The organism is Roseixanthobacter glucoisosaccharinicivorans, from assembly GCF_043195095.2.
In the GTDB taxonomy this organism is placed as follows: Bacteria; Pseudomonadota; Alphaproteobacteria; order Rhizobiales; family Xanthobacteraceae; genus NCEH01.
The window spans coordinates 2,382,753-2,495,216 of record NZ_CM195538.1; the positions used below are offsets into that span (position 1 = coordinate 2,382,753).

The 112,464-nt window shown below is 66.4% G+C and carries 106 protein-coding genes and 1 tRNA gene (1 of these 107 cut by a window edge); 54 read left to right on the top strand and 53 right to left on the bottom strand.

The window, feature by feature from the left end; translation table 11 throughout:
• Positions 1-646 carry the 5' portion of an RNA methyltransferase gene (locus V5F78_RS10805; protein ID WP_394068204.1) on the bottom strand. Its footprint begins 239 nt before the window's first position, so only the first 646 of its 885 coding nucleotides appear in the window; its start codon is at positions 644-646; its stop codon lies beyond the left edge, outside the window.
• A 197-nt stretch (positions 647-843) separates the two neighbouring features.
• Here V5F78_RS10805 and V5F78_RS10810 point away from each other — a divergent pair, with 197 nt between their 5' ends.
• A complete protein-coding gene (locus V5F78_RS10810) occupies positions 844-2,058 on the top strand; it encodes an NADP-dependent isocitrate dehydrogenase (protein WP_394042561.1) in 1,215 nt (404 codons plus the stop codon).
• A gap of 39 nt (positions 2,059-2,097) precedes the next feature.
• Here V5F78_RS10810 and V5F78_RS10815 read toward each other — a convergent pair whose 3' ends face one another.
• The 3 genes from V5F78_RS10815 to recA form a co-directional block, all read right to left on the bottom strand.
• Entirely contained in the window at positions 2,098-3,369 is a 1,272-nt protein-coding gene (locus V5F78_RS10815; protein ID WP_394068202.1) for a cyclic nucleotide-gated ion channel, read from the bottom strand.
• Between the two features lie 350 nt (positions 3,370-3,719).
• Positions 3,720-6,377, bottom strand: coding sequence for an alanine--tRNA ligase (alaS, locus tag V5F78_RS10820; protein ID WP_394068200.1), 2,658 nt, complete (start codon positions 6,375-6,377; stop codon positions 3,720-3,722).
• A 281-nt stretch (positions 6,378-6,658) separates the two neighbouring features.
• Positions 6,659-7,741: a recombinase RecA gene (gene recA / locus V5F78_RS10825; protein ID WP_394068198.1), complete on the bottom strand. Its 1,083-nt coding sequence runs from the start codon at positions 7,739-7,741 to the stop codon at positions 6,659-6,661.
• Positions 7,742-7,997: 256 nt separating this feature from the next.
• On the opposite strand from recA, the gene V5F78_RS10830 reads away from it, so the two are divergent.
• A complete protein-coding gene (locus tag V5F78_RS10830) occupies positions 7,998-9,065 on the top strand; it encodes a mannonate dehydratase (protein WP_394068196.1) in 1,068 nt (355 codons plus the stop codon).
• 87 nt (positions 9,066-9,152) lie between these two features.
• Here V5F78_RS10830 and V5F78_RS10835 read toward each other — a convergent pair whose 3' ends face one another.
• Positions 9,153-10,061, bottom strand: coding sequence for a FadR/GntR family transcriptional regulator (locus V5F78_RS10835; protein WP_394068195.1), 909 nt, complete (start codon positions 10,059-10,061; stop codon positions 9,153-9,155).
• Between V5F78_RS10835 and V5F78_RS10840 the strand changes: the two genes are divergently transcribed.
• From V5F78_RS10840 to V5F78_RS10865, 6 genes are all read left to right on the top strand, one after another.
• A complete protein-coding gene (locus V5F78_RS10840) occupies positions 10,042-11,121 on the top strand; it encodes a substrate-binding domain-containing protein (protein ID WP_394068194.1) in 1,080 nt (359 codons plus the stop codon). The genes V5F78_RS10835 and V5F78_RS10840 overlap by 20 nt on opposite strands.
• Before the next feature lie 85 nt (positions 11,122-11,206).
• A complete protein-coding gene (locus tag V5F78_RS10845) occupies positions 11,207-12,232 on the top strand; it encodes an ABC transporter substrate-binding protein (protein WP_394068192.1) in 1,026 nt (341 codons plus the stop codon).
• Positions 12,233-12,471: 239 nt separating this feature from the next.
• Complete coding sequence (locus tag V5F78_RS10850) at positions 12,472-13,290, top strand: ABC transporter permease (protein ID WP_394068190.1); 819 nt, start codon at positions 12,472-12,474, stop codon at positions 13,288-13,290.
• Positions 13,291-13,295: 5 nt separating this feature from the next.
• Positions 13,296-14,102, top strand: a complete 807-nt coding sequence (locus V5F78_RS10855; RefSeq protein ID WP_394068188.1) for an ABC transporter permease — start codon at positions 13,296-13,298, stop codon at positions 14,100-14,102.
• Complete coding sequence (locus V5F78_RS10860; protein ID WP_394068186.1) at positions 14,099-15,172, top strand: ABC transporter ATP-binding protein; 1,074 nt, start codon at positions 14,099-14,101, stop codon at positions 15,170-15,172. The genes V5F78_RS10855 and V5F78_RS10860 overlap by 4 nt, the downstream gene beginning before the upstream one ends.
• 4 nt (positions 15,173-15,176) lie before the next feature.
• Positions 15,177-15,992 (top strand): phosphodiesterase, encoded by an 816-nt coding sequence (locus tag V5F78_RS10865; RefSeq protein ID WP_394068184.1) that lies wholly within the window; start codon positions 15,177-15,179, stop codon positions 15,990-15,992.
• A 15-nt stretch (positions 15,993-16,007) separates the two neighbouring features.
• On the opposite strand, the gene V5F78_RS10870 is transcribed toward V5F78_RS10865, so the two are convergent.
• Positions 16,008-16,775, bottom strand: a complete 768-nt coding sequence (locus V5F78_RS10870) for a GntR family transcriptional regulator (protein ID WP_394068182.1) — start codon at positions 16,773-16,775, stop codon at positions 16,008-16,010.
• Between the two features lie 66 nt (positions 16,776-16,841).
• On the opposite strand from V5F78_RS10870, the gene V5F78_RS10875 reads away from it, so the two are divergent.
• The 11 genes from V5F78_RS10875 (at position 16,842) to V5F78_RS10925 (ending at position 28,161) form a co-directional block, all read left to right on the top strand.
• Positions 16,842-17,918 carry a 4-hydroxythreonine-4-phosphate dehydrogenase PdxA gene (locus tag V5F78_RS10875; protein WP_394068181.1) on the top strand — a complete coding sequence of 359 codons (1,077 nt, stop codon included), beginning with the start codon at positions 16,842-16,844 and terminating at the stop codon, positions 17,916-17,918.
• 35 nt (positions 17,919-17,953) lie between these two features.
• Complete coding sequence (locus V5F78_RS10880) at positions 17,954-18,847, top strand: amidohydrolase family protein (RefSeq protein ID WP_394068179.1); 894 nt, start codon at positions 17,954-17,956, stop codon at positions 18,845-18,847.
• Positions 18,834-19,739: an NAD(P)-dependent oxidoreductase gene (locus V5F78_RS10885; protein ID WP_394068177.1), complete on the top strand. Its 906-nt coding sequence runs from the start codon at positions 18,834-18,836 to the stop codon at positions 19,737-19,739. Before V5F78_RS10880 ends, V5F78_RS10885 begins: the two co-directional genes overlap by 14 nt.
• Before the next feature lie 26 nt (positions 19,740-19,765).
• On the top strand, positions 19,766-20,701 hold the full coding sequence (locus tag V5F78_RS10890) for an NAD(P)-dependent oxidoreductase (RefSeq protein ID WP_394068176.1): 936 nt from the start codon (positions 19,766-19,768) through the stop codon (positions 20,699-20,701).
• 52 nt (positions 20,702-20,753) lie between these two features.
• Complete coding sequence (hisD, locus tag V5F78_RS10895; protein ID WP_394068175.1) at positions 20,754-22,058, top strand: histidinol dehydrogenase; 1,305 nt, start codon at positions 20,754-20,756, stop codon at positions 22,056-22,058.
• Positions 22,059-22,067: 9 nt separating this feature from the next.
• Positions 22,068-22,850 (top strand): SDR family NAD(P)-dependent oxidoreductase, encoded by a 783-nt coding sequence (locus V5F78_RS10900; protein WP_394068173.1) that lies wholly within the window; start codon positions 22,068-22,070, stop codon positions 22,848-22,850.
• Between the two features lie 29 nt (positions 22,851-22,879).
• A complete protein-coding gene (locus V5F78_RS10905; protein WP_394068171.1) occupies positions 22,880-23,626 on the top strand; it encodes an SDR family NAD(P)-dependent oxidoreductase in 747 nt (248 codons plus the stop codon).
• A gap of 81 nt (positions 23,627-23,707) precedes the next feature.
• Positions 23,708-24,757, top strand: coding sequence for an ABC transporter ATP-binding protein (locus V5F78_RS10910; RefSeq protein WP_394068169.1), 1,050 nt, complete (start codon positions 23,708-23,710; stop codon positions 24,755-24,757).
• A gap of 65 nt (positions 24,758-24,822) precedes the next feature.
• On the top strand, positions 24,823-26,175 hold the full coding sequence (locus V5F78_RS10915; RefSeq protein ID WP_394068167.1) for an ABC transporter substrate-binding protein: 1,353 nt from the start codon (positions 24,823-24,825) through the stop codon (positions 26,173-26,175).
• 163 nt (positions 26,176-26,338) lie between these two features.
• Positions 26,339-27,232, top strand: coding sequence for a carbohydrate ABC transporter permease (locus V5F78_RS10920; protein ID WP_394068514.1), 894 nt, complete (start codon positions 26,339-26,341; stop codon positions 27,230-27,232).
• A gap of 20 nt (positions 27,233-27,252) precedes the next feature.
• Positions 27,253-28,161, top strand: a complete 909-nt coding sequence (locus V5F78_RS10925) for a carbohydrate ABC transporter permease (protein ID WP_394068513.1) — start codon at positions 27,253-27,255, stop codon at positions 28,159-28,161.
• 88 nt (positions 28,162-28,249) lie between these two features.
• Here the strand turns inward: V5F78_RS10925 and V5F78_RS10930 are convergent, their stop codons facing one another.
• The 7 genes from V5F78_RS10930 to V5F78_RS10960 form a co-directional block, all read right to left on the bottom strand.
• Positions 28,250-29,146 (bottom strand): alpha/beta hydrolase, encoded by an 897-nt coding sequence (locus V5F78_RS10930; protein ID WP_394068165.1) that lies wholly within the window; start codon positions 29,144-29,146, stop codon positions 28,250-28,252.
• A gap of 7 nt (positions 29,147-29,153) precedes the next feature.
• Positions 29,154-30,146, bottom strand: a complete 993-nt coding sequence (locus V5F78_RS10935; protein WP_394068163.1) for an ABC transporter substrate-binding protein — start codon at positions 30,144-30,146, stop codon at positions 29,154-29,156.
• Between the two features lie 76 nt (positions 30,147-30,222).
• Entirely contained in the window at positions 30,223-31,047 is an 825-nt protein-coding gene (locus tag V5F78_RS10940) for an ABC transporter permease (protein ID WP_394068162.1), read from the bottom strand.
• A gap of 38 nt (positions 31,048-31,085) precedes the next feature.
• Positions 31,086-31,856, bottom strand: a complete 771-nt coding sequence (locus V5F78_RS10945; protein WP_394068161.1) for an ABC transporter ATP-binding protein — start codon at positions 31,854-31,856, stop codon at positions 31,086-31,088.
• 13 nt (positions 31,857-31,869) lie between these two features.
• A complete protein-coding gene (locus tag V5F78_RS10950) occupies positions 31,870-32,655 on the bottom strand; it encodes an SDR family NAD(P)-dependent oxidoreductase (protein WP_394068160.1) in 786 nt (261 codons plus the stop codon).
• Between the two features lie 10 nt (positions 32,656-32,665).
• The gene (locus tag V5F78_RS10955; protein ID WP_394068159.1) at positions 32,666-33,472 is read right to left on the bottom strand and encodes an SDR family NAD(P)-dependent oxidoreductase; all 807 of its coding nucleotides are present in this window, start codon (positions 33,470-33,472) and stop codon (positions 32,666-32,668) included.
• Positions 33,473-33,476: 4 nt separating this feature from the next.
• On the bottom strand, positions 33,477-34,271 hold the full coding sequence (locus tag V5F78_RS10960) for an SDR family NAD(P)-dependent oxidoreductase (RefSeq protein WP_394068157.1): 795 nt from the start codon (positions 34,269-34,271) through the stop codon (positions 33,477-33,479).
• A 520-nt stretch (positions 34,272-34,791) separates the two neighbouring features.
• Here V5F78_RS10960 and V5F78_RS10965 point away from each other — a divergent pair.
• Positions 34,792-35,481 carry a GntR family transcriptional regulator gene (locus V5F78_RS10965; protein WP_394068155.1) on the top strand — a complete coding sequence of 230 codons (690 nt, stop codon included), beginning with the start codon at positions 34,792-34,794 and terminating at the stop codon, positions 35,479-35,481.
• A gap of 165 nt (positions 35,482-35,646) precedes the next feature.
• Here the strand turns inward: V5F78_RS10965 and V5F78_RS10970 are convergent, their stop codons facing one another.
• From V5F78_RS10970 to V5F78_RS10990, 5 genes are all read right to left on the bottom strand, one after another.
• Positions 35,647-36,090, bottom strand: a complete 444-nt coding sequence (locus tag V5F78_RS10970) for a DoxX family protein (RefSeq protein WP_394068153.1) — start codon at positions 36,088-36,090, stop codon at positions 35,647-35,649.
• 50 nt (positions 36,091-36,140) lie between these two features.
• Positions 36,141-38,138, bottom strand: a complete 1,998-nt coding sequence (locus tag V5F78_RS10975) for an amidohydrolase (RefSeq protein WP_394068151.1) — start codon at positions 38,136-38,138, stop codon at positions 36,141-36,143.
• A complete protein-coding gene (locus V5F78_RS10980; RefSeq protein ID WP_394068149.1) occupies positions 38,135-38,410 on the bottom strand; it encodes a XapX domain-containing protein in 276 nt (91 codons plus the stop codon). Before V5F78_RS10980 ends, V5F78_RS10975 begins: the two co-directional genes overlap by 4 nt.
• Positions 38,411-38,499: 89 nt before the next feature.
• Positions 38,500-39,336, bottom strand: coding sequence for an alpha/beta fold hydrolase (locus V5F78_RS10985; protein WP_394068147.1), 837 nt, complete (start codon positions 39,334-39,336; stop codon positions 38,500-38,502).
• Positions 39,337-39,565: 229 nt separating this feature from the next.
• Entirely contained in the window at positions 39,566-40,219 is a 654-nt protein-coding gene (locus V5F78_RS10990) for a hydrolase (protein ID WP_394068145.1), read from the bottom strand.
• A gap of 99 nt (positions 40,220-40,318) precedes the next feature.
• Here V5F78_RS10990 and V5F78_RS10995 point away from each other — a divergent pair, with 99 nt between their 5' ends.
• The gene (locus V5F78_RS10995; RefSeq protein WP_394068143.1) at positions 40,319-40,684 is read left to right on the top strand and encodes a winged helix-turn-helix transcriptional regulator; all 366 of its coding nucleotides are present in this window, start codon (positions 40,319-40,321) and stop codon (positions 40,682-40,684) included.
• 127 nt (positions 40,685-40,811) lie between these two features.
• Here V5F78_RS10995 and V5F78_RS11000 read toward each other — a convergent pair whose 3' ends face one another.
• The 6 genes from V5F78_RS11000 to V5F78_RS11025 form a co-directional block, all read right to left on the bottom strand.
• Positions 40,812-42,047 carry an MFS transporter gene (locus tag V5F78_RS11000; RefSeq protein WP_394068141.1) on the bottom strand — a complete coding sequence of 412 codons (1,236 nt, stop codon included), beginning with the start codon at positions 42,045-42,047 and terminating at the stop codon, positions 40,812-40,814.
• The gene (locus tag V5F78_RS11005) at positions 42,044-42,373 is read right to left on the bottom strand and encodes a hypothetical protein (protein ID WP_394068140.1); all 330 of its coding nucleotides are present in this window, start codon (positions 42,371-42,373) and stop codon (positions 42,044-42,046) included. The genes V5F78_RS11000 and V5F78_RS11005 overlap by 4 nt, the downstream gene beginning before the upstream one ends.
• The gene (locus V5F78_RS11010) at positions 42,374-42,940 is read right to left on the bottom strand and encodes an isochorismatase family protein (protein ID WP_394068138.1); all 567 of its coding nucleotides are present in this window, start codon (positions 42,938-42,940) and stop codon (positions 42,374-42,376) included. It lies immediately after the preceding gene.
• A gap of 36 nt (positions 42,941-42,976) precedes the next feature.
• Positions 42,977-43,438 (bottom strand): MarR family winged helix-turn-helix transcriptional regulator, encoded by a 462-nt coding sequence (locus V5F78_RS11015; protein ID WP_394068136.1) that lies wholly within the window; start codon positions 43,436-43,438, stop codon positions 42,977-42,979.
• 178 nt (positions 43,439-43,616) lie between these two features.
• Positions 43,617-43,895 (bottom strand): DUF3175 domain-containing protein, encoded by a 279-nt coding sequence (locus tag V5F78_RS11020; protein WP_394068134.1) that lies wholly within the window; start codon positions 43,893-43,895, stop codon positions 43,617-43,619.
• Positions 43,896-43,978: 83 nt separating this feature from the next.
• Positions 43,979-44,299: a plasmid stabilization protein gene (locus tag V5F78_RS11025; protein WP_394068132.1), complete on the bottom strand. Its 321-nt coding sequence runs from the start codon at positions 44,297-44,299 to the stop codon at positions 43,979-43,981.
• Positions 44,300-44,781: 482 nt separating this feature from the next.
• Between V5F78_RS11025 and V5F78_RS11030 the strand changes: the two genes are divergently transcribed.
• From V5F78_RS11030 to V5F78_RS11080, 11 genes are all read left to right on the top strand, one after another.
• Complete coding sequence (locus V5F78_RS11030) at positions 44,782-46,488, top strand: methyl-accepting chemotaxis protein (protein WP_394068130.1); 1,707 nt, start codon at positions 44,782-44,784, stop codon at positions 46,486-46,488.
• The gene (locus V5F78_RS11035) at positions 46,481-48,022 is read left to right on the top strand and encodes a chemotaxis protein CheW (RefSeq protein WP_394068128.1); all 1,542 of its coding nucleotides are present in this window, start codon (positions 46,481-46,483) and stop codon (positions 48,020-48,022) included. The genes V5F78_RS11030 and V5F78_RS11035 overlap by 8 nt, the downstream gene beginning before the upstream one ends.
• 3 nt (positions 48,023-48,025) lie before the next feature.
• Entirely contained in the window at positions 48,026-49,105 is a 1,080-nt protein-coding gene (gene cheB / locus V5F78_RS11040; protein ID WP_394068511.1) for a chemotaxis-specific protein-glutamate methyltransferase CheB, read from the top strand.
• Positions 49,105-49,722: a HEAT repeat domain-containing protein gene (locus tag V5F78_RS11045; RefSeq protein WP_394068126.1), complete on the top strand. Its 618-nt coding sequence runs from the start codon at positions 49,105-49,107 to the stop codon at positions 49,720-49,722. The genes cheB and V5F78_RS11045 overlap by 1 nt, the downstream gene beginning before the upstream one ends.
• Positions 49,715-50,563 carry a CheR family methyltransferase gene (locus V5F78_RS11050; RefSeq protein WP_394068124.1) on the top strand — a complete coding sequence of 283 codons (849 nt, stop codon included), beginning with the start codon at positions 49,715-49,717 and terminating at the stop codon, positions 50,561-50,563. Before V5F78_RS11045 ends, V5F78_RS11050 begins: the two co-directional genes overlap by 8 nt.
• Positions 50,556-50,945, top strand: a complete 390-nt coding sequence (locus tag V5F78_RS11055) for a response regulator (protein WP_394068123.1) — start codon at positions 50,556-50,558, stop codon at positions 50,943-50,945. The genes V5F78_RS11050 and V5F78_RS11055 overlap by 8 nt, the downstream gene beginning before the upstream one ends.
• Positions 50,942-53,149, top strand: a complete 2,208-nt coding sequence (locus V5F78_RS11060; RefSeq protein ID WP_394068121.1) for a chemotaxis protein CheA — start codon at positions 50,942-50,944, stop codon at positions 53,147-53,149. Before V5F78_RS11055 ends, V5F78_RS11060 begins: the two co-directional genes overlap by 4 nt.
• Positions 53,146-53,394, top strand: a complete 249-nt coding sequence (locus V5F78_RS11065) for a hypothetical protein (RefSeq protein WP_394068119.1) — start codon at positions 53,146-53,148, stop codon at positions 53,392-53,394. Before V5F78_RS11060 ends, V5F78_RS11065 begins: the two co-directional genes overlap by 4 nt.
• An 80-nt stretch (positions 53,395-53,474) precedes the next feature.
• Positions 53,475-53,858, top strand: coding sequence for a response regulator transcription factor (locus V5F78_RS11070; RefSeq protein WP_394068118.1), 384 nt, complete (start codon positions 53,475-53,477; stop codon positions 53,856-53,858).
• Entirely contained in the window at positions 53,858-54,496 is a 639-nt protein-coding gene (locus V5F78_RS11075; protein ID WP_394068509.1) for a chemotaxis protein CheX, read from the top strand. Before V5F78_RS11070 ends, V5F78_RS11075 begins: the two co-directional genes overlap by 1 nt.
• 4 nt (positions 54,497-54,500) lie before the next feature.
• Positions 54,501-56,822: a PAS domain-containing hybrid sensor histidine kinase/response regulator family protein gene (locus V5F78_RS11080; RefSeq protein WP_394068116.1), complete on the top strand. Its 2,322-nt coding sequence runs from the start codon at positions 54,501-54,503 to the stop codon at positions 56,820-56,822.
• Positions 56,823-57,026: 204 nt separating this feature from the next.
• Here V5F78_RS11080 and V5F78_RS11085 read toward each other — a convergent pair.
• From V5F78_RS11085 to V5F78_RS11130, 10 genes are all read right to left on the bottom strand, one after another.
• A tRNA-Phe gene (locus tag V5F78_RS11085) sits at positions 57,027-57,102 on the bottom strand.
• Positions 57,103-57,269: 167 nt separating this feature from the next.
• Positions 57,270-58,241 carry an antibiotic biosynthesis monooxygenase gene (locus V5F78_RS11090; protein ID WP_394068114.1) on the bottom strand — a complete coding sequence of 324 codons (972 nt, stop codon included), beginning with the start codon at positions 58,239-58,241 and terminating at the stop codon, positions 57,270-57,272.
• Positions 58,238-60,937 (bottom strand): molybdopterin-dependent oxidoreductase, encoded by a 2,700-nt coding sequence (locus tag V5F78_RS11095; RefSeq protein ID WP_394068113.1) that lies wholly within the window; start codon positions 60,935-60,937, stop codon positions 58,238-58,240. The genes V5F78_RS11090 and V5F78_RS11095 overlap by 4 nt, the downstream gene beginning before the upstream one ends.
• Complete coding sequence (locus V5F78_RS11100) at positions 60,934-61,764, bottom strand: FAD binding domain-containing protein (RefSeq protein ID WP_394068111.1); 831 nt, start codon at positions 61,762-61,764, stop codon at positions 60,934-60,936. The genes V5F78_RS11095 and V5F78_RS11100 overlap by 4 nt, the downstream gene beginning before the upstream one ends.
• 365 nt (positions 61,765-62,129) lie before the next feature.
• Positions 62,130-63,134, bottom strand: a complete 1,005-nt coding sequence (locus V5F78_RS11105; RefSeq protein ID WP_394068110.1) for a hypothetical protein — start codon at positions 63,132-63,134, stop codon at positions 62,130-62,132.
• A 590-nt stretch (positions 63,135-63,724) separates the two neighbouring features.
• Positions 63,725-66,964 carry a DUF4114 domain-containing protein gene (locus V5F78_RS11110; protein WP_394068108.1) on the bottom strand — a complete coding sequence of 1,080 codons (3,240 nt, stop codon included), beginning with the start codon at positions 66,962-66,964 and terminating at the stop codon, positions 63,725-63,727.
• A 167-nt stretch (positions 66,965-67,131) separates the two neighbouring features.
• Entirely contained in the window at positions 67,132-68,316 is a 1,185-nt protein-coding gene (locus tag V5F78_RS11115; protein WP_394068106.1) for an extracellular catalytic domain type 1 short-chain-length polyhydroxyalkanoate depolymerase, read from the bottom strand.
• A gap of 111 nt (positions 68,317-68,427) precedes the next feature.
• Entirely contained in the window at positions 68,428-68,847 is a 420-nt protein-coding gene (locus V5F78_RS11120) for a ribbon-helix-helix domain-containing protein (RefSeq protein ID WP_509276786.1), read from the bottom strand.
• A gap of 125 nt (positions 68,848-68,972) precedes the next feature.
• The gene (locus tag V5F78_RS11125; RefSeq protein ID WP_394068102.1) at positions 68,973-70,352 is read right to left on the bottom strand and encodes an FAD-containing oxidoreductase; all 1,380 of its coding nucleotides are present in this window, start codon (positions 70,350-70,352) and stop codon (positions 68,973-68,975) included.
• Complete coding sequence (locus V5F78_RS11130; protein ID WP_394068100.1) at positions 70,349-70,813, bottom strand: DUF4126 family protein; 465 nt, start codon at positions 70,811-70,813, stop codon at positions 70,349-70,351. Before V5F78_RS11130 ends, V5F78_RS11125 begins: the two co-directional genes overlap by 4 nt.
• 108 nt (positions 70,814-70,921) lie before the next feature.
• Between V5F78_RS11130 and V5F78_RS11135 the strand changes: the two genes are divergently transcribed.
• The 9 genes from V5F78_RS11135 (at position 70,922) to V5F78_RS11175 (ending at position 78,944) form a co-directional block, all read left to right on the top strand.
• Entirely contained in the window at positions 70,922-71,227 is a 306-nt protein-coding gene (locus tag V5F78_RS11135) for a hypothetical protein (protein ID WP_394068098.1), read from the top strand.
• A 236-nt stretch (positions 71,228-71,463) separates the two neighbouring features.
• Positions 71,464-71,835, top strand: coding sequence for a YciI family protein (locus V5F78_RS11140; protein WP_394068096.1), 372 nt, complete (start codon positions 71,464-71,466; stop codon positions 71,833-71,835).
• Positions 71,832-73,109: an RNA polymerase sigma factor gene (locus V5F78_RS11145; RefSeq protein WP_394068094.1), complete on the top strand. Its 1,278-nt coding sequence runs from the start codon at positions 71,832-71,834 to the stop codon at positions 73,107-73,109. The genes V5F78_RS11140 and V5F78_RS11145 overlap by 4 nt, the downstream gene beginning before the upstream one ends.
• Before the next feature lie 125 nt (positions 73,110-73,234).
• Positions 73,235-73,894 (top strand): helix-turn-helix domain-containing protein, encoded by a 660-nt coding sequence (locus V5F78_RS11150; RefSeq protein ID WP_394068092.1) that lies wholly within the window; start codon positions 73,235-73,237, stop codon positions 73,892-73,894.
• Between the two features lie 120 nt (positions 73,895-74,014).
• Positions 74,015-74,914, top strand: coding sequence for a class II glutamine amidotransferase (locus V5F78_RS11155; protein WP_394068090.1), 900 nt, complete (start codon positions 74,015-74,017; stop codon positions 74,912-74,914).
• Positions 74,911-75,618: a protein glxC gene (locus V5F78_RS11160; protein WP_394068088.1), complete on the top strand. Its 708-nt coding sequence runs from the start codon at positions 74,911-74,913 to the stop codon at positions 75,616-75,618. Before V5F78_RS11155 ends, V5F78_RS11160 begins: the two co-directional genes overlap by 4 nt.
• Before the next feature lie 20 nt (positions 75,619-75,638).
• On the top strand, positions 75,639-76,976 hold the full coding sequence (locus V5F78_RS11165; RefSeq protein ID WP_394068086.1) for an FMN-binding glutamate synthase family protein: 1,338 nt from the start codon (positions 75,639-75,641) through the stop codon (positions 76,974-76,976).
• 96 nt (positions 76,977-77,072) lie between these two features.
• On the top strand, positions 77,073-78,419 hold the full coding sequence (glnT, locus tag V5F78_RS11170; protein WP_394068507.1) for a type III glutamate--ammonia ligase: 1,347 nt from the start codon (positions 77,073-77,075) through the stop codon (positions 78,417-78,419).
• A gap of 204 nt (positions 78,420-78,623) precedes the next feature.
• Entirely contained in the window at positions 78,624-78,944 is a 321-nt protein-coding gene (locus tag V5F78_RS11175; RefSeq protein ID WP_394068084.1) for a glycine zipper domain-containing protein, read from the top strand.
• Between the two features lie 54 nt (positions 78,945-78,998).
• Here V5F78_RS11175 and V5F78_RS11180 read toward each other — a convergent pair whose 3' ends face one another.
• Entirely contained in the window at positions 78,999-79,988 is a 990-nt protein-coding gene (locus V5F78_RS11180; protein WP_394068082.1) for a LysR family transcriptional regulator, read from the bottom strand.
• A 102-nt stretch (positions 79,989-80,090) separates the two neighbouring features.
• On the opposite strand from V5F78_RS11180, the gene V5F78_RS11185 reads away from it, so the two are divergent.
• The 7 genes from V5F78_RS11185 (at position 80,091) to atzF (ending at position 88,460) form a co-directional block, all read left to right on the top strand.
• On the top strand, positions 80,091-81,344 hold the full coding sequence (locus tag V5F78_RS11185; RefSeq protein WP_394068080.1) for a sarcosine oxidase subunit beta family protein: 1,254 nt from the start codon (positions 80,091-80,093) through the stop codon (positions 81,342-81,344).
• A 1-nt stretch (position 81,345) separates the two neighbouring features.
• Positions 81,346-81,624: a sarcosine oxidase subunit delta gene (locus V5F78_RS11190; protein ID WP_394068079.1), complete on the top strand. Its 279-nt coding sequence runs from the start codon at positions 81,346-81,348 to the stop codon at positions 81,622-81,624.
• Complete coding sequence (locus tag V5F78_RS11195) at positions 81,621-84,584, top strand: sarcosine oxidase subunit alpha family protein (protein WP_394068077.1); 2,964 nt, start codon at positions 81,621-81,623, stop codon at positions 84,582-84,584. The genes V5F78_RS11190 and V5F78_RS11195 overlap by 4 nt, the downstream gene beginning before the upstream one ends.
• Positions 84,577-85,191, top strand: coding sequence for a sarcosine oxidase subunit gamma (locus V5F78_RS11200; RefSeq protein WP_394068075.1), 615 nt, complete (start codon positions 84,577-84,579; stop codon positions 85,189-85,191). Before V5F78_RS11195 ends, V5F78_RS11200 begins: the two co-directional genes overlap by 8 nt.
• Before the next feature lie 64 nt (positions 85,192-85,255).
• Entirely contained in the window at positions 85,256-86,125 is an 870-nt protein-coding gene (purU, locus tag V5F78_RS11205; RefSeq protein ID WP_394068073.1) for a formyltetrahydrofolate deformylase, read from the top strand.
• 103 nt (positions 86,126-86,228) lie between these two features.
• The gene (locus V5F78_RS11210) at positions 86,229-86,432 is read left to right on the top strand and encodes a hypothetical protein (RefSeq protein ID WP_394068071.1); all 204 of its coding nucleotides are present in this window, start codon (positions 86,229-86,231) and stop codon (positions 86,430-86,432) included.
• Positions 86,433-86,666: 234 nt separating this feature from the next.
• Complete coding sequence (gene atzF / locus V5F78_RS11215; RefSeq protein WP_394068069.1) at positions 86,667-88,460, top strand: allophanate hydrolase; 1,794 nt, start codon at positions 86,667-86,669, stop codon at positions 88,458-88,460.
• Between the two features lie 30 nt (positions 88,461-88,490).
• Here the strand turns inward: atzF and V5F78_RS11220 are convergent, their stop codons facing one another.
• From V5F78_RS11220 to V5F78_RS11270, 11 genes are all read right to left on the bottom strand, one after another.
• The gene (locus V5F78_RS11220) at positions 88,491-89,204 is read right to left on the bottom strand and encodes a GntR family transcriptional regulator (protein ID WP_394068068.1); all 714 of its coding nucleotides are present in this window, start codon (positions 89,202-89,204) and stop codon (positions 88,491-88,493) included.
• Positions 89,205-89,258: 54 nt separating this feature from the next.
• Positions 89,259-89,657 carry an oxalurate catabolism protein HpxZ gene (gene hpxZ / locus V5F78_RS11225; RefSeq protein WP_394068066.1) on the bottom strand — a complete coding sequence of 133 codons (399 nt, stop codon included), beginning with the start codon at positions 89,655-89,657 and terminating at the stop codon, positions 89,259-89,261.
• A gap of 8 nt (positions 89,658-89,665) precedes the next feature.
• A complete protein-coding gene (locus V5F78_RS11230) occupies positions 89,666-91,093 on the bottom strand; it encodes an AtzE family amidohydrolase (protein WP_394068065.1) in 1,428 nt (475 codons plus the stop codon).
• Positions 91,090-91,305, bottom strand: coding sequence for an AtzG-like protein (locus V5F78_RS11235; protein ID WP_394068063.1), 216 nt, complete (start codon positions 91,303-91,305; stop codon positions 91,090-91,092). The genes V5F78_RS11230 and V5F78_RS11235 overlap by 4 nt, the downstream gene beginning before the upstream one ends.
• A gap of 9 nt (positions 91,306-91,314) precedes the next feature.
• Entirely contained in the window at positions 91,315-93,147 is a 1,833-nt protein-coding gene (locus tag V5F78_RS11240; protein ID WP_394068505.1) for a dipeptide ABC transporter ATP-binding protein, read from the bottom strand.
• A 29-nt stretch (positions 93,148-93,176) separates the two neighbouring features.
• On the bottom strand, positions 93,177-94,073 hold the full coding sequence (locus V5F78_RS11245) for an ABC transporter permease (protein WP_394068061.1): 897 nt from the start codon (positions 94,071-94,073) through the stop codon (positions 93,177-93,179).
• Entirely contained in the window at positions 94,070-95,083 is a 1,014-nt protein-coding gene (locus V5F78_RS11250; protein WP_394068059.1) for an ABC transporter permease, read from the bottom strand. Before V5F78_RS11250 ends, V5F78_RS11245 begins: the two co-directional genes overlap by 4 nt.
• Before the next feature lie 115 nt (positions 95,084-95,198).
• Positions 95,199-96,821 carry an ABC transporter substrate-binding protein gene (locus tag V5F78_RS11255; RefSeq protein WP_394068057.1) on the bottom strand — a complete coding sequence of 541 codons (1,623 nt, stop codon included), beginning with the start codon at positions 96,819-96,821 and terminating at the stop codon, positions 95,199-95,201.
• A 259-nt stretch (positions 96,822-97,080) separates the two neighbouring features.
• Complete coding sequence (gene pssA, locus V5F78_RS11260) at positions 97,081-97,902, bottom strand: CDP-diacylglycerol--serine O-phosphatidyltransferase (RefSeq protein WP_394068055.1); 822 nt, start codon at positions 97,900-97,902, stop codon at positions 97,081-97,083.
• Positions 97,903-97,905: 3 nt separating this feature from the next.
• Positions 97,906-98,607: a phosphatidylserine decarboxylase gene (locus V5F78_RS11265; RefSeq protein WP_394068054.1), complete on the bottom strand. Its 702-nt coding sequence runs from the start codon at positions 98,605-98,607 to the stop codon at positions 97,906-97,908.
• Positions 98,608-99,225: 618 nt separating this feature from the next.
• The gene (locus tag V5F78_RS11270) at positions 99,226-100,074 is read right to left on the bottom strand and encodes an oxidoreductase (protein WP_394068053.1); all 849 of its coding nucleotides are present in this window, start codon (positions 100,072-100,074) and stop codon (positions 99,226-99,228) included.
• Between the two features lie 50 nt (positions 100,075-100,124).
• Here V5F78_RS11270 and V5F78_RS11275 point away from each other — a divergent pair, with 50 nt between their 5' ends.
• On the top strand, positions 100,125-100,751 hold the full coding sequence (locus V5F78_RS11275) for a TetR/AcrR family transcriptional regulator (RefSeq protein WP_394068051.1): 627 nt from the start codon (positions 100,125-100,127) through the stop codon (positions 100,749-100,751).
• Positions 100,752-100,863: 112 nt separating this feature from the next.
• On the opposite strand, the gene V5F78_RS11280 is transcribed toward V5F78_RS11275, so the two are convergent.
• Together V5F78_RS11280 and V5F78_RS11285 are read right to left on the bottom strand one after the other, a co-directional pair.
• Positions 100,864-102,837 carry an ABCB family ABC transporter ATP-binding protein/permease gene (locus V5F78_RS11280; RefSeq protein ID WP_394068049.1) on the bottom strand — a complete coding sequence of 658 codons (1,974 nt, stop codon included), beginning with the start codon at positions 102,835-102,837 and terminating at the stop codon, positions 100,864-100,866.
• Positions 102,838-102,847: 10 nt separating this feature from the next.
• Positions 102,848-103,192: an ArsR/SmtB family transcription factor gene (locus tag V5F78_RS11285; protein ID WP_394068047.1), complete on the bottom strand. Its 345-nt coding sequence runs from the start codon at positions 103,190-103,192 to the stop codon at positions 102,848-102,850.
• 159 nt (positions 103,193-103,351) lie between these two features.
• On the opposite strand from V5F78_RS11285, the gene V5F78_RS11290 reads away from it, so the two are divergent.
• Positions 103,352-103,960 carry an LOG family protein gene (locus V5F78_RS11290; protein ID WP_394068045.1) on the top strand — a complete coding sequence of 203 codons (609 nt, stop codon included), beginning with the start codon at positions 103,352-103,354 and terminating at the stop codon, positions 103,958-103,960.
• 37 nt (positions 103,961-103,997) lie between these two features.
• On the opposite strand, the gene V5F78_RS11295 is transcribed toward V5F78_RS11290, so the two are convergent.
• Together V5F78_RS11295 and cysS are read right to left on the bottom strand one after the other, a co-directional pair.
• Positions 103,998-104,528, bottom strand: a complete 531-nt coding sequence (locus tag V5F78_RS11295; RefSeq protein WP_394068043.1) for a GNAT family N-acetyltransferase — start codon at positions 104,526-104,528, stop codon at positions 103,998-104,000.
• On the bottom strand, positions 104,528-105,916 hold the full coding sequence (gene cysS, locus V5F78_RS11300; protein ID WP_394068041.1) for a cysteine--tRNA ligase: 1,389 nt from the start codon (positions 105,914-105,916) through the stop codon (positions 104,528-104,530). Before cysS ends, V5F78_RS11295 begins: the two co-directional genes overlap by 1 nt.
• 414 nt (positions 105,917-106,330) lie before the next feature.
• Here cysS and V5F78_RS11305 point away from each other — a divergent pair, with 414 nt between their 5' ends.
• On the top strand, positions 106,331-106,645 hold the full coding sequence (locus V5F78_RS11305; RefSeq protein WP_394068039.1) for a hypothetical protein: 315 nt from the start codon (positions 106,331-106,333) through the stop codon (positions 106,643-106,645).
• Positions 106,646-106,990: 345 nt separating this feature from the next.
• Here V5F78_RS11305 and V5F78_RS11310 read toward each other — a convergent pair whose 3' ends face one another.
• Entirely contained in the window at positions 106,991-107,503 is a 513-nt protein-coding gene (locus tag V5F78_RS11310; RefSeq protein ID WP_394068037.1) for a CreA family protein, read from the bottom strand.
• Positions 107,504-107,660: 157 nt separating this feature from the next.
• On the opposite strand from V5F78_RS11310, the gene V5F78_RS11315 reads away from it, so the two are divergent.
• Entirely contained in the window at positions 107,661-108,764 is a 1,104-nt protein-coding gene (locus V5F78_RS11315; RefSeq protein WP_394068035.1) for a TRAP transporter substrate-binding protein, read from the top strand.
• 112 nt (positions 108,765-108,876) lie between these two features.
• A complete protein-coding gene (locus tag V5F78_RS11320; protein WP_394068033.1) occupies positions 108,877-110,055 on the top strand; it encodes a DUF2865 domain-containing protein in 1,179 nt (392 codons plus the stop codon).
• 51 nt (positions 110,056-110,106) lie between these two features.
• Here the strand turns inward: V5F78_RS11320 and V5F78_RS11325 are convergent, their stop codons facing one another.
• Positions 110,107-111,261, bottom strand: coding sequence for a GGDEF domain-containing protein (locus tag V5F78_RS11325; RefSeq protein WP_394068031.1), 1,155 nt, complete (start codon positions 111,259-111,261; stop codon positions 110,107-110,109).
• A 250-nt stretch (positions 111,262-111,511) separates the two neighbouring features.
• Between V5F78_RS11325 and V5F78_RS11330 the strand changes: the two genes are divergently transcribed.
• Entirely contained in the window at positions 111,512-111,862 is a 351-nt protein-coding gene (locus tag V5F78_RS11330) for a DMT family protein (RefSeq protein ID WP_394068029.1), read from the top strand.
• Positions 111,863-111,968: 106 nt separating this feature from the next.
• Here the strand turns inward: V5F78_RS11330 and V5F78_RS11335 are convergent, their stop codons facing one another.
• Entirely contained in the window at positions 111,969-112,331 is a 363-nt protein-coding gene (locus V5F78_RS11335; RefSeq protein ID WP_394068028.1) for a hypothetical protein, read from the bottom strand.
• Positions 112,332-112,464 lie beyond the last annotated feature (133 nt).

Below are 112,464 nucleotides of genomic sequence, written 5' to 3' on the forward strand. Positions count from 1 at the left end.
CGGCGGAGCGAAAGAAGGCCGCCGCCTCCAGCTCGCCTTCCAGATGGTCGAAGAAGGCCATGAGATCCTTCTTCTCGGCGACGGGGGATTTTTCGGCCGTGGCAAAGGGCAGCGCGCCGCCGGTGGCCTGCTTGAACCATTCGTACGCAACCACCGACACCGCCGTCGCGAGGTTGAGCGAGGCGAAGGCCGGGTTCACCGGCAAGGTGAGGATGACATCGCAGAGCGAGACCTCCTCCGTATAGAGGCCGGTGCGCTCACGGCCGAACACCAGCGCAACGTCCTCGTCTTGCGCCAGCCGCGCCGCCGCGACGCGCGCAGCCTCGTCGGCGCCGATCACCTGCTTTGCCATGCCCCGCTCGCGCGCGGTCGCGGCGATGGCATAATTCACATCCGCGAGCGCCGCCCGCAAATCGGGAAAAAGCGTCGCCTCCTCCAGGATGCGATCGGCACCGGCGGCGAAGATTCGGGCCCGGTCGTCCGGCCAGCCATTGCGCGGATTGACAAGGCGCAGGCGGGAAAGGCCGAAATTGCCCATCGCCCGCGCCGCCGAGCCGATATTGTCGCCGAGCTGCGGTTCCACCAAAATCACCACCGGACCGCCGACGATCCAGGGCTTCGTGCTGTCAGTTCCTGCGCCGGGCATCAATTTTTTCCTTTATCGGCTCTCTAGCCCGTGGGCACGGCCAAAGTCGAGGTGTCATGCGCTTCTTCTTCTGGCGCGTGAATGCTATAGCGGCCTCGCCCAGGCGGGATGCCGGCGGCGCCAGCGGGGCGCGGGCCGATACGGTATCTCCCATAGACCCTCTTTACGCTCTCAGAGCGCCCCGAAAGGTCGTCCACATGGCGAAGATCAAGGTGGCAAATCCTGTCGTCGAACTCGACGGCGATGAGATGACGCGGATCATCTGGCAGTACATCAAAGACAAGCTGATCCATCCCTATCTCGATATCGACCTGGAATATTACGATCTCTCGGTCGAAAATCGCGATGCCACCAACGACCAGGTGACGATCGACGCTGCCGAAGCGATCAAGAAGCATGGCGTTGGCGTGAAGTGCGCCACCATCACGCCCGATGAAGCGCGCGTGAAGGAATTCAACCTGAAGGAAATGTGGAAGTCGCCTAACGGCACCATCCGCAACATCCTCGGCGGCGTCATCTTCCGCGAGCCCATCATCTGCAAGAACGTACCCCGCCTCGTGCCGGGCTGGACGCAGCCGATTATCGTCGGCCGCCATGCCTTCGGCGACCAATACCGCGCCACCGATTTCAAGGTCCCCGGCAAGGGCACGCTGACCATCTCCTTCGTGGGCGAAGACGGCACGAAGATCGAGAAGGAAGTCTATAAGTTCCCCGGCGCCGGCGTCGCCCTCTCCATGTACAATCTGGACGAATCGATCCGCGATTTCGCCCGCGCCTCGCTGAATTACGGCCTGAACCGCAATTATCCCGTCTATCTCTCCACCAAGAACACGATCCTGAAGGCCTATGACGGCCGCTTCAAGGATATCTTCCAGGAGATTTACGACGCCGAGTTCAAGGAGGAGTTCGAGAAGCGCAAGCTTACCTATGAGCACCGCCTGATCGACGACATGGTCGCCTCGGCGCTCAAGTGGTCCGGCGGCTACGTGTGGGCCTGTAAGAATTACGACGGCGACGTGCAGTCGGACATCGTGGCCCAGGGCTTCGGCTCGCTCGGCCTCATGACCTCCGTGCTCATGACTCCCGATGGCATGACCGTGGAAGCGGAAGCCGCTCACGGCACCGTGACCCGCCATTATCGCGAGCATCAGAAGGGCAAGGAAACCTCCACCAATTCCATCGCCTCCATCTTCGCCTGGACGCGGGGCCTTGCCCATCGCGCCAAGCTGGACGGCAATGACGAACTGGCCAAGTTCGCCGACACGCTGGAAAAGGTGTGCGTGGACACGGTGGAAGCGGGCGACATGACCAAGGACCTGGCCTTGCTGGTCGGCGCGGACCAGAAGTGGCTCTCCACCACCGGCTTCCTCGACAAGGTTTCCGACAATCTGACCAAGGCCATGGCGGCCTGAGAACGTACTGGACGGGGCGCCCTGCGGCGCCCCGTCCCTTCAGTCTTCCGAGGACGGCTGACGGTCCGCCTCGCCGAGTTCCTCCGGTGAAATATCCCCCCTCGGCCGCAGCGCATGGGGCGCTTCCTCGCGGTGCTCGAGGTCGGCGATCCGGTCCGCGATTTCCGGTCTGCGGGCCAGAAGGTCGGTAAAATCCCTCCCGTCCAGGATCAGCAATTGCGTGCGGGAGAGTGCTCGCACCGTGGCGCTGCGCAGCCGGCCGGTGCGCAAGGCCATCTCCCCGAAGAAATGCCCTTCGCCCAGGCGCAACGGCCCCGATTCCAACTCGATCTGCACCTCGCCCGAGAGAATGAAGAACATCGAGCGCGCCACATCCCCGCGCCGCATGAGCACTTCGCCGGGCTCGGCGGTGTGGGAAGAAAGAAGGCGCAGAATCTCCCCGATCCCCGCCGCATCCAATTCCGCGAACAATGGCACGCGGGCCACCATGCCCCAGCTCACCACGAATTCGCGGCGACGGATCACATCTGCGAACGCCGATGTGATGATGCCCACCGGCAGGGCCAGCATGACGAGCCCCGTGATCATGGTGACGCCGGCCACCATGCGCCCCGCGAGCGTGACCGGCACCACATCGCCGTAGCCGACCGTCGTCACTGTGACCACCGCCCACCAGGCCGCGAGCGGGATCGAGCCGAACTTGTCCGGCTGCGCCTCATGCTCCACCACATACATGACCGAGGCGGCGAGCAGCACCACGGCGGCGATGATGCCGAGGCAGGCGAGCAGCGCATGTCGCTCGATCCGGATCGCCTCCAGAAGCGAGGCGATGCCCGGCGAATAGCGCGCCAGCTTCATGAAGCGCACCAGGCGGAACAGGGCGAAGATGCGCAGGTCGGCGTTCAGCAGCAGCACGAGGCCGAACGGCATGACGGCCAACAGATCTATGATGGCTGCCGGCGTCGCGGCATAATTGAGGCGCGCGCGGCCGGAAGGCATCCCGCGAAACCGCGGATGTTCCGGCGCGGCCCACAGCCGCAGGCCATATTCGACCGCGAAGATCACGAACGACACCAGCTCGAACACGTGCAGGCCCGCCTGATAGGGCGTGCCGATGCTCGGCACGGTTTCGACGATGGCGGCAAATGTGTTCGCGAGGATGAGCACGATCAGAAGGGCGTGCACGATCTGCGCCGTGGTATCGTGAACGGAGTCCCGCTCCAGGATGGCGAACATGCGCTTGCGCATGGCGTGCCGTGGCAGGCGCCAGAGGGAAAGCGAAGAAGGCGGCTTCTGCCCTGCGGCCGGCATCTGTGGCCGGTTCTCCCTTAAAGCGTGGCGTCGCGTCCGGGGACGGAGAGGCCCGAGAGCGCGAGCCACCATCGTCGCACGATGTCCGCCGTGCCCCCAAAGCGAAAGTCCCACGGCCCAGGGTCGAATCGCCACAGGGATACCGCAGCGCGCAGTGCCTGAACCGACGATACACAAGTCCCAGGCCAAGCGCCCGTCAAAGCGGCCCCCCTCGCCCCCTTGGCACGCAGCGACCCCGTCACCGGGCCAGGCCCCGATCCAGGCGTGCGCCGGCGCAGACACCCTTCGTCGCCTGCGGGCAGCGCTCGTGCTTGGCCCCCCGCCAAACCTGAGCCGCCTTCGACAAGGACTCAGCCGGCGAGCACGCTTTCGATCGCCGCGAGGGCTGCATCGGCCTTGCTGCCGTCCGGGCCACCGCCCTGGGCCATGTCGGGCCGGCCGCCGCCCCCCTTGCCACCTAGCGCCTCAACGCCTGCGCGCACCAGGATCTGCGCATCGAACCGGCCGGTAAGATCGGCGGTCACGCCCACCACCAGACCGCCCTTGCCGTCGGCCGCCGTGTTCGCGACGGCGACCACACCCGATCCGATCTTGGCCTTGCCCTCATCCACGATGGACTTCAGATCCTTTGGATCGGCGCCGCTCATGGCGATGCGCAGATAGCGGGTGCCGTTCACTTCAACGATCTGCGGCCCGGTATCTGCCGCTCCGCCACCCGCCATGGCAAGGCGCTTGCGCAGGTCGGAGAGTTCGCGCTCAAGCTTGCGCCGCTCCTCGACGAGCGCGGTGACGCGCGTCTCGAGCTCACCCGCCGGAGCCTTGAGCGCCGCAGCCGCCGATTGCAATGCCGCATTGGCCGCATTGAGATGATGGCGGGCGGTCGTCGCTGTCAGAGCTTCGAGACGCCGAACTCCGGACGCCACCGCGCCTTCCGAAACGATCGTGACGATGCCGATGTCGCCGGTCCGCGACACATGGGTTCCGCCGCACAGTTCCACCGAATAAGGCGCGCCATTGCCGGGGTCGGTGCCCATGGAGACGACGCGAACTTCGTCGCCATATTTCTCGCCGAACAGCGCCCGAGCTCCGGATTCAATGGCCTCGTCCACCGCCATGAGGCGCGTGTCCACGGGCTCGTTCCGCAGCACATAGGCGTTGGCGATGTCCTCCACCCGCGTTAGCTCGGCCTGCGAAAGTGGCTTGGGGTGGCTGAAATCGAAGCGCAGTCGGTCCGGCGCCACGAGCGACCCCTTCTGGGCCACATGGTCGCCAAGCACGCGCCGCAACGCTTCGTGCAGCAGGTGAGTGGCGGAATGATTGGCCCGCACGGCCGAGCGGCGTGCGTGGTCCACCGTCAGCGCGACCGCAGCCCCCACCCGGAGCGCCCCGTCCGTCACCTTGACGTCGTGCACAAACAGGTCGCCCAACTTCTTCTGGGTGTTGAGGATTTCGGCAACGAGCCCGCTCTCGCCCGCGAGCTTCCCGCTATCTCCCACCTGCCCGCCGGACTCGCCATAGAAGGGTGTCTGGTTCACCACCAGCAGCCCCTGCTCGCCCGCCTTGAGTTCATTGACCTCGACACCATCGCGAACCAGGGCGCGCACCACGCCCTCGGCACTTTCCGTGTCGTAGCCGAGGAATTCCGTCGCCCCCTCGCGCTCACGCAAGGCAAACCAGACTGCGTCCGTCGCCGCCTCGCCAGAGCCCTGCCAAGCCGCGCGGGCATCCGCCTTCTGGCGCTCCATCGCGGTCTTGAAGGCGTCGGTGTCCACATGAATGCCGCGGCCGCGCAACGCGTCCTCGGTCAAATCAAGCGGGAACCCGTAAGTATCGTAAAGCTTGAACGCCACGTCGCCCGGAAAACGCGCACCGCTGATGAGGCCGGCGCTTTCTTCCTCCAGAATCAACAGCCCGCGTTCGAGCGTGCGGCGGAACCGACGCTCCTCCAGAAGCAACGTCTCCGTTGCGAGCGCTTCGGCCCGAACAATCTCGGGATAAGCGCGGCCCATTTCGCGCACCAGAATCGGCACGAGGCGATACAAGAGCGGATCGCGTGCGCCCAAAAGCTGGGCGTGGCGCATGGCGCGCCGCATGATGCGCCGCAGCACGTAGCCGCGGCCTTCGTTGGACGGCAGCACGCCATCGGCGGTGAGGAAGACGGAGGCGCGCAGATGATCGGCGATGACTCGATGACTTGCCTTCTGCGGACCGTCCGGGGAGACGCCCGTCAAGTCCGCCACCTCGGCGATGATCGCCCGCATCAGGTCGGTTTCGTAATTGTCGTGCGTGCCCTGCAGGAGGGCGGAAATGCGCTCGAGCCCCATGCCGGTGTCGATCGAGGGGCGCGGCAGCGCCAGGCGTTCCCCGCCCGGAAGCTGCTCATATTGCATGAACACGAGATTCCAGATCTCGATGAAACGGTCGCCGTCGGCGTCCGCCGAGCCCGGAGGCCCGCCGGGAATATGCGCGCCGTGATCAAAGAAAATTTCCGAACACGGACCGCAGGGCCCGGTGTCCCCCATGGCCCAAAAATTGTCGGAGGTGGAGATGCGGATGATGCGATCGTCCGATAGGCCGGCGATCTTCTTCCACAAGGCGTGCGCCTCGTCGTCCTCGGAATAGACCGTGACCAGGAGCCGGTCCTTCGGCAATTCGAATTCGCGGGTGACCAGGTTCCAGGCAAGCTCGATCGCGCGGTCCTTGAAATAATCGCCGAACGAGAAATTGCCGAGCATTTCAAAGAAGGTATGGTGCCGGGCCGTATAGCCGACATTGTCCAGATCATTATGCTTGCCGCCGGCGCGGACACATTTCTGGGAAGTCACAGCCCGCGAATAGGGGCGCTTCTCCATGCCTGTGAAAACATTCTTGAACTGCACCATGCCCGCATTGGTGAACATGAGCGTCGGGTCGTTGCGCGGCACCAGAGGCGAGGAGGGCACCGCCTCGTGGCCCTGCTTCACGAAATAATCGACGAAGGTCGACCGGATCTCATTCACGCCGCTCATGTGCCGGCCACCATACCCTTGACTGGATTTATCCCGACGCGCGGACGGGCGCGGCGTCGGTTCTCGCACGGCCAGGACAAACGCCAAAGCCCTCATGCGCAAGCGAAGATCGTTTAACGATGCCGTTTCCGCTTGTCCAGAAAAGCGTTTCCAGCGCCTCCCCGCCAGGGTGCTGTGACCCCGCCCGCGCGCGTCACCGCGGGCCGGGCAAAATCGTGCCCACGGCTTCAAAAGGCGGAGCCGAGCCCCGCCTTCCTATTCCCGAAACTCCAGGCGGATCCTCAATCCTCGGCAGCCTCGGCGGCGTCCTCCTCGTCGGGACCAGCGAGGATCTGCTCGGCGATCAGACCTGCGTTCTGACGCACGGCCGCTTCGATTCGCCCTGCGACTTCCGCATTCTGCTTCAGGAAGGCCTTGGCGTTCTCGCGTCCCTGGCCGAGCCGCTGGCTGTCGTAGGAAAACCAGGAGCCCGACTTTTCCACCACCCCGGCGCGCACGCCGAGATCGAGCAGTTCGCCGGTCTTGGAGACGCCTTCGCCATAGATGATGTCGAACTCCACCTGCTTGAACGGAGGCGCCAGCTTGTTCTTCACCACCTTGACGCGGGTCTGGTTGCCGATCACCTCGTCACGCTCCTTGATCATCCCGATGCGGCGGATGTCGAGGCGTACAGAGGCGTAGAACTTCAAGGCGTTGCCGCCGGTCGTGGTCTCGGGCGAGCCATACATCACGCCGATCTTCATGCGGATCTGATTGATGAAGATCACCATGGTATTGGACTTGGAAATGGACGCGGTCAGCTTGCGCAGGGCTTGGCTCATCAGGCGGGCCTGCATGCCCGGCTGGCTGTCGCCCATCTCGCCGTCCAGTTCGGCCCGCGGGGTGAGGGCGGCGACCGAATCGACCACCAGCACATCCACCGCGCCGGAGCGCACCAGCGTGTCGCAGATCTCAAGCGCCTGTTCGCCCGCATCCGGTTGAGAAATAAGGAGATCGTCCAGATTTACGCCGAGCTTGCGGGCATAGATGGGATCGAGCGCATGCTCGGCGTCGATGAAGGCGCAGACGCCGCCCTTTTTCTGAGCTTCTGCAACGGTATGCAGGGCCAGCGTGGTCTTGCCGGACGATTCGGGGCCGAAGATCTCGACCACCCGGCCGCGCGGCAGCCCGCCGATGCCCAGCGCGATGTCCAGCCCCAATGACCCGGAAGGAATGCTTTCAATTTCAATGGCTTTGCCGCTCTTGCCGAGCCGCATGATCGAGCCCTTGCCGAAATGCCGCTCGATCTGTGAGAGCGCGGCGTCGAGCGCTTTCGTCTTATCCATGGAGGAACCTTCGACGAGTCTGAGTGTGGACTGAGTCATCGCTGTGTGCTCCGCCGGGTGCAAGGATTATTCGCTACCCGGAATTTGTACCTGTTTTGTTCGATGTTCGCAATATGTTCTCATTGATCTCTTCGCACATCGTTTAATTTCGGTGAAACGTTTTCTGTCGGAAAAGCACGCGCGACATTTCGGGCTCGTCAAGGGCGTTGAAGTGGATTTGTCCGTTGGATTACACAACTGGTCCAGCCACCGTACCAGTATCATAATGCCGAGCCGCGCCCCGCAGGAGGTCGCAATGAAGATGACGTTCCGCTGGTATGGAAAGGATGATCCCGTCCCGCTCGCGAACATCGCCCAGATCCCGGGCCTGCATGGCATCGCCTCCGCGGTGCAGGGGGTTCCGGCGGGCCATCCGTGGCCGCTTGAGGAGATTTTCGCGCTCAAGCGCGAGGTGGAGGCGCACGGCCTTGCGCTCGAGGTCATCGAGAGCGTGCCGGTGCACGAGGACATCAAGCTCGGCAAGCCGAGCCGCGACCGGCTGATCGGGGTGTTCTGCGAGACCCTTTCCCGGCTCGGCAAGGCCGGGGTCAAGGTGGTCTGCTATAATTTCATACCTCTGTTCGAGTGGACGCGCACGGCGCTCGACTTCAAGCTGCCGGACGGCTCCACCACCCTTGCGTTCGATGCCCGCACGGCCGGCCGCGTCGACCCGAGCGAAGGCACCTTTTTGCCCGGCTGGGACCTGCGCTACGGACCGGAGGAACTGCGCTTCCTCCTCGGGGAATATTCCGACGTCGACGAGGACGCCTTGCGGGAGCATCTGATCTATTTTCTCCAGCGCGTGATCCCCGCCGCCCGCGCCGCCGGCATCGCCCTGGCGATCCACCCGGATGATCTGCCGCGGTCCATTTTCGGCCTGCCGCGGATCGCCAAGAACCGGGCCGATCTTGCCCGCATCCTCGATGCGGTGGACGAACCCGCCAACGGTCTCACCCTGTGCTCGGGGGCGCTCGGCGCGGACCTGGCCAACGACGTGCCCGCCATGGTGCGCGAGTTCGGCGGACGCGGCCGGGTCCATTTCGCCCACATGCGCAACGTGCAGGCACAGCCGGATGGCAGCTTTGTCGAATGCGCGCATCTCTCCCGCGCCGGCTCGCTGGACATGGCCGAAATCGTACTCGCCTATGTCGAGATCGGCTTTACGGGCTATTTCCGGCCCGATCACGGCCGCATGATCTGGGGTGAGGCTGGGCGGCCCGGCTACGGCCTGCATGATCGCGCGCTCGGCGCGGCCTATCTAAACGGGCTCTGGGAAGGGGCCAGCAGTGCCTTGGCGCGGGCCCGCGCTCCCCTGCCCAGCTAGCGGCTTTTCCGGCGAGCCGCTTGCCCAGCGACTTGCCGGCCAGCGCTCGTGGGCTCTTCTATTGGGCCCTTCTATTGGGCGCTTCTATTACGTGCGTTCGCGCGCGGGCTGGGGTGCCATCGTGGCCGCCTTTTCGAACAGATGCGCATGGACATTCTGAAGATGCCGGCGCATGCGGGCCGCGGCCGCCGCCGCATCGCCCGCCAGGATCGCCTCGGCGATCCGCCGATGATCCTCATTCAGGAGCAGCGGCAATTCGTCTTCCGCATACTTGGCTTCCAGGTGCCGGAACATCGCATCGTCGCGCGTGGTCCAGAGAAACTCGACCACCTGCCTCAGCACCCGGTTGCCCGACATCGCCGCGATCAGCAGGTGAAACCGCTTGTCGTGGGCCAGGAACGCCTCGGTGCTCACGGGATGATCGTCGAACGCCTCGGTGATCTGGCGCAGCGCAGCCTTCTGCGCGTCCGAACCATTGAGCGCGGCAAGCTCGGCGGTGCGGCCCTCCACCACCTCGCGCGCCGCCAGAAGCTCCTCCGCGCTGACGCCGTGAATGTCGGGCGCGGGCGTGGATGAGAGAGCCGGGTCGCGCACATAGACGCCTTGGCCGGTGCGGATATCCACCCGCCCCTCAATCTCCAGGAAGATCAGCGCCTCGCGCACCGAAGTGCGGCTGACGCCGAGCTGCTTGGCCAGTTCGCGTTCCGCCGGCAGGGCCTGGCCCGGCCGAAAGGCGCCGGACTCCATATGGGCGATCAGCGCCTGCGCGATTTGCTTATAGAGCCGGTCCACCTTGATTTTGGCTAAAGGCATTGCGTTCTGTCGATCCCGCCCGTGGCCACGCCGCTGCGCGCCGTCCTCCTTATCCCATCGCCCTGCCGTTCCGACAATCCGCGTCGGCCACGTCATACGGCTGTAACATCGCGGCCCTAGGAGAGCCGTGTAAACGGTTACATACTCAATCCGGGGAGCCGTCTTGGCGCGCACCGTCACCATACGAACCGTCGCCGAGCGTGCCGGCTGCTCCATCGCCACGGTCAGCCGCGTCATCAATGGCACGGCGCGCGCCAGTGCGGAGGCCGAGGCGCGCGTGCGCGCCGCGATCGCCGAGCTGGACTTCCGCCCGAGCGAGATCGGCCGCTCGCTCAAGACCCTGCGCACCCGCACCGTCGGCGTGGTGATCCCGAGCCTCACCAATCCGGTGTTCGCGAGTTCCGTTGCGGGCATCGAGGCGGAAGCGCGGGTGCGCGGGCATGCGCTTCTGGTCACCGCCACCGATTACGATCCCGCGCGTGAACGCAGCGTGGTGGATACGCTGGTGGCGCAGAGCGTGGCGGGCCTCGTGCTCACCGTCGCCGACCCGGACGCCAATCCCACCCTCGATATGCTGGACGCCGAGGGCATCCCCTATGTGCTGGTCTATAACGAGCCGCAGCGCATTTCCCGCCCCGCCGTGACCGTGGACAATGCCGGCGCCACCCGCGCGCTGACCGAGGCGCTGATCGCCCAGGGGCATCGGCGCATCCTTTTCATCGCCGGGCGCTTCTCCTCGTCCGATCGCTCGCGCCTGCGCCACCAGGGCTATCTCGCCGCCATGGGGGCGCACGGCCTTGCGCCGGAACCGGTGCTGGAGTTGGACTATATCGCCGACGCCCCGGCCCATCGCGCCGCGCTGGAAAGCCTGTTCGCGGCGCACGGGCGGCCCACCGCCATGATCTGTTCCAACGATCTGCTGGCGCTCTCCATCATCGCGGCTGTTCGCGCCATGGGGCTTTGCGTCCCCGCCGACATGTCGGTGGCGGGGTTCGACGGCATCGCCATCGGCCGTCTCGTGACGCCGGAACTCTCCACCGTCGACCAGCCGACCCGCCTCATGGGCGCGCGCGCCATCGAGCGGCTGTTCGACATGTTCGATGGCGCAACGGGACGGGCGGTGGAGCACCTACCCTATCATCTGCGCCTCACCGGCACCCTCGCCGCAGCGCCGCCGGACCCCGGCGCCGCCCTCCATTCCTCCGATCCGCCCGCGGGCGGATCGCGCGCCCCGGCCGCCTGACGGCCCGCCTTTCGTACCGCGTTCCCGACCCGTCCGGCCCTCTGGGCCGGGCACCCCTTTGTGCGACCCTATGAAAGACCACGGCATGACTTTCTCAGCCTTGAAGTCCCTGCTCGCCGCGCCGCTGCTCGCGGCCGCGCTCCTGCCTGCCGCCACGCTCGCACCCGCCAAGGCGGCGGACGCCATCTGCTACAATTGCCCCACCGAATGGGCCGATTGGGGCAGCATGCTCAAGGCCATCAAGGCCGATACCGGCGTCGAAGTGCCGCCGGACAACAAGAATTCCGGCCAGTCCCTGGCGCAGATCATCGCCGAGAAGGCGAGCCCGGTGGCGGACGTGGCCTATCTCGGCGTCACCTTCGGCATCAAGGCCAAGGAAGCCGGCGTCACCCAGGCCTATGAGCCGAAGAATTTCTCGCAGATCCCCGCCGGCCTGAAGGATCCGCAGGGCCATTGGTTCACCATCCATTCCGGCACGCTCGGCCTGTTCATCAACAAGGATGCGCTCGGCGGCGCGCCGGTGCCGGCCTGCTGGGCGGACCTCTTGAAGCCCGAATACAAGGGCATGGTGGGCTATCTGGACCCCTCCAGCGCCTTCGTCGGCTATGTGGGCGCGGTGGCGGTGAATAACGCGCTCGGCGGCTCGCTGGAGAATTTCGCCCCCGGCCTCGACTTCTTCAAGAAGCTCGCCGCCAACCAGCCGATCGTGCCGAAGCAGACCTCCTATGCCCGCGTGGTCTCCGGCGAGATCCCGATCCTGTTCGATTATGATTTCAACGCCTATCGCGCCAAATACAGCGAGAAGGGCAATTTCGCCTTCGTCATTCCCTGCGAGGGCTCGATCGTCGTTCCCTATGTGATGACCATGGTGAAGAACGACCCGCATCCCGAAGCGACCAAGAAGGTGCTGGACTATGTGCTGTCCGACAAGGGACAGGCCATGTGGGCGGCCGCCTATCTGCGCCCGGTGCGCGACGTGCCGCTGCCGAAGGAGGTCGCCGACCGCTTCCTGCCCGCCGCAGATTACGCCCGCGCCAAGCCGGTGGACTACGGCAAGATGGAGAGCGTGCAGAAGGGCTTCTCGGACAAGTATCTCGCCGAGGTGAAATAGGCGGTCGCGTGCCCCGGGTGCCCCACAAAAGCCCTCTCCCGCTTGCGGGGGAGGGTTGGGAGGGGGTCGGAGCGCGGCGGCGGGTTCGGCCGCAGACGGTCTAGGGCCTCGGCGTAGCAAGGAATCGTGCGACGGGCGGAAGCGTGCCGGGGCCGGCCGCATTCCCCCTCCCCAGCCCTCCCCCGCAAGCGGGAGAGGGAGCCACGTATCCTTCGGTTCCCATCGAACGTGTGAAAGCCATGAACAGCGCCGATCGACTGGCCAATATCCTGCTGCTGCCGCTCGGCGTGTTCGTGCTCGCCTTCTTCCTGCTGCCTTTGGTGCGGGTGGTGGCGGTGGCCGGCGCGGGGCCGAACGGGATGGCGGAATATCTCCTCATCCTCACCAATCCCCGCCATTTCGCGACCCTGATTGCCACCCTCACGCTCTCCGCCGGGGTGACGCTGGCGACGCTCGCCATCGGCACGGTGGCCGCGCTGTTCCTGGCGCAGAACCGCTTCTTCGGCCGCGCCCTGCTCGTCTCCATGCTCACCTTGCCGCTCGCCTTTCCCGGCGTGGTGGTGGGCTTCATGATCATCCTGCTGGCGGGCCGGCAAGGCTTGCTCGGCGGCATCACCCAGAGCCTCGGGCTCGGCAAATGGGTGTTCGCCTATTCCATGGCCGGCCTGTTCGCGGGCTATGTGTATTTCTCCCTGCCGCGGGTGCTGGTGACACTGATGGCGGCGGCGGAAAAGCTCGATCCCGCCCTGTCGGAAGCCGCGCGCTCGCTGGGCGCGGGGCGGTTCGAGGTGCTGCGCGACGTGATCCTGCCGGGGCTGGCGCCGGCGCTGATGGCCTGCGGCGCCATCGCGTTCGCCACCGCCATGGGGGCGTTCGGCACCGCGTTCACGCTCGCCACCCGCATAGATGTGCTGGCCATGACGATCTATACCGAATTCACCCTGGCCGCGAATTTCTCCAGCGCCTGCGCCTTGTCGCTGGCGCTCGGGCTGATCACCTGGGGCGTGCTGGCGGCGACGCGCAATTTCGCCGGCGCCGGCGTCGCGGCGGCGGGGTGAGAGCCATGCGCACCAAACCCCTCGTTTTCGCCTTCCAACTGCTCGTGACGCTGCTTGCGGCCGCTTTTCTGGTTGTACCGGCCCTCACGAGCATACTTGCGGGCCTTACGGTCAATTATTTCCAGGGGGTGCGCTCCGGCCTCACGCTGGAATGGGTGGGGCAAGTGTGGGGACTTTATGCCCCCACGATCTTCCGCTCGATCCTGATCGCGCTCGGCACGCTCGCGGTCACGCTGCTGATCGGCGTGCCCGCCGCCTGGGCGCTGGTGCGCAAGCCCGGCCGCTTCTCGCGCCTGGTGGAAGAGATCGTGACCCTGCCCGTCGCCATTCCCGGCCTTGCCTTGGCGCTGGCGCTGATCCTGGCCTATGGCGGCATCCGCGCGTTCCGGGCGAGCGATGCCTTCATCCTGGTGGGGCACGTGCTCTACACCTTGCCCTTCATGCTGCGGGCGGTGATGGCGGTGCTCACGGCCGTGGACGTGCGCACGCTGGAGGAAGGGGCGGCGAGCCTTGGCGCCTCGCCCTGGCAGCGCTTCATCCAGGTGGTGGTGCCCAATGCGCGGCCGGGGATCCTCGCCGGCGCGCTGATGGTGGTGACGCTCTCCATCGGCGAATTCAACCTCACCTGGATGCTGCACACGCCGCTGACCGCCACCTTGCCCGTGGGGCTGGCCGACAGCTATGCCTCCATGCGGCTCGAAATCGCCAGCGCCTATACGCTCGTCTTCTTCATCATGATCGTGCCCCTGCTGCTCGCCATCCAGTTCGTCGGCGGCGAGCGCCGGGCCATGAACCGGAAAACCCGCCCGTGAGCCACTCTGCCCCGCCCGCCCCCGCCTCCGCTCTCGCCGGCCATGGCGCAGCCATCGCGCTGACGCGCTGCGCCAAGACCTTCGCCGACGGCACCCGCGCCCTGGAGCCGCTGGATCTCTCCATCGCGGCCGGCGAGACGTTGGTGCTGCTTGGTCCCTCGGGCTGCGGCAAGACCACGACCTTGCGCATCATCGCCGGGCTGGAGGCGCCCGACGCCGGCGGCACCGTGACCTTCGACGGCGCCGACGTGACCGCGCTGCCCATCGAGAAGCGCCATGTGGGCATGGTGTTCCAATCCTATGCCCTGTTCCCCAACATGAACGTTATCGAGAACGTCTCCTACGGCCTGCGCGTGCGCGGCGTGCCCAAAGCGGAGCGGCTGAAGCGCGCCGCCGAGGTGCTGGAGATGATGCGCATCGACACCCTCGCCACCCGCCGCATCGACCAGCTTTCCGGCGGCCAGCGCCAGCGGGTGGCGCTGGCCCGTGCGCTCGCGGTGCGGCCCCGCGCCATCCTGCTGGACGAGCCCCTGACCGCGCTCGACGCCGCCTTGCGCGAGCATCTGCGCACCGAGATCGACGCGCTTTTGCGCAGCCTCGCCATCACCGCCATCTATGTCACCCACGACCAGGCGGAAGCGCTCGCGCTGGGCGACCGCATCGTGGTGATGCGCCAGGGCGCCATCGCCCAGATCGGCACCCCGCGCGAGATCTATTTCCACCCCGCCGACGCCTTCGTCGCCGGCTTCGTCGGCACCACGAATCGTCTGGAAGGCAGCGTGCGCAACGGCCGCTTCGAGACCGCCGCCGGGTGCCTGCCCCATGCTGGCGCGGACGCCGCACAGGCGGCGCTGGCGTTCCGGCCGGAAGTTGCGCGCATCTGCGCCCCGGAAGAGACCGGGCTTCACTTCACCATCGCCCAGGTGCATTTCCTCGGCGCGCGACAGCGTGTGGTGCTGGCTGCGCCCGACGGGACCCGCATCATCGTAGAAACCGCCCCCGAGGACGCGCTGACGCTCGGCGCCCGTGTGGGCCTCGCCATCGACCCTTCCCGCCTCGTTCCGGTGTGAGCCCATGCTGATTGCCCAGTTGACCGATACCCATATCCGCCCCTCCGGCACGCTGGCCTATGGGGTGGTGGACACCGCCGCCCTTCTGGAGCGCGCTGTGGAGCATCTCCGCGCGCTCGCGCCACGCCCCGACGTGGTGTTGGTGACGGGCGACCTCACCGATTTCGACCGGCCGGACGAATACGCCCGCTTCCGCGCGCTCACCGACGCGCTGCCCATGCCGCTGCTGCCCATTCCCGGAAATCACGACAGCACGCCCGGCGTCGCGGCGGCATTCCCGCAGATCGCGGCGCGGGCGCAGGCGGGCAAGCTGAATTATGTGGTGGATGATTTTCCCGTCCGCCTCGTGATGCTGGATTCGTCCCTGCCCGGCGCCTCACACGGCGAACTCGGCGCGGCCACCCGCGCGTGGCTGGACGAGACCCTCGCGGCGACTCCCGACCGGCCGACCTTGATCGCCCTCCACCATCCGCCGTTCCTCACCGGCATCCATCATATGGACCTGCAGAATTTGCGCGACGCAGAGGCGCTGGAAGCGGTTGTGACGCGCCACGCCCATGTACTCGCAGTGGTGTGTGGGCATGTGCATCGCTCGATTCTCACCCGCTTCGCTGGGGTGCCGGCCTCCATCGGCCCTTCGCCCGCCCATGCGGTGAGCCTCGATCTCGACCCCGCCGCTCCGCCCACGTTCCACCTGGAACCGCCCGCCCTGCATCTGCACCGTTTCGTGGGCGGACGGCTGCTGACCCATCTCAGCTTTATCGGTCCCTATGCCGGGCCATATCCCTTCTTCGGGCCGGACAACGTGCTGCTGGGCTGACGTCCGCGGGCGAGGCTAAAGCTCGCTCTCCTGCGAGACATCCTGAAGGCGGTGGAGCGTCAGGTCCAGATGGCGCTCCAGGACGAGATGCAATCTTTCCTTGTCCCGTGCCGCCAATGCATCCGCCATTTCAATGTGCTGCTTGACCGCCTCGGTCCAGATTTTCGGCTTGTCGTTGCCGATGAAGCGCACCCGCCGCAAACGCTCCTGCACGGTGCGGTGAAAGCGCGCGAGCGTCTCGTTGTGGGACATATCCACCAGTAATTGGTGAAGCTGCTGGTTGAGCTTGAAATAAGCGAGGCGATTGCGCGCCTCATAGTCGGCAATCATCTCCTCATGGGTGGCGCGGAAGCGGGCGATCTCCTCGTCGCTCGCGATTTCGCACGCAATGCGCGCACAGGTCTGCTCGATCGCGCCAAGGGCGCGCATCATGTCGATGGTTTCATCCAGCGCGAATTTGCGGATGATGGCGCCCTTGTTGCGCACCAGATCCACCAGACCTTCGCTGGCGAGCGTCTTCAGCGCCTCTCGCAAAGGCGTCCGTGAGACACCGAGCGATTTTCCCAGCTGAACTTCATTGATCCTGCTTCCAGGGTCGAGGCGCCCTTCCACGATCATGTCGCGAATACGCATGGCGACTTCATCATGCAGCGTGCGCTGCTGAATCGGCACCTCCTGATAATCCACGGCGGCGGTTGGCCCACGGAGCAAGGTCACGGCAAACTCGAAGTTGTTCCCTCTCGTGTCTAGCGCAAAAAAAAATGCTTGCAAGCGGCTGCCCACTGCGTGCAGAACACTGTATGCACTTTGAGAGGGCGGCGACAGATCGCCCCTTGGGAGGAGCCGAGCATGGGATTTTCCGCCGCCATCAGCGGGCAGGATCGGTGTGTCATGGGCCTCGCCATGGGCGATCCCGGGGGCATCGGCGCCGAACTCGCCGCCATGATGCTGACCGACCCGGCGATCGGCGGAGCCATGCAGCTCGTCGTGCTCGGCAACCGGCGGATGCTGGACGCCGGCGCCGCCACTTGTGGAATCGCCCTCGATCTGCCCGCCCTGCCGCTCCAGGATCTCAGCCGCGAGGCGATTGCCGCTGCGCCCGGCCATGTGATGGTCGAGGTGGGCGGCGAAGCCGATTTGAGCCACCTGCCGGCCGGCGAGCCCACCCGCGCGGGCGGCGCCTTCGCGCTGGAGAATTTCCGCACCGGCATCCGCCTTGCCGACGCGGGTGTGCTCGACGCTTTGTGCTTCACGCCCTTCAACAAATACGCGATGCGCCTCGCCTATCCCTCTTACCAGGACGAGATCGTCTTCATCTCGGAGATCCTCGGCCCGGGCAGCGGCGTCGCCGAATTCAACGTGGCCGACATCTGGACCGGGCGCGTCACCTCCCACGTGCCGCTCTCGAAGGTCGCCCCGCTCATCACCCGCGAGGCGGTGCTGGGGCGGCTGGTGATGACCGATCGCATCATGCGCGCCGGCGGTGTCGCCCATCCGAAGATCGCGGTGGCGGGGCTCAATCCCCATGCCGGGGACAACGGCAATTTCGGACGCGAGGAGATCGAGGTGATCGCCCCCGCCGTCGCCGAGGGCCGCGCGCGCGGCATTGATTGCGACGGCCCGTTCTCGCCGGACACGGTGTTCGTGCGCGCCACGCGCGGCGACTTCAACTCAGTTCTGACCATGTATCACGACCAGGGTCAGATCGCGATGAAGCTGATGAATTTCGAGAAGGGCGTGGTCCTTTTCGGTGGCTTCCCCTTCCCCATCTGCACCCCCGCCCACGGCACCGCCTACGACATCGCGGGCCAGGGCAAGGCCCATCCCGGCGCGATGCGCGCCACCCTGCTTCTGGCTGCGAGCCTGGCGCCCGGCAGGGCTGCCCCCGCCCCCATTGTGACATCCAGCGCCGCCGCCTCCGCCTGAGGCCGCGCGAACGAAGAATAAGGGAGGTTGTTGTCGTGGATTCTTTCCCGATGGTCGACGCGCATGTCCATTTCTGGGACCCCTTCACCCAGAATTACCCCTGGCTGTGCGAAAAGCCGCTGATTCCGTTCCGCTATGGCGATTACTCCGCCATCTGCCGCAAATATTATCCCGAAGACTATAAGAAGGACGCCAAGGGCCACCAGGTGGTGAAGACCGTCTATATCGAGGCGGAATGGGACCCCGCCGACCCCATCGGCGAGATGGAATTCATCGCCGAGCTGCGCAAGCAGACCGGCTGGCCCAATGTCGCCGTCGGCCAGGCCTGGATGGACCAGCCCAATGTCGCCGAGGTGCTGGAGCGCCTGGCGGACTTCCCGTTCGTGCGCGGCGTGCGCCACAAGCCCGTGGGCAGCAAAGTGCCCGGCACCTCGATGCAGAGCACCATGATGGACCCAGTGTGGCGCAAGGGCTTCGCGCACCTGAAGCCGAACGGCCTGCGGTTCGATCTGCAAACCCATTGGTGGCACCTGGACGATGCCGCAGACCTCGCCCGCGCGTTTCCCGATACGCAGATCATCCTGCTGCATTCCGGCCTGCCGGCGGATCGCAGCGAGAACGGCATCACCGGCTGGAAGGCCGCCATGCGCGCCTTCGCCAAGTGCCCGAACGTGGCGGTGAAGATCTCCGGCATCGGCCTGCCGGGCATTCCCTGGACCGTGGACAATAACCGCGACATCGTTCTTTCCATCATCGATTTCTTCGGCGTGGACCGCTGCATGTTCGGCAGCAATTTCCCGGTCGACAGCGTCTGCGGCGATCTCGATACGATCTTCAGCGGCTACAAGACCATCACCTCCGGCTTCTCGCTGGAGGAGCGCACCAAGCTGTTCCACGACAACGCGATCCGCTTCTATGCCATCGACTAGGCTCACATTCGCCTATATCGGCGTGGGCCTGATGGGCGGCCCCATGGCCGCGCGTCTCGTGGCGCGCGGGCACGAGGTGCATGCTTACGACGTCAGCGCCGACCGCCTGGCCGAGACCGTGGCTGCGGGCGCCCGGCCCGCGCTCGATCCCGCCGATGCCGTGGCGGGCGCGAATGCGGTGCTGCTCAACCTGCCGACCCCGGCGGCGGTCGAGCAGGCGGTGTTCGGGCCGGACGGCGTCGCGCAGGTGATGCGGCCGCCGCAGGTGCTGGTGGATTTCTCCACCATCGAGGTGGAGCGCTGCCGCGCCTTCGCCGCGCGCCTCGCCGCACAGACGGGCTGCGCCTGGATCGACGCACCGGTCTCCGGCGGCCCGCCCGCCTCCGCGGAGGGAAAGCTCGCCGTGATGGCCGGCGGCCCGAAGGACGAGATCGAGCGCCTTGCGCCGCTGTTCGCGGATATTTCCTCCGCCTTCACCCATGTGGGGCCCACCGGCGCCGGGCTGACCGCCAAGATGGTCAGCCAGTTGATGGTCTCCTGCCTCTATGTGGTGCTGGCCGAGGGCGCCAAGCTCGCGGAACAGGCCGGCATCGACGTGGCGCGTGTTCCCGCCTGCGTCAGCGGCGGGCATGCGGACGGGGAATTGCTGCGCCAGATCTTCCCGCGCTTCGCCGAACGCGACTTCCGCCCGCGCGCCTATACCCGCCAGCTCGTCAAGGACATGCACATGGTGAAGGAGCTGGCGGACGCCGCCGGCGCCCCGACCCCCATGATGGACGAGGCCCTGCGCCTCTACGACCGCTATGTCGCCCTCGGCGGCAGCGAGCGGGACACCTCCGCCATTCTCGAACTCTACGACCACGATGCGCAGCCGCGCCACGCCCAGCCGTGACGCCCGGCCCAGCGAAGGAATTTGCGATGTCTTCCAGCACCTCGAACGTCCCGCAAACCTACGGTTTCGTCGGCCTCGGCGCCATGGGCGCGGCCATGGTGGAGCGCGCGCGCGGCAAGGGCCTCGCCGTCCATGTCTATGACCTCAACCAGGCCGCCGTGGACCGCGCCGTCGCGCTCGGAGCCACCGCCGCCACGAGCCCGCGCGCGGTGGCCGATGTCGCGGAGATCGTGTTCTCGTCCCTGCCCACTCCCGCCATCGTGGAGCATGTCGCGCTGGGCGAGAACGGGCTCTGCGAGGGCAGCGCCATGCGGCACTATGTGGACATGTCCACCATCGGCCCGACCATGATCCGCCACGTCGCGGACGTGCTCGGCAAGAACGGCGTCGCCACCCTCGACGCGCCGGTGAGCGGCGGGCCGATCGGCGTCGTCAACGGCACGCTGGCGGTGATGACCGCCGGCCCGAAGGCGACGGTGGAGAAGGCCCGCCCCTTCTTCGACAGCTTCGCGCGCGCGGTGGTGGAGATCAGCACCGAGGTCGGCCAGGCGCAGACCGTGAAGCTCGCCAACAACATCCTCACCGCCACCAACATGATCGCGGTGGGCGAGGCGATGGCGTTCGCGGAAAAGGGCGGCATCGACCCCGCGCTGCTGTTCCAGGTGATCAATGCCGGCTCCGGCCGCTCCTGGGTCTCGGAAGTCGCCTATCCGAACTTCGTGGTGCCGCGCACCTACAATCAGAACTTCCGCACCGAGCTGATGCACAAGGACGTGGTGCTGTGCCTGGAAGAGGCGGACCGCGCCGGCGTGCCCATGTGGCTCGGCTCATCGGTACGCCAGATGTGGCAGTTCTTCATGAGCCAGGGCATGGGCAAGGATGATTGCTCGCGCATCTCCTCGGTGATCGAGGACTGGGCCGGCGTCGAGCCGGTGCCCCCCAAGACGCGCGACGCGGCCTGAGCCGCGGCTTCTTCACAACCCGAAAAGCCACGCAAGGTGGCGGGAGCAGACCATGCGGATACTCAAGGAAGGGCGCCAGAGCGCCGACAAGGCCGCCGACCAGGCCAAGGTGCGCGCCGTGGTGGAAGGCATTCTCGCCGACATCGAGGCGCGCGGCGACGATGCGGTGCGCGAGCTCTCGGTGAAGTTCGACGGCTGGGACCGCGCCGATTATCGCCTCACCGACCGCGAGATCCGCGACTGCCTCGCCGAGCTTTCCGCGCGCGATATCGAGGACATCAAGTTCGCCCAGGAGCAGGTGCGCAATTTCGCCCAGCACCAGCGCGCCGCGCTCCAGGACATCGAGGTGGAAACGCTGCCGGGCGTGGTGCTCGGCCATAAGAACATCCCGGTGAATTCGGTCGGCTGCTACGTGCCGGGCGGCAAATATCCGCTGCTCGCCTCCGCCCATATGTCGGTGGTCACGGCGAAGGTAGCGGGCGTGCCCAATATCGTCACCTGCGCCCCGCCGTTCCACGGCAAGCCGGCGCCCGCCATCGTCGCCGCCCAGCATCTCGCGGGTGCGGACGTGATCTATTGCTTCGGCGGCGTGCAGGCGGTCGGCGCCATGGCCATCGGCACCCAGACCATTTCCCCGGTGGACATGCTGGTGGGCCCCGGCAACGCCTTCGTGGCGGAGGCCAAGCGCCAGCTGTTCGGCCGCGTCGGCATCGACCTGTTCGCCGGCCCCACCGAAACGCTCGTCATCGCCGACGAGAGCGTGGACGCGGAAATGTGCGCCACCGACCTGCTCGGCCAGGCGGAGCACGGGCCCAACTCCCCCGCCATCCTGCTCACCAATTCGGAGAAGCTGGCGCGCGAGACCATGGCCGAGGTGGAGCGCCTGCTGACCATCCTGCCCACGGGCGAGATCGCCGCGAAATCCTGGGCCGATTATGGCGCGGTGATCGTCTGCGACGATTATGAGGAAATGGTCCGCGAGGCCGATCGCATCGCCTCCGAGCATGTGCAGGTGATGACCCGCGACCCGGATTATTTCCTCAACAACATGCGCAATTACGGCGCCCTGTTCCTCGGCCCGCGCACCAATGTGGCGTTCGGCGACAAGGTGATCGGCACCAACCATACCCTGCCGACGCTGGGCGCTGCCCGCTACACCGGCGGGCTTTGGGTCGGCAAGTTCATCAAGACCGTCACCTACCAGCGCGTCACCACCGACGCCGCCTCGGCGATGATCGGGGAATATTGCTCGCGCCTGTGCATGCTGGAGGGCTTCGCCGGCCATGCCGAGCAGGCCAACATCCGCGTGCGGCGGTATGGCGGGCGGAACATCCCCTATGCCACAGCCGCGGAATAGGGATTAGCCATGAACACCACCACTCACCAGGCGGGCGGATATGTCCCCGCCTTCGACCTCACCGGCAAGCGCGCGCTGGTCTCCGGCGCGGGACGCGGCATCGGCCTTGCCTCGGCCCGTTCGCTCGCGGCCATGGGCGCCCATGTCACCCTCGCCGCCCGCTCGGGCGACGAGATCGGCGCGGCGGCGGATGAAATCATCCGCGCGGGCGGTTCCGCCGATACGCTGTGCATGGACGTGAGCGCCGTGGAGACCATCCCGGCGGCGCTGGAGGGGCGCGCGCCCTACGACATCCTGGTGAACAACGCCGGCACCAACCGCACCAAGCCGTTCCTCGACGTGCCGGTGGAGGATTTCGACGTCATCATGGGGCTCAACGTGCGCGCCGCCTATTTCGTGGCGCAGGCGGTGGCGCGCGGCATGGCGGCGGCCGGGCGCGGCGGCTCGATCATCAACATGTCCTCGCAGATGGGCCATGTGGGCGCGGCCACGCGCACCGTCTATTGCGCCTCCAAATGGGCCATGGAAGGCATGACCAAGGCCATGGCGGTGGACCTCGCGCCCTATGGCATCCGCGTCAACACCTTGGGTCCCACCTTCATCGAGACGCCGCTCTCGGGAAATTTCCTGAGCAATCCCGCGTTCCGCGCCGAGGTGCTGAGCAAGATCAAGCTCGGCCGCATCGGCAAGGTGGAAGACCTGATCGGCGCGGTGGTGTTCCTCGCCTCCGACGCCTCGGCCCTGATGACCGGCTCGTCCCTCGTGATCGACGGCGGCTGGACGGCCGACTGACGGCGCCGCCACCCAACTGGAGTTTGTACATGCTGCTCGAAGGCAAGGTCGCGATCATAACGGGCGCGGCGTCCGATCGCGGGATCGGCCGCGCCACGGCGAAACGCTTCGCCGATGAAGGCGCGCGGGTGGTGATCGTCGATCTCGACGCCATCGCCGCTGAGGCCGCCGCCGCCGGCATCGGCCCGGCGCATCGCGGCTTTGCCTGCGATGTCGCGGATCCCGACCAGTGCCACGCGCTGATCGCCGCCGTGCTGGCCGAATATGGGCGGATCGACGTGGTGGTGAATGCCGCCGGCGTCAGCCAGAGCGACAGCCTCATGGAGGTCACGCAGGAGAAGTTCGACCTCGTGATCGACGTCAGCCTGCGCGGCACGCTCAACATGTGCCAGGCGGCGGTGCCGCACATGCGCGAAAGCGGCGGTAGCATCGTTTGCTTCGGCTCGGTCGCAGCCCAGCGTGGCGGCGGCCTGTTCGGCGGCCCGCACTATGCCGCTGCCAAGGGCGGGGTTCACAGCCTCACGAAGTCGATGGCGCGCGAACTCGGCAAGGACCGCATCCGCGTCAATGCCGTCTCCCCCGGCACCATCGACACCGACATCTTCCAAGGCAAGATGAGCGCGGAGCGCAAGGCGCAGATCGCCGCCGACATCCCGCTCGGCCGCCTCGGCACTGCCGATGACGTCGCCTGTGTCTGCCTGTTCCTGGCGTCCGATCTCGCCCGTTTCGTCACCGGCTCCATCCTCGACGTGAACGGCGGGCAATTCATCCATTGACGCGCCCCGGCCGGCGCATGCGCCGCCGGCCCAACAGAACATCCGCGCCAATGCGGTTCGCACCAATCGGGAGATGAAGACATGGCCTCAGTCGAAGTTCGTGACGTCAAGAAGCGGTTCGGCGCCGCCGCGATCATCGACGGCGTGTCGATCGACATCACCGACGGGGAATTCGTCGTGCTGGTCGGCCCGTCGGGCTGCGGGAAATCCACTCTGCTGCGCATGATCGCGGGGCTGGAGAGCATCTCCGGCGGCGAGATCCGCATCGCCGAGCGAGTGGTGAACGACGTGCCGCCCAAGCAGCGCGACATCGCCATGGTGTTCCAGAACTACGCGCTCTACCCGCACATGACGGTGCGCGCCAACATGGGCTTTTCGCTCGATTTGCAGCGGGCGCCCAAGGCCAAGGTGGCGGAGCGGGTGGACCACGCCGCCCAGATCCTCGGCCTCGGCGCGCTGCTGGACCGGTTTCCGCGCCAGCTCTCCGGCGGCCAGCGCCAGCGCGTCGCCATGGGCCGGGCGATCGTGCGCGATCCGCAATTGTTCCTGTTCGACGAGCCGCTCTCCAATCTCGACGCCAAGCTGCGCGTGACCATGCGCGCCGAGATCAAGGAACTGCACCAGAAGCTCGGCACGACCATGATCTATGTGACCCACGACCAGATCGAGGCCATGACCATGGCCGACAAGATCGTGGTGATGCGCGACGGCCAGGTGGAGCAGATCGGCGCGCCGCTCGAGCTCTACGACACCCCGGCGAACCAGTTCGTCGCCGGTTTCATCGGCTCGCCGGCCATGAATTTTCTCGACGGGACGATCACCCCCGCCGGCTTCGCGCTGGGCCAGGGCATCGTGCTGCCGCTCCAGACGCGCGCGGCGAAGACGGGCCCGGCGGTCTACGGCGTGCGGCCGGAGCATCTGCGCCTCGATCCCGCGGGCGTGCCGGTGGAGGTGGTGGTGGTCGAGCCCACGGGCGCCGAGACCCATGTGGTCGCGCGCATCGCCGGGCAGGACATCAATTGCGTGCTGCGCGAGCGGCTCGCGATCGCGCCGGGCGACCGGCTCACCGTGGCGCCCGACGCCGGCGTCGAGCACCTGTTCGATGCCGTCACGGGCGCACGCCTCAACTAGCTGCGCATTCAAAGCTCAAAAACAAAGGATCTCGCTTCCGAAGATCCTGGTGGGAGGAAAGCCTGATGACACTGGACCGTCGCACATTCCTGACCGGAGCCGCCGCCGTCGGCGTGGCCGCGAGCACTGATCTTCTCTCCTTCGCAAAGGCCTGGGCCGCCACCAATTCGTGGAAGCCGGAAGCGGGATCCGAACTGCGGATCACCCGTTGGCGCCGCTATCTGGAAGCCGAGGACAAGGCCTTCATGGCGATCACGAAGGCCTTCACCAAGGCCACCGGCACCAAGATCACGGTGGTGTCTGAAAACTGGGACGACATCCAGCCCAAGGCCTCGGTGGCGGTGAACGTGGGCAGCGGCCCGGACATGTTCTGGGGCCTGTTCTCCCTGCCCCACCTGTTCCCGGACCATGCCGTGGACGTCACCGACGTCGCCGATTATCTCGGCGGCAAATACGGCGGCTGGATCGGCGCCTCGCCGACCTTCGGCCGCAGCGGCGACAAATGGATCTGCATTCCGGTCGCGGTGAACGGCAATTACATCAACTACCGCATCTCGGCGATGAAGAAGGCCGGGTTCTCGGAATTCCCGACCACCAACGCCGCCTTCCTCGAACTGTGCAAGGCGCTGAAGGCCAACAACACGCCGGCCGGCATGCCGCTCGGCCGCGCCACCGCCGACGCCAATGCCTGGCTGCATTGGGCGCTGTGGAGCCATAACGCCTCGCTGGTGGACGAGAAGGGCAAGGTCATCATCGACGCGCCGGAAACCGCCGACGCGCTGCGCTATGTGAAGGCGCTTTACGAAACCTTCCTTCCCGGCACCGCATCCTGGCTCGACCCCACCAACAATGCGGCGTTCGCGGCCGGCGAATGCTATCTCACCAACAACGGCTGCTCGATCTACCAGAACGCGCTGGCGCAATCGAAGGTGCCGGAGGGCGCGGACGCGGCGGCCAAGGACCAGGCGGCCAAGATGGCGGCGCTCGCCGCCGACATGGACCATGCCGTCTATCCCATCGGGGTTGCCGGCAAGCCGACCGAGCTGCAGCTCGCCTTCCCGCTGGTGGCGTTCAAATACACCAAGTATCCGCAGGCCTGTAAGGCGTTCATGGCGTTCCTGATGGAAGCCAACCAGATGAACCCCTGGCTGGAAAGCTCGCGCGGCTATCTGACCCAGACGCTCAACGCCTATGATTCCAACCCGGTTTGGACCTCCGACCCGAAGATCAAGATCTTCCGCGAGGCCACCGCCCGCAGCCTCTGGCCCGGCTTCCGCGGCGCGCTCGACCGGCGCGCGGCGGCGGCACTCGCCGACTTCATTCTCGTCGACATGTTCGCGTCGGTCTGCACCGGGCGCTCGAACGAGAAGGAAGCCATGGCGAACGCCGCCCGCTCGGCCCAGCGCATCTATCGCTGAGGCCGAACGCCTTTCGCTGGCCGCTCGACGCCCCGCGCGCCGGGCGGCCCACGACGCCCGCGCACAACGCGGACATTTCGGGATGAGCCTCATCATGAACGCCCAAGACGCCATCGCGAACGTGGCAATCAAGCCGGAAACGCCCGCCCGCCGCTCGCGGTGGATGGCGCTGAGCGGAAATCGAAACTTCCAGGCCCTCTGGTTCATGCTGCCGGCGGTGGCGTTCTTGATCCTGTTCCTGGCCTATCCGCTCGCCTATGGCGTGTGGCTGAGCTTCACCGACACGCGCATGGGGAGCCCGGGCGAGTTCATCGGCCTCGGCAATTACATCTGGCTGATGGACGACCCGGTTTTCATCATCGCGGTGATGAATACTTTGATCTTCACCGCCGGGGCGAGCATCTTCAAGTTCGTCATCGGCTTCTACCTGGCGATCCTGCTCAACAAGCGGCTGCCCTTCAAGGCGCTGATCCGGGCGGTGGTGCTGCTGCCCTGGATCGTGCCGACCGCGCTCTCGGCCATCGCCTTCTGGTGGATCCTCGACAGCCAGTTCTCGGTCATCTCCTGGTCGCTGAAGTCGCTCGGGCTGATCGACCACAACATCAACTTCCTGGGCGACCGTGACCTTGCGCGCGCATCCGTGATCTTCGCCAATGTGTGGCGCGGCATTCCCTTCATCGCCATCACCCTGCTGGCCGGGCTGCAAACCGTGCCGGTCTCGCTCTATGAAGCCGCCACCATCGACGGAGCGTCGAGCTGGCAAATGTTCCGCCGCATCACCTATCCCATGCTCACGCCCATCATCGCCGTGGTGATGACGTTCTCGGTGCTGTTCACCTTCACCGAATTCCAGCTGATCTGGGTGCTGACGCGCGGCGGGCCGGCCAATGCCACCGACCTGATGGCGACGCTCTCCTACCAGCGCGCGATTCTCGGCGGCCAGCTCGGCGAAGGATCGGCCATCGCGGTGGCGATGATCCCGTTCCTGCTCGGCGCCATCATGATTTCCTGGTTCGGCCTGCAGCGGCAGAAATGGCAGCAGGGGAACGACCAATGACCCATCCCAAGGAGGCGGCCATGGCCGACACATCGGCGGCCCGGATCGGGCGCAAGATCAAGTCCACGCCCGAGGGCGAGGGCATGGACTATCTGGAAACCCTGCCGAAGCGGGTGGTCTATCTCTATGTCCCGCTCACCATCATCCTGTTCGTGCTGCTGTTCCCCTTCTATTGGATGACGCTGACCTCGTTCAAATCGACGGCGGAACTGACGGATTTCAACACCTTCAACCCGTTCTGGGTGTGGCAGCCCACCTTGCAGCATTTGAAGGACCTGCTGTTCGGCTCGCATTATCCGCGCTGGCTGCTCAACACCATGATGGTCTCGGTGACCGCCACCGCGCTGTCTCTGGCCGCCTCGGTTCTGGCGGCCTATGCCATCACGCGGATCCGCTTTCGCGGCGCGCGCTTCGTCGGCGTGATGATCTTCTTCGCCTATCTGGTGCCGCCCTCGGTTCTGTTCATCCCGCTCGCGGTGGTGGTCTCGACCTATGGGCTGTTCGACAGCCCGTTCGCGCTGATCCTGACCTATCCGACCATCCTGATCCCGTTCTCCACCTGGCTGCTGATCGGCTATTTCAAGACCATTCCTTACGAGCTGGAGGAGTGCGCCCTGATGGACGGGGCCTCGCGCTTGCAGATTCTGCTGAAAATCATCCTGCCGCTGGCGATACCGGGCCTGATCTCGGCCGGCATCTTCTGCTTCACCTTGTGCTGGAACGAGTTCATCTACGCGCTGGTGTTCATCCAGTCGGAGGCGAACAAGACCGTGCCCATCGCCATCGTTACCGTGTTTACGGACGGCGACAATTATCGCTGGGGCGCGCTGATGTCCGGGGCTCTGGTGGGCTCGCTGCCGATCTGCATCCTCTATTCCTTCTTCGTGAACCACTATGTCTCCTCGCTCGCCGGCGCCGTGAAGGAATAGGCGCGGCCGGCAAAGTATCGACACGAAAAAGCCGGGGCGCTCGCGCGCTCCGGCTTTTTCTTTTGGAAGGGGCGGTGCTTCCGCCCGTTCAGGCCGTGCCGGCGGTGAGGAATTCGTCCACTGCGTTCCACAGGAGATGCCGCTTGATGCCCAGCGGGCTCACATGGGCGATGCCGGGCAGGCTGGCGAACCGCTTGTCGCCGCTGGGAAGCTGGCGGAAGAATTCCAGCAGGTCCTCGATGGTGGCGATGCCGTCATGCTCGCCGCGCACGATCAGGGTCGGCGCGGCGATCTTGAGCGGATCCACCAGGGGCAAATTGGTGGTCATGTCGAGATAGGTGCCGGTGGGCACGCTGTCGCCGAGCGCCATCTGCGCTTCGGCACAGGCGGCGATGACGGCCGGATGGGTGGTGCCCGGCTCATCGCGGGTGAAGATGCTCTCGATATAGGCATAGATGATGGGCCGGCGGTTGCTGGCCCGGAACGAGGCGATGCCTTCCTTGCGCTTGGCGAGCGTGGGCGAGCCCTCGCCAGTCCACACGAAGGCATCGAGCACCAGGCGCTGCACGACCTGCGGCGCATTCTGCGCGAACAGGGCCGCCCGCAATGCGCCGGAGGACATGCCATAGACATAAGCGCGCGGCGAACCCGTCGCCTGCGCGATCACCTCATGGGCGGCGGCGAGATCCTGTGCGCCGGTGGCGACATCCGAATTGCCGTCGGTGATGGTGGAGCGGCCATAGCCTTCGTGGTCGAGGGTCCACACGTCCCAGCCGCGCCGGGCCAGCCAATCCATGAAGGAATAATCGCTCTGCCCCGGCACCTGGAGATCGAACGAAGGGATGCCGGATGTGGAGGAGCCGTGCACGAGGATGATCGGCGGGCGGACGTCCCCAACGGGTTGCGCCAGACGCTTGCGCCACAGGAACAGGGACACCGGGCCCTTTCGGGCCCAGTGCTCCTCGCTTTGGATTTCGGACGTCATTTCAGCCTCAGTTCTTGGGCAGGAAGTCGTTCGTGAAGGTGTTCTCGTAGACGATGGGGGTGGTGCCGGCGGGCTGGAGGAAGTCGAACACCTTCTTCGCGCCGGAAAGGCTCATGCGGCCGTCCGTGCTCCAGATCTGGCGCACGATCTCATAGGCCTTGTCGTTGGTGGCGGAGGACATGTCCGGGAATTCGGCGGCCATGATCGCCTTGCCGCGCACCGGGTCGAGCAGGATCTTCTGCGCTTCCGCGAACACCGCCACCACCTTGCGCACCGTCTCCGGCCGCTCGCGCAGCATGTCGGGGTGGGTGGCCAGCGTCATGAACACCAGGTCGCGGAACTCGGGGATTTCGCCGTTCATCAGATTGATGAAGATCTTGCCCAGCCCCTCCTGCTCCACCACAGCGCCCGCCGGCTCGAACGGAATGCCGGCATCCACCAGCTTGCCGCGGAATGCGCCCACATAGGAGGCGGCATCCGTGCCGAGATAGACCAGCTCCACATCGCCCGGCAGCGCGAGGCCGTAGCGCTTGGCCAGCACGCCCAGCATCTTCTCGCCCGACCCGCCGGCGGAGGGCGCGCCCACCTTCTTGCCCTTCAGCGCCCGCACCTTCTGCTCGATGGTGGCGTTGGGATAGGCGTCGTAGAAGGCATTGGTGGCGATGAGATTGTTCAGCGGCCGCGTGGTGACGTTGAACACCGAGACGATGTTCTTGCCCTGCGCCGCCGCGGTGAGCACGTGCTCATAGCTCAAAATGCCGAAATCGGCGCTGCGCCCGAGCACCGCCTGAAACACCAGGGCGCCGCCCTTGATGAAGGTCACGTCCGCCTTGAGCCCGTGCTTTTCGAACAGGCCCTCGCGCATGGCCACATAGAGCGGGCCGGCATAATAGCCGTGTCCGATATTGGCGATGCGCACGGTTTCCTGCGCGCGCGCCGCGCCTTGCCAGAGAAAGCTGGCGCACAAGGCCGCCAGCGCCAGTTTCAGGTGCTGTTTCATCTGTTCCTCCCGTTATGCCGGCCCCTTTTTTTTGCGAGGCTCGGCTTTTCTTCTTTTCTTCCAACCGCGATACGGCTCAGCGGCTGATGACCTTCCAGCCGTCCAGCTTTGCCTGGACCGTGCCGACGATTTCGTTGAACACCACCGCGAGTCCGGCGATCGCCACCAGCGCGGCGAACACGCCGGCCGTGTCAAAATCGCTGCCGGCGCGCTGCACCAGATAGCCGAGGCCCCGGTTGGCCGCGATCATCTCGCCGATGATGGTGCCGATCAGCGCGAACGGCACCGCCGTCTTCAATCCGACGAAGATCCAGGCCAGCGACGAGGGCAGGATGACCTTCAGCAGGATTTGCCGCTTGGAGGCGCGCATGAGGCGGGCGCCGTCGATCAGGTCCTGGTCCACCTCGCGCACGCCGGCATAGGTGTTCACGAACACCAGGAACACCACCAGGATCGCCGCCAGGGCCACCTTGGATTCGATGCCGAGGCCGAACCACAGGATGAACAGCGGCGCCAGCGCCACCTTCGGCACCGCGTTGAATGCCCAGATATAGGGGTTCAGCAGGCGGCTGAGAAACGGCGACAGGCCGAGCCACACGCCGCCCGCGACGCCGGCCACGGCACCGATCGCGAAGCCGAGAACGGTCGCGTACACCGTCGCCCAGATGTGGATGAAGATCGAGCCGTTCACCGTCCAGGTCCAGAGCTTGCCGGCGATGGCGATGGGATTGCTGATGAGGAAATTGTCCACCAGCCGTCCGGAGGCGAGCTGCCACACGATGAGCAGCGCGACCCCGAGCAGGACCTGAAGCCAGACCATCCGGCCCGTGCCCATGTCCGCCAGCCGGCGCGGCTCGTTAGCGGCCTGCTTGCCGCCGGGGGCGGAGCGGGGAGTCTGCATGAGGCTGGTCTCCGGTTCTGCGGCCACCTTCGCCGGGGTCATAGGCGCACCTCGTCATATTGGGTGCGCAGGCGGTCCCACAGGGCGTTGTGAATGCGGTGGAACGGTTCGGTAAAGCGCACTTCGTGAACGTCGCGCGGACGCGGCAGGTCGATCTCCTGCTCCAGCACGATGCTCGCGGGGCGGCGGGTGAACACCACCACCCGGTCCGCCAGCGTGATCGCCTCCACCAGATCGTGCGTCACGAACAGGATGGTCTGCTGCTGCTCCTCCCACAGGCGCATCAGCAGCGCATGCATGGCGATGCGCAATTGCGCATCCAGCGCCGCGAACGGCTCGTCCAGCAGCAGGGCGTTCGGCTTGTAGATCAGCATGCGGGCGAGGCAGACGCGCTTGCGCATGCCGCCCGACAATTCGTGCGAATATTTCTGCTCGAACCCCGAGAGACCCACGAGGTCGATCAGCTTTGCGGCGGCGGCATAGCGTTCCGCCTGCGGCACCCCGGCGACCTCCAGGGGAAAGGAGACATTGTCCAGCACCGTGCGCCACGGCAGCAGATTGTCCTTCTGCGTCATGTAGCCGACATTGGTATTGACGTCGGTGACGCGGGCACCGTCATAGAACACCTGCCCCTCGCTCGGCGGATAGAGGCCGGCAATCATGTTCAGCAGCGTGGATTTCCCGCAGCCGGACGGGCCGATCAGCGCGACGATGGATTTCGGCGCAATCGAAAGGTTTACATCCTCCACGGCATGAAGCGCGCTCTCCTTCTTCTTGAACGTCTTGCTGATGTGCTGAAGCTCGATCATGCCTGTTTCCCGTTCAGAAGATCATGCGTTGCTGGCCGCCGTCCACGTCGATATTGGCGCCGGTCACGAAGCCAGCACGCCCCGAGGCGAGGAAGGCCACGGCGTCGGCCACCTGGTCGGGCGTGCACCAGCGCCCGAGCGGCGGCGCGGCGCCCCACCCGCTCTCCTGCTGGCCGAGGCCGCGCCCGAGATAGGGTTCGGTGCCGATGCCCCCGCCCGATGCGTCAGGCCCCCCGGCACCGACGCATACCGCGTTCACCGTGATGCCCCGGGCGCCGAAATGATCGGACACCGACTTTACAAAAGCGTGCTGCGCGGCGCCGAGCACCGCCGCCGCCAGAAAATCGCGGCTCGGGATCTTGCCCGCCGCATTGATCAGCACGACGATCCGCCCATCCCCATGGCGCGGCATGTGGACCGCACCTGCCTGCACGAAGGCCCAGAGCGCCACCAGCCCGTCCCGCAGATAAGCCGCGAAACGCTCCGCCGGCACCGTGTCCAAGGTTCCTTCCAGCGGCGCGCACACATCCGCCACGAGAATATCCGGCGCGCCGAAGGTCACCACGGCGGCGCGCACCATCTGGGCCATGCCCGCCGCCGGATCGCCTGCGGGCATGGGGATCGCCCGCGCCTCCCCGTGCGCGCCGAGCGCCCCGAGCGCCGCCCAGAGCGCCCGCGCATCCTGTCCACCGACCGCCACGCGCGCCCCCTCTTGAAGCAGCCGCGCGGCCACCGCCGACCCGAACGGCGAACAGCCGTTGGAAATGATCGCGGTCTTTCCCGACAGGTTCAGATCCATGGCTTGCCGCCTATCCGAAGACATGGCGGTGATAGCCGCCGTCGATCGACACCGAGCTGCCGCTGACATGGTCCGCCCGAGCCGAAACCAGGAAGGCCACGAGGTCCGCCACCTCCTCGGCCGTGCCGAGGCGCCCGAGCACATTGGCCCGGGTGAAGCCCGAGGCGGCGGTGGCGTGGTCAAGGGCGCGATCGGCCATTTCCTTGGCGATGACGCCCGCGAGAATATCGGTCTCGATATATTGCGGGCACACCGTGTTGATGCGGATGTTCTCCCGCCCCAGCGCGTCCGCCAATGCTTTCGACATGGCCTGGGCCGCCGCATTGGCTATGCCCGAGGGCAGGCGGTCGGGATGGGGATGACGCGTCGCCTGGCCGATGATGTTCACCACCCGCCCCCCGCCGCGCGCCCGCATGCCGGGCAGCACCGCCCGGATCATGCCCAGGAAGCCGAAAAGCTTGTCGTCGAGCTGGCCCTGGAGCTGCGCGTCGGTCATGTCGTCCACGGTGGCGCGCACGTGGGTGCCCGCATTGTTGACGAGAATGTCCACACGCCCGAACCGCTCCAGCGTTGCCTCAACCAGCCGGCCCCGATCGGCGGACACCGAAGTATCCGCCGCCAGCGCGAGGACGGCTTCTTCCGCCGCGCCCCCGCAAGAAGCGCGCAGCCGTTCGGCCGCCGCTTCCAGCCGGGCGGGATCGCGCCCACAGATCGCCACGCGCGCCCCCTCCGCGAGCAGGCGGGCGGCAATGGCGAAGCCGATCCCCCGCGAGCCCCCGGTGACGATCGCCGTGCGTCCTGTCAGCGCGAGGTCCATGGGCTCACCAAAGCCCCTTGAGACGGCCGCCGTCCGTGTTCAGCGACACGCCGGTGATGTAGCTGGCGCGCTCCGAGCACAGGAAGGCGATGGCGTTCGCCAGTTCTTCCGGCCGGCCGAAGCGGCCGAGCGCGTTCTTCTTGGCGGCGAGCTTGCGCGCTTCTTCGGTGGACTGAACGCCGAGGTCCTTCTTCAGGCCCTCTTCATTACGCCGCCACAGGTCGGTGGCCACCCAGCCGGGGCAGATGGCGTTGACCAGCACATTGTCCGGCCCGAATTCGGTGGAGAGCGACTTGGTCATGTTGAGCAGGGCGCTGTTGGTGATGGCCGAGCCGAACATATAGGGGTCCGGCTCCTTGCCGGCGCCGCCGATGAGGCTGACGATGCGGCCCCACTTCTTCTCCCGCATGATGGGCGCCACCGCGCGGATCGCCCGCATCCAGCCGAACAGCTTGGTGTTGAGCTGGTTTTGCAGGCCCTCGTCGGTCATCTCCTCGAACCGGCCGGAATACATCTCGCCGGCGCAGTTCACGAGAATATCGACGGTGCCAAAAGCGGCGACCGTCTCCTTCACGAGATGTTCGACATCGGCCTGCTGGCGCGAATCCGCCTGGGTGGCGCGGATCTCGCCGCCGGTCTTCTGCGCGAGTTCAGCGGCGGTCGCCGCCGCCTGGTCGCCATGGCGCGAGGAGATCATGACCTTGACCCCCGCCTCCAGGAATTCGCGCGCCGCCTCGCGGCCGATGCCTCGGCTGCCGCCGCTCACGATGGCCACCCGCCCTTTGATCCCAAGATCCATGTGTGTCGTCCTTTGAGGTGAAAATCCGCCGGCCCATGGCCGCGCATGACTGCCGGCGACGCGAGGCGCGCCGGAATGGGTGGGGGCATGCGCCCCCGGCTCCGAACCAGCCGGGCTGGAAACGGGCGCATGAAGACGTTGCAGCGTGGCCAGCTCATCGCCGCCAAAAGGAGGCGAGCTGAGGAACGCATGCTCAGGAAAGGTTCGGCGTGCGCGCTAGGGCGCGGCGGCTGCTCCGCTGGAGACCGGCCGGCGCGGGCGCGCACCGCCTCAGATGGGGTGTGGAACCATGGGGCACCTCGATGGCCATCGCTGGACGCGGCCCTGCGAGACGTATCGTCTCCGAACCGTTCCGCGCGGGACTGCCCTTGCGGGCGGCGGCGTTTCTCTCCGGGGCTGCTGGCCCCACCCGGCTTTATGTTTGATTTCGTTTCAGCCAGGATTGTAGGATAATCTTGTTGGATAGATATCCTGTCAAGGCCTCTTGTGCTAATCCGGTCGAAGCGGTGAGAGGGTGGCGATGGAGCTGAATGGAGAGGGCCTCGATGCCCGGCATGGCCAGACCGTGGAACACACGGTGCAGCGGCTGCGCGATGCGATCTTCGCCGGCAGGCTGGTGCCCGGACAGCGGCTGATCGCCGGCGACCTGACGGCGGAAATCGGCATCAGCCGCGGAACGGTGCGCGAAGCGTTCCGCCGCCTGGAGGCCGACGGCCTGCTGGAGATCATCCCCAATCGCGGCGCCGTGGTGCGGCGTCTCTCGCGCGAGCAGGTGCGCGAGCTGTTCCAGATCCGCGAAAACCTCGAGAGCCTCGCCGCCCGCCTTGCCGCCGAGCATATCGGCGTGGATGCGAACCGCGATTATTTCACCGGCGTCTGGAATACCGTGCGGCCCTCAGGCGAGATGCTGAAGACGCACCTCTTCATGGAGCACAACCGGCTGTTCCATCGCAGCATCGTCAAGATCAGCGGCAACACCATGCTGTCCGACCTCATCGAAACCTTGCACCTGCCGGTGGTGATGTTCCAGGTGGGACAGGTGATGCAGCCGGAGAATATGGAAAGCTCGCACCAGGACCATGTGCGGGTCGCGCAGGCGATCCTCGATGCGGACCCCGCCAGCGCGGAGCAGGAGATGCGCCTACACCTCAAGCGCTCCGGCGAATGGGTGCTGCGCCTGCCGAGCTTCGCCTTCAAGGGCGACCGCTGACCCTGAGCTGTCCCGCGCGGCGGCGTGGTTGATCGGCAGGTGCGTGCGATTGTCTTTCTTTCACCAACCGTCATGGCCGGGCTTGCCCGGCCATCCACGCCGGGCCGCCCGCGCATGACAAGGCTCTGCTGCACTATAGGGTCAGCCCAAGACTGTCGATGGGTCCTAGCGCCCGCGAGCCAGAGGCCGCGCGGCGAGGATCGCCACGGCCGCGAGCCCGCCGATGATCGAAATATGCTCAATGAAAATGTTGCGGTTGAGCACCTGTTCCGCCGCCGGCTTGAGCCAGAAGGCATGGGCGCTCAATGTCGCGACCGCCGTGAAGCCGGCGAGCAGCGCGGCGCCGATCCAGGTGAGCCGCGCCCCCGCGATGAGCAGGGCCGAGCCGCCGAGCTGGGTCGCGATGACCAGAACCGCGAACAAAGCCGCCGGCTCCAGCCCCGTGAGCCCGCGCACCTCGCCGATCGCCCCGTTGAAATCCGCGAGCTTCGCAAAGCCGCTGAAGAGAAACGGCGCCGCAACCGCGATGCGCGCCAGAAGCGCCGTCGCGGGGGATCGCAGGAGCGCATCGGCGCACGCCTGAACGCCGGCGAAGAGGGATGTGCGCATGGCCTTCGCCTCATCTGGCCGCCGGTTCGCGAACCGCGCGGCGCCCGGTTTCAGAACGCCCAGCAGGAACAGCCGAGCGCACCCCAGAAGGCCCCTTCGTCGCGGGCCGGCGCAGCGGACGCGAGCGCCTTGGCATGGGCATGTCCATGCACGCCGCACGCGCTGGCGCAGCCGCAGCCGGTGAAGGCATAGCGGCGGTCTTCACTCTGCGCCCGCTTCTGATAGCCGCCGAAGGTGCGCACCGGCGACCAGTCTGGCATCGCAGGCGGCAACGGCGGGGCGAGGCCGGCATATTCACCCACGCCATGCACCGGCTTGCCGCCGAGCAAAGTCAGCACGCTCTCGATGTCCTGGATCTGGTCCTCCGGCACGGAGAAATAATCCCGGTCCAGCACGATCAGATCGGCCAGCTGCCCGGCCTTGATCTGCCCCTTCTTGCCGACTTCGGTGGAGAACCAGGTGTTGGCCTCAGTCCACAGACGCAGCGCGTCTTCCCGGCTCAGCAGATTCTGCTGGGGATAGAGCTTCAGGCCGCCGAGCGTCTGCCCGGTCACCAGCCAGGAGAGCGAGACCCAGGGATTATAGCTCGCGACGCGGGTCGCGTCGGTGCCTGCGCCGACCGGAACGCCGGCTTCCAGCATGCGCTTGATGGGCGGGGTTCGCTCAGCCGCCTTGGCGCCGTAGCGCTCCACGAAATCCTCGCCCTGGAACATCATGCGGTGCTGGACCGCAATGCCCCCGCCGAGCGCGGCGATGCGGTCGATGTTGCGATCGGAGATGGTCTCGCAATGGTCGAAGAACCAGTTGAGGCCAGTAAGCGGCACGTCGCGGTTCACCTTCTCGAACACGTCGAGGGCGCGGGTGATGGTTTCGTTATAGGTGGCGTGCAGGCGCCAGGGCCAGCGGTTCTGCGCCAACAGCCGCACCACGGGTTCGAGATCGCCTTCCATGGAGGGCGGCATGTCCGGCCGCTCGAAGCTGAAATCCTCGAAATCCGCCGCCGAATAGACCAGCATCTCGCCGGCGCCGTTGTGGCGATAGAGGTCGTCGCCCTGCCCCGGCTTCACCTGCTTCGACCAGCTCTCGAAATCCGCCAGTTCCTGCTTGGGCTTCTGGGTGAAGAGGTTGTAGGCGATGCGCACCGTCAGCTCGCCGTCCGTGTGCAGCTTCTCGATGATCGAATAATCTTCGGGATAGTTCTGGAACCCGCCGCCCGCGTCGATGATGGTGGTGACGCCCAGCCGGTTCATTTCGCGCATGAAATGGCGGGTGGAATTGATCTGGTATTCCGGCGGCAGCTTGGGTCCCTTGGCGAGGGTCGCGTAGAGGATCGTCGCATTGGGCCGCGCCAGCAGCAGGCCGGTGGGATTGCCGTTGGCGTCGCGCTGGATCTCGCCGCCGGGCGGATTCGGCGTGTCCTTGGTATAGCCCGCCGCGCGCAGCGCCGCGCCGTTCAGCAAGGCCCGGTCGTACAGATGGAGAATGAACACGGGCGTGTCGGGCGCGGCGAGATTGATCTCTTCCAGCGTCGGCAGGCGCTTTTCGGCGAATTGGTGCGCGGTGAAGCCGCCGACCACCCGCACCCATTGCGGCGCAGGCGTGTTGGCCACCTGCTGCATCAGCATTTCCATGGCCTGCGCGAGCGAGCGCACGCCGTCCCAGCGCAGTTCCAGATTGTAGTTCAACCCGCCGCGGATGATGTGCATGTGGCTGTCGATGAGACCGGGCACGGCGCGCCGTCCGCCCAGGTCGATCACCTGCGTCTGCGGGCCGGCCAGCGCGCGCATCTCGGCCTCGGTGCCGGCGCCGATGAACACCCCGCCGGCGATGGCCACCGCGTCGGGCGCGGGATTGGAGCGGTCCAGCGTGGTGAAGCGGCCGTTGACGAGGATCAGCTCGGCATGGGTCTTTTCGGCGGGCGTCGGTCCGGCGGTCATGGGGGAAGCCTTCGGATGGTCGGAATTCTGGGCGTTGGCGGGGCCGCCGACGAGGGAGGCCGCGCCCATGGCTGCGGCGCCGGCGGTGAGGGTGCGTCGGGAGAGGCTCATGAGGGTTTTCCTGTCTCGGGCGGCGGAGCGGATGCCGGCGTTTTGGCAGACGCGCCGAGAATGGGTGGGGCGCATTCGCTCATGAACCAGGAGAGCGTGACCGGCTGCCCGCTGAGCACCCGCTTCACCACCGGCACCGCCTGTTCGCCGACGAGGATGCCCAGCAGCCCGATCAAGGCGACCACCGGAGGCGCGGGCGATTTCACCTCGAGCAAGGCATAGATGACGCCGACGAGCAGGCCGACAGCCAGCGAGATCACATAGAGCTTCATCGAACCCTCCGGTGGGTTTCAAGCCGGCGCACGCCCGGCGTGCAGCCGGCGGGAACGCCGCCGGCCGCTAGGAGCAAGTGCCCCGAGGATCAGGCCTTGATGAAGGCGAGCAGGTCGGGGTTGATCACCTCGGCATGGGTGGTGAGCATGCCGTGGGGATAGCCCTCATAGGTCTTGAGCGTGCCGTTCTTCAGCAACTTCACGGACAGAAGCGCGGAATCGGCGATGGGGACGATCTGGTCGTCGTCGCCGTGCAGCACCAGGGTCGGGACGCTGATCGCCTTCAGGTCCTCGGTCTGGTCGGTTTGCGAGAACGCCTTGATGCCCTCGTAATGGGCCTTGGCGGAGCCCATCATGCCTTGACGCCACCAATTGGTGATGACGCCCTGGGAGACGGTCGCGCCGGGCCGGTTGAAGCCGTAGAAGGGACCGGTGGGCAGATCCAGGAAGAACTGCGCCCGGTTGGCGGCGAGCGCGGCGCGCAGGCCGTCGAACACCTCCAGCGGCAGGCCGCCGGGATTGGCCTCGGTCTTCACCATCAAGGGCGGAACGGCGCTGACCAGCACCGCCTTGGCGACGCGGCCGGCCGGCTCGCCGTGCTTGGCGACATAGCGGGCGACCTCGCCGCCGCCGGTGGAATGGCCGATATGGACCGCGTTCTTCAGGTCGAGATGCTCGACGACGGCGAAGGCGTCGGCGGCGTAATGGTCCATGTCGTGGCCTTCGCTCACCTGGGACGAGCGGCCGTGGCCACGCCGGTCGTGGGCGATCACGCGGAAGCCCTGGTTCACGAAGAACAGCATCTGCGCGTCCCAATCGTCGGACGACAGCGGCCAGCCATGGTGGAACATGATCGGCTGGGCGTCCTTGGGACCCCAATCCTTGAAGAAGATATCAACGCCGTCCTTGGTCGTGACGAAGCCCATGGTATCGGTCCTTTCAGGTGTGGACTGGGAATGGACGCGGCCGGCGCATGCGCGGCGGCGCGTGTGGCCGGCGCACCGCAGGAACGGCGACGCCGGCACCAAGCCGCCGGGCATCCCGACGGTCGGGATCGTCCGGCGAGCGGGGCGAGTGTGTGGGCATCTTGTGACTGCTCCATGTCGCTGCTGCCCGCCGGCCCGCGAAATGCGGCATGCCGAGCGCCGCCGCGCCTCAATGCGCCTCGGACGCGCCGAACATGCTCTTTGCGTAGATGATGCCGAGGCCGTAGCCGCCGCCATGCACCTTTGCGATTCCGGTGGTCAGCTCATAGGTCTCGCCGCGCGCCCAGTCGCGCTGGAGCTCCAGCAGATATTGCAGGGCCGTCATGGGCCGCGCGCCGGCCTGGATCATGCGCTGCATGGCGCGCTCGTGCGCCTCGTCGGAAACGTCGCCGCAGGCATCCGCGATCACATAGACCTCGAACCCCTGGTCGATGGCCGAAAGCGCCGGCCCGACGATGCACACCGAGGTCCAGAGCCCGCCGAGCACGATGCGCCCCTTGCCGGCGGCATTCACGGCGGCGGTGATGTTCTTGTCTTCCCAGCTGTTCATGCTGGTGCGATCGATCGGCGTCGCGGTCGGGAACGCGGCCTTGATCTCCTCGAACATGGGCCCGGAGAAGGTCTTCTCCGCCACCGTGGTGAGGATGGTGGAGACATTGAACCCGGCCGCCGCCGCTGCCACCATGGCGGCATTGTTGCGCAGCAGGACCGCGTCGATGGACTTGGTGGCGAACGCCATCTGGGATTGATGGTCGATGAGGATCAGGGTGTGGTCATCGGGCGAAAGCAGTCCCTTGCCCGGAATGGGGGATGCTTGAAGCATGCGGCCACCTTTTGGTTGCACCGGAACTTGGCGATCCAAATTCCGTACCCTATGCGCCACAAATCGGTTGGGAAAAAAAGTAGTAACCGGGAAGATACTATGGATGTAAAGGTCCCTGGCAAGGGCGAAACACTTGACGAGCCGGCGGGCTGCCAACTCGATCATTTATTAAAATTTCTCGCGCAGGAGTGGATGAGTCATATTGTTTGGGCACTCGGCCGCAATACGACCATGCGGTTCGGCGCGCTGCGCCGCGCTCTTCCTGGGCCGATCTCCGCCCGCGTTCTCTCCGGTCGCCTTAAGGACCTGGAATCGCATGGATTCGTCGTCCGCAAGGACATCGGCGCCCTGCCGCTGCATGTCGAATACAGCCTGACGGAGCAAGGCCGCCGGCTCGATGCCTTGCTGAGCCGCAGCGAGACGCCCGCCCAGCATCTGAATTTGATCCAGATCAAAAATTCGTGAGGATCACCGCCCGCCGGACGCTGTGGTGCCCGGCCGGCGCCAGCCCGGAGCACACGAAAGGGGCGCACACGCATTCGCCTGCGCCCGGCGCGAAAGGCCCGGTCCTGAGGCTTTCCGTGCGCCGACCTCAAAGTCCGGAAGGGGCAGCCCGGCGGGAGGATCGGATCAGGAAGACAGCCGCCACCGCAGCCGCCGCGAAGCCGGAGGCCGCGCCCACGCCCATGGACCAGCGCGGACCGAAGGTGTCGGCCACCCACCCGACCAAGGGCGCGCCGAGCGGCGTACAGCCCAAGGCGATGGCGATGCGCAGGGCCATGACCCGCCCGCGCATGGAAGGCTCTGTCGTCAGCTGCATCAGGCCGTTGGTGGCGTTCGCGAAGGTCAGAAGCGCCGCGCCGGCCAGCGGCAAAGCGGCGGCAAACAGCCAATAGCCCGGCGCCATGGCCGCGAGCCCGCAGCCGAGGCCGAACACAGCGGCCCCGCCCAGCAGCGTGCGGAACCCGATCTCGCGGCGCGCCGCCGCCACCAGCGCGCCGGTCAACGCGCCCACGGCCATGATCGAAGACAGAAGGCCGAAGCCGCGTGCGTCCACATGGAAGACCATCACCGCCATGGTCGAGGTGAAGATCGGGAAGTTCATGCCGAAGGTTCCGATCAGGAACAGCATCAGCAGGATCATCCGCAGATCCGGCCGGCCGCGCACATAGCGAATTCCTTCCACGAAGCTGCCCTTCGCCCGGTGGGCCCTCGCGTTGGGCCGCAACTCGTGCACGCGCAGGAGGAGCAGCGCGGCCAGCACCGCCCCGAACGAGGCCCCGTCGATCACAAACGCCCAGCCCGTGCCGATCCCCGCGATCGTCAGGCCAGCGATCGCCGGGCCGAACATCTGCGCGCTGGTGAACAAGGTCGAATTGAGCGCGACCGCGTTCGGGAGATCCGCATCGCCGACCAGTTCCGCCACGAAGGTCTGGCGCACCGGCGCATCGAACGCCGCCGCGCAGCCGGAGAGGAAGGCGAAGACATAGACATGCCAGAGCGCGACGGCGCCCGAGAGGGTCAGCATTCCAAGCCCGAGGCCCAGCACGCCCATGCTCGCCTGGGTCGCCATCAGCAGCCGGCGCTGGTTGAAATGGTCGGCGGCGGAGCCCGTCCAAGGCAGAAGCAGAAGTTGCGGGCCGAACTGGAGCGCCATGACCAGGCCGACCGCCGCAGCGCTATGGGCCGTGAGATAGGTCAGCACGAGCCAGTCCTGCGCCGTGCGCTGCATCGCTGTGCCGATGTTGGAGAGCAGCGCGCCCGCGGCCCAGAGCCGGTAGTTATGGTTCCGGAGCGACCGGAATGGGCCGCTGCCCGGTAACCTCAAGGCCGCTCCGGCGCATTGCCGCCGTGGAAGCGGCCGAAGTGCCGCGCGGCAAACACGGAGATCAGGAAGGCCCCGGCACCGGATGCGATGATGTCGGCGATGTCGCGCGGCTCGAGTGCGCCGACACGGCAGAGAAGCGCATAGGCCACCGCGAGATTAAAGAAGCCCCACAGGACATTGACGGTCGAGGATGACAGGCCCTGTCCCGGCGGCTTGGCAAAAGGCGTCTGGAACGAGCGGCCCATCATGCCGGCGACGAGATGGGGAACGGCATTCGCCAGAAATGCACCGCCGAAAAACAGAGGAAGAAGATGGGGCCAGGCCATTCAGGCGCTCCGTTTGGCGAGCAGGTCGATGATGTCCTGGGTGGTCCCGGTCTCGCCCAGCCGCGGGAAGACGTGCCGCAGGCTGAAGTCGTGGGCCTCGGGGCGCGCGTCGGTCATGGCGTCGATGGCGAGGGTGACGTTGAAGCCGGCCTCATAGGCTTGGCGTGCGGTTGATTCCACGCCAGTGCCCGTGGCAACGCCCGCGATCACAACCTGCGTGACGCCGCGCGCCCTCAGCCGCGCTTCGAGGTCGGTACGGGCGAAGGCGCCCCAGGTCCGCTTGGTGACGACCATGTCGTCCGGCTGCTGGCCGAGCTCGGGCAGGAAATCGGTGAAGCCCGGCGGCAGCACCTCCGGCAGGCGTCGCGCCTGTTCGGTGCGGCCCGGCGCGACGCCCGACACATTGATGAGAACGACGGGCAGCCGGTGACGTCGGAACGCGTCGATCAGCGCCCCTGCCCGCTCCGCCACCTCGTGCATGGAATGAAGGAAGGCGTTGCCGAGGAGGCCTTTTTGAAGATCGACCACGAGCACGGCGGTGTTCGGGTCAAGCGTGGTCAGTGCCATGGATCATGCCTTTCGGGTGGGCCGGCGCGAACACCGTCAGTCGTCGATGAGCCGCTGGACCAGCTTGATTGCGGCGGCGAGGTCGTCCTGCTCCTGCGGCGTCAGGCGCGCCGCGATGGTGCGCGACAGCCAATCCTGGCGCGCCGCGCGGCCGTCGCGGATCCGCGTGCGGCACGCGTCGGTCAGGGAAAGAAGCGTCTGGCGCCCGTCATTCGGGTCCTGGGCGCCGCGCACCAACCCTGCGGCCTCCAGCGCCGCGACCACCGCCGCCATGGACTGCGGACGCATCCCCTCCGACCGCGCGAGGCTTGAGGTGGTGGCGGCGCCGTCCGCCTCAAGGCGCAGAATCACCGATACCTGCGAGGGTGTCAGATCTCCCATATCCGCCTGCGCGCGCAGGCGCCGCTTCAGCTTGCCGAAGGTGGCCCGCAGCTCGGTCGCAAGCCCGGCGGCGCGGACGGGGCCTTGATCGTGTGGATCTTCCATGCGTTCGAGCATGTCACATATACAGGTAAACTGTAAAGCCTATCTGTACAGTTAAGCTGTCTATGACGCTGGGCCACGGCCCGCCTCGGCCGCACCCGCCTTCCCGGCAAGCTCCACCTATGGCGCACCATTCAGCGCCTTGAGCTTTACGGCGTCGCGCCCGCGCGATCTTCCCGCGATGCCGTCAGGTTCAGCGGCCGAATTCGTGCCGGAGCGCGTCCTTTGCGGCTTCGAGCACTTTCTTCTGCGACCGAGGCAGGTTTTTCCCGGCCCTGTTGATGTAGAAAGTCAGCATCGACATGGCGGAGCGGAACGGCGAGGATTTTCGCCGCTGGCTTGTTTCCGCCGCGTGCTTCAGGGATTTTGCGATCGCGTGCGGATCATGGGATTCAAACAGATCCCGCTTGAGGTCCAGGGCATCGCTATGCTTGGTGACCGCGGCGGACCATTTGTGCTTTTCTTGGGACATAGCTCAACCTCGCTATCGGCAGGGATGCCTTTTCACGAACAGTCACGAATGCCGAGCGTGGCGGCCGCGCCTGCGGCCGCTACTCAGGCGTGGGGGTGGTGCTCGGCGTTCCGCTTTCGGGTCGCCGCCGCCTTCTTTGCCGAAGCGGACCGGTCGGCCGCAGAACGGGACGCCGCCGCCTTGCCGCCCTTTTCACCGCCCTTGTGAGCCGCGGGATGGCCGGTGTGGGTGCCGCGCCCGGATCCTCCTGGCTTGTTGCCGCCGCCGTCGTCCTTGTTCACGGTCGCCCAGGCGCGGCGCTCGGCTTCCTGCTCGGAAACGCCGCGCTTTTCATAGCCTTCCGCAATATGATCGGCCTTGCGCTCCTGTTTATCGGTATATTTCGATTTGTCGCCGCGGGGCATGGCCCTCTCCTCTTCCTGTTGAGGCTGCCCGCCCGCGACAGGCTACGAAGCCAGTGCCGCGAGCGTCAGAAAGAGAACGCACAAAACGAAAAATGGCTCCCCTGCCACCGCGAGCCCAAGGCCGATCGGTCCGCCAAGCCAGGGCGTGACCACACGGCCCCCGAGCGAGCCGGCCGGAATGTGGGCGAGGCCCGTGATCTTTGTGCGCGGCGATCCGTCCGTGCTAGACAAGGCACTTAGCTTCAAGGTTTTTTCTAAGGCGAGCGCAGATGGCCCTGGTGAAAAGCTCAAAAATCGCCACACGGGCGCGAAACGCTCCGTCAGAAACAAAGCCCCCCTCCTCCCCGGCTGCCGCGCAGCGGCGAAAAAGCCCCGCGAAATCCACACACGACAAGCTATCCGAGCGCCTCGCAGCGGCGACCGAACAGCTCGCGAGCGGGCTCGGCGAAGCATCGGCGGCGGCGGAAGAGCTGCGGCGGGCCATGGAGCAGACCGCGAGTGGCGCCGAGGAAGCCGCCGGCGCGTCGCAGGAACAGCTCGCAGCCATTCTCCAGATGTCGCGCAGCTTCGGCATGGCCCGGACCCATGCCGAATCCTCCCGGCGCAAAACCGAGACCGTGCAGGAGGCGCTCTCCGAGGCGACGGTCCAGATCACCACCGTCGCCCGGGCCATCGACCGCAATGCGGAGCGCCAGGGCGCCTCCGTCGCCGTGATCGCCGCGCTGGAGCAGCGGGCGCAGGCCATGGGCGTGATCAGCCAAACGGTCAGCGGCCTGTCCGACCAGACCAACATGCTGGCCTTGAACGCCGCCATCGAGGCGGCGCGGGCGGGTGACCATGGACGCGGCTTCGCCGTTGTTGCCGAGGAGGTCCGCGCCCTGGCCGAACAGTCGGACCTCAGCGCGCAGGAGGTGCGAACGCTCGCCGACCAGATCGGCGTCGACGTGCGGAGCGTCGCGGCCTCGGTCCAGGCGTCGGCACAGACGGCGGCCGAGGAAGCCAAGGCGGGACTGCTGATCGTCGAGACCCTCGACGCCATTCATTTGGACATGAACCGCATCGCCCAGGGCAGCGAAGAGACGCTGACCGCCGCCGTGGAGGCCGAGCAATCGGCGATTGAGGCCCAGCGGGGGGCCGAACAGGTCGCATCGGCGGCCGAGCAGCAGTCCGCCGCCGCCGCGCAGGCACAGCAGGCGGTGCTCCAGCAGGCGCAGGCGCTCGACCAGGGGCAGACCGCCGCGCAAATCCTCGCCACCTTGACCGATGCCGTGCGCTCGGGAGGCGCGGACGATGCGGCGGCCGAGCAGATCGGCGCGACGGCGGAAGAGCTTTCGGCGACGATCCAGGAACTCTCAAGCGCCGCCAGCCAGATCATGGTCGCGGTCGAGCAGATCAGCCGCGGGTCCGAGCAGCAGTCCGCCGCCACCCAGCAGACCTCCGCCGCGCTGGAGCAGATCGTCACCAGCGCCAAGCTGGCCCAGCAGAACGCCATCGTCGCGAGCGACCGCATGCAGCTCATGACCACGGCCTTGCAGGACAGCCGCAGCTCCATCGAAAATCTTTCGCGCGGAATGACCATCGCGCTGGAAACGGCACGCGATAATCTGGCCGCCATTCTGCGCATCGAGGCTGTGGGCCGCACCATCGAGAAGACCGTCGACGCGGTGACGCTGATCGCCGTTCAGACCACCATGCTGGCGGTCAGCGGCGCCGTGGAGGCGGCTCGCGCCGGAGAGTTCGGACGCGGTTTCGCGGTGGTTTCCAAGGACATCCGCGCCCTCGCCCAGGAAGCCTCGGAGAGCATGGGGAATGTCAAGGACACGGTCCGGGACATTCTCGATCAGGTGAATGCCCTCAAGCGCGACCTCGAGCGCTATCTGACATCCGCCGAGGCGCAATTGCAGAACAACAGCGCGATCTTCTCCGTGCTGGAGAAGCTGGACGCGGACATCGCCGCCCTGCGCGCAGCCGGCACGCAGATCCTGCAAGGCGCCAGCGATATCCTTTCCGCCGTCGAGCAGACCGCGGCCGGGGCGCGCGAAATCTCCGCCGCCGCCGAAGAAGCGGGCGCCGCCTCCCGCCAGGCGGCCACCGCCGCGACGGAACAGGCCAAGGGCGCGGAAGACCTCGCGGCAGCGATCGAGGAAATCGCCTCGCTCGCCGATGAGCTGAAGGCGCAAAATGGCTGATCGGATGCAGCCAGCCTCGGAGCCGGGAGGCGGCCGGCGCCGCTTCCTGACGTTCCGCTCGGGCGGCGATCTCTATGCCTTGCCGGTGGAGATGGTGAGCGAGATCATCTCGGTCCCACAGCTCGCGCGTGTCCCCATGGCACCCAAGAGCCTGCTCGGCATCGGCAATCTGCGCGGCACCGCGATGCCGGTCGCGAGCCTGCGCGGGCTCCTGGAGCGGGAGGCGGGCCATGCCCCGCCGTCCAGCATCGCGATCGTGCTCCACGGCGCCGCGCCGGTCGCGCTCACGGTGGACAGGGTCGAGGCCCTTGTCATGGTGGAGGTGGACGGCATCGAGACCCGGCAGGCGGAGCTCGCTGCCGCGCCGGGAGAGCGCCTGCACGGCGCCTTTCCCTATGCTGCCGGCGGTGACGGTGCCGTCGCCAAGATCCTCGATGTCGCCGGATTGATCGCGAGCACCTTCGCACAAAGGCCCTCGGCGCGCGGCCCGGACCGCGCGCGCTCCCGCGCCGAGCCGGACCTGCAACACGCCCGGGAGGGCGGAGAAGGCACAGCGCAGCGCGGACGAATGGTGACGTTCGAGGTGGCGGGGCAGGACTATGCCCTCGCGCTGGAGGATGCGCGGGAGGTCGTGCCGGTGCCGCAGCGGTTCGCCCTCATGCCCAGGGCCGAGGCCCAGGTTCTTGGCATGATGTCCTATCGCGACACCCTGCTGCCCCTGTTCTCCCTGCGGGGCCTCCTCGGCCTGCCGGAGGGCGAGCGAGACGGCCGGGAGAAGGTTGTCGTGACAAGCGTGCACGGCGCGCTGGTCGGGCTGATGGTGGATCGCATCCGCTCCGTCCTGCCCGTCGACCCGGACCTCTTGGAGCCCGTCCCCGCCGTGCTCGCGGCCCGCACCGGGGGCGAGACGCGGATCAGATCCATCTACCGGGCGGACGCGGGCCGCAGGCTGATCTCGGTGCTCGCGCCCGAGCAATTGTTCAAGGAGGACATCATGCAGCGTCTGGCGGCGGGATATGCCGCGTCCGCGCCTGGCGCCGAGGCCGGAGCCGAAGACGAAAAGGCACTGCATTATCTGGTCTTCCGACTTGGAGAGAACGAATTCGGCCTTCCCGTCGAGGCCGTCGACGAGGTGGCCGCGGTGCCGGCGCGCCTCACGCGCGTCCCCAAGACGCCGGCCTTCCTGGAGGGGGTGGTGAACCTGCGCGGCGAGGTTCTGCCGGTGGTGGATCAGCGCCGCCGGTTCGGGATGCCGCCGCTTGAGACCGGCGCCACGCGCCGGCTGGTGGTGACCCGAACCGCGCGCCACCGCGCCGGCCTCATCGTCGATGCCGTTTCCCAGGTGCTGCGCACGTCGCAAGACCGCATCGAGCCGGCGCCGGACCTCGCCGGCGAGGAGACCCGCCTGGTCCATGGCGTCGTCAACCTGCCGCAGGATGGGCGCATGGTGCTGCTGCTTGATCCGCAGGAACTTCTCACTCGCACCGAGCAGGGCCTGCTGGACACATTCGCCCGCCGGCAAGGGGCGCGTTGATTGGTGATCAAGATCCTGGTGGTCGATGATTCAGCCTTGATGCGCAAGCTGCTCGGCCAGGTGCTGGCGGCCGAGCCCGACTTCGAGGTCCGCTTCGCGCGCAACGGCGTCGAGGCCCTGGATCAATTGGCCGGCTTTGAGCCCGACGTCGTCACCCTCGACATCCATATGCCGCAGATGGACGGGCTGGCCTGCCTCGACCGCATCATGCTGGAGCGCCCGTGCCCCGTGGTGATGGTGTCCTCGCTGACCGCGGCCGGCGCGGATGCCACGTTGGAGGCGCTTCGCCTCGGCGCCGTGGACTTCGTCGCCAAGCCAACGGGCGCGGTCTCGCTGCATATCGAGACCCTGGCCGCCGAACTCATCGCGAAAGTGCGCGGAGCGGCCCGGGCGAAGCTGAAGGCGAGCCTGCGCCTGACGGAGCGCGTGCGCCATCGCATCGGCGCCCGCGCCGCCGCGAGTCCGAAGCCGAAGGCATCGCCGCAGCAAGCCCGCCTTCCGCGGGCATCCGGGGACGGGCTCGTGCTGGTGGGCACGTCCACCGGCGGGCCGCCGGCGCTTGAAGCCCTGCTGACCGCCCTGCCCGCCGGCTTCTCCTGGCCGGTCCTGGTGGCCCAGCATATGCCCGCGACGTTCACCGGGCCGCTCGCGCGGCGCCTCGATCATCTGTGCGCCGTGACGGTCCAGGAAGTGGCCCAGCCGACCCTCCTGCGCCCGGGCCACGTCTATATCGGTCGGGGGGACGCGGACCTCATCGTCGCGCGGCGGGCGTCGGGCCTCGTGGCGATGGCGGCGCCATCGCAGGCAGGATATCCTTGGCACCCGAGCACCGACCGCCTCGTGCGCAGCGCGATGGACCATCTGCCCGCGCCCCAGCTGATAGGCATCCTGATGACCGGAATGGGGAATGATGGCGCCGAGGCGATGGCGCTGATGCACAGCCAGGGCGGGCGCACGATCGCCGAAGCCGAGGAGACGGCGGTCGTCTGGGGCATGCCGGGCGAGCTGGTCCGAAGGGATGGCGCCGATTTCGTCGTGCCCCTCCCCGCCATTGCCGGCTGCCTGCTCGGATTGGCGCCCTGATGCCCCTGATCCGCACCACCTCCTCCATGCCGCCCGATGCCCCGGCCTCTTCGCCGGCCGGCCTGACGAGCGGCTCAAGCGAGGACCGCTGGGCGGCCGCGCGCGCGGCCGGCGGCTCGGCGCGCAATGTCGCCGCACTTCGCGCCGCGCTCGCGCAGGAGCAGGACCCGCGGGTCCGCGAAGCGATCTTCACCAGCCTCGCCCTGATCAACACCGATGACAGCATCGAAGCCGTCCTTCCGCATGTGCGGTCCGACGATGCCCGGCTGCGGACCGGCGCGCTCGATGCGCTGCGCGCCATGCCGGAGCGCACCGCCCGCCATCTGCCGGCACTGCTCGCGGACGCGGATAGCGACGTGCGCGTGCTCGCCTGCGACCTCTGCCGCGCGCTTCCCCTCGCCGCGTTGCACGAACTGCTCGGCGCGCTGCTGGCGCGGGAAACCGAGCCCAATGTGTGCGCCGCGGCCGTGGATGTGCTCGCCGATTGCGGGGGACAGGAGATCCTCCCGGCGCTTTCGCACTGTGCGCTGCGGTTCGGCGGCGACCCGTTCCTGACCTTCTCGATCAAGATCGCCAAAGAGCGCATCGCCGCGCAAAGACCCGACCGTCGTGAATGACGCGGGCGAGACCGACGAGGAGTTCCGCAGGCTCTGCGACTTCCTCTACCGGCGCACCGGAATGCTGTTCTCCGACAGCAAGCGCTATTTCGTGCAGCGGCGGATCGCCGACCGCATGGCCGCGACGCGCTCCACCTCTTTCGCGAGCTATTTTGCCCGGCTGCGCAGCGACGTGGACGGCGAGATCGAGCTTTTCATCAACGCCTTCACGGTCAATGAGACCTATTTCTATCGTGAGGATCACCAGTTCCGCTGCCTGTCCAACGACCTCTTGGAGCGGCGGCTGAAAGGCAAGCTGCCCGGGGCGCCCATCCGCATCTGGTCGGCGCCCTGCGCCACCGGCGAGGAGCCCTATTCGATCGCCATCTGGCTGCTGGAGAACTGGCCGCAGGTGGACGCCCATGATGTGGAGATCATCGGCTCCGATATCGACACCGCCGTGCTCGAGGCCGCCCGGGAGGGGCGGTATGGCCGCCGTGCCCTGATGCGGCTGTCGGGCGATCTGGTGGAGAAGTATTTCATCCAGACCGGGCCGGAGAGCTGGCGCATCATAGATGAGCTTCGCGACTCCGTTCGCTTTTCACCGGTCAACCTGTCCGTGCCCGGCGCGACCAAGGGCCATGGCGTGTTCGACGTGATCTTTTGCCGGAATGTGCTGATCTATTTCGATCCCGCCTCGCGCCGCGTGGCGGCGGAAAATCTGTTCGAGAACCTCGCCCCCGGCGGGTATCTCTGCCTCGGACATACGGAATCCATGAGCCGCATATCCCCCTTGTTCGAGGTGCGCCGATATGCCGATGCCATCGTCTATCAGAAGCCCGGAGGACGCGCCGATGGCTGAGGATGCAAGGAAACGGGTTCTCGTGGTGGATGATGCCGGCCTCGTGCGGCTCTATTATCGCGAGGCGCTCGAAAGCGCCGGATATGAGGTCGACGAGGCGCTGAACGGCCTCGAGGCACTGGAAAAGCTGTTGCTGCAACCCGCCGACCTTGTGGTGGTCGATGTGAACATGCCGCAGATGGATGGCTTCACCTTCCTGAAAGCCCTGCGCCGGCAAGCCCCGCCGCTGTGCGCCCTGCCCGCTTTGGTAACCAGCACCGAGGCCGAGCCGCAGGATTTCGCCGCCGCGCAGGCGGCCGGGGCGAATTTCTATCTGGTGAAGCCGGTGAGCCAATCGGTCCTGGTGGACCATGTCGCCCTCATGTGTGGAGCGGGCGCGTGAATGAACTGCTGCAGCAATTCCTGATCGAGGCGCGCGAATTGGTGGCGCAGGCCACCGAGGATCTGCTCGCGCTCGAACGCTCCCCAGGCGATGCGGCCCGCCTCGACAGCGCCTTTCGTGCCATCCACACGCTCAAGGGCGGGGCCGGCATCGTGGATTTCGACGCCATGGCGCGGGCGCTGCACACGGCGGAAGACGCGCTGTCCCACGCGCGCGCCGAAACCCAGCCGATCACCTCGGCGCAGATCGGCGACTATCTCTCCTGCCTCGACCAGGTGGTGCAGTGGCTTGATCATATCGAGGCAAACGGCGCGCCACCGGCCGACGCCGAGACGGGCGCGGATGCCATCGCGCGGCGCTTCCTCAAGGCGCCGGCCCTAGACACAACGCCCGCGGCGGCGGGTTCTGCGGACCGATGGGTGGACGCGCTGGTGGGAGCGGCGGGCGCCGAGGGCGCAGCCGCGCGCACCGCCCTGCGCTATCGGCCCGATCCGGACTGCTTCTTCCGCGGCGAGGACCCGCTGAGGCGTATGGAGGCCTTGCCGGGCCTGCTGGCCCTTCGCCTGGAACCGGCCGAACCCTGGCCCGTCCCGGAGGAGCTTGACCCCTTCTCGTGCCGCCTGGTCTTCCTGGCCCTGCTGTCCGAGCCGCCCGAGGCGGTGGCCGGCCTGTTCGAAGCCGTGCACGATCAGGTGGACCTCATTGCGATCGGCGGCGCGGGGGCGGAACGGCCCGGCGCGTCCTCCCTGCCTCCCACGGCAATAGCCCTGCTGGAAGCACAAGTTCGATTGCTGGCCGAGCCGGACGGCGAAGGCGCCTCCGGGCGGCTTTCGTCGGCCGGCCGGGTTGCGGTGAATGTGCTGCGGCACATCGGCGAGGCCGCCCTGGCGCAGAATGTGGCGCGCGCGCTCGACGCGAGCGAGCGGGCCGCTGATCCCGCCCTCCTTGCCGCCGCCATCCACCTGGCGCTGGCCGGCCCCGCCGTTCCCGAGACTGCGGAGGAAGCGGGCACGCCGGGCGCGCAGGACGGCTCCGCGCGCACCTTGCGGATTGACGTGGAGCGCATCAATGCCCTGGTCAAGCTGACCGGCGAGCTGACCATTGCGAAGAATGCGGTCGGGCACCTCTCGCGGCTCGCCCAGAAAGGCGCGGACCTTGCGACCCTCGCGGCGGGGCTCAAGGACCAGCACGCGCTGCTGGAACGGCTGATGGATGAACTCCAGGGCGCGGTCCTGCGCCTGCGGGTTCTTCCCCTACGGCAAGTCTTCCAAAGATTTCCCCGCCTGGTGCGCGAGATTTCGGCGGGGCTCGGCAAGTCCGTCCAGCTGGTCACCGAGGGCGACGCCACCGAGGCGGACAAAGCCATCGTCGAGGCCCTGTTCGAGCCGCTGCTCCATGTCATCCGCAACGCGCTCGATCATGGCATCGAGCCGGACGTGCGCCGGATCGCGGCCGGGAAGCCGGAACGGGCCACGGTGCGCCTGCGGGCGGCGCGCCAGGGGGAGCATGTGGTGGTGGAGGTGCAGGACGACGGCGGCGGCATCGACGTCGCCCGCATCCGCGACACCGCTGTCGCGCGCGGCGTCGCCACGCCGGAGGCGGTTGCGGCCTTAAGCGATGCCGAGGCCCTCGACCTGATCTTCCGGCCCGGCTTTTCGACGGCGGAAACCGTGACGGACCTCTCCGGCCGGGGCGTCGGGATGGACGCGGTGCGCGCCTCCCTCGCCCGGCTGGGCGGCCGCGTCGCCGTGGAAACCGTGCCGGGCCAGGGCACGACGGTGCGGTTCACGCTGCCTTTCACCATCATGATCACCCGCGTGATGACCGTGCAGGCGGGCGGGCAGGCGTTCGGCATTCCCATGGACATGGTGGTGGAGACGGTGCGGGTGCCGCGCGCGCGTATCGCCCGCATCGGGGCGGCCGAGGCTTTCGCCCTGCGCGAGCGCACCGTGCCGCTGGTGGCGCTGGCCGGGGTGCTCGGCGAGACCGACGCCGACCGGGCGGCCGACGACGCGAATGTGGTGGTGATCGGCATGGGGACGCAGCTTGGCGGACTTGAGGTCGACAGCCTGGGCGAACGCATCGACGTCATCCTCCAGCCCCTGGATGGCATTCTTTCCGGCATGCGGGGCATTGCCGGGACCACCTTGCTCGGCGATGGCCGCGTCTTGCTGGTGCTGGACGTGCAGGAGATGCTGCGATGAGCGTGAGGATCGTCGATCCCGCACGGATTGTGCTGGAGGGCGCTTGTCCGGCGGAGGACGCGGAGACATTGCTCGGGCATTTGTGCGCGCATCCCGGCGCCCGGGTGGACTGGCGAGGATGCGAAAGCGCGCACGCGGCGGTGGTTCAGGTGCTCCTGGCCACCGGCGTCGTGCTCCACGGCCCACCGGCGGGGCGTTTCCTGCGAAGCTTGGTTGCGCCGGCGCTCAAAAACTCGCAGGAATGATGCATCTTTGTGGACCGCCGCGCGTTAGCATAGAACAAGCCCCAATTTTGATGTCCCATCCCATTTTTGCTGGAGAGTTCATGAGCTTGACCGTCCTCATCGTCGACGACAGCAAATTGGCCCGGATGTCGGTCATAAAGGCGTTGCGCTCGCTTTTTCCCAATTGGTCCCATCTGGAGGCCTCGAACGCCGACGAGGCCCTCACGCAGATGCGGGAACACAAGGTGGATCTGGCCCTGTTAGATTTCAACATGCCGGGCCGGGACGGTCTTGCCTTGGCGGCCGAACTGAAGGCGATGGACGCCAAACTGCCGCTCGCCGTGGTATCGGCCAACCACCAGGAGGAAATCGTCCGCCGTGCGACCGACATCGGTGCCGTTTTTCTCGCAAAACCGCTGACCGAGAAGTTGCTGGCGGGTTTTCTGAGCCAGGTGGTGGAGACCTCGAAGCCGGCGGCAGGATGATGCAAACCACCGCACCGGTCCTCTCCGATCTCGAACTGGACGCCCTCACCGAGCTGGTGAATCTCGGCGTCAGCCGGGCCGCCGTTAGCCTCCGCGAAATGGTCGGAGAGCAAGTGCTACTCTCTGTTCCGAAACTGGCCCTGGTCAGTTCCGCCCGGGCGGTGGAAATCCTGAAGGAGCGTGAGGACCGCAACCTGGTCGCAGTCCATCAGGCGTTCGAAGGCGACATTGCCGGCCGCGCCATGCTGATTTTTCCCGAGACCAAGAGCCTGGAACTGGTGCGCGCCGTGACCGGCGGCGGGCTGCCGCTTGAGGACATCATCGAGCTGGAGCAGGAGGCGTTGGCCGAGACCGGCAACATCATCCTGAACAGTTGCCTCGCCACAATCGCCAACCTGTTGCAACGCAGCCTTAAGATGTCCTTGCCGGAAATCCTGCGCGGACAGGGAACGGATTTTTTTACCCTCAGCCCCATTTCTGAGGCTGATGATGTGGTTATGTTCCTGTATATCGATTTTGCCGTCCGAGAGCGGGACATTCGCGGTTATATTGCTATGCTAATGGACATGCCGTCGCTTGCGACGCTGAAGAGTCTGCTCGGTGAATTTATCGAGCGCACAGTCGGTACACCCAGCTGAAGCCATGCCGCGACAACAGAACACGTTCTGGGCAGATGTTGTGGACGCCCAGGACACCGGCCTCATCGTCGTTGATCCGGCCCAGCGCGTTATTGCATGGAACGATTGGCTCGCAACCGCCAGCGGACTGACCTTGTCCAAGGCCTCCGGCCAGAAGCTCGATGCGCTTTTTCCCGGTCGGCTCGCCCGAGGGCTCTCCTCCGCGATCGCGCAGGCCTTCGAGGCGGGCACCTCGGCTTTCCTGACGCACACGCTTCATCCCCAGCTGTTTCCGTTGAAGACGCGGACCGGAGGCGAGCTGCTCCATAACGTCACCGTTCGCCCGGTCGGCGAGAAGCCCTACACCTGCTGCCTGATCCAGATCGCCGACATCACCACGGCCGTGCATCGCGAGCGCGTGCTGCGCGAGCGCCAGAATGCCCGCTATGACGCGGTGATGAGCAGCGCCTCCGATGCCATCCTGACCCTGGATGTCGACGGGATCATTCAATTCGCCAATCCAGCCGCAGCCAGCAAGCTTGGATATGCGCTCCAGGATCTGCTGAACCGCCCCATCGCCTCGCTGCTCCCGGATGGGGATGCCTGGGCGGCGGCCTGGAACACCGTTCTCGCCCATGGTGCGTTCCACCATCCGCTGGAGGTCGTGGTCCGCCGCAAGGACGGGAGCCCCAGCTATATGGAGGCGTCGGCCTCCCGCTGGCTCAGCGATTCACGCGTGTTCGTCACCGCCATCCTGCGCGACGTCAACGAGCGCCGCGCCGCCGAGGATGCCTTGCGCAACCTCAACCAGACGCTGGAGCGGCGGGTCGCCGAGCGCACGGCGGACCGCGACCGCATGTGGCGCCTGTCGACGGACGTCATGATCGTCACCCAGCTCGACGGCACCATCAACGCGATCAATCCCGCCTGGGGCCCGTTGTTCGGCTGGAGCGAGGAGGTGCTGGTGGGCGCCAACTTCGCGACCTTTGTCGCGGAGGAGGATCGCACCGAGTTCCAGGCCATTCTTCAATCCTTCTCCCAGCTTCACGCGCCCCGCTTGTTCGAGCTGCGGATCCGCACCCGCGACCATGGCTTCCGCTGCGTCGCCTGGAGCGCGGTGGCCGCCGACGGTCTCCTGCAGGCGGTCGGGCGCGACGTGACCGCGGAGCGCGAGGCCGAGCAGGCGTTGAAGGAGGCCGAGGAGGGTCTGCGCCAATCCCAGAAGATGGAGGCCATCGGCCAGCTCACCGGCGGCATTGCGCACGATTTCAACAATCTGTTGACCGGCATCATTGGCGCGATGGACCTCGTCAAGCGGCGGATCAAGGCCGGCCAGTATGGCGACGTGGAGCGCTTCATGGACGCGGCCTCCAGCTCGGCGAGCCGTGCGGCCGCGCTCACGCACCGCCTGCTGGCCTTCGCGCGCCGGCAGCCGCTCGACCCCAAGGCGGTGAACGCGAACGAGCTCATCCTCGGAATGGAGGAATTGCTCAATCGCTCGCTTGGCGAACAGATCCGGCTTCAGGTCGAACTCGCGTCCGATCTGTGGCCCACCCTTTCCGATGCCAACCAGCTTGAGAACGCACTGCTCAACCTGGCGATCAACGCAAGGGACGCCATGCCGGGCGGAGGAAAGCTGGTCATCTCCACCATGAATGCGGTGGTTGCCGAGGCCGAGCAGCATCGGCAGGACGTGCTGGAACCGGGGGAATATACCCTGATCCGCGTGCGGGACACGGGCGTCGGCATGGCGCCGGAGGTGCTCGGCAAGGTGTTCGAGCCCTTCTTCACCACGAAGCCGATCGGCCAGGGCACCGGCCTCGGGCTGTCGATGATCTACGGCTTCGCCAAGCAATCGCGCGGCCATGTGCGCATCGAAAGCACCCCCGGCGCCGGCACCACGGTCAGCCTCTATCTCCCCAGGCACCAAGGCGACTTTGTCGTTGCGGAAGGACGCCCACCGGTCGATACCCCCAAGGGGGCGGGCGAGACGGTTCTGCTGGTCGAGGACGATCCCGGCGTGCGTTTGCTCATCGGCGAGGTGCTGCGCGACCTTGGATATGCATGCATCGAGGCAAGCGACGGCCAGGCGGCGATGCCGATCCTGTCGTCCGATGCCCGCCTCGATCTGATGATCACCGACGTGGGCTTGCCGGGCATCAACGGCCGCCAGCTGGCCGCGATCGCGCGCGAGCATCGCCCGAAGCTGAAGATCCTGTTCGTGACGGGTTATGCCGAGCGCGCCGTCGAGCAGGCGAAATTCCTGGGGCCGGGCATGGAGATGGTTTCCAAGCCCTTCACGCTCGACGCGCTGGCCTCGAAGATCAGCGCGATGATCGCTCATTGAACTGAGAGCGCGCCGCTCGCGCGCGTGTTTCTCTTTGCAAGCGCTGCCAGAACATGCCGTGTGCAAAAGCCGCCCACCGCGCGGGGCGCAAGACAGCGAAAGCGCACCGAGACCGGTCTGCGCCGGGTGACCGATAAGCGCGGCTCGTGCCCCTTCGGGCACCTGCGAACCGAAGCCATCCAACCCATTGATTTATAAGGGAAATGGTGCCCAGGGGCGGAATCGAACCACCGACACTGCGATTTTCAGTCGCATGCTCTACCAACTGAGCTACCTGGGCGTCCACAAGGCCGAAACCTCTTGGAGACGGGTGTGTATAGTGTCTCCCCCGCGCTCTGTCCATAGCCGGCGGAGTCTTGATGCGCGCCTGTGGATGACAGGCCCGGAAAGCCTTGCGCGGAATGGGTTTGCGACAATCGCCCGCGCCGCGCGATCGGCCAGCGCTTGTCAGGAGGAAAGGGTGAACGCCGCGAGCAAGGCCGCATAGATGGCGGCGATGATCGCCGCGCCGCGCAGGTCCACGCCGCGCGCGGGCGCCGCCGGGCTGAGCCACCAGCCGAAGCGCCCGCTCGCCCAGGGCACGAGAAAATTCAGCAGCAGCACGCTCACCACATTGCCGATGAACAGCGCGATGGGAAAGGCGAGTCCCGCCCACCCCATCAGCAGAGGGTTCTGCACCGCGATGCCGAACAGATAGACCACCGGATAGAGCAGCATCAGAACGATCATGTTCTGCTTCCACACGGCTGCTGCGGGCTGGCCCTTGGCGCCGGAGGCGAACCATTGGTCGAAGCCGGACCGGGCGATGCGGGCGTGGAACTCCTCGGTGAAGGGCTCCGCTTCCGCCAGCAGCGCCTTGCGCTCGGGGGAATTGAGCCAGGCCTGGAGATTGTCCTCGCTGTCGAAGCGCAGGATCGAGAGCCAATCGTCCTGCACGCCGGGGATCGGCGGCTCGAAGCGATAGCCCTGGAAGCCCGGCGCCCGCGTCTGGGCCGAGGCGATGCGCTGCTCCCACGCGCGATAGGCGAGGTCCTGCCCCGGCTTGATGCGCGTGGAAATCACCGCCGAGACCGCCGCCGGCAGCACGCCGGAGGCGCCGTCCGGCACGATGTGCACGTCGTCGCGGCCCACCAGCATGGATTGGGCCCCCGCGACGCGCGCGAGGCGGGCCGGCGAATTGAGCCAGGCGATGGCGGCGGTGCTGCTCTCGAAGCGCTGCAGGATCACCCAATCCACCTGCGCCGGCGGGCTCGGGCGCATCAGGGTCTGGCCCAGAAATCCCGGAAGCGCGGCGATGGAGGCGCTGGTCTGCTCCTGCCACACCGCGAACGCCTCCTCGAAACCGGGCAGCACGCGGGTCTGCGTCACGATGGTGACGGCGGAGGACGGAGTGGACGGGGCGCTCGCGGAGGCGGTCATGGGCGCGGCTGCAACTGGTCGAAGATGCGATCGGGCGTGAACGGCAGGCTGGCGAACCGCACCCCCGTCGCGTCGAACAAGGCGTTGGAAATCGCCGGCGCGATGGGATTGATGGCGCATTCCCCCTGCGCCTTCGCGCCCAGCGGGCCGATGGTGTCATAGGTATCGGCGAACAGGACCTGCGTGCGCGGCACATCGGCGAAGCTCGGGATGCGGTAATTGCGCAGCGCCGCGTTCTTCATGTGGCCGCTCTCGTCATAATCCATGTGCTCGGTCAGCGCCCAGCCGAGCCCCATGACGATGGAGCCGTTGATCTGCCCGCGGCACTGCATGGGGTTGATGAGGCGGCCGATATCGGCGGCGTGCACGCTCTGCAGGATCTCGATGTCGCCGGTGATGCGATGCACGGCGAGGCGGATGCCCTGCACGTTGAAGGCCACCGTGCGCGGCGAGAGATAGGCCTTGCGCTTGGCCTGGAAGCGATGGCCCGCCGCCGTGCCGGTGGCGTGAAGCTCGGGCAGCGCGATGCGGGTGTTGCCGTTCACCACCGCGCCGGCCTCCAGCGTCCAGTCGCCGGGCTTGGTGCCGGTGATGCGGGCGACGTAGGACAGGATGTTCTGGCGCAGCGCCGTCGCGGTCAGCGTCACCGCCTGCCCGGCCACCACCGTGCCGGTGCTGGCGAAGGTGCCGGTGTCGAAGGGCGCCGCGTCGGTGTCGGCATTGATGATGTCGATGTCTTCCGCGCGCGTGGCGAGCACGCTGGCGGCCAGTTGGCGATGGGAGGTCACCGAGCCGTTGCCCATTTCCGTGGAGCCGACCGCGAGGTGGTAGCGCCCATCCGGCAACAATTCCATCACCGCGCCGGAGCGGTGCTCGGTGGGTGGGCCGGATTCCAGCATGGCGAGCGCGATGCCGGTGCCCTCCGCCCAATGGGCCCCTTCGGGCTTGGGCCGCCGCTCGCCGGTGGCAAGCGCCTTCTCCACCAGGTCCATGCACTGGTCGAGGCCGTAGCTGCCGAAATCCACGTCCGACACGCCGCTCCAGATCGCCTCGATCCAATCGTCGGCGGTCACCATGTTGCGCCGGCGCAGGGTGAACGGGTCGATGCCGAGGAGCTTGGCGAGGTCGTCCATCGCGCATTCGATGGCAAACGTGGTCTGCGAGGCGCCATAGCCGCGAAATCCGCCGGCCGGCACCATGTTGGTATAGACGACGAGGCCCTCGCCCTTCTTGTTCGCGCAGCGATAGGCGCTCATGGGGCTCGCGAGAGAGGCCGCCAGCGTCTCGCTGGCGTGGCCGCCATAGGCGCCGGTGTTGGACACCACCTTGATCTCGATGGCGGTCAGCGTGCCGTCCGCCTTGGCCCCCAGCTTCACGCGGGTGGTCATCTGGTGGCGCGTGCTGGCGCCGATGAACTGCTCCTCGCGGGTGTATTCCCATTTCACCGGCCGGCCGAGCTTCATCATGGCCAGCACGCAGAGATCCTCGGTCAGCATCTCCTGCTTGCCGCCGAAGCCGCCGCCGACGCGCTCGGTGAAGACGTGCAGGTCCGCCGGCACGAAGCCGAACAGATGGCACAGCTTCTCATGGGCGATGAAGGGCGCCTGAGAGGAGGTGCGCACGTGGATGCGCCCGTCGGCGCTCTTCCAGGCGATGGAGCCGTGGGTTTCCAGATGCACATGCTGGACCCGCGACGTGGTGTAGGTGCGCTCGTGGATCGCCTCCGCTTGCGCGAAGCCGGCGGCGATGTCGCCCACCTCGCCGCGGATCTCGGCGAAGATGTTGCCCCGCGCCTCGCCACCCTTGTGGTGCAGCACCGGCGCCTGCGGGGCCATGGCCTGCTCGGGATCGAACACCGCCGGCAGCACATCGTATTCCACCTTCAGGGCGCGGCAGCCGGCTTCCGCCGCCGCCTCGCTCTCGGCCACCACCGCCGCCACCCGCTGGCCGACGAAGCGCACCACGTCGTCGAGCATGTAGGTGTCGTCGGGGTCGACCAGGTGGTCCTCGTGGGTCGCGGTGCTGTAGAGCCGGCGCGGCACGTCTTCCCAGGTGAACACCTCCAGCACGCCGGGCACCGCCAGCGCGGGCGCCTTGTCGATAGAGACGATGCGCGCGTGGGCGTGCGGCGCGCGCAGCACCTTCAGATGCGCGAGCCCGGCCACCTCCAGATCCATGGTGTAGCGGGCGTGGCCGGTGACGATGCCCGGCCCGAAGGGGTTCGGCAGGCTGGCCCCGCAGGCGTTGCCAGCGATGTCTTCGCTCACGTTCACCACGCCCGCGATGGCGTCGCGGATCGAGGCGTAGCCGGTGCAGCGGCACAGATTGCCCTTGAGATGGCGCGGCAGGTCGGCGCGCTGCGCCTCATCGAGCGCGGCTATGGTCATGATCATGCCGGCCGAGCAATAGCCGCACTGGAACGCCTGGGCATCCAGGAAGGCGCGCTGCACCGGGTGCAGGTCCTCACCGCTGGCGAGCCCCTGGATGGTGGTGACCTTGCGATCGGCGGCGCGGAAGGCGGGCATCAGGCAGGAATGGATCGGCGCCCCGTCCACCCACACGGTGCAGGCGCCGCAATCGCCCTGGTCGCACCCTTTCTTGACGCCGAAATCGCCGCGCTCGCGCAAGAACGTGCGCAGGCACTGGCCCGGGCGCGGCTCGGCGGAAAAGCTGTGTCCGTCGATGGAGAAATTCATGCGGCAGCTCCCGGCCCGGCGAGTTCCGCGCGGATTTCCTCGGCGAAATGGTAGGTCAGATGCCGCCGATAGGCAGGCAGCCCGTTGACGTCGTCGAAATAGCCGTCGTGCGGGATCGCGGCGGCGATGGCGTGCCGCACCTCTTCCGCGCTCGGCGGGGCGGCGAAATGCAGCTGCACCGGGCGGAAGGTGGCGGCGGTGATGGTCAGCAGCAGGTCGCCGTCAGGCCCGCTCGTGCCGATCAGCAGCGCCGCAGAGCGGCCGAGGTGATAGAGCGAGGAGCGGCGAAAGGCGAAGCGCTTCTTCAGCGCCGCCGCGGGCAGATGGATCGCCCGCAGCAATTCGCCCGGCGCCAGGACGTTGGCATGGTTGCCGGTGACGAAATCCACCGCCTTCACCGTGCGCGGCGCGCCCTCGCGCGGCCAGAGCGTGTAGGTGCCTTCGAGCGCGACGGTGAGCGAGATCATGGCGCCGGCCGGCAGGGACATGCAGATGTTGCCGCCGACGCTCGCCTCATGGGCGATCTTGAACGACATCAGCAGCGCGCGGCAGCAGATGGAGAGCAGCGGCCCGGCGGTCCATTCCGGCGGCAGCGCAAGGGCATCCAGCGCGCCGATCCGGGCGGTGGCGGCAATTTCCAGGCCGTCCGGCCCCATGGCGAAGTCGGGCCAGTCGAACGCCCGCAGGTCGATCAGTGTATCGAGGGCGGGCTGGGGCTCGGAAAACAGCCAGGTGCCGCCGGACAGCCAGGCGAGGCCCGCGCGCCACTGGGTCACCTCGGCCGCCGAGCGCGGACGCTCGATCTGGCGAATGGTGTTGATGTCCATGACAGCAATCGCTCCGTCGCCGTGACGCAAGGGTTTCGCGGATCAGATTCCCGGCGCGTCAGGCACGCGCCAGGTTCAAGCTTCGCCGCACTCCGCCGTGAGGACGAAGAACGCGCTTTGCGATCAGCCCACAACGCCGGCTGATCGGTGAATGCCCCGGCAAATCGCCGTGTCAGCCCCGCCGGCACTGCCGCCCACTCTTGTCATGCACGGGCCTGTCCCGTGCATCCACGCGGTGCCGCTGGTGCCAGCCTCGAAAGTCCGGCGCGATCGGCGCGGCGTGGATGGCCGGCACAAGCCCGGCCATGACGACGGAGAACGGCACGCGGCAGGGCGCAGGCGCCTCGCCCGAAGGTCGATCCGTCCTACGGCAATTGCGACAGGGTCGCCGGGCCGGGGCCAGGAGTGATCAGCGTTGGCCATTGCTTGGAGCCGAACGGCACCAGTGGCGGCAGGAACGGCGTCATGCCGCGCTTGGTGGCATCGGCGATGATGGCGTCGCGCGCGTCCCCGCCCATCAGCTCGTAATCCATCACTGCATTATTGCCGAAGAACAGGCCGCCCACGGTGCGGTCCGCGATGATGCGGGTGAGCGAGCCGAGCATGTCTTCCGGGGTGGTGGTGAAGGAGACCGTCTCGATCAGGATCAGCCGCGAATTGATCGCCTCCGGCCCGAAGAATTGGGCGAGCACGCTATAGAGAATATTGTTCTGCCGCGCGACATAGATGGTATTGCTCGCGGCATAGGTCTTGTCCCAATCCGGGCCGAGCATGGCCTTCCATTCGGCGACGACGCCCATCCAGTGATTGACCTGGGTCTGCGCGGCCCAGGCGATGCTCTTCTTCAGCTGCGGGCCCTGCTTCTTGGTGAAGGCGGCCAAAGCGTCGAAGGTGATCACCCCCTTCTTCAGGCTCTCGTCCATGAAGGCGATATTGTCCCTCAGGATCTGCGCGTTGTTCGGCCGCCACTCCGCCGGCATGGAGGTCTTGTCGAGGCTGTCCAGCGCCGCTTGCATCTGCGCACGGAACGCGGTCATGGGCGAAACCCAGCTGAGGTCCGTGGGCTTGTCCACATGCGGCCCGGCCAGCACCGAGAGCACCATGGTGCTGTGGCCGATGGATTTGAGCAGCTGGTAGACCTCCGGCACCGGCGGCGCCTCCAGGCGCGGCTGGCCCGGCCGGTAGAGCAGGAAACGCCCGCCGGCACCGGAGAACAGCGCCAGGATCACGGGATGCTGGGCGAGGATATTTTCCGAGATGATCCGGCCGGAATCGCCATAGAGCGCGAACATGGCGGTGTTCAGTGCCAGAACGTCCTGCTTCGCCGTCTCGGCGGCGCTGGGCGCGGCCCCGCCGACGATGATATTCATGAAGGGCGGCGCTTCGGCGGCGAAGGCGGCGCCGGAACTTGCGCCCCATAGTACGGCAAGGCATGAAACCGCGAACGCCCGCAAGGATCGCTTGTATCGTCCCATATTCCCCCCAATAATTTCCGCTGCGGAAGAATTTTTAGGCGCGAAAAGCCTTGCTGCACCGCGCTAAAAACACCAAGCCGTCCGAGTTTTTCTATTTATCTGGATAATTCTAGCGTTTTACGGTGCAAATTGCACCGTGCTTTGGCTCGGGACGAGAAAATTTTCTTGGCGCGCACCAGGCGCCCGCGGGGCCCCGCGCTCCTCGGCACCCGACGCATTACTGTTATCCTCATACCTCACACAAGGTCTGTGGGCTGCGGGCGCCGGGGGTATCTCGGTGAGGACACGGCGACGTAATGGGCGCGGCGGCCTGTTCGCGCCGCTTCACCCCGATGCCGAAATTCATCGCCCGACGTTCGACCGAAATTGCGGTTTCAACCGCCGACAGGGCGCGGAAAAGCGTCACGAAACCGCATATCGTCTGCGCTAACCCATTGTTTCACGTGAAACATTTTTCCCGTGCCGCCGCTGGAAACGGCCCGTTTTCAAATAAACAGGCCGGAGGCCGGGGTCAGCCGTACGATCATGTCGTTATAGTCGAAATCGGATCCCTGGTTATAGGCGAGATCCTCGAACCCGAAGGTATTCTCGCCATACATGCGCACCTGTTCGCGCCCGCCGGGATTGTTCTCGCCGATCACGAAGGTTTCGCCCGAAGGGGTGAGCAGCACCGGCGCGTAGAAGCCGCTCTCCCCGGAAACCGTCCAATGGGTGATCTGATTGAAGGCGCCGCCGCCGGTCGCCATGAGGCCCGGATCCATATGGCTGCGCACCGCCGCGAGATAGGCCTCGGTATCGCCCGCCGGCACCCCGCCCACGCTCCAATCGCCGGTGGCGGCATCCACGTCGATATGCACGAAGCCCAGCGTATTGGTGTTGGCGCTGCTGCCGGTGACCTGGACGTCGAGCGTCTCGCCATGCTGGAGATAGACAACCGGCAGGCCGCTCATGCGCTGGCTGCCCGCAAGCACCGCCGCATCCGCCAGCGTGTTGTCGGTGGTGGCGTTGAGCTCCAGCCCGGCAACGGAAATGTGCAATCCACCGCCCGGCTGGCCGGAGACACCCACCATCGGCGCGGCATCGAGCACATGGTCGCCGGTGAGGACCGCGAAGCGCAATTGCTCTCCCACCCCAAGCCACACCGATTGCCCGCCCTTGAGCAGGTTTACCCCATGGTCGTCGGGCGCGGCGCCGACGCGCGCGAGGATCGCGTCCTCAAGCGTCACGCCGCCCCCCACCGCGCCGTCGCGCCCGATCAGCTGGCCTTGGGCGTCCACCGCATAGAGCAGCAAAGTGGCGCCGGTCGCCTGGGCGGCCTGAAGCACATCCAGCCGCACCCAATTGCCGGCCGTGCCGCCATCGGCCACCAGGGAGAGCCCGCCATTGCCCGCCGCCTGAAGCTCCAGGTCGGCCACGCTCACCGTGAGGGTCAACGGGCTGGAGACCGGGCCGAGGGGGGTCGCAAAGCTGGTGTCGGAGGCGGAATATTCCTGCATCGTAACGGCATAGGTTCCATTGCCGAATTGCTGCATGATCGGCGTGAACCACTGGCCGTCGATATCCGCCACCGCCGTGATCGGCTGCGGGCCACTGATCCCCTGCCCCGCAAAGCTGATCTGCGCCACGTTGAGCGCGCCGATCTTGTTGGTATAGCCGGACACCCAGGAGGGGGTGCCGGGGGCGGAATTCAGCCCGGTCCAGCCGAACGCCACCTCCGCATCGCCAACCGTGAGGGTGTTGCTGACCTGGTTCACCTGGTTCGCGACCGCCGTGAAGACATCCCCTGCCAGGGTCCCGGCCACGGGCGCGTTGGGCGTCGGCAAGGTGGCGATGAAACTGGTATTGGTGTTCTGCACCAGCAGCGCGGGATCGAGCGTCGTGGTGCCGCTATAGGCGAAGCTGAGGGTGAAGGTGGGAATAGTCTGGTCGCCCGAGGATGGCGGCGTCACGAGCGCCAGCCCGTCCACGGCGAGGCTGCCTTCCTGCCCGGCATAGTCCGGATTGAGGAATTGCGAGCCCGACATGGTCGTATAGAGGTTGAACGTCTTCTGCGCGTCGCCCTCGCCCACCACCACCTGATACCATGCAACCCCATCGGCGGCCTTGGGAATCTGGTTGATCAGGATGCTCCCTTCCGGCTGGGAAGAGCCAGCCTGCGGGCTCGCGGAATAGGTGCCGGTCGAGGAATCGTAGGCAAGATTCCAGTTCTGCCAGAGGGTTGAGCCGGCCGGAGGGGCGATCGTCACCTCCTGCCACTGGGGCACGGAATTGCTTTCGCCGGCATAGAATTTGAGGGTGATGGGCGTGCCGTCCGCCAGCACCATGTTCTGGTTGGCGAAAGACATCACGATATTGGTGCCGTCGCCCACCCACACCGGCTCGGCATATCCTCCGACGCCCGGGGCGATATAATTGTAGATAACCGGCGGAATATAGCCCTGCGGCTGCTCGCCATCATCGTACAGGGTCAAACTGATGGTGGAGACATTGGTGCCGGTCGAGGGATCATAGACCGAGATCAACGGCCCGCCGACGCTGTACTGCTTCATCAGATTGTCGGAATAGCCGGACCCGTAGGAATTGGAGTTGAAGTAATAAATCTCCGAATAGGGGTCCATGTAGGTCGGCGTCACGCCGGTGGTCAGGTTCTTTCCGAAGGCATAGGTCGGGTCCCAGTTCCAGTTGGAATTGAGATCCACCGGAGCCGTGATGGCGGAATTATAGGATTGGCCGGTGGTGTTGTAGAACCCGGCGGTGAACCCGGTGAGGAACTGGGTGAGAACCTCGCCCCACTGGTTGTTCTCCCCCGTATTCATCTCGGGCGAGGCGTCGCCATATATCTGGTAGGGCGTGGCGTCGGTCTGGTTGGTATAGATCTCGACCGAGCCCAGGGTCGAATAGATGCTGTTTTCCAGGTTCGCGGGCGAGATCTTGATATAGCCCTGGATCTGGCTGCCGGCGTCCGGCGCAAGCCAGAAATTCGTGCCGTCCCATTGCAGGGAATAGGAGAAGAAGCCGGCATTGTGCCAATTGCCGTTGGCATCCGGCGCGCCGTTGAAGAAGCCGGCGATGGAGATGGGCTGCGTCGCGACACTGGTCTCAAGGCTCGTGACGTAACCGCTCCAATCGGACGCGCTGAAGCTGTTGGGCGCGTTCACACTGACAGCCTGCGACGGCGAGATGCCGGCGCGATGCTGGCCCTGCAACGGGCCGCTGGTATAGTCGTAGACGTAGGTATTGGCGGAATTGATGTCGGCAATCGCCTGGAACAGGCTGGAGCCGGTGATGCCATAGCCGCGTGAATCGGTGGTCGCGCTCCCGCCGGAGCCATAGGTGATGCCCACCTGCATCGGCAGGCCGAAGCCTTCCACCGAGGTCAGGTTGCCCACGTCGCCCGGCAAGTTCTTCAGCGTCACCTCGAAGCTGTCGTACCGGAAATCATAGGCCGCGGCATTATTCCAGGAGATGTCCTGCTCGCCGGTGATGAGCGTCTGAAGATCGTACGGCTGGGAACCGTCCTGGCTCTGGACCAGAAAATAGACCTTGCCGCTATTGTAGGGCTCCGGAAGTACGATCGCGCTGCTGGCGGTGACGGCGCCGTCCTCCACCAGGGTGGTCCACTGGGGTGCGCCGCTGGAGTCGAAATAGACCGAATAGGCCCACACGCCCGGCTGCCCCAGCGTCTGCTGCAGCTGGGTGCTGAGGTCGACGTTCAACGTGGTCATGTGGCACCCGCCAGAAAGACGATCTGAGGCTATATAGCCACGAGGCCGAAGCTCTGATCAATGCCGCCGGACGCTGCGGCAGGTGTTTTATCGCCGCCGCAGAACCTGGTACCTGCCACGCGCATGAAGCGGGCCGCGCGCAGGGAAAATACAGTCTGCCCCCCGCCTTACCCCGCGGACGCGGCGTGGGCATGGCGCAGAAAGAAGCGCACCATCTCGCGGCTGGCATCGGGGCCGCGCGGATCGGTAAAGCTGCCCTTCGTGCTGCCGCCGGACCAAGCGTGGCCAAGGCCGTGCAGCACCCAATGCTCCAACACCACCCGGCCGCGCGGATCGGTCAGAATGGTGCGGTTATAGCTGGTGCCGTCCGGGCTCTTGCCCTGGGTCACCACCTCGTCCAGCGCCGCGCCGCCGCGCGACTGGGTCACCACGTGGTCGCCGTTGACGGGGTGGACGGTATTGTCGCGGTCGCCGTGGAACACGATGGTCGGCACGATGCCGTTGCCGTCACGCGCGCCCTGGGTGCGGGCGACGAACGGCACCGCGCTGCCCTGCCGCATGGCCATGAAGGCCGACGACATATCGCTCGCCGCCCCGCACGCCAGCCCGGAATGCACGCCGATGGCCGAATAGAGATCGGGATAGGTGGTGCCCATGATGGCCGCCACCGCCCCGCCGGCGGAGAGCCCGGCCACATAGACCCGGCCCGGCGCTACCTCGTACTGCTGCATCACCTGGCGGGTGATGCCGGCGATCAGCGACGGCTCCCCCTGCCCGCGTTTCTGGTCCGCCGCATTGAACCAGTTCCAGCATTTCGAGGCGTTGGCGGATTGCACCTGCGCGGGATAGGCCACGAACAGGCCGTGCTCCTCGGCAATTTCGTTCATGCGCGTGCCGGCGGCGAAATCGTCCGGCGATTGGGTGCAGCCGTGGAGCATGACGATCAGCGGCAGGCGCTGCCCGCGATAGGCGCTGGGCACGTAAAGCTTGTAGCTGCGGCTGCCGGCGGCGTTGGCATAAACATGCTCCTCGAACATGCCCTCGTTCTCCGAGGACTCGGGCGGCGCGTCGGGGGAAAGCAGGCCGCGCAACCCCTCGGGTAGATAATCGGCGACCGATTTCCCGCCATGCGCACCGGGACCGGCCTCGAACGGCAGGGACCATGCGCCGCCGCCGTTGCGCGGCGGGGCGAGATCAATCCCCTCGCGGCCCTTGCCGGGCACACCGCCCGGTGCACGCGGCGGATGATCTCCGGCGATGGCGCCGCGCAGAATGGCCATGGCCTCTTCCAGCCGGCCTTCCCGCGTCAGCCGCGTGGCCTCCATCATGTCGATCTTGGTAGGCACGTGCATTGAAAACATCCTGGACTGAAAGGCTTCCGACACTGCCGGGATGCCTTCCTGTTGGAAGCAAAATAGAGGCCCAAGCTTGCGCGCAGGCAGAGCGAAGAGGAGAGGAGGGGATCAGCGCATGCGGTCGCTCAGCGCCGCTTTCACCGCGGGGCTCGCCTGGAGCGCGCCGAGGATATGGAGGGAGGAAATGGTCCCGCGCGCCAGTTCCGGCGGCACGTCGGGCGCGATCACGGCAAGGCCCAGCACCTGGATGTCCAGCCGCTCGCCGGCGGCTTGCACATTTTCCAGATCCTTGCGGCTGAAGTGGCGCAAGCCGAGGTCGAGCTGGTTGCGCGCCACCGACTTCTGCACCGTATCCGCATGGCGATCCAACTGGTTGCGGATCGCGGTGCGGATGAAATCGGTCCGGTTGGAATAGAAATTTTCCTGCACCAGAAGGTCGATATGCCCCAGATCGACGAAGCCGAGATTGATCGTGATCTTCTCCGTGTCCGGCCCCTTGGGCCGAATGTCCTTCGCGAGCATCGTCATGGCAACCATCCCTACACCATCCAGCTGGATGGCAGATGGGGGCCTCCGTGCTGCAGCGCAATAGCGAATGCCATGGAAAATGATGCGACGCAGCAGATAATTTCGCGCGTCGTTCCGCCTTCCGGTCAGGCAGCCGGCTTCAGATCGCCGATCAAGGTGGGAATGAGTTCCGACACGGTGGGATGGATCGGTACGGCCCATTGCAGCACGTCATAGGGCTGGTCCGCGTTCATCATGTCGAGAATGCCATGGATCGCCTCGTCGCCCGACGTGCCGAGGATGGCCGCGCCCAGAATGCGTTTCGTCTGCGCATCGACCACCATTTTCATGAAGCCAATGGTTTCGCCCTTTTCCACCGCGCGGCCCACCCGCGCCATGGGCCGGGTCGAGACCAGCAGCGGCCGGCCGCTCGCGCGCGCCTGCGCCTCGCTCATCCCCACCCGCCCCAGGGGCGGGTCGGTATAAAGGGCATAGGCGGAAATACGGGCGGACAGCCGCCGATCTGCACCGTCGAGCAGGTTCGCGGCGATGATCTCGAAGTCATTATAGGCCGTATGGGTGAACGCGCCGCGCCCATTGCAATCCCCCATGGCCCAGACACCGCTGACATTGGTCTGCAAGGTATCGTCGACCCGGATATAGCCGCGCTCGTCCCGTTCGATCCCCGCCGCATCGAGCCCGAGGTCGCCGGTGTTGGGCACCCGGCCGATGGCCACCAGCACATGGCTCGCCACGAGATCAGGCGCCCCGCCATCTCCTTCCACGCGCACATTCACCCCCGCCCCCGCCCTGGAGAAGCTCAGGGTAGCGATGCCGGTGCGCACCTTGATCCCCTCGGCCGCGAGGAACCGCGCGATCTCAGCCGAAATGTCCTCATCCTCGCGGGCGACGAGGCGCGGCCCCTTCTCCAGCACCGTGACTTCAGCGCCGAAGCGTCGGAAGGCCTGGGCGAATTCGAGCCCGATATAGCTGCCGCCCACCACCACCAGATGGCGGGGCACCACATCGAGATCGAGCATGCTCGTGTTGGTGAGATAGTCGATGTCGGCAAGGCCCGGCATGTCGGGCACCAGGGCGCGACCGCCGACATTGATGAAGACGCGGGGCGCGGTGAGGAGATCCTCGCCGACCCGCACGGCCGTCGGGCTTTCGAAGCGGGCGTGGCCATGGAACAGGGTAAGGCCCGCCATGGCCTCCATCCAGGCCGTGAGCCCGTTGCGCGCATTCATCGTCACCTGGTGGGCTCGGGCGTGGACGCGCGTCATGTCGATGCCGACCTCGCCGGGCACGATCACCCCGAAATCGGCGGCGCGACGCGCCATGTGGGCGGCATAGGCGCTCGCGACCAGGGCTTTGGTGGGCATGCACCCGGTGTTGACGCAGGTGCCGCCGATGAGATGCCGCTCGATCAGCGCGACCTTCATGCCCGCCCCGGTCAGGCGCCCCGCGAGCGGCGGACCGGCCTGGCCGGCGCCGATGATGATGGCATCGAAGGTCTGTGTCATCGCAGGCTCCCGAGGATCAGCAGGGCACCGAGGATGGCGATCGCATCCTCGATGAGGGCGGCGGGCAGGTCGTTGCCGAGCCGCGCGGCAAGCCGTGCACGCACGGCAGCGCCGCCGAGGGTACCGATGACCGCCCCCACGATGCCCAGCGCGATACCGACAAACGCCAGCCCGGCGGGGGTCGCAAGCGCCGCTCCGCACACGGCGCCGCTGACGATGCGGGCGCCGAACTGCATGGGCACCTTGCGGCTGGGGGTGAAGGGCAGCTTGTCGGCCACCAATTCACCGAGGGCGAAGATCGTCAGCACCCAGACCGCCAGCATGGTGCCGAGAAAGGAGAGCCAGGAACCGTCCAGCGAAAGCGCGCCGAGCGCGGCCGCCCAACTGACCATCGCCAATGGCGTCATGGTGCGTAGACCACACAGAACACCCGTCAGAAGCGCCACTAGAAGCAGTGTCATAAGGGGAAATCCTCACGTGCGCCGATGAAACGGAGGCAGGCGCCCAACGGCGCCGCCGTGCCTTGCTGCCGCGCCCCTCGATTGCGAGGCGCATGAAAACAAACACGCGTGCGTATCGGTAAAGTCGTAGCCCTGCGGGTGCGAAGAGCGTATAGTATTTTCATGTCAATTCATAAATTTTCACTCGGCGACCACGTCGAGCTTTCCATTGGTCCGTTTTATCGGGCCACCGCGGGCGCATACGATATCGTTGCGCTGATGCCTTTCGAACGAGGGGAATGCTCGTATCGCGTGCGCGCCTCGGCCGAAAAGCATGAGCGCGTGGTGCTCGAGAGCGACATCCGCCTCATTCCCCGTCCTGAGGGCATGCCGGTCCAGATGCCGAGCATCGCCATCGGCAAGAAGCGCGCCTGACGCGTTCGCCTTTCGCGCGCAACTGACAAGCGCGCCTGAGGCGCGTTCGTTCTAAACTCCGCCCTCCTTCCATGCTCTGCTCCGCCCGCCATGGCCTCGCCATGCGCGGGCCGCGTTGCGTCGCGCACTGCTGCAACATTTCCCATGGGAATGCGGAGCATTTCCAGTTTTATTTCCGGGCCCCTGTCGGCCGCGGGTAACCTTGCCCGTCTTAGACAGGACGAGGACACCGCCTGATGCTCTATGCCATTCTTTGCTATCATTCCGAGGATGTCGTCTGCTCCTGGTCCAAGGAGGAAGACGACGCGGTCATGGCCAAGCTCATGACCGTGCATGAGAAACTGGAGCGGGACGGCCGGTTGGGGCCGGTGGCGCGGCTGCTGCCCACCACGGCCGCCACCACGCTCCGCAAGGACCAGGACCCGCCCCTCGTGATCGACGGGCCGTTCGCCGAGACCAAGGAGCAGTTGCTCGGCTTCTACGTGGTCGAGTTCGATAGGTTGGAAGATGCGCTCGATGCCGCGCGCGAGCTTGGACGCGCCAATCCCGGCGGCGCCTATGAGATCCGGCCGATCGCCCTGTTCCATCCCGGAAGTGTCGGGCCGTGAGCGACCTCGCCTGGATCGACGCGACGCTGGCCGCCGCGCGCCCGCAGGCGGTCGCCGCCTTGCTGCGCTATTTCCGCAATCTGGATTTCGCCGAGGAGGCGGTTCAGGAAGCCTGCTTGCGCGCCCTGCGCACCTGGCCGCAGAACGGCCCACCGCGCGACCCCGCCGCCTGGCTCATCATGGTCGGCCGCAATTCCGGCATCGACGAAACCCGGCGGCGCGCCAAACTCGCGCCGCTCCCCTCGGAGGAACAGCTCTCCGATCTCGGCGACGCCGAGGATCATCTCGCCGAACGGCTGGACGGGGAGCATTATCGCGACGACGTGCTGCGCCTGCTGTTCATCTGCTGCCATCCCGAACTGCCGGCGACGCAGCAGGTCGCTCTGGCTCTGCGCATTGTGTCCGGACTCAGCGTGTCGCAGATCGCGCGCGCGTTTCTTGTGAGCGATGCGGCGATGGAACAGCGCATCACCCGCGCCAAGAGCCGCATCGCGCGGGCCAGCGTTCCGTTCGAGACGCCCGGCGCCGTGGAACGGGCGGAGCGCCTCGCGGCGGTCGCGGCCATGGTCTATCTGCTGTTCAACGAGGGTTATTCCGCGACCGGCACCGACGCCGGAGCGCGCCGCCCCCTGTGCGACGAGGCGATCCGCCTCGCCCGCCTGCTGCTGCGCCTGTTCCAGGCCGAGCCGGAGATCATGGGGCTGCTCGCCTTGCTGCTGCTCCAGCACGCGCGTTCGGCGGCGCGGCTGGATGGGGACGGGGCCATCGTGCTGATGGACGATCAGGACCGCACCTTGTGGAACCCGACCATCATCGCCGAGGGCCTCGCCCTGATCGACAAGGCCATGCGCCACCGCCGGCCCGGCCCCTATCTGGTGCAGGCCGCCATAGCCGCTCTGCACGCGCGTGCGGAACGGCCGCAGGATACAGATTGGGGTCAAATCGACCTGCTCTATGCCATGCTGGAGCAGCTCCAGCCCTCGCCGGTGGTGACGCTCAACCGCGCCGTGGCGGTTTCAAAGGTGCGTGGCCCCGACGCGGCGCTCGCGATGATCGAGCCCCTGGGCCAGCGCCTTTCGGGCTATTTCCACTTCTTCGGGCTCAAGGGGGCTCTGTTGTCGGACCTTGGCCGCACCGAAGAAGCACGAATCGCCTTCGGACAGGCCATCGCCCTGGCCTCTTCGGCGGCGGAAGCCGCGCATATCCGCCAGCATCTCGACCGCTTGCAGCGCGAAGGCGGCGCGTCTCCCCAATCCAACGGCTCCGCCGCCTGAGATACCGACCGGATCCGGCGCTGCGGGAGGCAGATGCGGCGATGCACGCAGAAACGCTAGCCTTCACGCCCAAGACACAGGAAGATGCAAGCGAAGGACGTTTCCGCGGGACCAGGGGCAAGAGAGTGGCAGAGCGCAAGACGAAGGCCGCAAGTGAGGCCGCCGAGGTGATCGATTATCAGACCGGGTCAGGCGCTCCGGCAGCGATTGCAAGCACGCTGGAAGATGCCCTCGGCATTCAGGTGCGCGCCATCCGCCGGCAATTGGACCTCACCGTTTCCGACCTCGCGGGCGCCGCCGGCATTTCGGTGGGAATGCTGTCGAAGATCGAGAATGGGCAGATTTCCCCTTCCCTTGCGACGCTTCAGGCCATTTCCAAAGCGCTGAACGTTCCCATCACCACCTTGTTCTCCACCTTTGAGGAGCGGCGCGACTGTTCCTTCGTGCGGGCGCACCAGGGCGTCATCATCGAGCGGCGCGGCACCAAGGTGGGGCATCAATATGAATTGCTCGGCCACGGGCTCGGCGGCGATATTGTGGTTGAACCTTACCTCATCACTCTCTCTGAAGACGCCGCCACCTATACCGGCTTTCGCCATGCCGGGGTCGAATTCATCTACATGCTGAGCGGAGAAGTGGTCTATCGCCATGCCGACCGCACCTATCACCTGCGGCCGGGCGACTCCCTGATGTTCGATTCCGGCGCCGCCCACGGTCCCGAGGACCTGATCGTGACGCCCATGTCTTATCTCTCGGTGATCGTCTACAGCCGCGACCCGCGCTGACGGCTCTCCCATCGCCATCTTTTTCCTAGAGAGAAAATTTTATTCCGCCCGCGTTGACGAGGCAGCGCTTGGGGCGTACCACTCTGGAGACGGCCATGTTTCGGCCACCGGAGTTCAGCCATGTGCGGCATCGTCGGTATCTTTCTGAAAGACCCCAAGCTCGAGCCAGAGCTTGGGCAAATGCTCTCCTCCATGCTGTGCGTGATGACGGACCGGGGGCCTGACAGCGCGGGTTTCGCCATCTATGGCAACGGCGCGGTGGACCACGTGAAACTCTCCCTGCGGGCCGTGGAAGGCTATGATTTCGAGGGTCTCGCGCATTCGATCTCGGTGGTGACGGGCGGCGATCCTCGCCTCGTGGTGCGCGCCAGCCATGCGGTGATCGAGGTTCCGGCGCACCAGGAAGCCGCCGTGCGCACCGCGCTTGCCACGCGTCATCCCGAGGTTGCCATCGTCGGCACCGGGGCGCGCATGGAAATCTTCAAGGAAATCGGCCTGCCGAGCGAGGTCGCCGAGCGCTTCGACCTGCCCAAGATGAGCGGCACCCACGGCATCGGCCACACCCGCATGGCGACCGAAAGCGCGGTGACCACCGCTGGCGCGCATCCCTTCTCCACCGGCGCGGACCAGTGCCTGGTGCACAATGGCTCGCTCTCGAACCACAATGATCTGCGGCGCCAGCTGAAGCGCGAGGGAATTTCCTTCGCCACCGAAAACGACAGCGAAGTTGCGGCCGGCTATCTCACCTGGCGCATGAAGAACGGCGCTACCCTCGGCGAGGCACTGGAAGCCGGCCTCAAGGATCTGGACGGCTTCTTCACCTTCGTGGTCGGCACCGAAAGCGGCTTCGGCGTGCTGCGCGATCCCATCGCCTGCAAACCCGCCGTGATGGCCGAGACCGACCAATATGTGGCCTTCGCCTCCGAATACCGCGCTCTGGTGAACCTGCCCGGCATCGCCGATGCCCGCGTGTTCGAGCCCGAGCCCGCCACCGTCTATTTCTGGGACCGCGCCGCATGAATGCCTTCAGCCCCGACATCACGTTCGATCTCGCACAGAGCGAGCTGCGCGAGCTGAACGGCGCGCTGCACAAGGCCACCGGCGAGACCAATGCTAAGCTCTGGCGCGTGCTGAACCCGAATGGCCGGCACGCTTTGGCAGCCGGCGTAGATGCCCCCCTCACCATCCAGGTCGAGGGCCACGTGGGCTATTATTGCGCCGGGATGAACCAGCAGGCGAGCATCATCATCCATGGCAATGCCGGTGTCGGCGTCGCCGAGAACATGATGAGCGGCTTCGTCCATGTGCTGGGCGACGCCAGCCAGGCGGCCGGCGCCACGGCCCATGGCGGCATGCTGCGCATCGACGGTAATGCCTCGGCCCGCTGCGGCATTTCCATGAAGGGCGTCGACATCATCGTGAAGGGCTCCATCGGCCATATGAGCGCGTTCATGGGCCAGTCCGGCAATCTCATCGTGTTCGGCGATGCCGGCGAGGCGTTGGGCGACAGCCTCTATGAAGCCAAGCTGTTCGTGCGCGGCTCGGTGAAGAGCCTGGGCGCCGATTGCATCGAGAAGGAATTGCGCGACGAGCACAAGCAATTGCTGAGCGAAAAACTGGCGGCGGCCGGTCTTGCCGGCTCCATCGACGTGTCCGAATTCAAGCGATACGGCTCGGCCCGCCGGCTCTACAATTTCCACATCGACAATGTCGATGCCTATTGATGCGTGAGGACGACCTTATCATGAGCGCCCACTCCAACGTCCCCCGCACCCTGCCCCGCTTCTCCGCGACCTTCGACCCGCACACCTTGTCGGAAATTCGGCGCGCGGCGGCGACCGGCATCTATGACATTCGCGGCGCCGGCACCAAGCGCAAGCTGCCCCATTTTGACGACCTGCTCTTCCTCGGCGCCTCCGTCTCGCGCTATCCGCTTGAAGGCTATCGCGAAAAGTGCGGCACCGACGTGGTGCTTGGTACGCGTTTCGCCAAAAAGCCGATCACCCTCAAGACCCCCGTCACCATCGCCGGCATGAGCTTCGGCGCCCTCTCCGCGCAGGCAAAGGAAGCGCTGGGACGCGGCGCCTCGGCGGTCGGCACCTCCACCACCACCGGCGACGGCGGCATGACGAGCGAAGAGCGGGGCCATTCCCAGACCCTGGTCTACCAATATCTGCCCTCGCGCTACGGCATGAATCCCAATGACCTGCGCAAGGCTGACGCGATCGAGATCGTGATCGGCCAGGGCGCGAAGCCTGGCGGCGGCGGCATGCTGCTCGGCCAGAAGATCTCCGACCGCGTCGCCGGCATGCGCAACCTGCCGCAGGGCATCGACCAGCGCTCGGCCTGCCGCCATCCGGACTGGACAGGGCCGGATGATCTGGAGATCAAGATCAGCGAACTGCGTGAGATCACGGACTGGGAAAAGCCGATCTATGTGAAAGTCGGCGCCTCCCGCCCCTATTACGATATTTCACTGGCGGTGAAGTCCGGCGCCGACGTGGTGGTGCTCGACGGCATGCAGGGCGGCACGGCGGCAACCCAGGACGTGTTCATCGAGCATGTGGGGCTGCCCATTCTTTCGGCCATCGGCCCGGCGGTTCAGGCGCTGCGCGACCTCGGCCTGCACCGCAAGGTGCAGCTCATCGTCTCCGGCGGTATCCGCAATGGCGCGGACGTGGCCAAAGCGCTGGCGCTTGGCGCGGACGCGGTCGCCATCGGCACGGCGGCCCTGGTGGCGCTGGGCGACAACGACCCGCAATACGAAGCCGAATACGCGGCCCTCGGCAGCACCGCCGGGGCCTATGACGACTGGCACGAGGGCTTGGATCCGGCGGGCATCACCACCCAGGACCCCGTGCTCTCGGCGCGGCTCGACCCCGTCAAGGCCGGCCGTCGGCTCGCCAATTATCTCAGCGTCATGACGCTCGAGGCGCAGACCATCGCCCGTGCCTGCGGCAAGAGCCATCTGCACAATCTTGAGCCGGAGGACCTCGTCGCCCTCACGGTTGAATCGGCCGCCATGGCTGGCGTGCCGCTTGCAGGCACCAACTGGATTCCCGGCAAGGGCGGCGCCTACTGATCGCCCGACCGGACCGGCGCGCCTTCACGGGGCGCGTCGGGAGCACAACGACAAGACCTTCCCAGAGGATTTGACATGATCCGCTTGCCCGAACCCATGCGCGAAGCCGATGGCCGCGCCGCAGTCGCCGCCCTCGCCCCCGATGCCGATCTGGAAAAGGTCGCCCAGGAACGGGGCATCAAGTATTTCCTGATCTCCTATGTGGACCTGTTCGGCGGGTTGCGGGCGAAATTGGCGCCGGCATCGGCCATCGCCGGCATGCAGAAGGATGGCGCGGGATTCGCGGGCTTTGCCACCTGGCTCGACATGACGCCAGCCGACCCGGACCTGTTCGCGATCCCCGACCCAACCTCGCTGATCCAGCTGCCCTGGAACCCGGAGATCGGCTGGCTCGCATCCGATCTGTACATGGAAGGCAAGCTGGTAGAGCAGGCGCCGCGTTCGGTTCTCAAGAACCAGCTCGCGGCCGCAGCCGCTCTCGGCTACGAGATGAAGAGCGGCGTGGAGTGCGAATATTTCCTCACCAACGCCGACGGCACAGGCATCCACGATGCCGCCGATACGGCGGTGAAGCCCTGCTACGACCAGTCCGCCTTGATGCGCCAGTATCCGGTCATCAAGGAAATCTGCGACGCCATGCTGTCGCTCGGCTGGGGCGCCTACCAGAACGACCATGAGGACGCCAACGGCCAGTTCGAAATGAACTGGAACTACGACAACGCCCTCGTCACCGCCGACCGGCACGTGTTCTTCAAATTCATGGTCAAGAGCATCGCCGAGAAGCACGGCCTGCGCGCGACCTTCATGCCGAAGCCGTTCATCAATCTCACCGGCTCGGGCTGCCATTGCCACGTTTCGCTGTGGGACAAGGACGGCAAGAACGCGTTCGCCGACAAGGCCGGCAAGCTCGGCGTGTCGGACCTCGGCTACAGCTTCATCGGCGGGCTGATCCACAATGCCGATGCGCTCTGCGCGCTCACCAATCCGACGGTGAATTCCTACAAGCGCATCAACGCTCCGCGCACCATTTCCGGCGCCACTTGGGCGCCCAACACGGTGACCTATACCGGCAACAACCGCACCCACATGATCCGCATTCCCGATGCCGGCCGGTTCGAATTCCGCCTCGCGGACGGCGCCGCAAATCCCTATCTCCTCCAGGCGGGGGTGCTCGCGGCAGGGCTCGACGGCATTACCAATGCGCGTGACCCCGGCGAGCGGCTGGACATCAACATGTACACCGACGGCCACAAGGTGGAGGGCGCGAAGAAGCTGCCTCTCAACCTGTTGGACGCGCTGCGGGCGCTGGAGACCTCGTCCGTGCTGGCAGAAAGCCTGGGGCCGAGCTTCGTCGCCGGTTTCGTCAAGCTGAAGATGGAGGAGTGGAACGCCTATTCGCGCCATCTTACCCAATGGGAGCGGGAAACCACGCTGGATATCTGAGAGCCCGCAGATCCCAAGAAACAGACCTGATGGCCCGGCGCTGCTGTCGCCGGGCTTTTCTTTTGCGGTCTCGCCCGAGATTGGCGGACCTCCCGAAGCGATACCTTGGCCGGATCGCTGGAAGAATAGTATTTCTGGGCCCCTTCTAATGGGAACCCAAGATGGGCCCTGCCGTTGCTTTCGCGAATGCAACAGGAGGTTCCCATGAAGAAGACCCTATATGTCATCAGCCTTGCGGCTTTGCTGGCAGGCTCATCTGCCTATGCCGGCGAAGAGGGCGTCGCGGCTGGTGCAGTTGCAGGTGGCACAGCCGGCGCTGTGGTCGGCGGCCCGGTCGGAGCGGCAGTGGGCGCGGGCGCCGGAGCGGTGGCAGGCGGCGCGGCATCAAACCACGATCGCGACCGGGTGATCATCGAGCGCCACGACGCGGACACCACAGGCTCGATCAATTGCTCGTCGAAGACGGTCCATCGTGAAAATAGCATGGGCGATTCCACGACGGTCCGCCGCGAGTCGTGCAACTGACGCGCCCACTCCACACGATAGATCAGGCCGGCTGCCGCTCGCGCATCGCAAGCGTCAAGGACGCGTGCGAGCGGTTTCGCCGAGCCAGGGCATCGTCCGCCGCAGCACGGGCCAGCACGTCTCTTCCAGATGTACCCGGCAGAACCCCGCCACGTCACGCGGCAGGCGGCCGAGTTCCTGTCGCCGTGCGATCAGCGTGAGGCTGCGCTGGAACGCCGGGCCGGGCAGCGGCCAGCAGGCGAGCTGCGCCATGGGTACCGCCGCCTCCAGCAGGCAGAGGGGCGTGGTCACGGCAAATCCGGCGCCCTGCGCAACCATGGCGGTGACGCACTGGGGTGTGTCGAATTCCAGCCGGCGCGCAAGATCCAGCTTCATCCGGCGCAGATGGCGTTCCACCTCGATGCCGGTCTTGGAACGAGCGGAGAAGCGCACCAGGGGCAGGCGCGCGGCGAGCTTCGCCAGGTCATCCACCCGTGCCGGCTGCGCCGTGCCCCCAGGCGCGATCAGAATATAAGGCTCGGTTAGCAGAGCGAACCGCTCCAGTCCCTCGATTTCCTCCAGTTCGTCGGGCGCCAGCAGCAGGTCCATCTGCCGCGTCAGCAGCGCCGAGGCGTGGGAGGCGGTGAGGCCGGAGAGGATCGACACCTGGTCCGCGAGGGCCATCAGATGCGCGCCGAGCGGCGCGGCCAGGGCGCGCGAGAGCGAATCCACCAGCCCCACCCGAAGCAGCGGCAGACGGCTGTGCATGGTCTCGTGCAACATGGGGGCGATCTGCCGCGCCTCGGACAGCAGCGCGCTGGCCCGCTGGCGCAATACGCCGCCTGCCGGCGTGAGGCCCAAGGGGCGGACCGACCGATCGAACAACACCGCGCCGGTGCGCGCCTCAAGGTCGGCGACCGCCTGCGAGACCGCCGGCTGCGTGAGGCCAAGCTGGCGCGCCGCCCCCGCCATGGCGCCTTGCTCGCAGACCGCCAGAAAGATTTCCAGAACGCGCAGATCGAAGGGCAAGGGCTCCGCGCGCTGGACGATGCTTCGCAAGACCATGAGCCGGCTCTCGTACTATAAGCAATAATTATATCATACCTGATTTTAAGGTACGGTATGGATTCTTAGACGGGCGATCCGCCCGCGAGAGTGAGCTGCGGCATGTCGCATTATTCCGTCCTGTCCATCGTCGCCAACGCGTTCAACGGACAGAGGGGTTGGGCCCCGGCCTGGCGCGACGCGACGCCCAAGCCGGCCTATGACGTGATCGTGGTGGGCGGCGGCGGCCATGGACTCGCGACGGCCTATTACCTCGCCAAGGAGCATGGCATCCGCAACGTCGCGGTGCTGGAGAAGGGGCATATCGGCTCCGGCAATGCCGGCCGCAACACCACCATCATCCGCTCCAACTACCTGCTGCCGGGCAACGAGCCGTTCTACGAATGGTCCATGAAGCTGTGGGAGGGCCTGGAGCAGGACCTCAATTACAATGCCATGGTTTCTCAGCGCGGCGTTCTGAACCTCTATCATTCCGACGCCCAGCGCGATGCCTATGCGCGGCGCGGCAATGCCATGCGGCTGAACGGCGCTGACAGCGAATTGCTGGACCGCGACCAGGTGCGCGACATGGCGCCGTTCCTGAATTTCGACCAGGCGCGTTTCCCAATTCAGGGAGGCCTGCTGCAGAAGCGGGGCGGCACGGCGCGACACGATGCGGTTGTGTGGGGCTATGCCCGCGCGGCGAGCAAGCTCGGCGTGGATATCGTTCAGAATTGCGAGGTGACTGGCTTCATCCGCTCAGGCGACGCGGTGGTAGGCGTCGAGACGACGCGCGGGCCGATCCACGCCGGCAAGGTAGGGCTGGCGGTGGCCGGCTCCACCTCGCGCCTCACACGGCTGCTGGACATGCGCCTTCCGATCGAGAGCCATGTGTTGCAGGCCTTCGTGTCGGAAGGGCTGAAGCCCCTGGTGCCGGGCGTCATCACCTTCGGCGCGGGCCATTTTTACATCAGCCAGTCGGACAAGGGCGGGCTGGTCTTCGGCGGCGACATCGACGGCTATAATTCCTATGCCCAGCGCGGCAACCTTCCGGTCATTGAGGATGTGTGCGAAGCAGGCATGGCGCTGTTTCCGCGCATCGGCCGGCTGCGCATCCTGCGCCACTGGGGCGGCATCATGGACATGTCGATGGACGGTTCGCCGATCATCGACAAAACGCATCTGCCGGGCCTCTATCTCAATGCCGGCTGGTGTTATGGCGGGTTCAAGGCGACGCCTGCCTCCGGCTGGTGCTTCGCGCATATGCTGGCGAAGGATGCGCCCCATGCGTTCAACGCCGCCTTCCGCCTGGACCGTTTCCGTACCGGCCATCTGATCGACGAGAAGGGGGTCGGCGCCCAGCCGAACCTGCACTGACATGCGTATTCCCTGTCCCTATTGCGGGCTTCGCGACGCCCACGAATTCTCTTATCTCGGCGATGCCACGCTGAAGCGGCCCGACCCCGAAGCCGCGGACGCGCAAGAGGCGTTCTTCCAATACGTCTATCTGCGCGAAAATCCCGCCGGGCCACACGAGGAGCTTTGGTATCACGCGGCCGGCTGCCGGCAGTGGCTGGTGGTTGAACGCGACACGCGCACCCATGCCATCTCGGGCGCCCGCTTTGCGCGCCCCAAGGCTGGCGAGGTGACTTCGTGAGCCGCCTGTCATCCGGCGGCCTGATCGACCGCGCCAAACCACTGTCCTTCACCTTTGACGGCAAGCCGTACACCGGTCTCGCCGGCGATACGCTCGCCTCGGCGCTGCTGGCCAACGACGTTCGGCTGGTGGGCCGATCGTTCAAATATCACCGCCCGCGCGGCATCTATTCCGCCGGCTCCGAAGAGCCCAATGCGCTCGTGGAATTGCGCACCGGTGCCCGGCGCGAACCCAACACCCGCGCCACCATGGCGGAATTGTACGAAGGCCTGGAGGCGACCAGCCAGAACCGCTGGCCTTCGCTCGCCATGGATCTGCTGAGCGCAAACCAATGGCTCTCGCCCTTCCTCGGCGCGGGCTTCTACTACAAGACCTTCATGTGGCCGGCGGCGCTTTGGGAAAAGCTCTATGAGCCCGCCATCCGCCGCGCCGCGGGCCTCGGACGGGCGGCGGAAGAGGCGGACCCGGACAGCTACGAGAAGGCATTCGCGTTCTGCGACGTGCTCGTGATCGGCGGCGGTCCGTCGGGCCTCCTCGCAGCCCTTACGGCGGGACGCGCGGGGGCGCGGGTGATCCTGGCGGACGAGGACGTGATCCTCGGCGGCCGGCTAAACAGCGAGCGCAGCCCCATCGACAATGCCGCGCCTGAGGCATTCCTCGTCAAGGTCCGGGCGGAGCTGGCTTCACTGTCCAATGTCCGCGTCATGCCGCGCACGACCGTGTTCGGCGTCTATGACGGCGGCACCTATGGCGCGCTGGAACGGGTGAGCGACCATCTCCCCGTGCCGGCGCCGTTCCAGCCGCGACAGCGCTATTGGAAGATCGTCGCACGGCGCGCCGTGCTGTGCGCGGGTGCTTTCGACCGGCCGATCGTGTTCGGGGGCAACGACAGGCCGGGTGTCATGTCGGCCCAGGCGCTTCGGACCTATGCAGTGCGCTATGCGGTCTCTCCTGGCGCCAACGCCGTGGTGTTCGCCAATAACGACCACGCCTGGAGCGCCGCCTTCGATGCGGCGGACGCCGGGGTGAAAGTCAAAGCCATCGTAGATGTGCGCGAGAGCGTCACCACGGCACTGGCGGATGGCGCCAAGGCCCGCGACATCCGCGTCATCACCGACGGCGTGGTGACCGCCACGTCGGGCAAGTGCCTCTCGTCCCTCACGGTTCGCACCAGGGGCGCGACCGAAACCCTTCAGGCCGAAGTGCTGGGCATCTCGGGCGGCGCGACGCCCAATCTCGCACTGACCAGCTATTTCGGCGGACGACCGAAATATGATGCCGCGCGTGCCGCCTTCGTGCCCGACACGACCCCGCCGGGACTCAGCGTCGCCGGGGCGGCAGCGGGGCGGTTTTCGCTGGCCGAATGCTTTGCCACCGGCGCTGCTCAGGGGGCAGCGGCGGCGCAAGATGCGGGCTTCGCCACCAAGCCGGTGCCGCTGCCCGAGACCGGCGACACGCCGGCCTCGCTGTCCGCCTTCTGGCATGTGCAGGGGTCGAAGGGCCTCGCGTTCGTGGATTTCCAGAACGACGTGTCGGCCAAGGATATCGCTATCGCCCATAAGGAAGGCTTCCGGGCGGTGGAATTGCTGAAGCGCTACACCACGCTCGGCATGGCGACCGACCAGGGCAAGTCGTCCAACATGGCGGGGCTCGCCATCATGGCCGAATTGACCGGCCAGGGCATCGGCGAAACCGGCACCACCCTGTTCCGCCCGCCCTTCACGCCGGTGGCATTGGGCGCGCTTGCGGGCCATCATCGCGAAAAGGATTTCCGCCCGACGCGGCCCACCCCCACCCACGACTGGGCACGCAAGCAGGGCGCGGTGTTCGTGGAAACCGGGCTTTGGCTACGTGCGCAATATTTCCCCCAGCCTGGCGAGACTGATTGGCTGGAAAGCGTCACCCGCGAGGTGACGGCGGTGCGGTCGTCTGTCGGCCTGATCGACGTTTCCACGTTCGGCAAGATCGACCTCCAGGGGAGCCACGTCGGCGTCTTTCTCGACCGGGTCTATATCAACACCTTCTCCACCCTGGCCGTGGGCAAGGCGCGCTATGGCGTGATGCTGCGCGAGGACGGCCTCGTGATGGACGACGGCACCACCGCCCGCCTCGCCGACGACCATTATGTCATGACGACCACCACGGCCAACGCCGCGAAGGTCTATCAGCATCTGGAATTCTGCCTCCAGGTGCTGTGGCCGGAGCTGGACGTTCAGCTCGCCTCCGTCTCCGAGCAATGGGCGCAGATCGCCATCGCGGGGCCGAAATCCCGCGAGGTGCTGGCCAAGGTCGTGGACGCTCCACTGGACGTTGCCAACACCGCCCTGCCCTTCATGGGAGCGGTGGAGGGCAAGGTGATGGGCGGCGTGAAGGCACGCATCTTCCGCCTCTCCTTCTCCGGAGAGCTGGGCTACGAGATCGCCGTGCCCTCCCGGCATGGCGAGGCGCTGACGCGGGCGCTGATGGCGGCCGGCGCACCGTTCGGCATCACCCCCTACGGCACCGAGGCGCTCGGCGTGATGCGGATCGAAAAGGGCCATGTCTCCGGCAACGAGCTGACCGGACAGACCAGCGCGCGCGACCTCGGCCTCGGCAAGATGGCGTCGACCAAGAAGGATTATATCGGCCGCGTCATGGCCGGGCGCCCCGCCTTTGCCGATCCCGACCGCGCGACCTTCATCGGTTTCAAGCCGGTGGACCGCGCCCAGCGGCTGCGGGCCGGCGCCCATTTCCTGCCCCTCGGCGCCCCGGCGGTGATGGAGAATGACGAGGGCTATATGAGTTCGGTCGCTTATTCGCCCACCCTCGGCCATTGGATCGGCCTCGGCTTCCTCAAGGGGGGCCGTGCGCGGATCGGCGAGACGGTGCGCGCCTATGACCCGGTCCGCGGCGGCGACATCGCGGTGGAAGTGTGCGATCCCGTCTTCGTCGATCCGGAAGGGGAACGGCTGCGTGTCTGAGCTACTTGCAGAACTGCCCGCAAGCGCCCTCGTGCCAGAGGGGTATTACGGCGCGCGCGCGCCCGCACCCGGCGTGGTGGCCGCGCTGCTCGGCTCGCTCGCACTCGCCAATATCGTAGCGCGACGCGATGCGCTCGACATTGCGACCAAGCTTGCGCAGGAACAGCTGGGTCTCACCTTGCCGCGCGGGCCGCATACCGCCTCGGCTGGCGATCTGACGCTGGTTGGCATCGGGCCGGGCCGCTTCCTGGTGGTCGGCGAAGGAATCACCGGCGATCCGCTTCTGGCGCGTCTCGCCCACGCCTTCGGAAACACCGTGGCCCTCACGGACCAGAGCGACGGGCAGCTGGTGATTCAGATTTCCGGGCCGCGCACCCGCGACATGCTGGCCAAGCTCGTGCCGATCGACCTCGACCCGAGCGTCTTCAAGCCGGGCGATGCGGCATCGACCCTGGTGGCGCTGATCCCGGTGCTGATCTGGCAGGTGGATCCGGCCCCCGTCTACCGGTTCGCGGTGCCGCGCTCCTTTGGCCCGGCCTTCCTGCGGGCGCTGGTTGGGGCGGGCGCGGAATTCGGCCTTCAACTCACGGGCACCGGGCGAGGTTGAAGGCGGCGCGCCGCGCGCTTTCCGCTTCTCCACCCGCAGCCCCCTTCCACGTGATGGATAATCCATGACCACGGCTTCCGACCAATTCGTCCTCGCCTTTTCCTGTCCCAACCGCCCGGGCATCGTCGCCGGCGTCTCGACCTTCCTGTTCCAGCATGGCTGCAACATCCTGGAAGCCCAGCAATTCGACGACACGGAGAGCGGCCGCTTTTTCATGCGCGTCGTGTTCAACGTGGTGCAGGGTGATGCGACCCTGGATACGATCCGCGCGCAGTTCGAGGAGGTGGCGCAGCCGCTGAACCTGCAATGGACGCTGCGCGCCCCGAACGAAAAGCGGCGCGTGCTGCTGCTCGCCTCCAAGTTCGACCACTGCCTCGCGGACCTGCTTTATCGCTGGCGCATTGGCGAAATTCCCATGGAGGTGACGGGGATCATCTCCAACCATCCGCGCGAGACCTATGCGCATCTCGATTTCGACGGCATTCCGTTCCATCATCTGCCGGTGACCAAGGCCACCAAGCTGGAGCAGGAAACCCAGATCTGGGGCGTGTTCCAATCCACGCGCTCGGATCTGGCGGTGCTCGCGCGCTACATGCAGGTGCTCTCCGACGGGCTTTCAGCCAAGCTGTCCGGCAAGTGCATCAACATCCACCATTCCTTCCTGCCGGGTTTCAAGGGCGCCAAGCCCTATCACCAAGCCCATCTGCGCGGCGTGAAGCTGATCGGCGCCACCGCCCATTACGTGACGTCGGATCTCGACGAAGGCCCCATCATCGAGCAGGACGTGGAGCGCATCAGCCACCAGGACAGCCCGGAAGATTTGGTGCGCAAGGGCCGCGACATCGAGCGCCGGGTGCTGGCGCGCGCGCTCTCCTGGCATGTTCAGGACCGGGTGATTCCCAACGGCCACAAGACCGTGGTCTTCCGCGACTGAACCCGACTGCGGCGCCCGGCCACCGCTCGGCCTGCCGACGCAATGAACCAGACCGCTCCTCCGGCGTTTATGACCTTAGGTCAAACAGCTCTGGAGGAGCTCCATGTCTCGCGGCACAACCCTCACCTTGGGCGCCGTCGTTCTGGTCGCTGCCCTGACGGCGGCGGTCCTGTTTTCCGGACGCGGCACGCCCGACCCGACCGAAACCGCACCCGGCAACGTGCCGGCGGTAACCGAGCCCGCGCCGCCCACGACCTCGCCCGCGACACCGCCGGGGGTCACGCCGTCCAATCCTGTCCGGCCGTAATCTGCATGCAACAGCGATTTGTGCGCCCATTAATACGTCAATCGCTTATTTGTTAGGCAAGTTTTCGCGACCTGGGTGGAGCCTTCACCGCTGAATTCGGTTCGCTGCACCGGCGAAAGGCTCGCCGTTCCTGCGCCCGTGCGCCTTTGCCGGGGCGCGCGGGCGGGGCGTGGGTGGCGCCCGGTCTGGCCCGGTTCCTGCTTAGCCCCTGGCGAATACGCTCCGGAGTTCGGCATGCAAACGGTCGCCAGTCTTCTCGCCGCCCATCGCCAAGGATTGCGCTCGCCGAGCGATACCGTGCGCAGCACCTATGCCCGCATCGCAGCCCATGACGACCCGGCGATGTTCATCACCTTGCGCCCGCAGATGGATGTGCTCGCGGACGCCGCCGCGCTTGAGCACGCCGGGGATACCGGCCTTCCGCTCTATGGCATTCCCATCGCGGTGAAAGACAATATCGACGTGGCGGGCCTGCCCACCACGGCGGCATGCCCGGCGTTCGCCTATCAGCCTGCCGCCGATGCCACCGTGATCGCCCGGCTGAAGGCGGCCGGCGCGCTGATCATCGGCAAGACCAATCTCGACCAGTTCGCCACCGGCCTCGTGGGCACGCGCTCGCCCTATGGCATTCCGCGCAACGCCTTCAAGGCGGATCTCGTGCCGGGCGGCTCCTCCTCCGGCTCGGCCTCGGCGGTCTCCGCGGGCATCGTGCCGCTGGCACTGGGCACCGACACCGCCGGCTCGGGCCGGGTTCCGGCGATGCTTCAGAACATCGTCGGCATAAAGCCGAGCCTCGGCCTCGTGCCCAATACCGGCCTCGTGCCCGCTTGCCGCACGCTGGATGCCATCTCCATCTTCGCCCTCACCGTCGACGATGCCATGGCGGCGCTCCAGGTCATGGCCGGCTTCGATCCGGCGGACGCGTTTTCCCGCGCCTTGCCCCTCGGGCCGATGGCCGCACCGGCGGCTCCGGTGCTCGGCATCCTGCCGAAGGAGCAACGCGAATTCTTCGGCGACGAAGACGCCGCCAAGGCCTACGAAGACGCGCTCGATCGGCTCAAAGCCCTGGGCGCGCAGCTGGTGGAATTCGACTATGCGCCCTTCGCCGAGACCGCGCGGCTGCTCTATGAAGGCCCCTGGGTGACCGAGCGCTGGATCGTCGCCGAAAAGCTGCTCACGACCAACCCCGAAGCCGTCCATCCCGTAACGCGCACGATCACGGAAGCGGGCGCCAAGCCGAGCGCCGCAGACCTGTTCCGCGCCCTGTACCGCCTTCAGGAATTGAAGGCCAAGGTGAAGCCCGTGCTCGCATCCCTCGATGCCATCGTGCTGCCCACCGCGCCCACCGCTTATACGCTGGAAGCCGTGTTGGCGGACAATATCCGCCTCAATTCGCGCAATGGCACCTATACCAATTTCGTCAATCTGCTGGACATGTGCGGCACCGCCGTGCCTGCCGCCATTGCCGGAAGCGGTGTGCCCTATGGCATTACGCTGCTCGCTCCTGCCGGCAACGATGCCAAGCTCGCCGCCATCGCCCGCACCTTCGCCGCCGCTACCGGCCTGCCGCTGGGTGCGAGCGGAGAAACCGCCCCGCCCCTCGCGCCGACTTCCGAACAGGCTGAAGCCGGCAGGCTCGATATCTGCGTGTTCGGCGCCCACCTCTCCGGCATGGGCTTGAACGGGGAACTGGTCGCGCTTGGCGGGCGGCTAGTCGGGGCTGTCGACACCGCCCCGCTCTATCGCATGTCATTGCTGTGCGGCGGCGTGCCCCGGCCGGGCGTTACCCGCGTCGGCGAGGGTGGCGCATCGCTTGCGGGTGAGGTGTGGTCCCTGCCGTTCGAGGGCGTCGGCCGCCTGCTGGCGCAGATTCCCGCGCCGCTCGGCCTCGGCAGCGTCGTCCTGGCGGATGGAACGCATGTCGCCGGCTTCCTGGCCGAGGCGGCGGGCGTTGAAGGGTGCACCGACATCACTGCCTTAGGCGGCTTCCGCGCTTATGTGGACAGCTTGGCCGCAAAGTCGGCCTGATCTGGCGATGTGCGGCCGCCTGGCGCGGCCTCACACGCTTTCGGCGTATCGCTCATAGGCGATCTCGACGGTGATGATATGCGCGCGCATGGCGTGCGCGGCTTCGGCCTTGTCGCCGCGCAGGATCGCCGTCACCACCTGGTCGTGCTCGGCATAGGACAGCGCGAGGCGACCGAGGTTACGGAACTGCGCCCGCCGGAAGGGCTGGAGCCGCGCCCGCGTCGCGAGGGTGATCTCGGCGAGATAATCATTGTGCGCCCCGCCATACAGGAAGGTATGGAAGCGCTCGTTCAGGAAGGTGTAATTGGTCTCGTCGCCCCTGCGGGTCAGGTCCGCGAGATCGGCGTGAATGGCCTGGAGCTGGCCGCGCTCCGCCGGTGTCATGTGGAGCGCACACAGCCCCGCGCACAGAGCCTCCAGCTCCGCCATGACATCGAACATGCCGCGCAATCGCTCGAAACTGGGCTTCGCCACCAAAGCGCTGCGATGGGGCCGGGTCTCCACGAGGCCGGAAGCCGCAAGATCGCGGATGACCTCGCGCACCGGCGTGCGGGAGACGCCGTAGCGGCGCGCGATTTCCATTTCCTCCAGCGGCGTGCCGGGCGCGATGCGACCACAGACGATGTCGTCGGCGATTTGCAGCCGCAATTCCTCGGTGCGCGTGACGCCTCGGGTCTGCGCACGACGCCGGCGGGGCCGCGCGAGGCGGGTAGCCGCCTCGGTGGAGGATGCTGGAAGGCTCATGACGCAACGCTACCGGTTTCGCGGGACACGGGGAAAACACCTTGCCTCAGGCACTCACAATGCATCGTCGGGCGCGCGGGGAATGCTGCTGACATGGGCCGCAACCACCTTCCAGCCCTGTGGGAAACGCACCCAGCTCTGCTGTTGACGGCCGATCTGTCCCGGCATTGAATCCCGCGCAAACAATGTGGAAGCAATGGCGAAATCCCGGCCATAGGTGGTGATGACGGTTTGGCTCAGCGCCCGCATGAGGCCAGCCGGGGCGCGCGCCCGGCGAAATGCGCGGATGGCGTCCATGCCGTAGAGATTCTCGCCGCCGCCGTATCGGATGGTGCGGGGATCGTCAAAGAACAGGTCCTCCAGCGTCGGCACGTCGTTGCCGACCAGTGCCGCCTCGTAGCGCGCGAAGGCTTCCGCGACTTCGGCCACCACCTCGGGAATGTCGATCTCCATGCGCGCTCCTAAAGCGATGCAACGGGCGCGCGGGCGATGCCGCGCGCTTCGAGTTCACAGGCGACCCGCAAAGCGAGATCCTCGCGCCAGGGCGGTGCGATGACCTGCACCGCCAGCGGCAGGCCATCGTCGGGCCAGATCGGCACCGCCACCACAGGCAGGCCGATGAAGGAAATCGGCTGGGTGAACAGCCCGAGATTGGGGCGCACCGGCAAGGTGACGCCATCGAGCACAAAGGTCTTCTGCCCGAGCTTGGGCGCGCGGGTGGGCGTCGCGGGCGCCAGCAGGATGTCCAGCTCCTCGAACAGCGCCAGCATTTGTGCGCGGAAATGGCGGCGGAAGCGCTGCGCCGCCGTGGTCCAGGCGGCCGGTATGGCGAGCCCGGCGATCAGCCGGTCGCGCACGGCGGGGTCATAATCCTGCGGGCGGGTGCGCAGCCGCTCCGCATGCAGCGCCGCCCCGTCCGCCGCGGTGATGATATAGGCCGAGGCGCGTGCGCGTGCGGCATCCGGAATATCCACCGTGCGTGTCGCGCCAAGCGCCTGCGCCACGCTGTCCACCACCGCCAGCGCCTCCGGCAGGGCCCTCTGGCGGAAATAGCCGCCGGCAACCGCGAGGCGCAGCCCGCCGATTCCTTGTTTCAGGCCGGGAAAAGCAGGCTCCACGGGTTGGTCGGCGACGGCGGGATCATCTCTATCCGCCCCTTGCATGGCGTCATAGGCGAGCGCGAGATCGGCCGCCGAGCGGGCGAAGGGGCCGAGATGATCGAACGCGGTGACGAACGGAAAGCTGCGCGCCCGTGAAAGCCGGCCATAGGTCGGCTTCAGGCCGAAGATGCCGCAGAGCGACGACGGCACGCGGATCGAGCCGTTGGTATCGGAGCCCAGGGCAAGCGGCACCTCGCCGGATGCGATCGCCGCGCCCGAGCCACCGGACGAGCCTCCCGTCATGTGGTCCAGCGCATGGGGATTGCGCGAGGCGCCGTCATGGACATTCTCGCCGGTGAAATCATAGGCGTATTCGCCCATGTTCAGGGCGCCCACCAGCACCGCGCCGGCCGATTCCAGCCGCTCCACAAGCGTGGCATCGCGGGTCGCGGGCGGCAGCTCGCGATTGATTTTCGAGCCAGCGCGGGTGGGCAGGCCGGCGATATCGAACAGATTCTTCACAGCGAACGGCACACCGGCGAGCGGGCCGAGGCTCTCCCCCCGCCCACGGGCGGCGTCCAGCGCATCGGCGCGGGCGAAAGCCCGTTCCGCAGTCACGTCGGTGAAGGCGTTCACCTTGGGATCGAGGGCAGCGATGCGGGCAAGCGCGGCCTCGACCACCGCGCGGACCGTGACCGTTCCGGCGGCGACGGCGGCGGCGATTTCGGCGGCGGTTGCGGATGCGGACAGCACGCCCCCGGTCGCCTTGGGATCAAGGACGAGATTCATGGCCGATACACCGGAGCGGGATCGAACTCATCGCCGAGGTCGAGGCCGCGCACGAGATTTGCGGCATCCGCGATCATTCGCAGGTTGACCAGGGCTTCCGCCCGCCAGTCCGCCTCGATTTTCAGCGCGAAAGCCTCGATCGCACCGTCCAGCATCAGCTCCAGCGCGCCGTCGGACACGGCGGGAATGGTCCTTTCGACAGGATGGGACATATCAGCTCCCTAAGCCGGCGGATGGGGAATGGCGGCGATCAGTTCGCGCGTATAGGCGGCCTTGGGCGCCTCCAGCACCTGCTCGGATGTGCCCTCCTCCACCATCTTGCCCTGACGCATGACGATGACGCGGTCGCACAGCAGGCGCACAACGTGCAGGTCGTGGGAGACGAAGAGATAGCTCATGCCGAGCGTCTGCTTCAGCTCTTCCAGAAGGTTCAGCACCACTGCCTGCACCGACACGTCCAGCGCCGCGGTCGGCTCGTCCAGGATCACCAGGTCCGGCTTGAGCGCGATGGCGCGGGCAATCCCGACGCGTGCCTTCTGGCCGCCCGAGAGTTGGTGCGGAAAGCGGTCCAGCAAGTCGAGCGGCAGGCCGGCCATAGTGGCCAGCTCCTCCACCTTGGCGCGCATCTGCGCGGCGCCGCGAATGCCGAACTGCTCGCCCATGCGCAGCAGGGGATCGGCGATCGCGCGGGCGGCGGTATAGCGCGGGTTCAGGCTGTCGGTCGGGTCCTGAAACACCATCTGGATGCGTCGGCGCAGGGGATGGTGCGCGAATTCCTTCGCCGGGATCGCGCCGATGTCCGTGCCGTCGAAGGTGATCTTGCCCGAGGTGGCATCAATCAGCCGCATCACGATGGTGGAGGTGGTGGACTTGCCGCATCCGCTCTCGCCCACGAGGCCGACGCTCTCGCCTTTCCGCACCTCGAACGAAAGCCCGTCGACGGCGCGGAAGATGGCGTCTTCTGGTGGCGTCTTCTTGCCCATCAGGCCAGCGAAAAAGCCCATCGGCACGCCCTGGCGGGGATATTCCTTCAGCAGGTTTTCCACCTTGAGGAGCGGCGTCGCCGGCAATCCCCTCTCCCCGCCAGGGAGGGCGGCAGGGTGAGGGGGTTCGGGTTTTTGTGATGAAGCCTGTGCCCCCTCTCCCGCCGCCTGCTGCGCAGACCTCTCCCCCCCGGGGAGAGCTGAAGGAACGACGGGTACCTCCGGTAGCAGGTCGCTCAGGGCAATCCCTGGGCGCGGCGTCGCGCGCACCAGTTTCTGCGTATAGGGATGCTGCGGGGCGCGGAAAACCTGTTCCGCTGGGGCGGTTTCCACCACCTTGCCCTTCTCCATCACCACCACCGTGTCGCAATAAGTGGCGGCAAGGCCGAGATCGTGGGTGATGAGGATGGTCGACATGCCCCGCGCCCGTGTCAGCTCGGTCACGAGGTCCATCACCGCCTTCTGCGTGGTCACATCAAGGCCGGTGGTGGGCTCGTCGGCGATCAGCAATTGCGGCTGGCAGGCGAGCGCGAGCGCGATCACGATGCGCTGGCACATGCCGCCCGAAAGTTCGAACGGATAGGCGTGGTAGCGTTCCTCGGGCCGGGCGATGCGCACCTGCTCCAGGATCTCGATCACCTTGGCCTTCACATTGCGCGGCTCGGCCTGGAGATGGTGCAGCAGCACGTCGCCGATCTGGTCGCCGACCTTGCGGATCGGGTTCAGCGCCGCGCGCGGGTTCTGGAAGATCATGGAGATCTCCCGCCCGCGCAGGTCGCGCATGGTGCGTTCCGTGGCATTGGCGACGTCGATGCCGGAGAAGGTGATGGTGCCTTCCGCGATCCGTCCCGCCCGGTCGAGGATGCGCATGAGGGTATAGGAGGTCACGGACTTGCCGGAACCGCTTTCGCCCACGATGCCGACGGTCTCACCCTTGCGGACCGTCAGGTCCACCTGCTTGACAGCCGTGACGATGCCCTTGCGGGTCGCGAATTCCACCGTGAGGTGACGCACCTCCAGCAACGGGCCGCGCGCGTCCTCGGTGGGGGTGGGGGTGGTGGCCTGCGTCATATCGATCACACCATGCATGGCGCGCCCCCTCAGGTGCGGCGCTGGGGATCGACGATGTCGCGCAGACCGTCACCCAGCAGGTTGAAGCAGAACACCGCGAACATCAGCGCGAGGCCGGGAAATAGCGCGATCCACCATTCGCCGGAAACGATGAAGGCCGAGCCTTCCGCCACCATGATCCCCCATTCGGGGGTGGGCGGGCGCACGCCGAGGCCGATGAAGGACAGGCCGGCGGCGTTGAGGATGGCGTAGCCCATGGTCAGCGACATCTGCACCATCATGATGGGCAGGATGTTGGGCAGGATCTGCGTCAACAGGATGCGCCACTCGCTGTTGCCGGTGAGCCGCGCCGCCTGGATGAAGCCCGACTGGCGACGGATCGCCGCTTCCGCCCGGGCGACGCGGGCATAAAGCGGGAAATTGATGATGGCGGTGGCAATCACGATGTTCGTCACCGTATTGCCCAGCGCCGCGACGATGCCCATGGCCAGCACGAACAGGGGAAAGGCCATGATGGTGTCGGAGATGCGGCCGACGATCCGGTCCGTCCAGCCGCCGAAGAAGCCGGCCGCAATCCCCGCGATGCCGCCTGCGGCGAACACCAGGGCCACAGAGAAAATGGCGATGCCCATGTCCAGCCGCGTCGCGACGATGACGCGGGAGAACATGTCGCGCCCGAGCTGATCGGTGCCGCACCAATGGGCCCAAGAGGGCGCCTGGAGCGCCGCCTTGGTATCGCTCGCGAGCGGATCATACGGCACGATATACGGACCGATGGCAGCCGCCACGATCAACACCAGGAACATGCCGAAAGCGAGGCCCGTAACCGGGTTCTCCGAGATCACATATTTCGCATGGCGCAGGGTTGCCGCGAGGCCGCTGGAAGAAGGCGCCGATCCGCGATCGGCCGGGTTGGCGAGGGTCATGCTTCGCTCCGTGCGCGCGGATCAATGACGCCATAGGCGAGGTCGATCACGAGATTGAGGATGATGTAGAGGATCGCCATGGCGAGCACGAAGCCCTGCACCGGCGCGTAATCCGATGAGATCAGCGCCTCGACCGCATAGGAGCCGATGCCCGGCCAGGCGAACACCTTCTCCACCAGAACATTGGCGCCGAGCAGGAAGGAGAACACCATGCCGAGCGTGGTGATGACCGGCAGCATGGCGTTCCTGAAGGCATAGACCATGATGACCTTGTAGGGCGTCAATCCTGCCGCCCGCGCGGTGCGCACGAATTCCGACGACAGCACCGAGAGCATGGAAGCGCGCGTGATGCGGGCGATCGGTGCCAGCGCGAAAATGGCGAGCGTGACGGTGGGGATCGCCAATTGGGCGGCGGCCGAGCGGAACGTTTCGAAATCCCCGGCGATCAGGCTGTCGATGAGATAGAAGCCGGTGACCGTGGGCGGCGCGGTGTAGAACACATCCAGCCGCCCGAGCGGCGCCGGCGCCCAGCCGAGCTTGAAATAAAACACATAGACCAGCAGCAGGCCGGTAAAGAACACCGGCAGCGACACGCCCGCCGTGGTGATTACGCGGCAGGCATGGTCTACCCATGTCCCCTGCTTCACCGCCGCCATGATGCCGAAGGGAATGGCGATGGCGAGCGCGAGGATGAGGCCGGAAAGCGTGAGTTCCGCAGAGGCTGGAAGGCGGCTCGCGATCTCGCTCGCCACCGGCTGGCCGGTGGAGAGCGAGGAGCCGAGATCCCCCTTCGACAGCGCCGTCACATAATCCACGAATTGCACCGGCAACGGCTTGTCGAGGCCAAGTTTGGTGCGGATCTCGGCAATGGCTTGCGGGGTTGCGGCGGGGCCGGCGAAATAAGCGGCGGCATCGCCCGGCAGGACGCGGGTCAGCATGAAGGTCACGATCACCACGCCAATCAGGCTTGGGATCGCTGTGGCGATGCGGCTGGCGATGAGCTTCAACATCACGGCTTCCTTTCAGCCAGGTGCGGGACGCGCGCCCGCTTGCGGTGCTCCCTGCGTCCCTCCCCCGCACGCGGGAGAGGGACAGGGCGCGGGAGACGCGCGAACGACGAAACCTTCAGCTCTTCACGAACGAGCGATAGTCGAGCCGGCGGTGGAACCAGTATTCGTAGCCGGAAACGTTCTTCTGCATCGCGACGTTCACATAAGGCTGGTAGAGCGGAACGCGCGGCACGTCGGCGAAGGCGAGGTCGATCATCCCCTTCACATCGGCATCGTACGCCGCCTTGTTGCCCGTCGCCGCGGCGGCGCGGGCGCCGTCGATGAAGGCGTCCATCGCCGCCGACTTGTAGCTCATGGTGTTGAACACGGAATTTTGCCCGTGGTAGCACCAGAAGAAGAAGTATTCGGGATAATCCAGCCAACCAGAGAACACGTTGGTGAAGAGCGGAAGCTCCTTCTTGTTCAGCTCGGTGCGCCAATTGGCGCCGGGAATCTTGTTGATCGTGGTCTTGATACCGAGCTCCTGCAGGTTCTCCTGCAACAGCACGCACAGCGGCTCGTTCACCCCGGCAAAGCCCAGGTCGAACGAAAGGGTGGTCTCGAGCCCGTTGGGATAGCCGGCCTCGGCCAGCAATTGCTTGGCCTTGGGGAGGTCGGTGGTGAACGGGGCGGGCTGCGGCCACACCGGCTGGCTCACCCCCCCCGGCGCGGCGCCGAACATGGGCTTGCCGAGGCCAAACAGCACCGCATCCATGATCTTCTGGTAGGGGATGGCATAGGCGATCGCCTGACGCACCTTCAGATTGTCGAAGGGCGGCTTGGTGACGTTCATGCCGATATATTGCAGGCCGTTGGAATATGGCGTGGAAATGATGGTCAGCTTGCCGCTGTCCTTCAGCTCTACAAAGTCTTTATTCGGCAGGTCATAGGAGATGTCAGCGTCGCCGCGCTCCAACAGCGCGCGACGATTGCCGGCGGAGGGCACCATGCGCCAGATCACCCGCTTGATCTTGGGCATTGGGCCGCCGACCCATTTGTCGTTGCGCTCGAACACCACCTCGGTGCCGGGGGTCCATTTGGTGACCTTGTAGGCACCGGAGCCGACGGTGTTCTGCTTGGCATATTCCAGGGCCCAGGGATCCTGGGCCGTCGCGTTCTTCTTCAGCAGTTCCGAATTCATGACGCACGGCACCACCACCGCCAGATCCGGGATGGTGAGGCGATCCTTGCGCAGGAAATCGACACGGAAGGTGTGGTCGTCCACCACCACGAACTGCTCGGGCTTTTCAAGCGAGCCGGCCTTCATCTGGAAGGTGGGGAAGCCGCCGACGCTCACAGCCCGGTCCATGGACCATTTCACGTCCTTGGCCGTCACCGGGGTGCCGTCCTGGAAAGTGGCGTTCTTCTTCAGCTTGAAGGTCGCGGACATGTCGCCGAGGGTCATGTCCTCGGCCAACTCCCCCTCGATCTTGTCGCGGTCGTAATAGGGCGTGCCGTTCACATCCTTCATGGGATGGGTGATCAGGCGGTCGTAGCAATTCCAGCTGACTTCATAGCCGGGCACATTGGTGCCGACGCCCTGCACGTCGAGGTTGTTGGGTCCGCTCTCCGAGACGATCAACAGCGTTTCCGAGCGCGCCTGCGCCTGGGCGGAGGAAAACACCGCCGGCGCTGCCACGCCCGCTGCGCTGGCGGTGGCCGTTACGGAAGCCGTTTTGAGAAACTCGCGACGATTCATGCCTTGGATCCCCGTCTGAGAAAGCGTACCCGCTCGCTCTCATTCAAGGGATATGCCAATTGCATACCGTTTTTTGAAAGTTCTTTTAAATCAGAGAATTAAATGACACTTCGACTTGTTAAGCTGGCGCTTGAATATAACGAAATGCTCATTAAATGAGCAAATATGGCGCCATTGCATGCATTTTCACATGAGCGCGGATATCTGAATATTCTACAAATAGTATCATACCCGCACAACGGAATCCGTCGCGGGATGGTCAGGGCGTGGGGGAGGCGGGTTCTGTTTCTGCCACATGGGCCGCCATCAGCCGGCGGTAGCGCAGGAACGAGAACGGCAGGAAGCCGAGATACAGCAGGCTGCACACCGCAAGCACGCTCCAGGGGTAGCTGGCGAGCAGGCCGACGAACATCGCCACCACCACGAACAGCGGCAACACCATGTCCCGCCGCACGCGTTTGCCCAGGGTCTTGCCCGAATAGGCCGGCACCTTGGAGATCATCAGCAGGCCGATACACAGGCAATAGACCAGCGCCACCGGGGCCGTGGCGGCACCGCGCGGCAGGCCGAGAAGGTCGAGATAGACCGGCAGCAGGGCTACGATGGCACCCGCAGGCGCGGGGATGCCGGTGAAGAAATCCGCTGCGAATGCCGGCCGGTTGGGATCGTCCAGCATCACGTTGAAGCGGGCGAGGCGCAGGGCGGCGCAGATGGCGAAGATCAGCACCACCAGCCAGCCGATGGAGCCCACCGTGTCTAGCCCCCACAGATACAGGATCAGCGCCGGCGCGCAGCCGAAATTCACGAAATCCGCCAAGCTGTCCAGCTCGGCGCCGAAGCGCGAGGTGCCCTTGAGTGCCCGCGCCAGCCGGCCGTCCACGCCGTCCAGGATGGCGGCGAACACGATGGCCGCGAGCGCCAGCTCCAGCCGCCCCTCGATGGCCATGCGCACCGCGGTCAGGCCGGAGCATAAAGCCAGCAAGGTCACGAGGTTCGGCAGCAGCACCCGCACCGGGATCTTGCCCAGGCGCCAGACCGGAGGCGCGCCGTGCGGATCGAGCGGGGGAAGGGAAGCGGCCATCTTTCAGCTCACGCGATAGGCGGTGTCGCGCGCGCCGGGCGCAGCGAAATCGGCGATGATGGTCTCGCCGGCGGTGGTCAGCTGGCCTTCCGCCACCTGCACCCGTGTGCCGACGGGCAGATAGACGTCCACGCGCGAGCCGAAGCGGATCAGGCCGAAGCGCTCGCCCGCCCCCATCTCTTCGCCCTCGCGCACAAAGCACACGATGCGCCGGGCGATCAGGCCGGCGATCTGCACGCAGCCGATCGGGCCGGCGGGGGTGTGGAACACGAGGCCGTTGCGCTCATTGTCCTCGCTCGCCTTGTCGAGATCGGCGTTGAGAAAAATGCCCGGCTTGTAGGCGACGCGCGCGATGCGGCCCGAGACCGGGGCGCGATTCACGTGCACGTTGAACACGTTCATGAAGATCGACACGCGCAGCAGCGGGGTGTCGGAAAGGTCGAGTTCGCGCGGCGGGATGGCGAGCGAGATCTGCGACACCGTGCCATCGGCGGGGGCCACCACCAGCCCCTCGCGCAGCGGGGTGACGCGTGGCGGATCGCGGAAGAACAGGGTCGTCCACAGGGCGAGCCCCAGCGCGATCATGCCGAAGAAGGTGGAGACCATCAGCAGGCCGAGGGCGATCACCACCGCTATGGCGATGAAGGGATAGCCTTCGCGATGGATGGGAACGAGGCTCTTGCGGACGGACGCGACGATGGACACTCAAGTCTCCAGATCAGGCCGCGCGTTCGAGGCGCGGAGGAAACAGGTAGTCACCCCCTGCCCCGCCGTCAAATGGCGATCGTGCGGCACCGCGCCCACAGCAGCCGCCGGGGGACCGCCTCCCCGCCCTCGGTTGTGAGCGCGGGTCGGTGCGCATCTGGCGGGAGAATGGCGCGGCCGCGCCCGACACGGAGCACCACTCGGCAAAATGTTTCACGTGAAACCAAGGACTTGCAGCAGACGAACAGCGGTTTCGTGAGACGTCTCTGCGGCTGTCCGCCGGACGACACCGCGAATTTCGCGCGAATTCGCGCCATGACTTTCGGCGAACACGGGCCAGCCCGAAGATCCGCCCTCTCGCACAAGCGGGGTCGGACGCCGGGAAGGCAGCGCCTTTAAATTGGGCATTCGGTGTTGTGCGCCGGCCCCCCTCACCCGCCCGCTGCGCGGTCGACCTCTCCCCGTCGGGGAGAGGTGAAGGATCTGCCAGTGCGGGCGCGTAGCCCCGAGGTTGTGCTAAAATCGACCAATCTTGCCGAGCTCGCCAGCAATCTCGATCGGTCTGTGCGGCCTCTGTCGCTGCTGCCGGGCACGCTGATGAGCCAAACGGGCTGACGCTCAATGAGACTCGAAGCTGGTCGAACGCGAGAGCGCATCCCAGGCGTCGAGTTCAATCTTCATTGTCTTGAGCTTCTGTTCGACCAGCCCCAGCGCGTCTTCGCCCAGGAACAGCCGGACTGGCGGATTCTCAGCTTCCACCAGCGCGAGCAGTGCCTGAGCAGCCTTTGCCGGGTCGCCGGGCTGGTGGCCGCTCTTGGCCTGTCTGGCGGCGCGGATCGGATTCATGACGGCGTCATAGTCGGCAATCGTGCGGGGCGTGCGGTCCATGGACCGGCCAGCCCAATCGGTGCGGAACTGGCCCGGAGCGAGCGCCGTCACCCGTATCCCGAAACCCGCCAATTCCTTGCCAAGCGCTTCCGAAATGCCTTCCAGAGCGAACTTGCTGCCGCAGTAGAAGGTGATCCCCGGCATGGTGATGAAGCCGCCCATCGAGGTGACGTTGATAATATGGCCGCGACGCCGTTCGCGCATCCCGGGCAGCACCGCCTTCACCATCGCGACCGGACCAAAGACGTTGGCCGCGAACTGACGTTGGAGATCATCCATGGAGGATTCCTCCAGCACGCCCTCATGACCGTATCCGGCATTGTTCACCAGCACGTCGATTACGCCCATTTGCCGCTCGGCATCCGCCACAGCCGCCGGGACGGCGCCGAAATCGGTCACGTCCAGCACCAGCGGGTGGGCGCGGCCAGGGGCGAGTGCGGCAAAGGTCTCGGCGTCAGCGGCCCTGCGCACCGTGCCGATAACCCGATGGCGAGCGTGCAGCGCGCCTTCAGCGAACGCACGGCCCAAGCCAGAACTGACACCGGTGATGAGAAAAGTCTTAGAAGCAGGGATCGACATAGCTAACTCCGTACCGACACCATAAATTATATCATGATATAGATACAGGCATGGCAAACAGCAAGATCGAACCTTCTTCCCCCAGCGTCAGAGGCGAGCCGCTTCGTCAGCGGGTGATCGACGCGGCCGAACGGCTGCTTCGCGATGGCAAAGCCGATTTCTCGATGCGCGACCTCGCAGCGGAGGCAGGGGTCAGCTTCGCGACCCCGTTCAACCAGTTCGGGAGCAAGGCGGCGATCATGCACACGCTCTCCGCACGGCGGATCGATACCATGGAGAGTCGCTTTGCCGCCGCGCCGCCGCTGACGGACGCGGCCGAGCGCGTCCTGCTGGCGATCGATACGGCGGCCGGTGTGATGCTGGAGGAACCGAAGGTAAACCGAGCGGTAATGGGCTGGCTAGGCGCCGCCAACCCTTCGCCCGGACAGGTTTGGACGCGCTCGACGGCGCTCTGGACGCTGGCGCTGGGCGCGGGAGACGGCTTGATCGCGGCGCGCCGGGAGCAAGCTCTCCGTTGCTTGCCGGGGCAACTCGCCTTCGCCTTTCGTGGGGTGCTGTCGTTCTGGACTGCGGGCGAACTGCCCGACGAGGCGCTCGCACCGAATGCGCGAGACCTCGCTGGCACCTTGTTGCTTGGCTTCACGGAACAGCAGTTATCGGGTGATCTCGCCTCGTAGCGCCCGGACTCTTGCAAGGTCTGTCGAATGAGGAGCCGGTGCACGCCCGGCGCCCCAACGAACACTCCACCGGCTGTTCGACGAGGCGGCGCTGCGCGCCAGCCCGCCGTCCTCAGGCGGCCGAGCTCGCCTCGTTCTCGTGATGATCCACCAGCCGCACCGCCGGCGGAGCCTCGGTTTCCAGCACCGGCACGTCGCTTTCCTGGGCGGCGGCGAGCTTTTCGCGGGCGTCGTCCGCTTCGCGCTGGCGGCGCCAGAGCGCGGCATAAAGACCGCCCTTGGCCAGAAGCTCGGCATGGCTGCCGCGCTCGGCCACCGTGCCCTGCGACAGAACCAGGATTTCGTCAGCGCCGATCACGGTAGACAGGCGGTGCGCGATCACCAGCGTCGTGCGCCCCTCGGACACCCGCTCCAGCGCGTTCTGGATTTCCTTTTCAGTATGGCTGTCGAGGGCAGAAGTGGCTTCGTCCAGCAGCAGGATGGGCGGCGCCTTCAGGATGGTGCGGGCGATGGCGACACGCTGCTTCTCGCCGCCGGAAAGCTTCAGCCCGCGCTCGCCCACCTCGGTCTTGTAGCCCTTGGGCATGGCGCGGATGAAGGGGTCGATCTGCGCCAGCTTCGCGGCTTCCTCCACCTCGGCCTCGGAGGCGTCCTGCCGGCCGTAGCGGATGTTGTAGGCGATGGTGTCGTTGAACAGCACGGTATCCTGCGGCACCATGCCGATCGCGGCGCGCAGGCTCTCCTGCGTCACCTCGCGAATGTCCTGCCCGTCGATGGTGATGCGCCCGCTCTTCACGTCGTAGAAGCGGAACATGAGGCGCGAAATGGTGCTCTTCCCGGCGCCGGACGGCCCGACGATGGCCACCGTGCGCCCCGCCGGCACCTCGAAGGAAATGCCCTTCAGGATTTCGCGGTCGCTCTCATAGGAGAAGCGCACATTCTCGAAGCGCACCGTGCCGCCGTTCACCTGAAGCGCGCCGGCGCTCTCCTTGTCCTCGATTTCGGGATCGCGCGAGAGCACGGCGAACATGGCCTCGATATCGACGATGGCCTGCTTGATCTCGCGATAGATCATGCCGAGGAAGTTCAGCGGCTGGTAAAGCTGGATCATCATGGCATTGACCATGACGAAGCCGCCCAGGCTCTGCCGCCCCGAGCGCACGTCGAACGCCGCCAGCACCATGGTGGAGGTGAGCCCCAGGGTGAAGATGGCCGCCTGCCCCGCGTTCAGCCACGCCAGCGAGGTGAAGGTGCGCACGGTGGCGTTCTCATAGCGCGCGACCGAACGGTCATAGCGCTGGGTTTCCCAGCGCTCGGCGCCGAAATATTTCACGGTCTCGTAATTGAGCAGGCTGTCCACCGCCTTGGTGTTGGCCTCGGTGTCGCTCTCGTTCATGTCGCGGCGGATCTGAATGCGCCACTCGCTCGCGGCATAGGTGAACCAAGTGTAGAGCGCCACCGTCAGCGCCACGACGGCGACATAGCGCCAGTCGAATGCGAAGGCGAGGACGATCAGCACCAGCACCATTTCCAGAACCGTGGGCGCGAGCTGGAGCACCAGCATGCGCACGATGGTCTCGATGCCCTCGCGCGCCCGCTCCAGCACGCGGGTCAGCCCGCCGGTCTTGCGCTCCAGGTGAAAGCGCAAGGACAGCGCATGCATGTGCTCGAAGGTCTGCAGCGCCAATTTGCGCACCGCATGCAGCGCCACCTTGGCGAAGATGCCGTCGCGCAATTGGGTGATGCCGGCCATCACCAGGCGCGCGCCGCCATAGGCCAAAGTCAGCAGCACCGGGGCGGCGAGAAACCAGGCGATGTCGATGTCGCCCTGCCCGTCCGGCCGCGAGGTGAGCGCGTCGGTCGCCCATTTGAAGAAGAAGGGCACCGCCATGGTGGCGAGCTTGGCGAGCACGATCAGCGCGCTGGTCGCCACCACCCGCGCCTTGAGATCGGCGCGATCCTGTGGCCAGAGATAGGGCCAGAGGGCAGCGACGGTTTTCGTCAGCGCGCCGCCGGCGGCCGCGACCGCCTTGAAGGCGCCGCGTGCGGTCTCCCGCGAGGCGCGGGACGTTGAAGAATCGGACATCAAAACCTACTTAATCTTGAGGCGCTGCCGTTCGCGCGGCATCGCCCGCCGGGGCGAGCGCGGCGAACAGGCCATCGAGACGGCCGCGCAAGGCGCTCAGCGCCGCGTGGTCGATGCAATAGCAGGAGCGCGGACCATCGACCGTCACGCGGATGAGGCCCGCTTCCGCGAGAACCTTTATGTGTTGCGACACGGTCGATTGCGCCAGGGGCAGACCGGCGACGATTTCCCCGCACACGCAGGTCTCGTGCCGCGCGAGGGTTTCAAGCACCTTGAGGCGCGCGGGATGGGCAAGCGCCCGCAAGTGCGCCGCCAGCACCTCCGACTCGGCCGAGGAAGGGAAAGCATCAGTCATCGGCTATCGGCGATAAACGATGATCCGAACCAAAACAAGGCGAAGACGTTGTTTTCTCCCGCGTCACGATTTCGTCGTGGCGCATCATCAATTTGAAGGAGCCGGCGGGTAACGTCGGCCATGTGACAGACAGTGAACAGACATATCAAAGCAGGCCCCATGGCACGTATCGAAAGCGTGTGCGTCTATTGCGGTTCCTCCCCGGGCTCTGACCCGGTCTTCGTGGAGGAGGCGCGCCGGTTGGGTGAAATCCTCGCCCGCAACGGGGTGCGCCTCGTCTATGGCGGCGGCGGCGTCGGGCTGATGGGGGAAGTCGCAACCGCCGTGGCGCGCAATGGCGGGGAGGTGACGGGCATCATCCCGCAATTCCTGATCTCCCGCGAACGCGCCTTCGACCATGGCGGCGAACTCGTCGTCACCACCGACATGCACGAGCGCAAGAAGCTGATGTTCGAGCGTGCGGACGCCTTCGTCGCCCTGCCGGGCGGGGTCGGCACGCTGGAGGAACTGGTGGAGCAGCTCACCTGGGCCCAGCTCGGGCAGCACCGAAAGCCCATCCTGGTGGCGAACATCGCGGGCTTCTGGGACCCGTTCCTGTCGCTGCTCGACCATATGCGGGCGAACGCCTTCATCCGCGGATCGGCGCCGGTGAACCTGCTGGTGGCGGAGGATGCCGGGCAGATCCTACCCATGCTCCAGGCCGCTGCCGCCGGGGTGAAGGAAGCCGAAATCCACGCCGCAGCGAGCACGGCCATCCAGGGCATGTGAGCGCGCAAGCCAAGCCGCCTCGCTCATGACCCGTGGGTCAGGAGGATTTGGCCTTCAGCTCCGGCAAGGTCTTCTGCATGGTGGTGTTGCCGAGCCACGCATTGCCGAGCGGCACCGTGTTGCGCCGCTGGGGCACGTAGCCGCGCCGGGCGAAGAAGCGCTGGGCGGTGTCGCTGGCGTCCACCGTCAGGGTTTCCTTGCCGCGCGCCTTGGCGATGGTCTCGCCCGCCTCGCACAGCAGCGTGCCGACGCCCTTTCCCGCGACGCCGGGATGCACATAGAGCATGTCGATCAGCTCATCGCCCTTGAGCGCGATGAAGCCCACCGGCGTTCCGCCCATGGTGGCGACCAGCGTCAGCTCGGCCGCGAGACGGGCGCCGAAGGCCGCCTCGTCGTCGGCCGCGCCGATCCAGGCTTCCTGCTGGTCGGTGTCGTAATCCTCGCCGGTCAGCTCCTCCACCGACGCGCGGAAGATCGCGACCAGCGCTTCGGTATCGGCGGGCAGGAGCGGACGCAGCGCCGGACGCGGCAAGTCCCCATCGGACGCGGAGTGCGGGGTCTTCGCCATCACCGTGCAACCTCCCACGAGGTGGTTCCATCCTTATTGTCCATCAGCACCACACCCTTGGCCGCCAATTGCTCGCGGATATGATCCGCCGCCGCGAAATCGCGGGCCTTGCGGGCGGCGTTGCGGGCGGCGATCAGCCCCTCGACCATGTCCGCGTCCACCGCCGCGTCCTGGGCTTGGCGGGCGCGCCACTCGCTCTCGGTTTCCTGCAACAGGCCCATAAGATTGGCCGCCGCCTTGAACCGCCGCTTCAGGGCGGAAGAGGTGTCCACATCCTCCGCGACCGAGGCGAGGTGGTGCAGATGGCTGATGGCGGAGGGGGAATTGAGGTCATCCCCCAGCCGCTCGGCGATCTCCGCCTCGAACGGATTTTCGCCCTCGCTGTCCGCGGGCTCGTCGCCGACGATGCGATACCATTTGTCCAGGGTCTTGGCGGCAAAGCCGATGCCTTGGCGGGTCCAGTTGATGGGCTGGCGGTAATGGGTGGAGAGCATGGCGAGGCGCAGCACTTCGCCCGGCCAGTCGTTCAGCAATTCGCGGATGGTGACGAAATTGCCCAGCGACTTGGACATTTTCTCGCCTTCCAGCATCAGGAAGCCGTTGTGCATCCACACCCGCGCCATCACGCCGCTATCGAAGGCGCAGCGCGACTGGGCGATCTCGTTCTCATGGTGCGGGAACACCAGATCGATGCCGCCCCCGTGGATGTCGAAGGTCTCGCCGAGATGCTTCCACGACATGGCCGAGCACTCGATGTGCCAGCCCGGCCGCCCCGGCACGGCGATGCCGCAGGGGGAATCCCAGCCCGGCACGCCGTCCGCGCTCGGCTTCCACAGCACGAAATCCATGGCGTCGCGCTTGTATGGGGCCACATCCACGCGCGCGCCGGCGATCATCTCGTCCAGCGGCCGGCGCGACAGGCGACCGTAATCCGGCATGGCGGGCACGTTGAACAAAACGTGATCCTCCGCGACATAAGCGTGGCCGGAGGCCACCAGCCGCTCGATGAGGATTTTCATCTCGGCGATATGCTCGGTGGCGCGCGGCTCCACGGTGGGGCGCAGGCAGCCCAGCTCCGCCGTATCCTTGCGAAACCAGTCGTAGGTCTCTTCCGTCAGGTCGCGGATGGAGATGCCGCGATCGGCGGCGCGCGCGTTGATCTTGTCGTCCACGTCCGTGATGTTGCGGACATAGGTCACCTGCTCCGCCCCGTAGGTGCGCCGCAGCAGGCGGAACAGGACGTCGAACACGATCACCGGCCGCGCATTGCCGATATGGGCATGGTCGTAGACCGTGGGGCCGCACACATACATCCGCACATTGGCGGGATCTATCGGCCGGAACGGGTCTTTCGACCGGGTCAGGGTATTGTAGAGCCGCAGCTCCATGGATCGTGTGCTCCCCTTTGGACCTTTGTAGGACGCGCAAGCGCCGCTCCGGTGCCGGCCGGGGCGTCCAAACTCCTCAAGAGGGGTGCAGCATAGGACGGCCGCGGCCAGCTGTTCGGGCTAACCGCAGATAATTGACAGGTGGGCGCGCGGACGCGCTGAAATCTGGCCGTTCATGGCGCGGGACAATGGGAGGCGATCACGCAAGCGTCAAGCCGATTTCGCTGAACGGCGCCGCTTCGCGGTGCCGCACCCCCCATTTGGTGTCCCAGGGATAGGGTTGACCAAAATGCTGCGACGCGGCTATGCCAATCCCGCTTCGGTATCGCGTATCGCTTCCGCGCGTCATTCCTGCGGCCCCCGCGCCTGGTCGTGTCCAGGCCCTCGGGTCCCTCAGAGGTCTCCGACCTGCCCATGCAGAAACCCGCCTTGCTTCTCGCCGCCGCCCTCATGCTCGCTTCGAGCGCCGCGTCGGCGGAGACGCGAATCTTCCTGATCGAGAATTCCGACGCGTATGGCGTCGACATGTGCCTCGCCAACGGCGAACGATGCGGCGAACAGGTGGCGACCGCCTGGTGCCGTACCCACGATTATTCCCGCGCGCTCGATTACGGCAAGGTGGCCGACGCCAGCGGCATCGTGCCCATCGCCAGCACCCAGCAGACCCCGCGCGCCGTGTGCACGGGGCAAAGCTGCCCCGCCGTCGTCGCCATCACCTGCACCCGCTGAACCGCACGCGCCGAACGCTGGCGCGCTGACACTCTGACGTGCCCCTAGAGCCATTCGACATTCAGCGGCCTGCAGATCATCGAGGAGCCTGACGGCAGGCGTGCGATTGTCTTCTTGCACCGGCCGTCATGGCCGGGCGTGTCCCGGCCACCCACGCCGGGCCGCCCGCGCCCGCCTTGAAAAGCCAGCACCAGCGGTACCGCGTGGATGCACGGGACAAGCCCGTGCATGACAATGCTCTGTTGCAATCGCGTCAATCCATGAATGTCGATTGGTCCTCGGCTGACGTTCATCCACGCACGCGTCAGCCATGCCAGACGGGCGCGTCGCAAGCGCCGGCCCGCGCTATTTCAGAAAGTCGGCGCAGCGCGGCACCTCGCCGGTGGTGCCCCAGGGCATGATCGGCACGGTGGAGGTTGAATTCTTCGGGCTGCCGTCGATCAGCTTGTCGGTATAGACCAGATACACCAGCACGTTGCGCTTGGTATCGCAGCCCCGCACGATCTGCATCTTCTTGAAGAAGAAGGAGCGGCTCTCGCGGAACACCACGTCGCCCTGCTCGAACTTTTTCGTGAACGAGATCGGCCCGACCTGCCGGCAGGCGAGCGAAATGTCGGAGGTCTGCTCGGCCACCCCGACCATGCCGGAAAGGCCGCCCTTTTCCGGCGTCGTGTAATGGCAGGCAACGCCCGACACCACCGGATCGTCGACCCCATAGACCGCGAGCTTGTCGTCGGGGGTCAGGAATTTCCACACCGTGGACTTCTTGAAGATCAGGTCCGGCTCCTGCGCGCGCACCGCGGACGGAGCGGCAATGGCGAGCGCCAGCAAAGCGGCAATCCAGGTCGGCCGAAACATAAGCTCAATCCTCACAGAAAGGCGGGGGTTCACGATGCTGCGATGCGGCGGGCAGACGTCGCGATTGACGCCACCGCCCCGTCGTGACACCTCTCCCGCGACAAAATCAAGACGCCCCAAACCAAGACATAAGAACGAAGACGCCCAGGAGATCCCCATGGATACCGCACGCCGCCGTTTCCTCGGCGCTTCCGGCACCGCGATCGCCGCGACCGCAGCCACCACGCTGGCCATGCCCGCCCTGGCGCAGAGCCAGCCTGAGGTAAAGTGGCGCCTGACCTCTTCGTTCCCACGTTCGCTCGATACCATCTTCGGCACCGCGCAGACGCTGTCGAAAATGGTGAGCGAGGCCACCGACGGCAAGTTCCAGATCCAGACCTTTCCCGCCGGCGAGATCGTGCCCGGCCTCCAGGCGCTGGACGCGGTGCAGAACGGCACGGTGGAATGCGCCCAGAGCGCCACATATTTCTATATCGGCAAGGACCCCACGCTCGCCTTCGGCACCGGCGTGCCGTTCGGCTTCAATTCGCGCCAGCAGCATTCCTGGTGGTTCTTCAGCGGCGGCGCCGACATCATCAACGGCGTGTTGGCCAAATATAACACGCTCGGCATTCCCATGGGCAATTCCGGCACCCAGATGGGCGGTTTCTTCCGCAAGGAGATCAATACGCTCGAGGACCTGAAGGGGCTGAAATTCCGCATCGGCGGCATTGGCGGGCAGGTTCTCGCCAAGCTCGGCGTGGTGCCGCAGCAATTGCCGCCGAGCGACGTCTATCCCGCGCTGGAGCGGGGCACCATCGACGCGGCCGAGTTCGTCGGCCCCTATGACGACGAGAAGCTCGGCCTCGTGAAGGTGGCGAAATATTATTATTACCCCGGCTGGTGGGAAGGCGGGGCCATGCTCCACCTGCTCATCAACAAGGACCAGTGGGACAAGCTGCCCAAGCATTACCAGGCGATTCTCGCCAATGCCTGCGAAGCCGCGAACAATTGGATGCTGGCGAAATATGATGCCGTGAACCCGCCCGCCTTGCGCCGGCTGGTGCAGCAGGGCGCGGAGCTGCGCGCCTTCTCCACGCCCATCATGGAAGCGGGCTACAAGGCCTCGTTCGAGCTTTACAACACGCTCGCGGCGCAGAATCCGAGCTTCAAGCAAGCCCTGGACAGCCTGGTCAGCATCCGCTCCGAGCAGCTGCTGTGGTGGCAGATCGCGGAATATTCCTACGACAGCTTCAACATCCGCATGCGCGGGCGTTCGTGAGGCCGGGCGGACTTTTCCCGCAACGATCAAACTTTCGTCACCATTGACCGCCCCGAATGGCGCTATAAGGGCGCTTGGTGATCGGCCTGGGTGGGTCCGAACAGGGTTGAGAATGAAATCGGTTCGCGTGTTCGGCCTTTGTCTGGCCCTCATGTCCGGCCCCGCCGTGGCGCAGGCCCCCGGCCAGAGCTATGGGGCGCCGCCCCCCGGCTATGGTGGCGGCCAGCAGGCGCAGGCCGCCGGCCCCAGCTGCGTGCAATTGGAAGGCGCCCTCGCCTCGCTCGACCGCAGCACCAACGACCCCAATAACGGGCGCGCGGCGCAGCTGGCGCGCATGCGCAGCGACCTGGACCGGCTGACCAGCCAGGCCAAGCAGATGAGTTGCGATGCGCCGCGCGGCTTCTTCATCTTCCAGGGGCCGCCGCGTCCGCCCCAGTGCGATGTCATCGACGACCAGATTTCCCGCCTGCGCGCCTCCATCGCCAGCGCCGATCGCGGCGGCGGCGATGACGGCCAGCGCCGCCAGCTGATCCTGGCCCTCGCGCAGGCTAATTGCGGCCAGCAATATCGCGCCGCCGCCCAGGCCATGGGCGCGGGCCAGCCGGCGCAGCGCCAGCCGCCGCGCCAGCGCAATTTCTTCGAGGCCCTGTTCGGCGGCCCCGTGAACAGCGAGCCGGAGGAAGGCGGTCCCGGCCTCGACGTCGCGCCGATGGACCTGCCGAAATCCTCCACCTATCGCACCGTGTGCGTGCGCACCTGCGACGGTTTCTATTTCCCCATCTCGTATGCGACCGTGCCCTCGCGCTTCGCCAGCGACGATGCCCAGTGCCGGCGCCTGTGCCCGGCGACCGAAGCGCAGCTGTTCAGCTATCGCAATCCCGGCGAGGACATCCAGCAGGCGACCTCGATCACCGGCAAGCCCTATATGTCGCTGCCGACGGCGCTGATGTATCGCAAGCAGCTGGTGCCATCCTGCTCCTGCCGGGCGCCCGGGCAATCCTGGTCGCAGGCGCTCTCGGGGCTGGAGGATTCCTCCACCCTGCAGAAGGGCGACATCCTCGTGACCGAGGAACAGGCGAAGGAAATGTCCCAGCCCCGCCCGGCCGGCGATCCGGCAACCGCTGGCGCCAAGGGCAAGGCCGCGGCCGCGACGCCCTCGCGCCCCGCCGCGGCGCCGCTCGACCCCGTGCCACCGACGGCGGTGGCGCCATTGGCCCCTGCGGCCGAGCAGCCCGGCCAGCGGCCCGTGCGCGTCATTCCGCCGCCCAGATCCGGCTCCGCCGCTCAGTGAGCGGCCCACGGCCCGCCCGCATCCGCGCGGGCGCGGCCCATCACCTGAAGCCTATGACATGAAGATCGCGCGGTTGCGCCCGCCATGCTTGGCGGCATAAAGGGCGCGATCGGCGCGGGCGAGCACGTCGAACACGCTGCGATCCTCGGCGCTGCGCGCGGTGCCGCCGATGCTGAGCTGCACGGCAATCGACCGGCCTTCCACCTCCACCGGCGCGCGCGAGACTTCGGCGATCAGCCGGTCGGCGAGCGTCAGCGCCATCTGCGGCCCCGCCTGCGGCATGAGCACCGCGAATTCCTCCCCGCCCATGCGCGCGATGGCATCCTCGCCCCGCAGCACGCGCCGGCACAGTTCGGCGACGATGGAAATCACCGCATCCCCGGCGGCATGACCATGGGCATCGTTGATGGATTTGAAATGGTCGATGTCCAGCATCAGCATCGAGAGGGCGCCCGCCTCCCGAGGGGTGGAAAACACCGCTTCCGCCTGCTCCAGGAACCGCCGGCGGTTGAGCAAGCCGGTCAGCGGATCGGAGCCCGCGAGGCGCCGCAGATCCTGTTCGAGCTGACGCTGTGCGGTCACGTCCGACACCACCAGCACATAGGTCTGTCCCACCCAGCGAAAGCGGAACTGCACCGCCCGGTCCATGCCGTCGCGGCAGCGCACCACCCATTCGGTCTGATGGATGGAATCCGGCTCACGCTCGGCGGCGGCCATGAGCTGGTGCCATTCCTCCACCACCCGCGCCCGCACCTGCGGATCGGGAAAGCCGAGAACCCACCAATCTTCGAAATGCACCACCGCATGCTCCTGGTACAGGAACAGCTCGTCGGATGCCTTGTTGTAGAACAGCGCGTTGAGGTCCCGGTCATACAGCTCGACGCCGACCGGAAGCGCATGCAGGATTTCGGCGAAGGAACCCGGCCAATCGCCCTGCCCCACCACGGCGGGGGTCACGGTGGCAAGCCAGCGGCCCGGCGCCTCGGGCAAGGCGGAAAGGGAGAAGGTCAGCGTGCGGTTGCCATGGGCGGTGCGACACGGCAGGCGCAGCACCGCATGGGTCTCGGCGCGCAGCTTGGCGCCCTGGAGGACCGTGCTGAGGGCCAGCGGCACGGTGGGGCCGAGGATTGCCGCCGCGCACGGCAGCGTGCAGAGAGCGGGGCCCAGCAATCGCGCCGCCGCCGGATTGGCCGCCTCGATCGTCATGGACACGTCCCAAAGCACCAGGAGCGCCGCGTCCACAAGCTTGAATAAAGGGCTTTCCCCCCAGAGCGTTACTCCGTCCACTTTACGCCACACCCACTTCGCCTCGGTCCTGGAGGTTGAAGTGTAGTGCCAGCAAAGGATCGGGGGAATGTAAATTTATCGGTATAGAAACACCTCAACACAACCAGAACCCCGGCTAATCTCGCCCGCCCGCGGCTTGCGGGTCCGCTTATCTCCAGATGGAACCGCCATGCCGTTTTCCGCCACCGCGCTCCTGCCGATCGGCCTGCTGATCGCCTCCAACGTGTTCATGACGTTCGCCTGGTACGGCCATCTCAAATACAAATCCGCGCCGATCCTGATTGCGATCGTCGCGAGCTGGGCCATTGCCTTCTTTGAATATTGCCTCGCGGTGCCGGCGAACCGCATCGGGTCCGGGGCCTATTCGACCGCGCAGCTCAAGACCATGCAGGAGGTCATCACGCTGCTGGTGTTCGCGGGATTTTCGGTGCTGTATCTGAAGGAGCCGCTGGGCTGGAACCACGCGGTGGGGTTCAGCTTCATCGCCTTTGGCGCCTTTTTCATCTTCCACAAATTCTGAAGATCAGGCGGGGGGCGGCTCTGCGCGTCTCATGTGGAAAAGCGCGGCCATGCGTGGCCGCGCCGAAGCTTTAACAACCCATCGAACGATCCGGCAGATCCCACGCTCAGCGCGGCAGGCGCCGACGATCGGCGCGCACCGGCACGGGCTGGGGACGCGGCGCGCGCAGACGCGCGAGAAGGGCGGCACCCGCCAGGGCCACGAGGCCGAACAGCGAGAGGGAGAGAAGCGAACTGGAGAGGAGCGAGCTGGACATTGTCGCCTCCGCGGCGTTGAGAACCGATGCGCTTGCGCGATCGAACGACAGTACCACGGTTACGGCGCAAATCGCCAACATCAACGCAATCGTGAGCGCGACCTGTGCGAGGGCATCGCCCGCCTTGTGATTGCGCACCGCGCGCGCCAGGGCCTCGGGATCGGCGGAGGACACGCCATTCTCAAGAACGGCAAACTCACGAAACTCAGACATCGCTTCGCCTCGGACGGTTCGACTAACCTCTAGAAGCGGGAATGCCGCGAATCGGTTCCCTGCGACTCACCAAAAGTTGCCTTCCAAGCAAGCCGCGATTGTGGCGACGCGACGGCAGGTGCTGGAATAAGCG

Bases quoted from the DNA above. Each gene is read 5' to 3' on its own strand.
- V5F78_RS10810 (WP_394042561.1), top strand. From the start codon at position 844: ATGGCGAAGATCAAGGTGGCAAATCCTGTCGTCGAACTCGACGGCGAT.
- V5F78_RS10815 (WP_394068202.1), bottom strand. From the start codon at position 3,369: ATGCCGGCCGCAGGGCAGAAGCCGCCTTCTTCGCTTTCCCTCTGGCGC.
- alaS (WP_394068200.1), bottom strand. From the start codon at position 6,377: ATGAGCGGCGTGAATGAGATCCGGTCGACCTTCGTCGATTATTTCGTG.
- recA (WP_394068198.1), bottom strand. From the start codon at position 7,741: ATGACTCAGTCCACACTCAGACTCGTCGAAGGTTCCTCCATGGATAAG.
- V5F78_RS10830 (WP_394068196.1), top strand. From the start codon at position 7,998: ATGAAGATGACGTTCCGCTGGTATGGAAAGGATGATCCCGTCCCGCTC.
- V5F78_RS10835 (WP_394068195.1), bottom strand. From the start codon at position 10,061: ATGGTGACGGTGCGCGCCAAGACGGCTCCCCGGATTGAGTATGTAACC.
- V5F78_RS10845 (WP_394068192.1), top strand. From the start codon at position 11,207: ATGACTTTCTCAGCCTTGAAGTCCCTGCTCGCCGCGCCGCTGCTCGCG.
- V5F78_RS10850 (WP_394068190.1), top strand. From the start codon at position 12,472: ATGAACAGCGCCGATCGACTGGCCAATATCCTGCTGCTGCCGCTCGGC.
- V5F78_RS10855 (WP_394068188.1), top strand. From the start codon at position 13,296: ATGCGCACCAAACCCCTCGTTTTCGCCTTCCAACTGCTCGTGACGCTG.
- V5F78_RS10865 (WP_394068184.1), top strand. From the start codon at position 15,177: ATGCTGATTGCCCAGTTGACCGATACCCATATCCGCCCCTCCGGCACG.
- V5F78_RS10875 (WP_394068181.1), top strand. From the start codon at position 16,842: ATGGGATTTTCCGCCGCCATCAGCGGGCAGGATCGGTGTGTCATGGGC.
- V5F78_RS10885 (WP_394068177.1), top strand. From the start codon at position 18,834: ATGCCATCGACTAGGCTCACATTCGCCTATATCGGCGTGGGCCTGATG.
- V5F78_RS10890 (WP_394068176.1), top strand. From the start codon at position 19,766: ATGTCTTCCAGCACCTCGAACGTCCCGCAAACCTACGGTTTCGTCGGC.
- hisD (WP_394068175.1), top strand. From the start codon at position 20,754: ATGCGGATACTCAAGGAAGGGCGCCAGAGCGCCGACAAGGCCGCCGAC.
- V5F78_RS10900 (WP_394068173.1), top strand. From the start codon at position 22,068: ATGAACACCACCACTCACCAGGCGGGCGGATATGTCCCCGCCTTCGAC.
- V5F78_RS10905 (WP_394068171.1), top strand. From the start codon at position 22,880: ATGCTGCTCGAAGGCAAGGTCGCGATCATAACGGGCGCGGCGTCCGAT.
- V5F78_RS10910 (WP_394068169.1), top strand. From the start codon at position 23,708: ATGGCCTCAGTCGAAGTTCGTGACGTCAAGAAGCGGTTCGGCGCCGCC.
- V5F78_RS10915 (WP_394068167.1), top strand. From the start codon at position 24,823: ATGACACTGGACCGTCGCACATTCCTGACCGGAGCCGCCGCCGTCGGC.
- V5F78_RS10920 (WP_394068514.1), top strand. From the start codon at position 26,339: ATGGCGCTGAGCGGAAATCGAAACTTCCAGGCCCTCTGGTTCATGCTG.
- V5F78_RS10925 (WP_394068513.1), top strand. From the start codon at position 27,253: ATGGCCGACACATCGGCGGCCCGGATCGGGCGCAAGATCAAGTCCACG.
- V5F78_RS10930 (WP_394068165.1), bottom strand. From the start codon at position 29,146: ATGACGTCCGAAATCCAAAGCGAGGAGCACTGGGCCCGAAAGGGCCCG.
- V5F78_RS10935 (WP_394068163.1), bottom strand. From the start codon at position 30,146: ATGAAACAGCACCTGAAACTGGCGCTGGCGGCCTTGTGCGCCAGCTTT.
- V5F78_RS10940 (WP_394068162.1), bottom strand. From the start codon at position 31,047: ATGCAGACTCCCCGCTCCGCCCCCGGCGGCAAGCAGGCCGCTAACGAG.
- V5F78_RS10945 (WP_394068161.1), bottom strand. From the start codon at position 31,856: ATGATCGAGCTTCAGCACATCAGCAAGACGTTCAAGAAGAAGGAGAGC.
- V5F78_RS10950 (WP_394068160.1), bottom strand. From the start codon at position 32,655: ATGGATCTGAACCTGTCGGGAAAGACCGCGATCATTTCCAACGGCTGT.
- V5F78_RS10955 (WP_394068159.1), bottom strand. From the start codon at position 33,472: ATGGACCTCGCGCTGACAGGACGCACGGCGATCGTCACCGGGGGCTCG.
- V5F78_RS10960 (WP_394068157.1), bottom strand. From the start codon at position 34,271: ATGGATCTTGGGATCAAAGGGCGGGTGGCCATCGTGAGCGGCGGCAGC.
- V5F78_RS10965 (WP_394068155.1), top strand. From the start codon at position 34,792: ATGGAGCTGAATGGAGAGGGCCTCGATGCCCGGCATGGCCAGACCGTG.
- V5F78_RS10970 (WP_394068153.1), bottom strand. From the start codon at position 36,090: ATGCGCACATCCCTCTTCGCCGGCGTTCAGGCGTGCGCCGATGCGCTC.
- V5F78_RS10975 (WP_394068151.1), bottom strand. From the start codon at position 38,138: ATGAGCCTCTCCCGACGCACCCTCACCGCCGGCGCCGCAGCCATGGGC.
- V5F78_RS10980 (WP_394068149.1), bottom strand. From the start codon at position 38,410: ATGAAGCTCTATGTGATCTCGCTGGCTGTCGGCCTGCTCGTCGGCGTC.
- V5F78_RS10985 (WP_394068147.1), bottom strand. From the start codon at position 39,336: ATGGGCTTCGTCACGACCAAGGACGGCGTTGATATCTTCTTCAAGGAT.
- V5F78_RS10990 (WP_394068145.1), bottom strand. From the start codon at position 40,219: ATGCTTCAAGCATCCCCCATTCCGGGCAAGGGACTGCTTTCGCCCGAT.
- V5F78_RS10995 (WP_394068143.1), top strand. From the start codon at position 40,319: ATGGATGTAAAGGTCCCTGGCAAGGGCGAAACACTTGACGAGCCGGCG.
- V5F78_RS11005 (WP_394068140.1), bottom strand. From the start codon at position 42,373: ATGGCCTGGCCCCATCTTCTTCCTCTGTTTTTCGGCGGTGCATTTCTG.
- V5F78_RS11010 (WP_394068138.1), bottom strand. From the start codon at position 42,940: ATGGCACTGACCACGCTTGACCCGAACACCGCCGTGCTCGTGGTCGAT.
- V5F78_RS11015 (WP_394068136.1), bottom strand. From the start codon at position 43,438: ATGCTCGAACGCATGGAAGATCCACACGATCAAGGCCCCGTCCGCGCC.
- V5F78_RS11020 (WP_394068134.1), bottom strand. From the start codon at position 43,895: ATGTCCCAAGAAAAGCACAAATGGTCCGCCGCGGTCACCAAGCATAGC.
- V5F78_RS11025 (WP_394068132.1), bottom strand. From the start codon at position 44,299: ATGCCCCGCGGCGACAAATCGAAATATACCGATAAACAGGAGCGCAAG.
- V5F78_RS11030 (WP_394068130.1), top strand. From the start codon at position 44,782: ATGGAGCAGACCGCGAGTGGCGCCGAGGAAGCCGCCGGCGCGTCGCAG.
- V5F78_RS11035 (WP_394068128.1), top strand. From the start codon at position 46,481: ATGGCTGATCGGATGCAGCCAGCCTCGGAGCCGGGAGGCGGCCGGCGC.
- V5F78_RS11045 (WP_394068126.1), top strand. From the start codon at position 49,105: ATGCCCCTGATCCGCACCACCTCCTCCATGCCGCCCGATGCCCCGGCC.
- V5F78_RS11055 (WP_394068123.1), top strand. From the start codon at position 50,556: ATGGCTGAGGATGCAAGGAAACGGGTTCTCGTGGTGGATGATGCCGGC.
- V5F78_RS11065 (WP_394068119.1), top strand. From the start codon at position 53,146: ATGAGCGTGAGGATCGTCGATCCCGCACGGATTGTGCTGGAGGGCGCT.
- V5F78_RS11070 (WP_394068118.1), top strand. From the start codon at position 53,475: ATGAGCTTGACCGTCCTCATCGTCGACGACAGCAAATTGGCCCGGATG.
- V5F78_RS11075 (WP_394068509.1), top strand. From the start codon at position 53,858: ATGCAAACCACCGCACCGGTCCTCTCCGATCTCGAACTGGACGCCCTC.
- V5F78_RS11080 (WP_394068116.1), top strand. From the start codon at position 54,501: ATGCCGCGACAACAGAACACGTTCTGGGCAGATGTTGTGGACGCCCAG.
- V5F78_RS11090 (WP_394068114.1), bottom strand. From the start codon at position 58,241: ATGACCGCCTCCGCGAGCGCCCCGTCCACTCCGTCCTCCGCCGTCACC.
- V5F78_RS11095 (WP_394068113.1), bottom strand. From the start codon at position 60,937: ATGAATTTCTCCATCGACGGACACAGCTTTTCCGCCGAGCCGCGCCCG.
- V5F78_RS11100 (WP_394068111.1), bottom strand. From the start codon at position 61,764: ATGGACATCAACACCATTCGCCAGATCGAGCGTCCGCGCTCGGCGGCC.
- V5F78_RS11105 (WP_394068110.1), bottom strand. From the start codon at position 63,134: ATGAATATCATCGTCGGCGGGGCCGCGCCCAGCGCCGCCGAGACGGCG.
- V5F78_RS11110 (WP_394068108.1), bottom strand. From the start codon at position 66,964: ATGACCACGTTGAACGTCGACCTCAGCACCCAGCTGCAGCAGACGCTG.
- V5F78_RS11115 (WP_394068106.1), bottom strand. From the start codon at position 68,316: ATGCACGTGCCTACCAAGATCGACATGATGGAGGCCACGCGGCTGACG.
- V5F78_RS11120 (WP_509276786.1), bottom strand. From the start codon at position 68,847: ATGACGATGCTCGCGAAGGACATTCGGCCCAAGGGGCCGGACACGGAG.
- V5F78_RS11125 (WP_394068102.1), bottom strand. From the start codon at position 70,352: ATGACACAGACCTTCGATGCCATCATCATCGGCGCCGGCCAGGCCGGT.
- V5F78_RS11130 (WP_394068100.1), bottom strand. From the start codon at position 70,813: ATGACACTGCTTCTAGTGGCGCTTCTGACGGGTGTTCTGTGTGGTCTA.
- V5F78_RS11140 (WP_394068096.1), top strand. From the start codon at position 71,464: ATGCTCTATGCCATTCTTTGCTATCATTCCGAGGATGTCGTCTGCTCC.
- V5F78_RS11155 (WP_394068090.1), top strand. From the start codon at position 74,015: ATGTGCGGCATCGTCGGTATCTTTCTGAAAGACCCCAAGCTCGAGCCA.
- V5F78_RS11160 (WP_394068088.1), top strand. From the start codon at position 74,911: ATGAATGCCTTCAGCCCCGACATCACGTTCGATCTCGCACAGAGCGAG.
- V5F78_RS11165 (WP_394068086.1), top strand. From the start codon at position 75,639: ATGAGCGCCCACTCCAACGTCCCCCGCACCCTGCCCCGCTTCTCCGCG.
- glnT (WP_394068507.1), top strand. From the start codon at position 77,073: ATGCGCGAAGCCGATGGCCGCGCCGCAGTCGCCGCCCTCGCCCCCGAT.
- V5F78_RS11175 (WP_394068084.1), top strand. From the start codon at position 78,624: ATGAAGAAGACCCTATATGTCATCAGCCTTGCGGCTTTGCTGGCAGGC.
- V5F78_RS11180 (WP_394068082.1), bottom strand. From the start codon at position 79,988: ATGGTCTTGCGAAGCATCGTCCAGCGCGCGGAGCCCTTGCCCTTCGAT.
- V5F78_RS11185 (WP_394068080.1), top strand. From the start codon at position 80,091: ATGTCGCATTATTCCGTCCTGTCCATCGTCGCCAACGCGTTCAACGGA.
- V5F78_RS11190 (WP_394068079.1), top strand. From the start codon at position 81,346: ATGCGTATTCCCTGTCCCTATTGCGGGCTTCGCGACGCCCACGAATTC.
- purU (WP_394068073.1), top strand. From the start codon at position 85,256: ATGACCACGGCTTCCGACCAATTCGTCCTCGCCTTTTCCTGTCCCAAC.
- V5F78_RS11210 (WP_394068071.1), top strand. From the start codon at position 86,229: ATGTCTCGCGGCACAACCCTCACCTTGGGCGCCGTCGTTCTGGTCGCT.
- atzF (WP_394068069.1), top strand. From the start codon at position 86,667: ATGCAAACGGTCGCCAGTCTTCTCGCCGCCCATCGCCAAGGATTGCGC.
- V5F78_RS11220 (WP_394068068.1), bottom strand. From the start codon at position 89,204: ATGAGCCTTCCAGCATCCTCCACCGAGGCGGCTACCCGCCTCGCGCGG.
- hpxZ (WP_394068066.1), bottom strand. From the start codon at position 89,657: ATGGAGATCGACATTCCCGAGGTGGTGGCCGAAGTCGCGGAAGCCTTC.
- V5F78_RS11230 (WP_394068065.1), bottom strand. From the start codon at position 91,093: ATGAATCTCGTCCTTGATCCCAAGGCGACCGGGGGCGTGCTGTCCGCA.
- V5F78_RS11235 (WP_394068063.1), bottom strand. From the start codon at position 91,305: ATGTCCCATCCTGTCGAAAGGACCATTCCCGCCGTGTCCGACGGCGCG.
- V5F78_RS11240 (WP_394068505.1), bottom strand. From the start codon at position 93,147: ATGACGCAGGCCACCACCCCCACCCCCACCGAGGACGCGCGCGGCCCG.
- V5F78_RS11245 (WP_394068061.1), bottom strand. From the start codon at position 94,073: ATGACCCTCGCCAACCCGGCCGATCGCGGATCGGCGCCTTCTTCCAGC.
- V5F78_RS11250 (WP_394068059.1), bottom strand. From the start codon at position 95,083: ATGTTGAAGCTCATCGCCAGCCGCATCGCCACAGCGATCCCAAGCCTG.
- V5F78_RS11255 (WP_394068057.1), bottom strand. From the start codon at position 96,821: ATGAATCGTCGCGAGTTTCTCAAAACGGCTTCCGTAACGGCCACCGCC.
- pssA (WP_394068055.1), bottom strand. From the start codon at position 97,902: ATGGCCGCTTCCCTTCCCCCGCTCGATCCGCACGGCGCGCCTCCGGTC.
- V5F78_RS11270 (WP_394068053.1), bottom strand. From the start codon at position 100,074: ATGTCGATCCCTGCTTCTAAGACTTTTCTCATCACCGGTGTCAGTTCT.
- V5F78_RS11275 (WP_394068051.1), top strand. From the start codon at position 100,125: ATGGCAAACAGCAAGATCGAACCTTCTTCCCCCAGCGTCAGAGGCGAG.
- V5F78_RS11280 (WP_394068049.1), bottom strand. From the start codon at position 102,837: ATGTCCGATTCTTCAACGTCCCGCGCCTCGCGGGAGACCGCACGCGGC.
- V5F78_RS11285 (WP_394068047.1), bottom strand. From the start codon at position 103,192: ATGACTGATGCTTTCCCTTCCTCGGCCGAGTCGGAGGTGCTGGCGGCG.
- V5F78_RS11290 (WP_394068045.1), top strand. From the start codon at position 103,352: ATGGCACGTATCGAAAGCGTGTGCGTCTATTGCGGTTCCTCCCCGGGC.
- V5F78_RS11295 (WP_394068043.1), bottom strand. From the start codon at position 104,528: ATGGCGAAGACCCCGCACTCCGCGTCCGATGGGGACTTGCCGCGTCCG.
- cysS (WP_394068041.1), bottom strand. From the start codon at position 105,916: ATGGAGCTGCGGCTCTACAATACCCTGACCCGGTCGAAAGACCCGTTC.
- V5F78_RS11305 (WP_394068039.1), top strand. From the start codon at position 106,331: ATGCAGAAACCCGCCTTGCTTCTCGCCGCCGCCCTCATGCTCGCTTCG.
- V5F78_RS11310 (WP_394068037.1), bottom strand. From the start codon at position 107,503: ATGTTTCGGCCGACCTGGATTGCCGCTTTGCTGGCGCTCGCCATTGCC.
- V5F78_RS11315 (WP_394068035.1), top strand. From the start codon at position 107,661: ATGGATACCGCACGCCGCCGTTTCCTCGGCGCTTCCGGCACCGCGATC.
- V5F78_RS11320 (WP_394068033.1), top strand. From the start codon at position 108,877: ATGAAATCGGTTCGCGTGTTCGGCCTTTGTCTGGCCCTCATGTCCGGC.
- V5F78_RS11325 (WP_394068031.1), bottom strand. From the start codon at position 111,261: ATGACGATCGAGGCGGCCAATCCGGCGGCGGCGCGATTGCTGGGCCCC.
- V5F78_RS11330 (WP_394068029.1), top strand. From the start codon at position 111,512: ATGCCGTTTTCCGCCACCGCGCTCCTGCCGATCGGCCTGCTGATCGCC.
- V5F78_RS11335 (WP_394068028.1), bottom strand. From the start codon at position 112,331: ATGTCTGAGTTTCGTGAGTTTGCCGTTCTTGAGAATGGCGTGTCCTCC.